This is a genomic window from Maribacter cobaltidurans (genome assembly GCF_002269385.1).
GTDB lineage: Bacteria > Bacteroidota > Bacteroidia > Flavobacteriales > Flavobacteriaceae > Maribacter > Maribacter cobaltidurans.
This window is the reverse complement of record NZ_CP022957.1, coordinates 3,885,414-4,000,756: the sequence shown is the minus strand read 5'-3', so window position 1 is coordinate 4,000,756 and position 115,343 is coordinate 3,885,414. Positions and strand designations below refer to the sequence as shown.

102 protein-coding genes and 1 riboswitch (2 of these 103 cut by a window edge) are annotated in these 115,343 nt (G+C 39.8%); of the genes, 54 read left to right on the top strand and 48 right to left on the bottom strand.

Annotated features, from left to right (window positions below; translation table 11 throughout):
• The 5 genes from hisS to rpsF form a co-directional block, all read right to left on the bottom strand.
• Positions 1 to 1,475, bottom strand: partial view of a histidine--tRNA ligase gene (hisS, locus tag CJ263_RS17895; RefSeq protein WP_094998520.1) — the 5' portion only. Its footprint begins 271 nt before the window's first position; 1,475 of the gene's 1,746 nt are visible here — the first part of the coding sequence; the start codon lies at positions 1,473 to 1,475; its stop codon lies off the left edge, out of view.
• A gap of 93 nt (positions 1,476 to 1,568) precedes the next feature.
• Positions 1,569 to 2,045: a DUF6495 family protein gene (locus CJ263_RS17890; protein ID WP_094998519.1), complete on the bottom strand. Its 477-nt coding sequence runs from the start codon at positions 2,043 to 2,045 to the stop codon at positions 1,569 to 1,571.
• 83 nt (positions 2,046 to 2,128) lie between these two features.
• Positions 2,129 to 2,581, bottom strand: a complete 453-nt coding sequence (gene rplI / locus CJ263_RS17885) for a 50S ribosomal protein L9 (protein ID WP_094998518.1) — start codon at positions 2,579 to 2,581, stop codon at positions 2,129 to 2,131.
• Positions 2,582 to 2,593: 12 nt separating this feature from the next.
• Entirely contained in the window at positions 2,594 to 2,890 is a 297-nt protein-coding gene (gene rpsR, locus CJ263_RS17880; protein ID WP_013991412.1) for a 30S ribosomal protein S18, read from the bottom strand.
• 5 nt (positions 2,891 to 2,895) lie between these two features.
• Positions 2,896 to 3,237: a 30S ribosomal protein S6 gene (rpsF, locus tag CJ263_RS17875; RefSeq protein ID WP_094999303.1), complete on the bottom strand. Its 342-nt coding sequence runs from the start codon at positions 3,235 to 3,237 to the stop codon at positions 2,896 to 2,898.
• 235 nt (positions 3,238 to 3,472) lie between these two features.
• Between rpsF and CJ263_RS17870 the strand changes: the two genes are divergently transcribed.
• Entirely contained in the window at positions 3,473 to 4,165 is a 693-nt protein-coding gene (locus CJ263_RS17870; RefSeq protein WP_094998517.1) for a LytR/AlgR family response regulator transcription factor, read from the top strand.
• A gap of 57 nt (positions 4,166 to 4,222) precedes the next feature.
• Here CJ263_RS17870 and priA read toward each other — a convergent pair whose 3' ends face one another.
• From priA to nadC, 4 genes are read right to left on the bottom strand one after another with little or no spacing between them, the layout of a single operon-like run.
• A complete protein-coding gene (gene priA / locus CJ263_RS17865; protein ID WP_094999302.1) occupies positions 4,223 to 6,676 on the bottom strand; it encodes a replication restart helicase PriA in 2,454 nt (817 codons plus the stop codon).
• A gap of 5 nt (positions 6,677 to 6,681) precedes the next feature.
• Entirely contained in the window at positions 6,682 to 7,122 is a 441-nt protein-coding gene (locus tag CJ263_RS17860; RefSeq protein WP_094998516.1) for a DUF2147 domain-containing protein, read from the bottom strand.
• A complete protein-coding gene (locus CJ263_RS17855; protein ID WP_094998515.1) occupies positions 7,119 to 8,087 on the bottom strand; it encodes a YihY/virulence factor BrkB family protein in 969 nt (322 codons plus the stop codon). Before CJ263_RS17855 ends, CJ263_RS17860 begins: the two co-directional genes overlap by 4 nt.
• The gene (gene nadC / locus CJ263_RS17850; RefSeq protein ID WP_094998514.1) at positions 8,088 to 8,945 is read right to left on the bottom strand and encodes a carboxylating nicotinate-nucleotide diphosphorylase; all 858 of its coding nucleotides are present in this window, start codon (positions 8,943 to 8,945) and stop codon (positions 8,088 to 8,090) included.
• Between the two features lie 63 nt (positions 8,946 to 9,008).
• Between nadC and rlmH the strand changes: the two genes are divergently transcribed.
• Positions 9,009 to 9,482: a 23S rRNA (pseudouridine(1915)-N(3))-methyltransferase RlmH gene (rlmH, locus tag CJ263_RS17845; RefSeq protein ID WP_094998513.1), complete on the top strand. Its 474-nt coding sequence runs from the start codon at positions 9,009 to 9,011 to the stop codon at positions 9,480 to 9,482.
• 15 nt (positions 9,483 to 9,497) lie between these two features.
• On the opposite strand, the gene serA is transcribed toward rlmH, so the two are convergent.
• The 5 genes from serA to CJ263_RS17820 form a co-directional block, all read right to left on the bottom strand.
• Entirely contained in the window at positions 9,498 to 11,390 is a 1,893-nt protein-coding gene (serA, locus tag CJ263_RS17840) for a phosphoglycerate dehydrogenase (RefSeq protein WP_094998512.1), read from the bottom strand.
• A 154-nt stretch (positions 11,391 to 11,544) separates the two neighbouring features.
• Positions 11,545 to 12,327: an alpha/beta fold hydrolase gene (locus CJ263_RS17835; RefSeq protein ID WP_094999301.1), complete on the bottom strand. Its 783-nt coding sequence runs from the start codon at positions 12,325 to 12,327 to the stop codon at positions 11,545 to 11,547.
• Positions 12,328 to 12,338: 11 nt separating this feature from the next.
• On the bottom strand, positions 12,339 to 13,043 hold the full coding sequence (locus CJ263_RS17830) for a DUF3307 domain-containing protein (protein ID WP_094998511.1): 705 nt from the start codon (positions 13,041 to 13,043) through the stop codon (positions 12,339 to 12,341).
• A gap of 2 nt (positions 13,044 to 13,045) precedes the next feature.
• The gene (locus tag CJ263_RS17825; RefSeq protein ID WP_094998510.1) at positions 13,046 to 13,651 is read right to left on the bottom strand and encodes a SatD family protein; all 606 of its coding nucleotides are present in this window, start codon (positions 13,649 to 13,651) and stop codon (positions 13,046 to 13,048) included.
• Positions 13,652 to 13,742: 91 nt separating this feature from the next.
• The gene (locus tag CJ263_RS17820) at positions 13,743 to 14,195 is read right to left on the bottom strand and encodes a methyltransferase family protein (protein WP_094998509.1); all 453 of its coding nucleotides are present in this window, start codon (positions 14,193 to 14,195) and stop codon (positions 13,743 to 13,745) included.
• A gap of 63 nt (positions 14,196 to 14,258) precedes the next feature.
• Between CJ263_RS17820 and CJ263_RS17815 the strand changes: the two genes are divergently transcribed.
• From CJ263_RS17815 to CJ263_RS17790, 6 genes are all read left to right on the top strand, one after another.
• Positions 14,259 to 14,846 (top strand): non-canonical purine NTP diphosphatase, encoded by a 588-nt coding sequence (locus CJ263_RS17815; RefSeq protein ID WP_094998508.1) that lies wholly within the window; start codon positions 14,259 to 14,261, stop codon positions 14,844 to 14,846.
• Entirely contained in the window at positions 14,833 to 15,477 is a 645-nt protein-coding gene (locus CJ263_RS17810) for a DUF4337 domain-containing protein (protein ID WP_094998507.1), read from the top strand. Before CJ263_RS17815 ends, CJ263_RS17810 begins: the two co-directional genes overlap by 14 nt.
• A gap of 161 nt (positions 15,478 to 15,638) precedes the next feature.
• Positions 15,639 to 17,426 carry a DEAD/DEAH box helicase gene (locus CJ263_RS17805; protein ID WP_094998506.1) on the top strand — a complete coding sequence of 596 codons (1,788 nt, stop codon included), beginning with the start codon at positions 15,639 to 15,641 and terminating at the stop codon, positions 17,424 to 17,426.
• Positions 17,427 to 17,505: 79 nt separating this feature from the next.
• Positions 17,506 to 18,276 (top strand): carboxypeptidase-like regulatory domain-containing protein, encoded by a 771-nt coding sequence (locus CJ263_RS17800; RefSeq protein WP_094999300.1) that lies wholly within the window; start codon positions 17,506 to 17,508, stop codon positions 18,274 to 18,276.
• Positions 18,277 to 18,326: 50 nt separating this feature from the next.
• A complete protein-coding gene (locus tag CJ263_RS17795; RefSeq protein WP_094999299.1) occupies positions 18,327 to 20,015 on the top strand; it encodes an alpha-amylase family glycosyl hydrolase in 1,689 nt (562 codons plus the stop codon).
• Positions 20,016 to 20,048: 33 nt separating this feature from the next.
• Positions 20,049 to 20,870: a metallophosphoesterase gene (locus tag CJ263_RS17790; RefSeq protein ID WP_229702433.1), complete on the top strand. Its 822-nt coding sequence runs from the start codon at positions 20,049 to 20,051 to the stop codon at positions 20,868 to 20,870.
• 9 nt (positions 20,871 to 20,879) lie between these two features.
• On the opposite strand, the gene CJ263_RS17785 is transcribed toward CJ263_RS17790, so the two are convergent.
• Complete coding sequence (locus CJ263_RS17785) at positions 20,880 to 21,407, bottom strand: SRPBCC family protein (protein WP_094998505.1); 528 nt, start codon at positions 21,405 to 21,407, stop codon at positions 20,880 to 20,882.
• A 44-nt stretch (positions 21,408 to 21,451) separates the two neighbouring features.
• A complete protein-coding gene (locus CJ263_RS17780; RefSeq protein ID WP_094998504.1) occupies positions 21,452 to 22,108 on the bottom strand; it encodes a TrmH family RNA methyltransferase in 657 nt (218 codons plus the stop codon).
• A 45-nt stretch (positions 22,109 to 22,153) separates the two neighbouring features.
• Between CJ263_RS17780 and CJ263_RS17775 the strand changes: the two genes are divergently transcribed.
• The gene (locus CJ263_RS17775) at positions 22,154 to 22,846 is read left to right on the top strand and encodes an SIR2 family NAD-dependent protein deacylase (RefSeq protein WP_094998503.1); all 693 of its coding nucleotides are present in this window, start codon (positions 22,154 to 22,156) and stop codon (positions 22,844 to 22,846) included.
• Here CJ263_RS17775 and CJ263_RS17770 read toward each other — a convergent pair.
• Positions 22,809 to 23,282 carry a heme-binding domain-containing protein gene (locus tag CJ263_RS17770; protein WP_094998502.1) on the bottom strand — a complete coding sequence of 158 codons (474 nt, stop codon included), beginning with the start codon at positions 23,280 to 23,282 and terminating at the stop codon, positions 22,809 to 22,811. The two genes, CJ263_RS17775 and CJ263_RS17770, sit on opposite strands and share 38 nt — an antisense overlap.
• Positions 23,283 to 23,317: 35 nt before the next feature.
• Between CJ263_RS17770 and CJ263_RS17765 the strand changes: the two genes are divergently transcribed.
• Entirely contained in the window at positions 23,318 to 23,878 is a 561-nt protein-coding gene (locus CJ263_RS17765) for an adenylosuccinate lyase (protein WP_094998501.1), read from the top strand.
• 112 nt (positions 23,879 to 23,990) lie between these two features.
• Positions 23,991 to 25,334: an adenylosuccinate lyase gene (purB, locus tag CJ263_RS17760; protein ID WP_094998500.1), complete on the top strand. Its 1,344-nt coding sequence runs from the start codon at positions 23,991 to 23,993 to the stop codon at positions 25,332 to 25,334.
• A gap of 33 nt (positions 25,335 to 25,367) precedes the next feature.
• Here the strand turns inward: purB and CJ263_RS17755 are convergent, their stop codons facing one another.
• The 6 genes from CJ263_RS17755 to CJ263_RS17730 all read right to left on the bottom strand — a co-directional run bounded on the left by CJ263_RS17755 (position 25,368) and on the right by CJ263_RS17730 (position 29,084).
• A complete protein-coding gene (locus CJ263_RS17755; protein WP_094998499.1) occupies positions 25,368 to 26,171 on the bottom strand; it encodes a mechanosensitive ion channel family protein in 804 nt (267 codons plus the stop codon).
• 157 nt (positions 26,172 to 26,328) lie between these two features.
• Positions 26,329 to 26,862: a DUF4252 domain-containing protein gene (locus CJ263_RS17750; protein ID WP_094998498.1), complete on the bottom strand. Its 534-nt coding sequence runs from the start codon at positions 26,860 to 26,862 to the stop codon at positions 26,329 to 26,331.
• A 68-nt stretch (positions 26,863 to 26,930) separates the two neighbouring features.
• Positions 26,931 to 27,476, bottom strand: a complete 546-nt coding sequence (locus CJ263_RS17745; protein WP_094998497.1) for a DUF4252 domain-containing protein — start codon at positions 27,474 to 27,476, stop codon at positions 26,931 to 26,933.
• 44 nt (positions 27,477 to 27,520) lie between these two features.
• Entirely contained in the window at positions 27,521 to 28,075 is a 555-nt protein-coding gene (locus CJ263_RS17740) for a DUF4252 domain-containing protein (protein ID WP_094999298.1), read from the bottom strand.
• 75 nt (positions 28,076 to 28,150) lie between these two features.
• Positions 28,151 to 28,585 carry a hypothetical protein gene (locus CJ263_RS17735; RefSeq protein WP_094998496.1) on the bottom strand — a complete coding sequence of 145 codons (435 nt, stop codon included), beginning with the start codon at positions 28,583 to 28,585 and terminating at the stop codon, positions 28,151 to 28,153.
• Positions 28,572 to 29,084: an RNA polymerase sigma factor gene (locus tag CJ263_RS17730; protein ID WP_094998495.1), complete on the bottom strand. Its 513-nt coding sequence runs from the start codon at positions 29,082 to 29,084 to the stop codon at positions 28,572 to 28,574. Before CJ263_RS17730 ends, CJ263_RS17735 begins: the two co-directional genes overlap by 14 nt.
• 210 nt (positions 29,085 to 29,294) lie before the next feature.
• On the opposite strand from CJ263_RS17730, the gene CJ263_RS17725 reads away from it, so the two are divergent.
• Together CJ263_RS17725 and CJ263_RS17720 are read left to right on the top strand one after the other, a co-directional pair.
• The gene (locus CJ263_RS17725; RefSeq protein WP_094998494.1) at positions 29,295 to 30,824 is read left to right on the top strand and encodes a S41 family peptidase; all 1,530 of its coding nucleotides are present in this window, start codon (positions 29,295 to 29,297) and stop codon (positions 30,822 to 30,824) included.
• A gap of 27 nt (positions 30,825 to 30,851) precedes the next feature.
• A complete protein-coding gene (locus tag CJ263_RS17720) occupies positions 30,852 to 32,318 on the top strand; it encodes a S41 family peptidase (protein WP_094998493.1) in 1,467 nt (488 codons plus the stop codon).
• A gap of 49 nt (positions 32,319 to 32,367) precedes the next feature.
• On the opposite strand, the gene CJ263_RS17715 is transcribed toward CJ263_RS17720, so the two are convergent.
• Positions 32,368 to 34,269 carry a TonB-dependent receptor plug domain-containing protein gene (locus CJ263_RS17715; RefSeq protein WP_094998492.1) on the bottom strand — a complete coding sequence of 634 codons (1,902 nt, stop codon included), beginning with the start codon at positions 34,267 to 34,269 and terminating at the stop codon, positions 32,368 to 32,370.
• Positions 34,270 to 34,339: 70 nt separating this feature from the next.
• Positions 34,340 to 34,559: riboswitch (cobalamin riboswitch) on the bottom strand.
• 202 nt (positions 34,560 to 34,761) lie between these two features.
• Here CJ263_RS17715 and CJ263_RS17710 point away from each other — a divergent pair.
• The 6 genes from CJ263_RS17710 to CJ263_RS17685 are packed head-to-tail and all read left to right on the top strand — an operon-like array spanning position 34,762 to position 40,070.
• On the top strand, positions 34,762 to 35,937 hold the full coding sequence (locus tag CJ263_RS17710) for an ABC transporter substrate-binding protein (protein WP_094998491.1): 1,176 nt from the start codon (positions 34,762 to 34,764) through the stop codon (positions 35,935 to 35,937).
• On the top strand, positions 35,938 to 36,969 hold the full coding sequence (locus tag CJ263_RS17705; RefSeq protein WP_373288323.1) for a FecCD family ABC transporter permease: 1,032 nt from the start codon (positions 35,938 to 35,940) through the stop codon (positions 36,967 to 36,969).
• A gap of 3 nt (positions 36,970 to 36,972) precedes the next feature.
• A complete protein-coding gene (locus CJ263_RS17700) occupies positions 36,973 to 37,764 on the top strand; it encodes an ABC transporter ATP-binding protein (protein WP_094998489.1) in 792 nt (263 codons plus the stop codon).
• Positions 37,765 to 37,793: 29 nt separating this feature from the next.
• Positions 37,794 to 39,146 carry a DNA recombination protein RmuC gene (rmuC, locus tag CJ263_RS17695; RefSeq protein WP_094998488.1) on the top strand — a complete coding sequence of 451 codons (1,353 nt, stop codon included), beginning with the start codon at positions 37,794 to 37,796 and terminating at the stop codon, positions 39,144 to 39,146.
• Between the two features lie 10 nt (positions 39,147 to 39,156).
• The gene (locus CJ263_RS17690) at positions 39,157 to 39,522 is read left to right on the top strand and encodes a 6-phosphogluconate dehydrogenase (protein ID WP_094998487.1); all 366 of its coding nucleotides are present in this window, start codon (positions 39,157 to 39,159) and stop codon (positions 39,520 to 39,522) included.
• Positions 39,522 to 40,070: an acyl-CoA thioesterase gene (locus CJ263_RS17685; RefSeq protein WP_188669459.1), complete on the top strand. Its 549-nt coding sequence runs from the start codon at positions 39,522 to 39,524 to the stop codon at positions 40,068 to 40,070. The genes CJ263_RS17690 and CJ263_RS17685 overlap by 1 nt, the downstream gene beginning before the upstream one ends.
• Here the strand turns inward: CJ263_RS17685 and pgl are convergent.
• Together pgl and zwf are read right to left on the bottom strand one after the other, a co-directional pair.
• Complete coding sequence (gene pgl, locus CJ263_RS17680) at positions 40,067 to 40,780, bottom strand: 6-phosphogluconolactonase (protein WP_094999297.1); 714 nt, start codon at positions 40,778 to 40,780, stop codon at positions 40,067 to 40,069. The genes CJ263_RS17685 and pgl overlap by 4 nt on opposite strands.
• Positions 40,781 to 40,803: 23 nt before the next feature.
• Positions 40,804 to 42,336: a glucose-6-phosphate dehydrogenase gene (zwf, locus tag CJ263_RS17675; RefSeq protein WP_094998485.1), complete on the bottom strand. Its 1,533-nt coding sequence runs from the start codon at positions 42,334 to 42,336 to the stop codon at positions 40,804 to 40,806.
• A 136-nt stretch (positions 42,337 to 42,472) separates the two neighbouring features.
• Here zwf and gndA point away from each other — a divergent pair, with 136 nt between their 5' ends.
• Complete coding sequence (gene gndA / locus CJ263_RS17670) at positions 42,473 to 43,885, top strand: NADP-dependent phosphogluconate dehydrogenase (RefSeq protein WP_094998484.1); 1,413 nt, start codon at positions 42,473 to 42,475, stop codon at positions 43,883 to 43,885.
• A gap of 15 nt (positions 43,886 to 43,900) precedes the next feature.
• Positions 43,901 to 44,242, top strand: a complete 342-nt coding sequence (locus CJ263_RS17665; RefSeq protein ID WP_094998483.1) for a GIY-YIG nuclease family protein — start codon at positions 43,901 to 43,903, stop codon at positions 44,240 to 44,242.
• Positions 44,243 to 44,299: 57 nt separating this feature from the next.
• On the opposite strand, the gene carB is transcribed toward CJ263_RS17665, so the two are convergent.
• Together carB and rpmH are read right to left on the bottom strand one after the other, a co-directional pair.
• The gene (carB, locus tag CJ263_RS17660; protein ID WP_094998482.1) at positions 44,300 to 47,152 is read right to left on the bottom strand and encodes a carbamoyl-phosphate synthase large subunit; all 2,853 of its coding nucleotides are present in this window, start codon (positions 47,150 to 47,152) and stop codon (positions 44,300 to 44,302) included.
• A gap of 103 nt (positions 47,153 to 47,255) precedes the next feature.
• Positions 47,256 to 47,417, bottom strand: a complete 162-nt coding sequence (rpmH, locus tag CJ263_RS17655) for a 50S ribosomal protein L34 (RefSeq protein WP_084696363.1) — start codon at positions 47,415 to 47,417, stop codon at positions 47,256 to 47,258.
• Between the two features lie 248 nt (positions 47,418 to 47,665).
• Here rpmH and CJ263_RS17650 point away from each other — a divergent pair, with 248 nt between their 5' ends.
• On the top strand, positions 47,666 to 48,181 hold the full coding sequence (locus CJ263_RS17650) for a hypothetical protein (RefSeq protein ID WP_094998481.1): 516 nt from the start codon (positions 47,666 to 47,668) through the stop codon (positions 48,179 to 48,181).
• A 16-nt stretch (positions 48,182 to 48,197) separates the two neighbouring features.
• Here the strand turns inward: CJ263_RS17650 and CJ263_RS17645 are convergent, their stop codons facing one another.
• Both CJ263_RS17645 and CJ263_RS17640 read right to left on the bottom strand, forming a co-directional pair.
• Positions 48,198 to 49,160, bottom strand: coding sequence for a lytic transglycosylase domain-containing protein (locus tag CJ263_RS17645; RefSeq protein ID WP_094998480.1), 963 nt, complete (start codon positions 49,158 to 49,160; stop codon positions 48,198 to 48,200).
• A gap of 46 nt (positions 49,161 to 49,206) precedes the next feature.
• A complete protein-coding gene (locus tag CJ263_RS17640) occupies positions 49,207 to 49,869 on the bottom strand; it encodes an alpha/beta hydrolase (protein ID WP_094998479.1) in 663 nt (220 codons plus the stop codon).
• Positions 49,870 to 50,037: 168 nt separating this feature from the next.
• Between CJ263_RS17640 and CJ263_RS17635 the strand changes: the two genes are divergently transcribed.
• A complete protein-coding gene (locus CJ263_RS17635) occupies positions 50,038 to 50,331 on the top strand; it encodes a GNAT family N-acetyltransferase (protein ID WP_094998478.1) in 294 nt (97 codons plus the stop codon).
• A gap of 27 nt (positions 50,332 to 50,358) precedes the next feature.
• On the opposite strand, the gene mtaB is transcribed toward CJ263_RS17635, so the two are convergent.
• From mtaB to CJ263_RS17620, 3 genes are all read right to left on the bottom strand, one after another.
• On the bottom strand, positions 50,359 to 51,687 hold the full coding sequence (mtaB, locus tag CJ263_RS17630) for a tRNA (N(6)-L-threonylcarbamoyladenosine(37)-C(2))-methylthiotransferase MtaB (RefSeq protein WP_094998477.1): 1,329 nt from the start codon (positions 51,685 to 51,687) through the stop codon (positions 50,359 to 50,361).
• 33 nt (positions 51,688 to 51,720) lie between these two features.
• Positions 51,721 to 52,896 carry a GlmU family protein gene (locus CJ263_RS17625; protein ID WP_094998476.1) on the bottom strand — a complete coding sequence of 392 codons (1,176 nt, stop codon included), beginning with the start codon at positions 52,894 to 52,896 and terminating at the stop codon, positions 51,721 to 51,723.
• A 141-nt stretch (positions 52,897 to 53,037) separates the two neighbouring features.
• A complete protein-coding gene (locus CJ263_RS17620) occupies positions 53,038 to 53,310 on the bottom strand; it encodes a type B 50S ribosomal protein L31 (RefSeq protein ID WP_094999296.1) in 273 nt (90 codons plus the stop codon).
• A 181-nt stretch (positions 53,311 to 53,491) separates the two neighbouring features.
• Here CJ263_RS17620 and CJ263_RS17615 point away from each other — a divergent pair, with 181 nt between their 5' ends.
• From CJ263_RS17615 to CJ263_RS17585, 7 genes are all read left to right on the top strand, one after another.
• Positions 53,492 to 54,013 (top strand): DUF4199 domain-containing protein, encoded by a 522-nt coding sequence (locus tag CJ263_RS17615; protein ID WP_094998475.1) that lies wholly within the window; start codon positions 53,492 to 53,494, stop codon positions 54,011 to 54,013.
• Positions 54,014 to 54,058: 45 nt separating this feature from the next.
• Entirely contained in the window at positions 54,059 to 55,033 is a 975-nt protein-coding gene (locus CJ263_RS17610) for a glycosyltransferase family 2 protein (RefSeq protein ID WP_094998474.1), read from the top strand.
• 30 nt (positions 55,034 to 55,063) lie between these two features.
• Positions 55,064 to 56,773, top strand: a complete 1,710-nt coding sequence (locus tag CJ263_RS17605) for a phospho-sugar mutase (RefSeq protein WP_094998473.1) — start codon at positions 55,064 to 55,066, stop codon at positions 56,771 to 56,773.
• The gene (locus CJ263_RS17600) at positions 56,773 to 58,596 is read left to right on the top strand and encodes an ABC transporter ATP-binding protein (RefSeq protein ID WP_094998472.1); all 1,824 of its coding nucleotides are present in this window, start codon (positions 56,773 to 56,775) and stop codon (positions 58,594 to 58,596) included. The genes CJ263_RS17605 and CJ263_RS17600 overlap by 1 nt, the downstream gene beginning before the upstream one ends.
• Positions 58,597 to 58,752: 156 nt before the next feature.
• Positions 58,753 to 59,295 carry an RNA polymerase sigma factor gene (locus tag CJ263_RS17595; RefSeq protein ID WP_094998471.1) on the top strand — a complete coding sequence of 181 codons (543 nt, stop codon included), beginning with the start codon at positions 58,753 to 58,755 and terminating at the stop codon, positions 59,293 to 59,295.
• A 33-nt stretch (positions 59,296 to 59,328) separates the two neighbouring features.
• On the top strand, positions 59,329 to 59,850 hold the full coding sequence (locus tag CJ263_RS17590) for a hypothetical protein (RefSeq protein ID WP_094998470.1): 522 nt from the start codon (positions 59,329 to 59,331) through the stop codon (positions 59,848 to 59,850).
• Positions 59,843 to 60,277 carry a hypothetical protein gene (locus CJ263_RS17585; RefSeq protein WP_094998469.1) on the top strand — a complete coding sequence of 145 codons (435 nt, stop codon included), beginning with the start codon at positions 59,843 to 59,845 and terminating at the stop codon, positions 60,275 to 60,277. The genes CJ263_RS17590 and CJ263_RS17585 overlap by 8 nt, the downstream gene beginning before the upstream one ends.
• Before the next feature lie 48 nt (positions 60,278 to 60,325).
• Here CJ263_RS17585 and CJ263_RS17580 read toward each other — a convergent pair whose 3' ends face one another.
• Positions 60,326 to 61,363: a WD40/YVTN/BNR-like repeat-containing protein gene (locus tag CJ263_RS17580; RefSeq protein WP_094998468.1), complete on the bottom strand. Its 1,038-nt coding sequence runs from the start codon at positions 61,361 to 61,363 to the stop codon at positions 60,326 to 60,328.
• A gap of 71 nt (positions 61,364 to 61,434) precedes the next feature.
• Between CJ263_RS17580 and CJ263_RS17575 the strand changes: the two genes are divergently transcribed.
• Entirely contained in the window at positions 61,435 to 62,658 is a 1,224-nt protein-coding gene (locus CJ263_RS17575; protein WP_094998467.1) for an RsmB/NOP family class I SAM-dependent RNA methyltransferase, read from the top strand.
• On the opposite strand, the gene CJ263_RS17570 is transcribed toward CJ263_RS17575, so the two are convergent.
• Together CJ263_RS17570 and CJ263_RS17565 are read right to left on the bottom strand one after the other, a co-directional pair.
• Positions 62,659 to 62,985, bottom strand: a complete 327-nt coding sequence (locus CJ263_RS17570; RefSeq protein ID WP_094999295.1) for a winged helix-turn-helix transcriptional regulator — start codon at positions 62,983 to 62,985, stop codon at positions 62,659 to 62,661.
• 156 nt (positions 62,986 to 63,141) lie between these two features.
• A complete protein-coding gene (locus CJ263_RS17565) occupies positions 63,142 to 64,728 on the bottom strand; it encodes an amidohydrolase (RefSeq protein ID WP_094998466.1) in 1,587 nt (528 codons plus the stop codon).
• 302 nt (positions 64,729 to 65,030) lie between these two features.
• On the opposite strand from CJ263_RS17565, the gene purL reads away from it, so the two are divergent.
• From purL to CJ263_RS17530, 7 genes are all read left to right on the top strand, one after another.
• Positions 65,031 to 68,723, top strand: a complete 3,693-nt coding sequence (gene purL, locus CJ263_RS17560; RefSeq protein WP_094998465.1) for a phosphoribosylformylglycinamidine synthase — start codon at positions 65,031 to 65,033, stop codon at positions 68,721 to 68,723.
• Positions 68,724 to 68,873: 150 nt separating this feature from the next.
• Positions 68,874 to 70,646, top strand: coding sequence for an AMP-dependent synthetase/ligase (locus CJ263_RS17555; protein ID WP_094998464.1), 1,773 nt, complete (start codon positions 68,874 to 68,876; stop codon positions 70,644 to 70,646).
• A gap of 142 nt (positions 70,647 to 70,788) precedes the next feature.
• Positions 70,789 to 71,241, top strand: coding sequence for a MarR family winged helix-turn-helix transcriptional regulator (locus CJ263_RS17550; RefSeq protein ID WP_094998463.1), 453 nt, complete (start codon positions 70,789 to 70,791; stop codon positions 71,239 to 71,241).
• A 16-nt stretch (positions 71,242 to 71,257) separates the two neighbouring features.
• Positions 71,258 to 73,663, top strand: a complete 2,406-nt coding sequence (locus CJ263_RS17545; RefSeq protein ID WP_094998462.1) for a 3-hydroxyacyl-CoA dehydrogenase/enoyl-CoA hydratase family protein — start codon at positions 71,258 to 71,260, stop codon at positions 73,661 to 73,663.
• A gap of 3 nt (positions 73,664 to 73,666) precedes the next feature.
• A complete protein-coding gene (locus tag CJ263_RS17540; protein WP_094998461.1) occupies positions 73,667 to 74,857 on the top strand; it encodes an acetyl-CoA C-acyltransferase in 1,191 nt (396 codons plus the stop codon).
• Positions 74,858 to 74,870: 13 nt separating this feature from the next.
• A complete protein-coding gene (locus CJ263_RS17535) occupies positions 74,871 to 76,679 on the top strand; it encodes an acyl-CoA dehydrogenase family protein (RefSeq protein ID WP_094998460.1) in 1,809 nt (602 codons plus the stop codon).
• A gap of 100 nt (positions 76,680 to 76,779) precedes the next feature.
• On the top strand, positions 76,780 to 78,231 hold the full coding sequence (locus tag CJ263_RS17530; protein WP_094998459.1) for a pyridoxal phosphate-dependent decarboxylase family protein: 1,452 nt from the start codon (positions 76,780 to 76,782) through the stop codon (positions 78,229 to 78,231).
• On the opposite strand, the gene CJ263_RS17525 is transcribed toward CJ263_RS17530, so the two are convergent.
• Positions 78,218 to 80,023 (bottom strand): glycoside hydrolase family 15 protein, encoded by a 1,806-nt coding sequence (locus CJ263_RS17525; RefSeq protein WP_094998458.1) that lies wholly within the window; start codon positions 80,021 to 80,023, stop codon positions 78,218 to 78,220. The genes CJ263_RS17530 and CJ263_RS17525 overlap by 14 nt on opposite strands.
• 102 nt (positions 80,024 to 80,125) lie before the next feature.
• Here CJ263_RS17525 and CJ263_RS17520 point away from each other — a divergent pair, with 102 nt between their 5' ends.
• The 6 genes from CJ263_RS17520 to CJ263_RS17495 all read left to right on the top strand — a co-directional run bounded on the left by CJ263_RS17520 (position 80,126) and on the right by CJ263_RS17495 (position 88,782).
• Positions 80,126 to 82,339 (top strand): bifunctional alpha,alpha-trehalose-phosphate synthase (UDP-forming)/trehalose-phosphatase, encoded by a 2,214-nt coding sequence (locus tag CJ263_RS17520; RefSeq protein ID WP_094998457.1) that lies wholly within the window; start codon positions 80,126 to 80,128, stop codon positions 82,337 to 82,339.
• A gap of 21 nt (positions 82,340 to 82,360) precedes the next feature.
• Entirely contained in the window at positions 82,361 to 83,884 is a 1,524-nt protein-coding gene (locus CJ263_RS21025; RefSeq protein ID WP_158657192.1) for a nuclear transport factor 2 family protein, read from the top strand.
• An 8-nt stretch (positions 83,885 to 83,892) separates the two neighbouring features.
• On the top strand, positions 83,893 to 85,059 hold the full coding sequence (locus tag CJ263_RS17510) for an MFS transporter (protein WP_094998456.1): 1,167 nt from the start codon (positions 83,893 to 83,895) through the stop codon (positions 85,057 to 85,059).
• Positions 85,060 to 85,098: 39 nt separating this feature from the next.
• Complete coding sequence (locus tag CJ263_RS17505) at positions 85,099 to 86,430, top strand: M28 family peptidase (protein ID WP_094999293.1); 1,332 nt, start codon at positions 85,099 to 85,101, stop codon at positions 86,428 to 86,430.
• 149 nt (positions 86,431 to 86,579) lie between these two features.
• On the top strand, positions 86,580 to 88,190 hold the full coding sequence (locus CJ263_RS17500) for a M1 family metallopeptidase (RefSeq protein ID WP_094998455.1): 1,611 nt from the start codon (positions 86,580 to 86,582) through the stop codon (positions 88,188 to 88,190).
• Positions 88,191 to 88,320: 130 nt separating this feature from the next.
• Entirely contained in the window at positions 88,321 to 88,782 is a 462-nt protein-coding gene (locus CJ263_RS17495) for a GAF domain-containing protein (RefSeq protein ID WP_094998454.1), read from the top strand.
• 79 nt (positions 88,783 to 88,861) lie between these two features.
• Here CJ263_RS17495 and CJ263_RS17490 read toward each other — a convergent pair whose 3' ends face one another.
• Entirely contained in the window at positions 88,862 to 92,251 is a 3,390-nt protein-coding gene (locus CJ263_RS17490) for a ThuA domain-containing protein (protein WP_094998453.1), read from the bottom strand.
• Between the two features lie 122 nt (positions 92,252 to 92,373).
• Here CJ263_RS17490 and CJ263_RS17485 point away from each other — a divergent pair, with 122 nt between their 5' ends.
• From CJ263_RS17485 to CJ263_RS17460, 6 genes are all read left to right on the top strand, one after another.
• Entirely contained in the window at positions 92,374 to 92,955 is a 582-nt protein-coding gene (locus CJ263_RS17485; protein WP_094998452.1) for a YdeI/OmpD-associated family protein, read from the top strand.
• A 134-nt stretch (positions 92,956 to 93,089) separates the two neighbouring features.
• Positions 93,090 to 93,857: a CDP-alcohol phosphatidyltransferase family protein gene (locus tag CJ263_RS17480; RefSeq protein ID WP_094999292.1), complete on the top strand. Its 768-nt coding sequence runs from the start codon at positions 93,090 to 93,092 to the stop codon at positions 93,855 to 93,857.
• 38 nt (positions 93,858 to 93,895) lie between these two features.
• Entirely contained in the window at positions 93,896 to 95,302 is a 1,407-nt protein-coding gene (locus CJ263_RS17475; RefSeq protein WP_094998451.1) for an amidohydrolase family protein, read from the top strand.
• A complete protein-coding gene (locus CJ263_RS17470; RefSeq protein WP_094998450.1) occupies positions 95,299 to 96,579 on the top strand; it encodes a metal-dependent hydrolase family protein in 1,281 nt (426 codons plus the stop codon). The genes CJ263_RS17475 and CJ263_RS17470 overlap by 4 nt, the downstream gene beginning before the upstream one ends.
• Positions 96,580 to 96,766: 187 nt before the next feature.
• Positions 96,767 to 97,429: a class I SAM-dependent methyltransferase gene (locus CJ263_RS17465; RefSeq protein WP_094998449.1), complete on the top strand. Its 663-nt coding sequence runs from the start codon at positions 96,767 to 96,769 to the stop codon at positions 97,427 to 97,429.
• Between the two features lie 109 nt (positions 97,430 to 97,538).
• A complete protein-coding gene (locus CJ263_RS17460) occupies positions 97,539 to 98,447 on the top strand; it encodes a hypothetical protein (protein ID WP_094998448.1) in 909 nt (302 codons plus the stop codon).
• Between the two features lie 65 nt (positions 98,448 to 98,512).
• Here CJ263_RS17460 and CJ263_RS17455 read toward each other — a convergent pair whose 3' ends face one another.
• The 10 genes from CJ263_RS17455 to CJ263_RS17405 all read right to left on the bottom strand — a co-directional run bounded on the left by CJ263_RS17455 (position 98,513) and on the right by CJ263_RS17405 (position 111,583).
• Complete coding sequence (locus tag CJ263_RS17455; RefSeq protein ID WP_094998447.1) at positions 98,513 to 99,115, bottom strand: hypothetical protein; 603 nt, start codon at positions 99,113 to 99,115, stop codon at positions 98,513 to 98,515.
• Positions 99,116 to 99,256: 141 nt separating this feature from the next.
• Positions 99,257 to 99,892, bottom strand: coding sequence for a hypothetical protein (locus tag CJ263_RS17450; protein ID WP_094998446.1), 636 nt, complete (start codon positions 99,890 to 99,892; stop codon positions 99,257 to 99,259).
• A gap of 214 nt (positions 99,893 to 100,106) precedes the next feature.
• Complete coding sequence (locus CJ263_RS17445) at positions 100,107 to 100,793, bottom strand: hypothetical protein (RefSeq protein WP_094998445.1); 687 nt, start codon at positions 100,791 to 100,793, stop codon at positions 100,107 to 100,109.
• Positions 100,794 to 100,877: 84 nt separating this feature from the next.
• The gene (locus CJ263_RS17440) at positions 100,878 to 102,656 is read right to left on the bottom strand and encodes a hypothetical protein (protein ID WP_094998444.1); all 1,779 of its coding nucleotides are present in this window, start codon (positions 102,654 to 102,656) and stop codon (positions 100,878 to 100,880) included.
• A 4-nt stretch (positions 102,657 to 102,660) separates the two neighbouring features.
• Positions 102,661 to 103,497 (bottom strand): DUF4062 domain-containing protein, encoded by an 837-nt coding sequence (locus CJ263_RS17435; RefSeq protein ID WP_094998443.1) that lies wholly within the window; start codon positions 103,495 to 103,497, stop codon positions 102,661 to 102,663.
• 283 nt (positions 103,498 to 103,780) lie between these two features.
• Entirely contained in the window at positions 103,781 to 105,022 is a 1,242-nt protein-coding gene (locus tag CJ263_RS17425; RefSeq protein ID WP_229702432.1) for an RNA polymerase sigma factor, read from the bottom strand.
• Between the two features lie 22 nt (positions 105,023 to 105,044).
• Positions 105,045 to 105,386, bottom strand: a complete 342-nt coding sequence (locus tag CJ263_RS17420) for a YciI family protein (RefSeq protein WP_094998441.1) — start codon at positions 105,384 to 105,386, stop codon at positions 105,045 to 105,047.
• Between the two features lie 305 nt (positions 105,387 to 105,691).
• Entirely contained in the window at positions 105,692 to 106,294 is a 603-nt protein-coding gene (locus CJ263_RS17415) for a hypothetical protein (protein WP_094998440.1), read from the bottom strand.
• Positions 106,295 to 106,459: 165 nt separating this feature from the next.
• A complete protein-coding gene (locus CJ263_RS17410; protein WP_094998439.1) occupies positions 106,460 to 108,145 on the bottom strand; it encodes an ATP-dependent nuclease in 1,686 nt (561 codons plus the stop codon).
• 195 nt (positions 108,146 to 108,340) lie between these two features.
• Positions 108,341 to 111,583, bottom strand: a complete 3,243-nt coding sequence (locus CJ263_RS17405; RefSeq protein ID WP_094998438.1) for a S41 family peptidase — start codon at positions 111,581 to 111,583, stop codon at positions 108,341 to 108,343.
• 127 nt (positions 111,584 to 111,710) lie between these two features.
• Here CJ263_RS17405 and CJ263_RS17400 point away from each other — a divergent pair, with 127 nt between their 5' ends.
• The 4 genes from CJ263_RS17400 to CJ263_RS17385 form a co-directional block, all read left to right on the top strand.
• Complete coding sequence (locus tag CJ263_RS17400) at positions 111,711 to 112,301, top strand: methyltransferase domain-containing protein (RefSeq protein WP_094998437.1); 591 nt, start codon at positions 111,711 to 111,713, stop codon at positions 112,299 to 112,301.
• Between the two features lie 147 nt (positions 112,302 to 112,448).
• Positions 112,449 to 114,392 (top strand): S9 family peptidase, encoded by a 1,944-nt coding sequence (locus CJ263_RS17395; RefSeq protein WP_094998436.1) that lies wholly within the window; start codon positions 112,449 to 112,451, stop codon positions 114,390 to 114,392.
• Between the two features lie 53 nt (positions 114,393 to 114,445).
• Complete coding sequence (locus CJ263_RS17390) at positions 114,446 to 115,144, top strand: DUF2490 domain-containing protein (protein WP_094998435.1); 699 nt, start codon at positions 114,446 to 114,448, stop codon at positions 115,142 to 115,144.
• Positions 115,145 to 115,264: 120 nt separating this feature from the next.
• Positions 115,265 to 115,343 carry the 5' portion of a superoxide dismutase family protein gene (locus tag CJ263_RS17385; protein ID WP_094998434.1) on the top strand. It continues 512 nt past the right edge of the window, so 79 of the gene's 591 nt are visible here — the first part of the coding sequence; it begins with the start codon at positions 115,265 to 115,267; its stop codon lies beyond the right edge, outside the window.

Sequence of the window (115,343 nt, the reverse complement as noted above, 5' to 3'; positions counted from 1 at the left end):
AGGACATCCAATGAGCGGTCTATAGCCTCTGGAAAAAGACCTAGTTCTTCCAATACCAAATAAATTCTGTCCAAGCCAAAGGAAATACCTACCCCGCTTACATTGGGTAGTCCGAATATTCCGGTAAGGTCGTCATATCTACCACCACCTCCAATGGACCCCATAGAAACTCCTTCTGGAGCACCAACCTCAAAAATAGCACCAGTATAATAGTTAAGACCTCTGGCCAAAGTAACATCAATAACCAATTTGGCTGATTGCAATCCTAGGCTAGTAATGGTCTCCATAATAAACCGAAGCTCTGATACACCTTTGCTGCCCTCTTCAGAATCTTTGAGCAGCTCTTCCAATCTTTCCAATTGGTCTGCATTACTGCCGCTCAAATTAAATAAAGGCGATGCTTTTTCAATGGCGGACTCAGAAATACCCTTGGATAGCATTTCTTTCTTAACACCGTCCTCCCCTATCTTATCCAATTTATCCAAGGCCACCGTGAAATCAATCAGCAAATCCTTGGCCCCAATAACTTCGGCAATACCGGCCAAAATTTTACGGTTGTTCAATTTTATGGTAACCCCTTCCAATTTTAAATCAGTGAATACGGTATCATACAATTGAATAAGTTCTACTTCCTGTAATAAGGAATCGGAACCTACCACATCGGCATCACACTGATAAAATTCCCTAAATCGTCCCTTTTGAGGCCTATCCGCACGCCAGACAGGCTGTATCTGATAGCGCTTAAATGGGAAATCAAGTTCGTTTTGGTGCATCACCACATATCGGGCAAAAGGTACGGTTAAATCATATCGTAGGGCTTTTTCGGATATTTCGGGCGTTAATTGTTTTGATATTAGTTTTTTAACTGTTTCAACATATAATGCATCAAAAGGAAAATCGGATAAATCAAAATTGAAAACATCATCAGAAACAAAATTCGAAATGTTTTCATTTCTTAATCTGCCCTGACGAATTGCTGTAAATGACCAAGAAATTAAATGATGCTTATACTCATTAGTTGCAATTGAATAAACATTCTGGAAACGAGAATTCAAATTTTCAGTAAAAAAATTAAAATGTAAGTCATAAGTATTACTTACAAATTGATTGTTATTATAATCACTAAACTTTAAAACCTTTTGTCTAATTTTCTCTCCAAGTTGCAAATCTATATCTGAACAAAATGATTGAAGTTTTTCATTGAGAATATTTCTTAAATCACCAGATTCCATAATATCCCTAGCAAATTTTTCAAAATAATCACCAGAATTCAAAATCTTAAAAATCAGTCGGTCTCCTTCATCTCCATACTTACCCATTAAGGTTTCCGAGTTCTCAAATGATGGCGTTTCTATAGGCTGAAAACCAAAAGTCTGAAAATGCTTTTTGACGATATCAAAAATATAGTTTCGCTTCACGACCTCTGAAGGTGTAAAATCGCGGGTTCCTTTGGGTATGGATGGTTTTTGTGCCATGAATATTTTATGAAGTGCAAATATAAGCCTCCCCTTAATCCCCTCCAAAGGAGCGGAGACACTATCTTAGAATCTTGTTTCCTCTTTGGGGGTTCAGGGGGCTACGATTACTTTATCAAACCACTGATATAATTCTCCTTTGGTGATTACAGCCCCTTGTTTAATCAATTCAAACTTATCCTGGTTAGGCTCCTCGGAATAGGCTTTGGCAGCAGTCATATATTCCACAAAATCGGATTGCCAGTTTTTCCTGAACCAATCGAAACCTACTTTCGTGGTCAAATCTATTTCCGGATTCATAATTTTCACTGCGATGAGTTTCATTTCCTTTTCTGTCAAATAAAAAAGATGCATCTGCTGGGCAGAAATATTTTCCAAATATTCCACTTTGGTCAGTACTCCTTCCCAAACCAAATCGCTGAATATGTCCAATTCCTCTTCGGCCACTTTGGGCTTGTTCTGTTTTATGTCATCCCATTCTGCCTTGTCTATGGACTGGGTAGCCAGGAAATTGATGAATTCCGGGTGTAATTCCTCTAACTGTTCCTTTGTAAGTCTTTCGTATTTCAAAAGTCTAATTTTAGTATTTGACCATTATAAACAAATAAGCCCTTCAGTTTCCTGAAAGGCTTATACAGTCTTTAAATATCAATTTAATTTTGCTCGGCAATAACTTCAAAAGGAAAGTCTACCACTACCTCTCTGTGAAGTCTGATCTGCGCATTATAAGGTCCGGTCCTTTTAACGGAACCTCCTTGAATGCTAATGAACTTCTTCTCGATAGTATGACCTTCTTTTGCTATTGCATCTGCCAAATCACCGTTGGTAACAGAACCGAATAATTTATCGGCAGAACCTGTTTTAGCAGTAATTTTCAATTCAAGTGCCTTTAAGGCATCTGCAATTTTATTGGCAGTGTCCACAACTTTTTTCTCCTTGTGGGCTCTTTGCTTTAGGTTTTCGGCCAAAACCTTTTTAGCCGATGGAGTTGCCATGGTCGCCAAGCCTTGAGGTATAAGGTAATTTCTACCGTATCCGTTCTTAACGCTCACCAAATCGTCTTTAAAACCTAAGTTCTCTACGTCTTCCTTTAATATAAGCTCCATGATTCTTTTCTTTTATTTTAATAAATCACCTACATATGGCATCAGTGCCAAATGACGAGCCCTCTTTACCGCTTGGGCCACCTTCCTTTGATACTTCAAGGAAGTCCCCGTAAGTCTTCTTGGTAATAATTTGCCTTGCTCGTTCACCAATTTCATTAAAAAGTCTGCATCCTTGTAATCAATGTATTTGATACCTGATTTTTTGAATCTACAGTACTTTTTCTTGGTGTTGGTTTCAATGTTCAATGGGGTTAGATACCTGATCTCCCCATCTTTTTTACCTTTTGCCTGTTGTTGTAATGTTGCCATAGTTCTTAAGCTTTAGCGGTTTTGTTTCTTGCTCTTCTCTTTTCTGCCCACGCAATTGCATGTTTGTCCAATTTAACGGTCAAAAATCGCATAACGCGCTCATCTCTTCTAAACTCCTGTTCGTAAGGCATTACTACCTCACCAGTGCTAGTGAATTCGAACAAGTGGTAAAAACCACTTTTTTTGTTTTGGATAGGATAGGCCAATTTCTTTAGCCCCCAGTTCTCCTTGGCAACCATTTTGGCGCCATTGTTAATTAAGAAATCCTCAAATTTCTTAACTGTTTCCTCTATCTGAACATCAGATAGAACGGGATTCAAAATGAAAACAGTTTCGTAATGGTTCATATTATATTTTATTTTAAGGAGTGCAAAAATAGCCATTATTTTAAAATAAATATAAGAAATGAAGAAATTCTTCGTTATAGCTAGGAAGAAATATTTAAAAACGTAAAACCAAATCTTAATAACCTATGATCATTGCCATCTATACAATAAGGAAAGCATTGTTTACATCTTTTGTTGCAGTTGAACGTGTTTTTTCGGTAATTTGTCGATGATTTAACCCCACAAATCAGCCCTTATGAAGTTAAGAAGTATTATCGTTGACGATTCGTCCATGCAGCGCATGGCAGTCGCCAAGTTGGTAAACAACCACCCGAACCTAGCTATGGTGGCAGAGTACAGTAATGCCATTGAAGCTAAAAACGGTATCAAGAACAACGAAATCGATTTGATTTTTTTAGATGTTGAGATGCCAATCATTACAGGATTCGACCTACTTGAATCCTTGGATAACAGTCCTCAAGTCATTTTAATTACAGGTAAACCGGATTATGCTCTAAAAGCATTTGATTACGATGTAACAGATTACCTACACAAGCCTATTACAATGGCTCGCTTTGATGCCTCTGTTAAGAGAGCTGTAGCCAAATACGAGCAAATGAATAGGGTGCATGAGGACGAGGAGCACATCTTCGTTAAAAGTAACCTTAAGAAAAGGAAGGTTATCCTGAACGATATTAAATGGATCGAGGCACTGGGAGATTACATTAAATTAGTAACCGACGAGGCCAACATCGTAATTTTATCAACAATGAAATCTTTCGAAAAACAATTGCCGGAAGATAAATTCCTAAGAATTCACAAGTCCTATATAGTGAACTTGGAAAAAGTGGAAAAATTCAACAGTAAAAACGTAGAGGTAAGTGGCCGTTCTATTCCTTTAAGTAGGAACAAGAAAACGGAATTGGCCGAAGCCTTGAGCAATGTATAAAAGTTGCTTATGGAATACGATTACTTATTAAAAACCGCCAAAAGGCGGTTTTTGTTTTTAAATATGGTCTACATTGTAAATAACACGAACGCTCCGGTACATTGAAATGGAATTGAAGGATTTCTCTATCCTTCTTATATTTCTCTTTGTTTTTCCTAGAGATTCACTCTTATCTATCTTGACCAGTATATTTTTTAAGTACTGATTCCTAATTCTTGAAATGGGCGGGAACTCCGGTCCCAAAACCGTACCTCCAAAATGAGTTCTTAGGGCCCCGCTGAACCACTCAGCGGCTTCATTTAGTGTATTATAATTCTTGTGTTTAAAGGTTATTTTGATTATTCGGTTTAAAGGTGGGTATTTATACTGTTCTCTTTCATATACCTGTTCCATGAACATGGTTTCATAATCCCCGGTAGTCACTTGTTTTAGAATTTGATGGTAAGGATTATAGGTTTGAATGATAACCTTGCCTCTTTTTTGGGTACGTCCTGCCCGACCTGATACCTGGGTCAACATTTGAAATGTTCTTTCATGAGCTCTATAATCCGGAAAATTCAAAAGTGAATCAGCGTTCATGACCCCTACTAAACTTACATTCCTAAAATCCAGCCCTTTGGTAAGCATCTGTGTACCCACCAAAATATCCATTTCCTGTTGTTCAAAAGCCGTGATTATTTTTTCATAGGCATGTTTTCCCCTTGTCGTATCCAAATCCATACGCCCTACTTTGGCCTCGGGAAAAAGTTTATTCACCTCCCCCTCTACTTGTTCCGTTCCAAATCCCTTAGTATCCAGTTCCGGACTACCGCATGCCTCACAGCTTTCGGGCAACGCAGTATGATAACCGCAATAATGACATCGAAGTTGTTTCTTGTATTGATGGTACGTCAGTGTAACGTCACAGTTGGAGCACTGTGGCGTATGACCACAGGTAAGACATTCCAATACCGGAGCAAACCCTCGTCTGTTCTGAAAAAGTATGATTTGCTCACCATTGCCCAGACTTTCTTCAATTTCTTCCAATAATCTTTCGGAAAAATGACCTTTTACCCGTTTTTTACGAAGTGCCTCCTTGAAATCCACCAACTCCATATCGGGCATAAGCACATTACCAAAACGTCTATTTATTTCGGCATAGCCATACTTACCTTGCCGTGCATTATAATAACTTTCAATACTGGGTGTAGCGGAACCTAAAAGAATCTGCGACTTATGCAAATTCGCCAGAACTATGGCCGCATCCCTCGCATGGTATCTTGGTGCCGGATCAAACTGCTTAAAGGAACCTTCATGTTCCTCATCCACAATAATCAACCCCAAATTGTTAAATGGCAAAAACAAGGATGACCGCGCGCCTATTACAATTTGGGCTTTTGGGGCTTCCTTCAAAACATTGTTCCACACCTCTACCCGTTCCTGAATATTATATTTGGAATGAAATACCGATATCCGTTCCCCAAAATAATCCTGTAATCGCGAAATCAACTGTGTGGTAAGTGCAATTTCAGGGAGTAAGTAGAGAATCTGTTTCCCTTTATCAATATAGTCACTGATTAACTTTACATATACTTCTGTTTTTCCCGAGGATGTGACACCCTTTAAAAGGGTCACCTTATCATTCTTAAAGGAACTTTGAATATCTGCCAAAGCCTGTAATTGATATTCGTTTAGCTTTTTTATTTCCGAATTTTCGCCTCCTTCATAATTAATTCGGTCTTTTTGGATATAATATTCCTCCAAAATACCTTTTTCAACCAAAGCTCCAATAACAGCCTTTGAGCTATTGCTATACTTTTCCAGATCTGCTACGGAAATCGGTTTCTTATTATTACCCTGTAATTGAAATAAGGAAAGTACCACCTGACTTTGTTTTGGTGCCCTGGATAGCGTTTCCAGTAAAGCTTCCAAGGCTTGATCGGACAAATACTCTTTGCCTAACTTTACATATTTTACAAGTTTAGGCTTGTATTGCTCATAGACTTCCTCTTTTAGGTAAATAATATTTTTATCCAGAAGTCGGTTTAGCACCGGAAGTACATTTTTTCTTTCCACAATGGCCGATACCTCATGTACCTTGAGTATTGATTGGTGCTGTAAGGCCTCATACACCAAAAACTCATCATCCTTTAACTGATTTTCATCAACATCGGCCTCCGAGTTTCTAAGAATCAAGGTCTCACTTTCCAACAAAAATGCGGATGGAAGTGCACTTCTCATAACTTCCCCCAATGTGCACATATAATAATTGGCAATCCATTCCCAATGCTGTAACTGAATTGAATTTACAATGGGGAACTCGTCCAATATTTGGTCAATCTCCTTTGCCTCGTACACTTCAGGTGGATTGTTGTGTACTTTAAGCACTAGGGCCGTATAGATTTTTGATTTACCAAAGGGAACGGACACGCGCATACCCGGCTCTAGTACTTTGGCTTCTTCTGGAGTTACGCTGTAGGTAAAGTGCCGCTCTAAGGGAATGGGCAAAATAACATTGACAAAATACTCCATATTTCTTACCCTTCCACCCTTAGCCAAGTTTGTGTCCTATAAAGAAAAGCCAAATATCCTCGTACTTTTAACTCATTCTTGTTATCAGGGTTGAGCCAAATTTTAAACCTGAAGGTCATTGCCTGTTCAGGATCAAAAAGATGTTTGCCCTTCCATTCCCCGTCATCATGCTTCTTCCCACCTTTTATTATTTCCATGCCCACAATGGGCTCGTCCTTTAGCTCTCCTTCGCATTTAATACAGACTGCATCCTCTTTTCCTTCCTCCAGAATTTTTTCTACATAGCCGTACATTTGACCGTCTTTCTTGTATATATTGATGATTCCCTTAGGTTTCCCCGTACGGTCATCGATAGTTTTCCATCTTCCAAAAACCGACTGTGCAGAAACGAAGACCATTCCAAAAAATAAGAAAAATAAAAAAAGGACTGTTTTATGTTGTATCATTCTTGCTTGCTTATTTTGCGTAAGGAATTTAGGGATGCATTGAGTTCAAACCCAAGGAGCAAGATATTGGAATTTAACCATATATAAACCATTAATATCAATAATCCCCCCAAGGCACCATAGAGTTCGTTATATCTTGCAAATTTTTCCACATAAATTCCGAACAGGTAAGAAGTCAATAAAAACAAAACTGTCGTAACCAATGCCCCAATTGAAAAAAATCGTGCCTGTTTCCCCTCCCTTGTCCCAAAATAATACAGAATTGCCGTGGTGAAATAAGACAGTAGTATAAAAAACAATACTTTGGCTATTTGTACACCAATAATCTCATCTTCGTCGAGCACATAACCACCCTGTCTGGCGGCAAACTCCGTCAAATAACCCAAGACATAAAACTCAAAATAGATATAGGCCACAAAGCCCACAATAATAAGAATGGCCAAAATAAGACCTACCATAAGCGCATATAAATATTGTCTAAAAAAATTGCGCTTAAGTTCAATATGATAACTAGTCTCAAAACCTCCAAAAATGGAATTGACCCCATTGGCAACCAAAAAAATGGAAAGTAAAAAAGCAGAGGACAATAATCCTCCTCTTTTTTGGTCCTTTATCTGTCTAAATATATCCCCAAAGTAATCTCCCGTGGCATTTGGCAAAAAAGATTCCAAAAAAAGCTGAAACTGTAATTCAAAATTTTCATTTTGGATACTAATATAATCCACCAAGAACGGCACTAGGGTAACCATAAAAATCAATAGCGGAAACAGGGCCATAAAAAGACTAAAGGAAATGGCACTCGCCCTAGAGGACAGTGCACCCTGCACTATCCCATTAACATACATTTCCAAAAGATCGTAAAGGGAAAGTCCTTCAAGGCCAGGTAATTTAATGGTCTTCAACAACCTAACTACCTTATTGATAACTGGAATCTTTTCAAGTCTTTCCTCTACCTCTAAAGACATTTACACGGCTTTTAAACTAAGGTCCATGTTGTACACAGAATGCGTCAAGGCACCAGAGGATATATAATCCACGCCACATTCTGCATATTTCCGAATGGTAGCTTCCGTTATTCCTCCAGAGGACTCTGTTAGGCACTTATCACCTATTAACCGCACCGCTTCCCGGGTATCCTCATAATTAAAATTATCGATAAGTATGCGGTAGACGCCATCGGATTTTAGAATTTCCCTTATTTCATTCAAATTCCTCGCTTCTACTATTATTTTTAGATCTTTGCCGGTTTCTTTCAAATAGGCCTTGGTCATATCAATCGCCTTGGTAATTCCTCCTGCGAAGTCAATATGATTATCTTTGAGCATAATCATGTCGTATAGGGCAAATCGGTGATTTTCCCCTCCCCCAATCTTAACGGCCCACTTTTCTAAAGCCCTTATTCCAGGGGTAGTTTTCCGGGTATCCAGGATTTTGGTCTTTGTACCTTCCAATAAATCCACATAGGATCTTGTCTTGGTGGCGATGGCGCTCATGCGTTGCATGGAATTTAAGACTAGCCGCTCCGCCATTAATATACTACGCGAACTTCCTTCCACATAAAAGGCAATATCACCATATTTTACTTTTGCTCCATCCTTCAGTACTTTTTCAAATACCATATCCTTATCCACATAATCAAATACCATATTTGCGAAGTCAATTCCCGCGATAATACCCTCGTCCTTGACCAACAATTTGGCTTTACCTTTGGCTCCTACAGGAATACAGGCCAAGGAACTATGGTCCCCATCACCAACATCTTCCCTTATGGCATTGGCTATTATTCCTTTTAATTCTTGGTCGAACTGCTCTTTTGAAATCATTTATATGTATTGCTTGATGCTAAAATACGAATCCATTTTGGGAAATTGATTTACTTTTGAAATATGACGATAAAACTTCTGGCCATAGGAAAAACCGATAGCAAAGAACTGCAAAAACTAATCTCTATCTACCAACAACGTCTGGACCATTATATTAAATTTCAACTGGAAATCATCCCCGATCTCAAAAAAACCAAAAATCTATCCGAGGACCAGCAAAAAATAAAGGAAGGGGGACTTATTCTAAAATCACTCTCCAGTACCGATGTCTTGATTCTATTGGACGAAAACGGAAAGCAATATTCCTCTGTAGAATTTTCCAATTATTTACAGAAGAAAATGAACTCAGGTATGAAACAACTGGTCTTTTTGATAGGTGGTCCCTATGGATTTAGCGAAGAAATCTATAAAAAGGCCTCCGGAAAAATTAGTCTCTCCAAGATGACCTTTTCCCATCAGATGGTACGCTTGTTCATTGTAGAACAGCTATATAGAGCCTTTACGATTCTCAGAAACGAACCGTACCATCATCAATAGTCTAAAAAATGGACCTTAATAAAGAACCCTGAATTTAATGGTGTTCTCCACCTTTTTTAGGGCCTTAATTACATCCTTATTGTATTCCTTGTCCAAATCGGTAATAACATAACCCACCTCACTATCCGTGGATAAATATTGGCTGGAGATGTTAAGTTCGTATTTGGCCAAAACTTTGTTGATTTTGGCCATGATTCCAGGTACGTTCTTATGGATATGTAAAAACCGATGAACATTTTTTTGCTTCGGTAGCCTGATATTTGGAAAGTTCACCGCATCCACAGTATTCCCAGAATTGATGTAGTCCATAATTTTGTTGGGCACAAAATCCGCAATGTCCCTTTGGGCCTCCTCTGTGCTACCACCTACATGAGGAGTAAGGATTACATTAGGAAAACCTTGCAGCTTCGTTTTAAAATCACCGTTGCTACTGGGTTCCTCAGGATACACATCCACTGCCGCTCCTCCTATTTTACCACTTTCCAAACCTTCTGCCAAGGCATCTATATCCACGACAAAACCTCTAGAAAGATTTATAAGCATGGCCCCTTTCTTCATTTGGTTAATTTCCCGTTGCCCAATGAAGTTTTTATTGGCCTTATTATCATCAACGTGAAGCGTGACTACATCCGAGATACTCAATAAATCCTCCAACGTGCTACATTTAATGGCATTTCCAAGAGCCAATTGGTCATTTACATCATAGTAATACACCTTCATACCCATAGCCTCTGCCAATACAGATAACTGCTTACCTATATTTCCATAACCGACTATACCGAGGTTCTTACCACGCACTTCCCTTGAGCCAGCGGCAGTTTTCTGCCATTGACCAGAATGAATCTCAGAACTTCTGGCAAAAACACTACGCATCAACATAATGATTTCACCAATGGCCAATTCTACTACGGAACGTGTATTACTGTATGGAGCGTTGAACACTACCACTCCTTTTCTCTTGGCGTAGTCCAGGTCTATTTGGGTGGTACCGATACAAAATGCACCTACCACCAATAGTTTTTCGGCGGCATCCAAAACTTTCTGGGTTACTTGGGTTTTGGAGCGGATGCCCAATACATGCACATCCTTAATTTTTTCAATCAGTTCTTCTTCTGATAGGCTGTGCTTTAAGAGTTCTACCGAAAACCCTTCGCTTGAAAGGCTATCAAAGGCAGCGGTATGCACATTTTCCAATAAAAGGATCTTAATTCTGTTCTTTGGGTAAGAGATATTTCTTGGCAAATCGTTCACAAATAAAAATTCATCTAAATTAGGTGTAATATGGTCAGCGTTTCTAGCGGCTTTTTCCCGGTGGACATTTTCCGTATAGGCAAAAAACTTATCCGCTATCCCAGCTTCCCTCATTACATAATCACTATAACCGTCACCAATGACCTGAACCTCTCCGTCCAGATTCATTTGTTTAAGGCATTCTATTTTTCCGTTGTGTTGGGAAAGTACGTTATTCTCATCAAAACCAATGATATTTCCATCGGCATCAAACCTAAAGGTATTGGCATATACTCTTTCCGAAGGTATATTGTAATCCTTAACTATAGGGTCTATAAACTCCTTGAATCCACAGGAAATCACATAGATATCCTCGGCATATTTTTCAAAAAACTCCTTATTGGAGGCTATGGATTTGGAAATCTTTTGTCTTAATTCCTCCACTAGCTTCTCCAAATCGTCTTTATGGGCATTCAGGAGCTTTATTCTACGCTCCAAGGATTCGGTAAAGGAAATGTCACCGTCGATACCCAAATTGGTAATACGCTGTATCTCGTTCACGATATCCTCCCTATTGGATTTCCCTTCCAAGGTCATCTCCGCCAGCACATCCAAAGCCTCAACTCTGGTGAGGGTACTGTCAAAATCAAAAACATATTTTCTTCCCGATGCAACCATTTTTATAAGCTTTCTCAGCTATTAAGGAGTAATTAAAATCAAGCGGCAAAATTAAAAATTAAATCGGTTGAATTTTAATTCAAGGTCAAAATTAAACAAAAAGAGAGCGGATTGAGCCAATTGTAAAACTATGCATGCTAAAAGTCCAGTCTTATTATAAAAAACGAAGGATTTCCTTGGAAAACGCTTTTGTTTTCCAGGTTCCATTATGGTCTCCAGGCACAATCACGAGTTTTGATTTTTTCAATATCTTTTTTAGGGCTTCGGGATCACCATTGTCCAAATCCTCGTTCCCTGCGATTACCAATATTTTTACGTTCAATTGACTAAGCTCTTCTTTGGGAGTAGCAGGTTGATATTTTTGTTGCAAATAAAGTGACCTAAAGTCGGCATTGATTGATCTAGCGTAATCTAAGGCTCCTTTTGTCATTTCTGATACTTCCCCATTAAAAGCTTTTGCAAACGCCAATCTTCTATCCCATTTTGGATTTGTAAAGTCGATACCCATACCTCCAAAAACAGCTTTCTTGATTCTTGGGTCCTCCGTTAGGAGTTCCGCCAAAACAATACTGCCCCTAGAATAGCCAATGGCATTATAATTTTTGGCATGCAAATGGGTCATTAGCAATTTTATATCTTTCACCTCCGCATTATCCTGATAGGAGGATTCCTCTTGGGGCTTATCTGACTGACCACAGCCTCTTAAATCAGGAATAATAACCCTGTATCCCTTATTCAACAGGTCTTTTTTTAGCTCGGTATTATCCCAAGATTTCCCAGAGTTTAAAAATCCATGCAGAAGCAACACAGGTTCCCCAAAACCTTCGTCCGTATAGGTGATTTTTACCCCATCAAACGACCGAAAATAATTTTGCTGGGCAAAACCTGTATTGGTCATGAAGAACATCGTACAAAAAAGAGCGGCAAAGATTTTCATAGTATCATGGGTCATGGGTTGTAATGAACATATAGGATTCCGGCAATTATTGCCAGTCCAAAGCTTACTAATGTACCAATTAATATGTATTCCGTGAGCTTTCTACTATTGCTTTCCTTTAGGTCATTAAACCTAAAAACGGATTTTGCCGTTATCAAAAGACCTATCGCCTCCCACCTACCGATAATTATAAAGGTCAAAACGAACAATCTTTCTATAATACCAATATATTTTCCGGCATTTGGCAGTGACTTATGGTCCGTGTTTATTTGGTTGGACATACCTTCCAACAATTTTCCCATGATAATGGCAGATGGTGAAGTTACAAATACGATAGCCAAAACAAGTGGCCAATCCAACTCCGTAAATAGGGCCATTGTATGCCCGTACAGATTTGAATAATAAACGCAAATGTATATGGCCATAAGATGCAATACTTGGTCTATGAAAAATGGGATGCCTTTATTTTTAAACAATGGGTTCGCATAGAGTTTGGCCATATCTATAATCAAATGGCTTATAGCTAAAATCAGGGCTATACCCCACTTTTCCAAGTCCCATAGAATCAACATATATAGGACAAAATGGATAAGTACATGCAAATAGAGATATATTGAAGTACCCTTGTTCGCCTCTTTATGTATGACCCATTTGGTAGGTTGTAACATAAAATCCCCCAGAAGATGGGCTAGTAAAAGTTTTACGAATAGCTGCATGATCAAATTTCCTTAATTACCAAATCATAATACCCCAATAAATCCATTACCAAATCCAACCTGGCCCTTTTTAATCGTTGACTAACCGCCGATTGTTTAATTCCCAATTTTTGGGCTATCTCTTTTTGGGATGCCTTTGGATCATCCAAGACCAATGCCATAATTTCCGCAGAGACCATACTCCAGCTATCCATAAAATCAGAGGCCAATTGTAGCATTAAGTTCAAGGTTCTATCATAGAATTCATTCCCTGTTGCTATACTTAGGTTCACTTTACCATCCTTTATGGATTCCAATTTACGTCCTGAACGTTGATAGGCCGGCCCATTGGATTCACTTACACCCGAACCAATATAGGTTTCCAATCCTATTCCAATTCCCATTCTTACATCTAAATCCTTGATTGATTTTAACAGCGCTTTTATTCTAATGGCAGTTAACAGGGCATTCTCCTGCGTTACCTTTAATTGAAACTCATCACCTCTATATATCTCCCAATTCATGGGAGATGGACCAAAACGTGAGAAGTAGTCCTTTAGAATATCCATCCACTCAGAAGAATGGTGATTTTCGGAATTTATGATATCTCCGGTAATAATTGCAATCATAATGTATTATTTAAAAAGCTAATATATTAAATTATAAGCTAAATAGATAATATTTTAGAATATTAATCATGGAGGTAATATGTGAATCTTCTTAAAACCACCTTCTTGTAGCTGTAATATAAGCCTTATAATCCTTCCCAAATTTGTCCAGAAGAATCTTTTCCTCAGGTATAATCTGAAAACGATTCATATATCCAACAAACCCGGCTGCGACCAAAGTGTTGAAAGCGTTTCCCAGGAAAAGTCCAAAACCGAGCAAAATCATCAACAGGGCCAAGTACATAGGGTTTCTTGAATAATTGTACAGTCCTGATGTTACCAACCGACTCGCTTTTTGGGGTTTAATAGGATCTACTGAAGTCTTGGATCTAAAAAATTGAATCAGAGAAACCAAACCAATAAGACCTGCTAAGCCCATCAATATCTCCGCCAAAAGAAATCGGCCAAAGAAGTCAAAAAAACCAACCGGCAAAAACTCACCGACCAAATACATTATCAACGCAAAAAAGAAAAAAATCAGAACCGGGGGCAACTTTAACTCCATGTGATAAAATTACTATTTTTGGCGTTCATGGAATTATAAACGAAGGTAAATAAATAGACAAGAATGAAACTTGTTTTTGCCACGCATAACCAAAATAAACTAAGGGAAGTTCAGCAGCTATTACCCAAAAAAATAGAATTGGTCTCATTAAATGATCTAGGATGTACGGAAGACATTCCCGAAACAGCGGAAACTTTAGAGGGGAATGCAAAACTTAAATCGGATTTCGTGTATGATAAATACCGGTTACCCTGTTTTGCGGATGATACAGGTTTGATTGTCCAAGCATTAAACGGTGAGCCGGGCGTTTATTCGGCCAGATATGCAGGAGCACAGAATGATGCGGATGCCAACATGGATAAATTATTAAGAAACCTTAAGGACAAAGAGGATCGCTCTGCATGCTTCACAACCGTAATCGCATTGAATTTGGACGGGGAAACCCAATTTTTTGAAGGTTCCGTTCAAGGGGAAATCATAGGTTCCAAAAAAGGAAGCCAGGGATTTGGCTATGATCCCATTTTTAAACCGGATGGTTATACGGAAACGTTTGCAGAACTTCCACTGGAAATAAAAAATGAAATAGGACACAGGGGAAAAGCCTTTTCAAAGCTTATTACCTATTTAAAGATATACCATGTTACAATCTAAAAAAAGCCAGGAGATGGTCGAGGTCTCCGTTGCTTCCGAAAGAGCTGAAGCCGTTGGAGGTGTCCTGATTGCCTTTTTTGCTGCATTTATGGCCATTTCACAAATGATCAACGGGGAACTGGAGGAAGAAATGATGATTGCCCATAATAAAGTTGTCAATTATTCCAGTTGGTACCAGTCCAAAAGCATAAAGGAAAGCTTAAAGGAGAGTGAACTGGACTATCTGCAGGCACTTTTGGAAAGCGGCGTGGTGGTTGAGGACAAAGTAAAAGGCATTCAGGAAAAAGTAGATAATGTAAAGCTTCAAATAGAAAAATACGCTTCCGAAAAAAACGAAATCCTAATAGGCTCTGCCAATATTCCCCAAGAATCCTGGGCCCAGGACTTGGATGGTGAAATGGGTAAAATTGTTGGAATCAACGAGTGGGAAGCCCTTGCCGATGAATATGACTTTGCAACCAAAAAATTTGATTTGGGCATGCTCTTCTTCCAAATAAGTATTGTTTTAGGTGCCGTTTGTATCATCATTTATGACAATCCATTGTTGCAGAAGACCTTCATAGTATGTATGATAATTTCCGGAATCATTGGTACTTTATTATCCATTTATGGGTACACTCTCGCACCTTAAACCAAATCAAATAATAATTATTCCATCTCATTAATTAGCAGTACCTTTGCCGCTTTAATAAACGCCGCTAGTATAGCATGTGTTGCGCCGAGTCTAAATAGGTTATATAGGATAATCCCTCTAAGCAGCATTCTTATTTGCGATTAAGTATATAACATATTATGACAAAGTTTGAAGCATTGGGACTAAACCAGTCCTTATTGAATGCTGTGTCGGACATGGGATTTGAATCCCCATCCGAAGTACAGGAAAAAGCAATCCCCATTTTATTGGAAAGTGACACGGACCTAGTGGCCCTGGCCCAAACAGGTACAGGAAAAACAGCTGCTTTCGGGTTTCCCCTAATTCAAAAAATTGATGGTAACAGCCGCACGACCCAAGGGTTGATTCTCTCCCCAACGAGAGAACTTTGCTTGCAGATTACCAATGAACTACAGCTATATTCCAAATATGAAAAGAATATTAGCGTGGTGGCCATTTACGGTGGTGCCAGCATCACGGAGCAGGCTAGACAGATAAAACGAGGAGCCCAAATTGTGGTGGCAACGCCAGGGAGAATGAAAGACATGATCAGTAGAGGTTTGGTGGATATTACCAAAATTGACTATTGTGTACTTGATGAGGCCGACGAAATGCTGAATATGGGCTTCTTTGAAGATATTCAGGATATTCTCTCCAATACACCCAATGAAAAATCCACTTGGTTGTTTTCGGCTACTATGCCAAAAGAAGTGTCGGTCATTGCCAAAAAGTTTATGCATTCCCCACAGGAAATTACCGTGGGAACCAAAAATTCCGGAGCCTCAACCGTGCAGCATGAGTATTATGTAGTAAGTGGCAGGGATCGTTACCCAGCCTTAAAAAGACTTGCAGATACCAATCCGGATATATTTTCAGTGATTTTCTGTAGAACCAAGAGGGACACACAAAAAGTAGCCGAAAAATTGATCGAGGATGGGTATAATGCCGGTGCTTTGCACGGGGACCTCAGCCAGAACCAACGAGATTTGGTCATGAACGCCTTCCGAAAGAAGCAAATTCAAATGTTGGTAGCAACGGATGTCGCAGCAAGAGGTATCGATGTTGATGACATTACCCATGTCATCAATTATCAACTCCCGGATGAAATAGAGACCTATACACACAGAAGTGGTAGAACAGGTAGAGCTGGAAAATCCGGAATTTCAATGGTCATCATTACGCGTAGTGAATTGCGCAAAATAAAGGCTATTGAAAATAAGATAAAACAGGATTTCATCCAGAAAAATATTCCCACAGGTATAGAAATATGTGAGATACAGTTGTATCACCTTGCCAATAAAATCAAGGATACCAAAATAAACCCTGAGGTAGATAGCTATTTACCTGCAATTAATGATGTTTTAAAAGGAATTGACCGGGAAGAGCTTATCAAGAAAATTGTTTCCGTAGAATTCACTAGGTTCTTCAATTACTATAATAAGACCAAAGATTTAAACTCTTCCCCGGAAAGGTCCAATGATGACGGTAGGGTTTCCTATTCGGACAATGGAAATGGCTCGGTCCGCTATTTTATCAATGTTGGGGAGAAGGATGGTTATGATTGGATGTCCCTTAAGGACTTTATCCGTGATACCGTAGGCCTAGGAAAGGAAGATGTATACAAGGTGGATGTAAAGGAAAGTTTTTCCTTCTTCAATACAGAAGCATCGGTTACCGAACAAATTCTTAGCACATTTACCGAATTTAAGGTAGATGGCCGTTTTGTTAATGTTGAAGTCTCCAAAAACCCCGGAGGCGGAGGCGGAGGAGGTAAACGTCGTGGTAAAGGCGGTAAGGACAAAGGAAAAAGAAGAAACAGTTTTAAAGGCGAGGACAAGGGCCGTGGCAAGGGTAGGGATCGAGGAAATTCCAGCAGTCCCAACTCCGGAAAGAGAAGAAGCAAAAAACGAAAAGGTGATTTCTTTTAGTTAATTGTATATTAAAAAATACGCTTCGGCGTATTTTTTTATTTTGTTTGTACCTTTAATTTTTACAGAATTTAGGTTTATGCGCATTTTTATTGTCGGGGTATTTTGTCTTTTCAGCCTTTTGGGCTGGGCACAAGATGATTCTGGACTTGAAACAATCAAAGCGGTCGTAAAAAACGCACAAACCGGTACTCCCATGGAAAGTGTGCATGTGGTCAACCTTAATCAGGTAGTGGGCACCATCACCAATGATAACGGGGAATTTGCGATTTCCGCTGCGGTCAATGATACCCTATACTTCTCTTATTTAGGTTTTAAATCTCAAAAGGTGAGGGTAACGAACGATATGTTCAAGTTTGAGAATACGGAAATTTCCCTAACAGAATTGGCCTATGCCCTAGAAGAAGTCATTGTAAGACCTTACCAATTGACGGGTTATTTGGAAATCGATGTAAAAAACCTACCAATCAATAATGCATATCAATATAGCATATCCGGTCTTTCCGTGGGTTATGAAGGAGGAAATAAAAACCCTAGCGCCGTCACCAAGGTCCTAGGCGCAATCCTCAACCCAGCAGATTTATTAAGGAACTTATTCGGAAAAAGGCCTAATCAAATGCGAAAACTTAGGCAGATGAAGGAAGATGACCAAATACGTGATTTGCTAGCGTCCAAATTCGATAGGGAAACATTGATGGAGCTTTTGCAATTGGACAAAATGGATATTCAGGATATACTCAATAACTGTAATTATTCACAATCCTTTATTACTACGGCGAACGACCTACAAATCCTGGATGCCATAAGTAGTTGCTACGAAGAATTCAAGGTCTTAAATAGAAAAAAATAAATTTTAGCCTTCCATCTGCATTTAATAGCTTTAACAAAACTAAAATGCAAATGAAATATACATGTTTTGCTTTAGCCTTTTTATTGCTATCCCTACTATCTTGTAAGAGGGAAACCAAGCAAGAAACCCTTGAACCGAAAGTAACCAACAATAGTATTTCCAGTAAAGAATTACCCTTTGCTTGGGAAGGGGCCAACATTTACTTTTTGTTAACCGATAGGTTCAATAATGCAAATCCTGATAACGATGTTAATTTCAATAGGGACAACCCAACTGGAAAATTAAGGGGTTTCATGGGCGGTGATATTCAAGGCATTTCAGAAAAAATAATGGACGGATATTTTGATGAATTGGGTATTAATGCCATTTGGTTCACCCCAGTCGTGGAGCAAATTCATGGCGATACGGATGAGGGTACCGGAAACAGTTATGGTTATCATGGATATTGGGCGAAGGACTGGACGGCCCTAGACCCTAATTTTGGAACAAAAGAGGATTTGGCCAATTTGGTGAAGACGGCACACCAACATGGAATTAGGATTTTGATGGACGTAGTGCTCAACCACACCGGCCCCGTAACGGAAGAAGACCCTGTCTGGCCAGAGGAATGGGTGATTACGGAACCTATTTGTGAATTTACCAATTATGAAAATACGACCCACTGCACCTTGGTACGTAATCTTCCGGACGTTATCACCGATTCTGATGAGCCTGTGGAATTACCCGACCATTTATTGGCCAAATGGAAAAAAGAGGGAAGGTTAAGCACCGAGTTGGACGAGCTTCAGTTATTTTTCGAAAGGACAGGGTATCCCAGAGCACCAAGGTTTTATATAATAAAATGGCTTACGGATTATATTCATGAGCTGGGCATCGATGGTTTTAGGGTAGACACTGTAAAGCACGTGAACGAAAATGCCTGGGCAGAGCTGCAGAAGGAAGCATCGTATGCCTTTGAGACCTGGAAAAGAAAACATCCTAACGACATTCTAGACGATACCCCTTTTTATATGGTAGGCGAAGTGTATGGGTATGGTATTTCAGGTGGAAGGGAATACGATTTTGGAGACAAAAAAGTGGACTATTTCGACAATGGTTTCAAAAGCCTCATCAATTTTGAATTAAAGAATGATGCATCCAAGGAGTATGATTCCATTTTTTCAAAATATAGCAAACTTTTAAGAACTAAATTAAAGGGTAAAAGCGTACTTAACTATCTAACATCTCATGACGATGGAAGTCCGTTTGACAAGGATAGAAACGAACCTAAAAGAGCGGCCAACGTGCTCTTACTCACGCCAGGCGCCTCTCAAATTTATTACGGTGATGAAACGGCCAGGAGTTTGGTTATAGACAGCACCCAGGGTGATGCGACCTTGCGTTCGTTCATGAACTGGGAGGATTTGGATAAGGAGGCGACCAAAGATATCTTGGAACACTGGAGAAAATTAGGGCAGTTTAGAAGAAAACACCTAGCCATTGGAGCTGGTAGACATAGGAGATTGGCAAAATCCCCATACACTTTTGGCAGAACGTACATGAACGGGGATATTAAGGATAAGGTGGTCATTGCCTTGGACTTGCCAGAGGGTAAAAAATCTATATGGGTAAAAGGTTTTTTTGGTGATGGCACAAAACTGTTCGATGCCTACTCCCAAACGGAGGTTACCGTACAAAATGGAAAAATAGTTTTGGACAATGACCATGACATAGCACTGCTGGAATTGAAGGAGCTTTAGTTCAGAAAATTAAAAGGAAGGAAGAGGATTTAAATGAGGAGAAGGACGTTTTTCAAAAGACTGCTTACATCTGTTTTAGGTTTGGGAGGTCTGATGGCATTGGACGCTTTTTGGTTTGAAAAATACATCATCCAGTGGACGGATTTTGACCTTTCAAATGGCAACGAAGAAAAAATCAAATTGGTACAGCTTACGGATTTACATCTAAGAGATTTGCACTCGGGTCTTATCTCTGTAGCGGAAAAAGTAGATGAACTAAAACCAGATGTCATTCTATTTACGGGAGATACCATTACGAGAAAAACACGTTTGGACCTGTTGGATGAATATTTAAACCACTTTGATGACTCCATACCTAAAATCTTCATCTACGGCAACAAAGAACACAGTGGTCATGTACCCATTGATGAATTCAAACAGCTTGTTAATAAACACGGCGGAATTCTATTGATTAATGAAAGTTATAGATTAAGAAAAGGAAATAGGACTTTACAGTTTTTGGGAATCGATGATTTCATAGGTGGTAATGCGGACTTTGTACATGCCATATCAACAATCGATGATGAAAATATCGACACCATAGTTTTGAATCATTGTCCGGAATACAGTGATACTATTGCACAGCTAAACGCCTCATTCAAAATCAATTTAAAATGCATCCTGTCCGGACACACCCATGGCGGTCAGATTACATTTTTTGGAAAGGAGCTTTATAAACCCGGTGGGAGCGGCAGGTACCTCAAAGGATGGTACAAAACGGGTGACATTCCCATGTATGTGTCAAAAGGAATCGGGACCACCATTTTACCCATTAGGTTTTGGGCACGGGCAGAAGCATCCGTTTTCCTTGTATAAGTGAAGTGCCTAGCTTTCCATTTTGGTCTTTAACATCTGTAGTCCCTCTTCAAAATCCTTTCCCACCATTTTATCCATACTCATGAAAAGCAGCATTATACTAAAGGGGAATGCACTTTTACCCTGAAAGCCCCAAGTAACCTTACTTTTTTCAGGGGTGTTTTCCTCAAGAACAAGGTAACAATCGGATTCCGATTTCATAGGTTTGAAAAATCTTAGTTCACCTTCGGCTCTCTCCCCCTCCACTATCTTGGTAATTTCCTGTTCGCCTTCCCCTACTTCCTTGTTTCCGTTCCAATAACTAACAGCTCCAACTTCCCCATCGGTACCGGTAAGTTTGGTATTCATATCAGGGTCTTTTTTGGACCATGGTGACCATTCCCGTTGTTTTTCCAAAAACTTTAGATAGGGCCAAATTTTTTCTTTCGAACTATTGATTTCAATACTTCTTGAAACATCATAGGTTTTTGGTGCAATTACCGCAAGAAAAATGATAAGGACTATAATGGCGGCCAGGATATAAATTACAGTCGTCATTTGTTATTCAATTAGTTAGTTGATACTCTAAAATAGTAAAAAATCTACTTTTGCAGGTTAAATCTTATCAGAATTTCCTCGATACTCTTTATTGATTTTTTGGTCCAATCCAATCTTTTTTCAAGGATTTCTTCGTCGGACAACCGCCAAGGCAAATTGCTGTTCCTAAGCTTTGTGGTCAAATCTTGCAGAATTATCGCTGCTGAAACTGAAATATTAAGACTTTCGGTAAAACCAACCATGGGTATTTTCAGGAACATATCCGCCTTATCCATGACCTCCTTACTTAGACCTTCCTTTTCGGTACCAAAGAACAGGGCAATAGGGGAATCCATTTGAAAATCGATCAAAAGTGAACTATCTGCATGTGGACTGGTCGCTACGATTTTATACCCTTGATTTCTTAATTTGGAAATGGCCTCCGAAGAATAGGAATACCTATGTAAATCAACCCATTGCTGTGCACCCATGGCAATTTTTTTATCCAAACGCTTACCAAACCTACCTTCTATAAGGTGTGCTTTCTGAACCCCAAAAGATTCACAACTGCGAATTACGGCACTGGTATTGTGCATTTGATATACATCCTCGATAGCAACCGTAATAAAGTTTGTTCGGTTTTCCAAAATCGATATAAATCGCTCCCTTCTTTCTTCGGAAATAAAATTTTCCAAATAATTTAAAAGTTCCATTCCTCCCATTTAACCAAGATAATAAAATCTATATTTTTGAAATAAAGCAAGCATATGAAGAACATTGTGGTATTGACGGGTGCAGGGATGAGTGCCGAAAGTGGATTAAAAACCTTTAGGGATGCAGATGGATTATGGGAAGGACATGATGTTATGGAAGTAGCCAGCCCTGAGGCTTTTGAACGAAATCCCGAACTGGTTCTGGAATTTTATAATCAGCGTAGAAGACAATTATTGACCGTTGAACCCAATGATGCCCATAGGGCTTTGGCAAAATTAGAAGAGCATTACCGCGTACAAATTGTCACCCAAAATGTGGACGACCTGCATGAAAGGGCAGGAAGTAACCATGTTTTGCACCTACATGGAGAACTTTTAAAGGCAAGGAGTGTTGGCAACGAATCAACTATCAGCATACGCAGGGAAGATATTTTACTAGGAGATCTTTGCGAAAAAGGATATCAGCTAAGACCACACATTGTTTGGTTCGGGGAACCGGTTCCCATGTTGGACAGGGCCATTAACATCACTCAAAATGCCGATATTTTAATTATTATTGGAACCTCCATGCAAGTATATCCGGCGGCTAGCCTCATCAATTTTATCAATGATGGCACTCCCATTTATTTTATTGACCCTAGACCTTCCATTCAAGAAGGTCGCATTCAAAACCTCAAGATAATCCCCAAAACAGCTGTAGAAGGTGTTCCTATTTTGGTTGATTCCCTAATTGATAAAGCGACCTAGTATCTTTGGCCCATTTCACTACGGCATCAATTTGATCTTGTGTAAGCCTTGCCTCATGGTGTGTCCAGGTGTATTCCTTAAGTGGCATTGCCCTCTTTTCGGTTTCTTCATAAAGCTCCTCCAGCTTATGGTCCTTTTTTTTATCCGAATAACTTGACCATTCGGAAAAATTCAATTCGGATTTACCTTCCTCTACATGATCTGCCAACCAGAAAGAAACGGGTGCAATGTTGTTGTACCACGGATATACCGTATTATTGCTATGACAATCAAAGCAGGCATTTTTCAGAATGGCTTTCACCTCGTTTGGCGGATTGGTTTCCTCCATAAATGCAGCGGTATGGTTTTCCTTTGAAATATTCTTTTCCGGCCTGTAAAATTGAGTGGCTATGAAGATTACCAAAAGACCTATCATTACTTTTTTAAGAGTTTTCATTTGCTGATTTGATTTATTTCTAAATTTACTATGGTATGACTAAAAGTGATTTATACAAAGCGTTAAATTATGTAGATAGTTCCCGTAAAAAAAGATCGGAAATGGCAGAGGTTGTCCTATCCAATGAAGATTTAATACCTTCTTTAATTGAAATAATACATCTTGAAGAAGACCCTATTTCCTGTAAAGCTAGCTGGATCCTAGAATTTGCATTTAAAAAACGTAGTTCCATACTTTATCCTTATTTGGACAATTTTACAAAAATAATTACTAAAGTCAATTTAGATTCCTCTGTTCGTCCCCTGGCCAAAATTTGCGAACTTCTAGTACAATCCTATTTTTCCAAAAAGCCCAGTGAAGGTCAAAAATATATCAAAGAAAGTCACCTGAATACAATAACTACTGCATGCTTTGATTGGCTGATTGGAGAACATAAGGTGGCAGCCAAGGCTTATTCCATGACAAGTTTATTTTTATTGGGGCAAAAGTTTGGATGGATACATCCCGAATTGAAAATGATATTGGAACAAAATTATCCGAAGGGAAGTGCCGCTTATAAGGCCAGGGCCAGAATGGTTCTTAAAAAATTAAATTGAAAAGGTTGGCCTCTAAATCCATAGCAATCAGGATCAAAATTTTAGTTAAAAGAACTGTTTTAAACTCTAGTTCTATTAGGTATCTTTACCGCTTTTAAATTAGATAACCATTATGGCCCTAAATGCATTGAATGCCATCTCCCCTATAGATGGTCGATACAGAAACAAAGCTGAACCCTTAGCTGCTTATTTTTCCGAGGAAGCTTTAATAAAATATAGGGTTCGGGTCGAAATAGAATATTTTATTGCACTTTGTGAAATTCCTTTACCTCAGCTTTCTTCTTTCGATACATCAAAGTTTACAGTCCTTCGGAATATTTACCTGAATTTTGATGAGCAGGATGCGTTGGAAATAAAGGAAATTGAAAAAACCACCAACCATGATGTCAAAGCGGTGGAATATTTCATCAAAAAAGCATTTGATAAACTTGGCATCTCTGAGCATAAAGAGTTTATTCACTTTGGTCTTACCTCACAGGACATAAACAACACCGCTATTCCGCTCTCCATAAAAGAAGCCATGAACGATGTGTACGTTCCCGAATATTTCAATGTCCTAAAAAAGTTGGAAGACTTGGCCGAAGAATGGAAAGATATCCCAATGTTGGCCAGAACACATGGCCAACCTGCCTCACCTACCCGATTAGGTAAAGAAATTGAGGTTTTTGTGGTAAGACTCAAGGAACAGTTCAACCTGTTGAACGATATTCCCAGTGCTGCTAAATTTGGCGGTGCCACGGGCAATTACAATGCGCATAAAGTTGCCTATCCAAACATAGACTGGAAAGCATTCGGTGAAAAATTCGTTCAAGAAAAGTTGGGGCTCCATCATTCTTTCCCCACCACACAGATCGAACACTACGACCATATGGCCGCATTGTTCGATACCTTAAAGCGCATCAATACCATAATCCTGGATTTGGACAGAGACTTTTGGACCTACGTTTCCATGGATTATTTCAAGCAAAAAATAAAAGCTGGGGAAGTAGGTTCCTCTGCCATGCCCCATAAAGTAAATCCAATTGACTTTGAGAACTCCGAAGGTAATCTGGGCATTGCAAATGCACTTTTTGAACATTTATCCGCCAAACTACCGGTATCCAGATTACAGCGTGATTTAACGGATAGTACCGTTCTCAGAAATGTGGGTGTACCCTTTGCACATACGATAATAGCTTTTCTTTCAACACTCAAAGGCCTTAATAAATTGTTATTGAACAAAGAGAAATTTGAGCAGGACCTGGAAAACAACTGGGCCGTTGTAGCCGAGGCGATTCAAACAATTTTAAGAAGGGAAGGATATCCCAATCCATATGAAGCTTTAAAGGGACTTACCAGGACCAATGAAAGAATAAATCAACAATCCATAGCTTCCTTTATTGAAACTTTGGATGTGTCCGGCGAAATAAAACAGGAATTAAAACAAATTACCCCAAGCAATTACACTGGGGTTTAAAACAAAAAGGCCGATATCAATCGGCCCTTTTTCTTATTTGTTAATCTGTACTTCGTGCGGATACGGAATCTCTATTCCTGCTTTATCCAGAGCTTCTTTAGTGCCTTCGATAGTACCAAAATAGACATCCCAATAATCCTCTGGTTTGCAATATGGCCTTACCGCGAGATTTACAGAACTATCTGCCAATTCCTCAACATTTACGGAAGGTGCCGGATCTTGTAAAACCTTCGGGTTTGCTTTTAGCATTTCCAACAAGACTTCTTTGGTCTTTTTAATATCGGAACCATAATCGACCCCAACTACAGTGTCCACACGCATTTTACCTTCGGCGGTAAAGTTGATGATATTCCCATTGGCCATAGCCCCATTTGGAACGATTGCCAACTTATTTTGAGGTGTTATAAGTTTTGTGGTAAATATTTCAATTTCCTTCACGGAACCCAAAACACCTTGTGCCTCAATAAGATCCCCTATTTTATAAGGTTTAAAAATCATAATAAGAACCCCTCCCGCAAAATTGGATAAGGATCCCTGTAAGGCCAGGCCAACGGCCAAACCGGCAGCTGCGATTACCGCAGCAAATGTAGTAACGTCTACTCCTAATTGGGAAATAACCAATAGGACTAAAAATATCTTTAGTGCCCAAGAAATCAAATTCATTAGGAACTTTTGGAGGGACTCGTCGTAGGTACCCTTGGCCATTACCTTTCTTAAGGCCTTGATTATTTTTTTAATTATCCACGATCCAATAATGTACGTTAAGATTGCAGTTAAAATTGGAACTCCATAAGTCTCTATATAACCCATGATAGCATCCATAGATAAATTTTCCATACTAGTTTTCAGGTTTAATGGTTAATATTCTACTTTTAATATGACCCGAATATACACATAAGGTCACAATTTATTTTTTAGTAACCATGGGGTACAAAAAGTAAAGTCCAGTTTAAGCTATGCCTAGACCGGACTCTTTTCATTTAAAATAGATTCCTTAACCTTTAAGAAAATCTCCGAGTTCACCAAGACCTTCCCCTTTAAAGTTTGATTTTTGAATGGCCTGCAATAGCTGAACAAAATGAGCGGGGTTCATATCATCACCCAGGACACGAATTATGGCGAATCCTTTATCGTCATTGTCCCCATAGATGATTACCTCATCTATAGCGTCATCATCGCCCAAATATTTAACGGTAGCACGGCCAAATTCCGTATTCATTTTTATTAGTTCCGAATAATTGTCATTGGAAAGAATTGTCTTTACCTGCTGCTTTTGAACTTTATACTCCGGAGTGTTTTCCTCGGTCTTTTTAAAAGCAAGAATGTTTAACTTTCTCAAGGATGACAAAGCTGTCCTTTGGACTTCTGTAAGATCTACCTCTTCCAGATTCAATATGCTTGTCGGCACATCTAAATGTAGGAAATTTGGATTCTCCGTATTATCGATATAATACTCCTGTAAACTCTGTTTGGAAGAACAGGCACTTAAAACAAGTACAAGTAAGATTGCTAAACTATTTAGTTTCATATCATTTTCTTTAAGAAGTATAGGCGGACCAAAAAGTCCGCCTGTGTTCTTCTATTTTTTTTATTTTGTTATCTACTTCCGCCTGCTTTCTTCAAGTCTTTTGGAAGGTCCATTTTATTGGTTATAGAGCCAATCTTATTCAGGTCTATATCTCCTGTTAAACTTACCAATACGGTTTCTAGTTTGCGCCCGTTATGTCCAATTTCAACATTTTCCATACCCGAAACGAACATTAGTAATTCCGTTACATGATCCTTATTCCTGCCGTTTCTAACATAAAATTTCACATTGACGTCCTTGTCCTTTACCCTCATCAGTTCCTCCAATTTTGAACTCTTTAGGTATTGCTTTACAGTTTTGGACATATCCATGGATACCCCTTCGTCCTCGGTCATAAATACTTTTACGCCTTGTAGACCTTTGGCTACCTCAACAAACTCTCTTGTTTCCTCGTCATCATCAAATTCCCCTATTTTGGAAACCAAGTCTATCATTCCTTTGTTTACGATTACGGACCCCACATTGTCCATATCCTCATACTTGTCAAAGATGGACTGTGAAAAGCCTATTGAAGGTAAAACGGCTGCTAATAATACTACTGCTAATTTTCTCATGATTGTTGTTTTTTGATTGTTTATGATGAATTATTGATTTTTAATTAATTACTTTTTTTGCTTGCCTTACCAAGTTGATCTCCACCTGGTAAGTCCATTTTATCGGTAAGTTTTGAGACCGATCTTAAATTAATGTCTCCCGTAAGAGAAAGTAAAACTGTTTCCAATTTTCTACCGTTGATGTCTATATCCATTTCTTTAATTCCGGTAACGAACATCAATAGCTCCTTTACGTGGTCGTCGTCTTTTCCTTCCTTTACATAGAACTTCACATTGCTATCACCGTCCCTTACCCTCATTAATTCTTCAAAAGAAGAACTTTTTAATCTATTGGATACCCAACTGTTCACGTCCTTGGATATTGAAGCATCATCGGTAGTGATAACTTTAAAGCTGGTAATGGAATTTACCAATTCAAAGAACTCCTTGGCTTCCGGATCATCTGAGTTCACACTCATTTTTCCTAACATTTGGAACATTTTGGGCTGCATGGCCACAAAAGTTACCTTATCGTTGTCCTCGTACTTGTCAAAAATATCCTGTGCTTTGGATACAAAGGGCGCTAGGGCCATGACACATATAATTAATAGCTTTTTCATATTTTTTTGTTTTATCATTTTTTAATTAAGACTTAAAACCTAAAGGGTTAAAATTTCGGTTCAATTTGAGTGTTTCTATTCCTTTGTCAAAAATTTATTGGTATTCCTTTCAAATTCTTCCAAGTGGTACAACTGTTCTGTACCCTTGTTAAAGTTCATTGCCAATAAGGCCAAGGCTTCCTGTGCAGATGCAATCTCCTCTTCAGTATATTGATCCGCCAAAGAAACGGGCTCGGGACTTGGATCGTAAAAATAAAATCCTATCATAAATACAGCCACGGCCGCAACAGATGCCCATTTATAAAAAGTATTTCTGGTTTTTAAAGGAAGTTGTTTCGTAAAACGTTCCTCCTTGGCAAAGGAAAAGTATTGAAACATAGGAGCATATTGTTCAAGATGAGCCGGTATATTTTCATTTGAAAAATATTCCCTTAGTATTTCTTCTTCTGCAACCGTGGTGGTCGCATCAAAATACTTTTCCAGTAATTTTTCAATTTTATCCAATTCCATAACTATGTTTTTGCATTAATTTTTCTCTAACTGTTTTTCTCGCTCTGGAAAGTGCCACACGAATGGCGGTGGGCTTCATTCCCAAAAGCTCTTCTATTTCCTCATATTCATACTGTTCCACATCACGCAATTGCAGAACCATTTTTTGTTGTTCCGGCAGTTCATCCATTATTTTTTCTACCCAATCGATGCTGTCCTTGGCCTCCACTTGTTTTTGAAGGGATGAACTCCCTTCATCCCCATAATTACTGTGGACCAATTTTAAATTGCTCGCCTGTTTGGATTTTAATCGGTCCAGGCAAAAGTTCTTGGTCATGGTCATGGCAAATGCTTCTACATTATTATAAGATTCCATCGCCTTTTTCTTGGACCATAATTTCAGCAAAATCTCTTGAGTAGCATCCTCGGCCTCTTCGTTGGAAACCAAAAGCCGTTTGGCCAATCGGTACAACTTATCCTTAAAGGGCAATACCACATTTAAAAATTCAGCTTGATTCATTTCTGGTTTAGTTGTTGAAACCTTATTAGGGGTTTATATAAGGAAGACGATATTCAACGAATTTTGTTACAATTAATTTTTTATTCAATTCGGTGTAAGTAAATTTAACATCTAAATATTAGTTTATTACGTAACTAAAAGAAAAACCTACATCCCCTGTATTTCAATGGTTGGTATGGTAATTGTAGAGGGGATGATTAAAAATTAGCTATGAAAAAATATTTGCTTTTATTCCTTTTTATTGGAACCATCACCCAATCCTGCAACAAGAATGACGACACCCCAATTGTGGAAGAAGAACAGGAGGAAATCGTTGAAGAAGACGTACAGCTTAAGAGTGAGGTAAATGATTTTGTATGGAGTGCCTTAAACAGCTGGTACTTATGGCAGGATGAAGTTTTGGAGTTAGGGGATGACCGATTTGCCACAACTAACGATTATTATACTTTTTTAAATGGTTTCCAAACTCCTAGAGGACTTTTTCAAACCCTCCAGTCCCCAAAGGATAGATTCAGTGTAATTGTTGATGATTATGATATTCTTTTCAATGCCTTCGCTGGTGTCTATACCACCAACGGTGTTGAATATGTACTTACTAGACCTCCGGAGGGAGGAAATAAAGTAGTAGGAGTGGTAAGATACGTAATAAATGGTTCCGATGGAGCGGATAAAAATATAAAGAGAGGAGATATATTTTATGCCGTCAATGGAGTAGAACTTATTGCCGAAACAGATGAAGAAGGAAATATTGTATCCAGTAATTTGGACCTGTTAAATCCGGATGTTTTTACTCTAAACTTTGCAGAACTTACCGAAAGTGGTCTTGTGTCCAACGGAGTAAACATTGAACTTATAAAAACGGAGATTATCGAAAATCCCATTCATATTTCAAAGATTTTGGAAATAAATGGAACCAAGATTGGGTATGTCATGTACAACAGCTTCACTGCTAATTTTGACAATGATTTAAATACCGCTTTTGCAGAGTTAAAAAATAGTGGTGTTACAGAACTTATCCTGGACTTAAGATATAACTTAGGTGGTTCTGTGCTATCTGCAACTAGATTGTCCAGTATGATTACCGGGCAATTTAATGGTGAACTTTTTTCGAGGGAGCAATGGAACGCAAAATGGCAGCCATATTTGGGGCAGGACAATAATTTTGTGGATGCTATTGATGGTGATCCTATAAATAGCCTAAACCTCAATTCCGTTTATATTATCGCCACAGATGATAGCGCTTCTGCCAGTGAACTGACAATAAATAGTCTAAGTCCCTACATTGACGTATTTCATGTTGGAGGAGTTACAAGAGGAAAAAATGAGTTTTCTGTTACTTTAGTGGATAATCCAGTACAAGCTATAGAACAAACAGGCCAGCCGCCTTTTCCTGTTCCTTACATAGTACTCGGGGGGGAATTTAACACGGTTGAAAATTCAAACCCAAGACATAAATATGCTATGCAGCCGTTAGTAGGCACCAACGTGAATGCAGACGGCTTCGGTGAATTCACCAATGGGCTTGAGCCCGATTTTCCCTTAAATGAAAGTCTGGGCAACCTTGGGCAATTAGGGGAGCCAGGAGAGCCACTATTGGATTTGGCCATAGAGCAAATTACAGGTATCAGTGCGAAATCATTACAAATTGACATACCTGATAACTACCAAATAAAAACTATAACAAGTTCAAATAGAATGAAACCTTTCAGGGAAATTACACGCTACGATCTAATAAAATAAATTTAGACGTTACAAGTTATACCTACTATGAGAAAAATATTAGCCCTTACATTAGCATTGGTAGTTGTTTCCTGTTCCAAGGACGAGGAATTATCTGTACCAAAAACAATAGCCCCGCTACCCTCAGCCAACGTACCTGTACAGGATTTTATGTGGAAGGCGATGAATTTCTGGTATTTCTGGCAATCCGACGTAAAAGATTTGGCAGATGACCGTTTTACGGATTCTGAAAGCTACACGGAGTTTTTGCAATCAGAAGAAGACCCTGGTGCTTTCTTTGATAATAAATTATTGTATATCCAAGATAGATTTAGCTTCTATAATTCAGATTATAGGGAATTGACCAACTCTTTGGCAGGTATTTCCAGGAGTAACGGTCTTGAATTCGGTTTGGTCCAAAAAGCGAATAGCACGGAAGTGTTTGGATATGTAAGGTACATTATTCCCAACTCCGATGCGGCGACTAAAGATATTGAACGTGGAGACCTGTTTACAGGTGTCAACGGAGTTACCCTGACCATAAATAATTATGTGGATTTATTGTTCGGCGAAAACAATACATATGTTTTGAACATGGCAGACTTTTCCAACGGGGACGTGGTACAAAATGACAGGGAGGTGAGCCTTACCAAGGAGGCAGCACTTGCGGAAAATCCAGTTTTTATCTCTAAATCATTTGAAATCAATGGTATTACTATTGGATATTTGATGTACAATCAATTCACGAACGAGTACGATGATGACCTCTATGAGGCTATTTTGGGACTAAAAAACTTGGGTATAACAGAGTTGATAGTGGATTTACGTTACAATCCCGGTGGGTCCGTAAATACCACACGTGCTTTGGCCAGTATGATCTATGATACCAACACGGATAATTTATTCCTTAAAAAGCGGTATAACGATAAAATACAGGACCAGTTAACGGAAAGCCAATTAGAAGTATATTTTACGGATAGAGTCGGTAGCAATACCATAGACCCATTGGGTTTGACTAAGCTGTACGTATTAACTACGGGAAGTTCCGCATCAGCAAGTGAACTGCTTATTAATAGTCTGGAACCCTATATAGATGTAATTCAAATTGGGGATGTTACCCGTGGAAAAAACGAATTTTCCACCACACTTGTGGACGATAGGGAAAATTCCTATCTATATACACCCACAAGAGTCAACAAAATAAAGTCAAATAACCAATGGGCCATACAGCCTTTGTTGGGAAGAAATGAAAATGCAGACGGATTTTATGAATACACGGACGGATTGGTTCCTGATATCACATTGAAGGAAGATTACGGTAATCTTGGAATTTTAGGGGATTTAAATGAACCTTTATTGGCCAGGGCCATACAAGAAATTACAGGTGTAACGGGAAAAAGAAGTTTTACGGTTGAAAATCCTATCGAGATTCTTTCAAGTTCTAAAATGTTTGGTCCATTTAAGGATAAAATGATAGACGATACCGTATACGATATGGAGCTATCACTCCAATAAAATATAACATTATAAAAAAGGCGACCTATCTGGTCGCCTTTTTTTACTCCTAAAGTCTTAAACGCATACCCAACCTAAAGTTTCTTCCTTTGGTCGTGTAGTTCAATATCTCAACGTAATCTTCATTCAACAAGTTGTCTACCGAAGCAAAAATGCTGAATTGATCGCATATATCTTGTTTAAAGTAAAAATTCAATAGTCCAAAAGAGTCTAAATCCACATTGGAAAATGTATTAAAATCGGTATCCAACCGCTCAGAAACATATTGGTAGCTTAAAGAAAAATAAGATGTCTCTTTTAACAGATATGAAATTCCCGCATTTACCTTGTTCTTTGGAATTCGCAAGGCCAATCCACTTTTGGAATCCGTAAAGGTATAGTTTGCGGTAAGCTCAAAATTATCGATTGGAATAGCCCTGAGTTCCACCTCAACTCCTGAAAGTGTAACCTCATCGCTAATGTTTCTATATTGGCTTTCAAAAGTATCGGGGTCAATGGTTACATAATTTATTCTATTTTCTTCCTTTCTATCAAAATAGACCGCACTGAACCTTAACCTATCTGAAAATTGAAACTCCAGACCGCCTTCCACAGTTGTATCTTCTTCCGGTTGCAAATCTGGATTTGCCCCAAATGGACCATAAAGCTGTGAAAGATTGGGAGCTACATAGGAAATAGCATAGGAACCGAACAATTTCAGGTATCCCTTATTGACCTTAATCCTATAGGACGGATTAAAATTATAAATCCAGTTGCTACCATATTCGCTATGGTTGTTCCAACGGGATCCTGCATTTATGTTAAGTCCAAAATCGCTCACATAAACAAAATTGAGGTAAGGATCTACATTGTTGGCATCCCTTGTTTCGGTAAATAAAGTCCTTCCGTTTACAACGTTTAGACCTACAATAGTATAAATAGTCTCGTTGATTGCATACTTATTGAAAACATCCAATACAAAGGATTCAGAATCATAGAAGCTTGGAGCGTTTGAAAGAAAATCCCTGGTTATCTGGTTAAAAGCGGTATTAAGGTGTACCGACCCGTTTTTATAGGAATACGTATTGGTAAGGCCAAAACGGGATTGTTCACTTTTAAAATGAAAATCAGCATCGGAAATTGGAAAGCCGTTATCATAATCGGAATTCAATTTGTTATAAAAGGCCAAGGCTTCCATATTAAATCGTTTGGAAAATTTATAGCCTAACTTCAGGTTCCCGTCAATTCTGGAAAATGCATCCTCCTCTTCACCAATGGCCGCTGAAAGACCGTCCGTAAACTGATTTCCCCCAGAGGCCAAAAAGGTAAGGCCATTCTTTTTTCCCGTAACGGTAACATTATTGGAAATATCCGATATAGAATAGTTTTGGTCATCTTGGGACTGGTTCGTTCCCCAATTGGAAATAGCTTCCAAAGCCAAACCGTCAGCTTTCGCTTTTTTTGTGATAATATTGATTACTGCGGTCGCGGCAGAATTACCATACAGTGTACTGGAAGCCCCTTTTATAATCTCAATGGTCTCGATCTGGGCAATGTTCAACAAACGTAGATCATACTCTGCATTTACATTTGAAGGATCCGAAACTTGAATACCGTCTATGATCACCAAAACTTGACGATTGTTACCTCCCCGAGCGAACACGGAAATATTTTGCCCCGCATAACTTCGGCTACCATTGATTTCGAGCCCACTTTTCGTGTTAATAATTTCGGCCAGGGTACGGCCTTGATTTCTTTCCAGTTCTTTTGCTGAAATTTTAATGACTGTTTTTCCTGAGTTTTCTCGTTTTAAGGAAAAACGGGAGTCACTCACTATCACTTCATCCAATTGCTGAAGTTGAAAAGAATCCTGTTTTTCGTCCTTGACGGAGTCTAAAGATTGCCCCTCTTGGGCAATCGCATTAGTGCATAGCAAGGCCATGGCACCAAAGTTTACCAAATTTTTGTACATTTTTTAATCTCTTGTTCGAGCGAATAGTATGTCTGTCACCATACGTAAACCTTTATCCCGAAAGTTTAACAATAGTTGTTTGAATTTGGCAGGTCTCCTGACTTGCATCCTATCGTGGACCTTCCCGTCCTTATAGCGCTATTTGGACAGTGGTTTTAGAAGTGTACGATAGGTACCGACGAATCGGCTTAGCTTACAGTTGCGGGAACAGCTCCGGATTTTCACCGGATTCCCTTTTAATCAATACGACTTAAAAGCAGTTGTATTGAACCAAAATTCGGGTGCGAAAATAAAATTAATTTCCTGTTAATCCTTCCTTTTCTTAGACATTTTTACCATCAACCAAACAAATCCAACGATAAAATGAAGAAGAATAATGCCAGCAACGATATATATTACAGTGTTTGAACCTCCTCTCATAATTTGCATTTTGACCAAAGTTATGGTCTTGTCCACAAATAGAATGTGACTTTTGTTACCTTGCAGAAAATTATGAACATCAAAACCAAACTACGCTTGAAGTTCTCGAAGTCTTTTTTCTACATAGTTCTTTTTCTTTGTTTTTTTGGTTGCAAGACCAATAAAAAAGAGTCTTTCCCTGTATCCCATTCCAAAACTGGAAAAATTGAATATGCAAAAGGATTTACAATAGAGAAATCCGGACCGGACATTACCCTAGTTAAAATTACCTCTCCCTGGCCCAATGCCAAATCTGCCTATACCTACGCTCTTGTGCCAAAAGATAAATTACCGGCCGTTACACTCGATAGAAATGCATATGACGCCATCATTGGTACCCCGGTAGAAAGTGTGGTAGTTACTTCGACCACGCATATTCCAGCTCTGGAAGGGCTGGGGATACTGGATAAGCTTGTGGGTTTTCCAGAAACAAAATACATATCCTCCAAAGCTGCCAGAAACCGAATTGAAGAAGGACAAATAAAAGAATTGGGAAGCAATGAAACCCTTAATACGGAAATGGTCATAGCATTGCAGCCAGAACTAGTAGTTGGTTTCAGCATAAATGCCCAGAACAAAGCATATAACACCCTAGAACGCTCCCGTATCCCTGTTGTATACAATGGTGATTGGACCGAGGAAACCCCCTTGGGCAAGGCTGAATGGATCAAGTTCTTTGCTCCTTTTTTCAATAAAGAAAAAGAGGCGGAAAACCTATTTTCCGAAATTGTCCTTAATTACAATAATGCCAAGGAAATTGCTGCCCAAGCCCCCACATCCCCTACTGTAATTAGTGGGGCCATGTACAAGGATGTTTGGTACCTTCCCGGGGGCAAAAGCTGGGCCGCACAATTTATTAAAGATGCCAATGCCCATTATATGTGGGCAGAAACCCAGGAATCCGGAAGCCTTTCGTTAAGCTGGGAAAGCGTACTTCAAAAGGGCAAAAATGCAGAATATTGGATTGCTCCTTCCCAGTTTACCTCCTATAAAGGTCTGGGCAATGCTAGTGAACATTACAAACAATTTGATGCCTTTAAAAATCGGAATATATTTACCTATGCGAGCAAAAAAGGTGAATCTGGCGGTCTCTTATATTATGAATTGGCACCACAACGTCCAGATTGGGTGCTGCAAGACCTAATCCATATTTTTCACCCTAACTTACTACTGGATTACGACCCTCACTTCTTTAAGCCCCTGGAATAATTGAGACCTAAAGGAACATACACTTTACGATTTGGAATCCTAATGGTTGCTCTTTGTGGCTGCCTATTACTCAATATTAGTCTAGGGTCGGTTTCCATTTCATTTACAGATACCTTAAAAGCCATTTTTGGAGCTGAAATCCAAAACAAATCCTTGACCTACATTATTTGGAATTATCGGATTCCCAAAGCCTTTACAGCTATTATGTCTGGTGCTGGTTTAGCCCTAAGCGGGCTGTTGATGCAGACCCTATTCAGAAACCCTTTAGCGGGTCCATTCGTACTGGGCATAAGTTCCGGGGCGAGTTTGGGAGCTGCGATTTTGATTATGGGGCTTTCATTGTTCTCCGGAATTTTATCGGCAAGCATGGTGACCGACGTTTCCTTGGCATTAGCATCCAGCATGGGAAGTTTTCTTGTTTTGTTCCTTGTCATTGGCGTGGCGACCAAAATTAAGGATACCATGGCCCTGCTTATTATCGGTTTGATGTTTGGAAGTATTACGGCTGCAGTGGTAAGTGTTCTGTCGTATTTTACCAACGCCGAAAAACTACAACAGTATGTTTATTGGACTTTTGGAAGTCTTGGAGATTTGTCATGGAATCAACTGGGGATTTTGGGCATAGCGATTCTGGTTGGAATTGGGATAAGTATTTTTTCCATTAAGCCCCTGAATGGATATCTGTTGGGAGAGCACTATGCTCAAAGTTTGGGTATTCACCTTAAAAAATCACGTTTTTTAATAATTATAGCGACCGGGATTTTAGCCGGAAGCATAACGGCTTTTGCCGGACCTATAGCGTTTATTGGTTTGGCCGTGCCCCACCTAACCCGACAAATATTCAATACCACCGACCATAAAATTTTGGTTCCTGCGGTATTGATGTATGGAAGCATCACCCTTTTGTTGTGCGATATTGTGGCCCAATTACCAGGGCAAGCAGAAGTCCTGCCTATCAACGCCATAACTAGCCTTATTGGGGCTCCCGTAGTTATATGGCTTTTAATGCGAAAAAGAAAGATGATTTTTTAACCTATGGATATTACAAACCCCGAAAAGGAACATACCATTCTTGAAATCGATAATCTTACCATAGGGTATGAAAATAAAAAGGTATGCAGTGCTATTTCATTTGCGGTAAAAAGAGGGGAATGTGCCGCAATTGTGGGTGTCAACGGTATCGGTAAATCTACATTGTTAAGAACTATCGGCCATTTACAGCCGGCATTGGGCGGAACCATTAGAATTGATGGCACATTGATTTCGCAAATGAGCATGAACAATTTGGCCAAACGGCTGAGCCTTGTACTTACCGAACCCATAGCCTCCAAAAACATGACGGTAAAGGAACTCATTGCCTTGGGTAGGCAGCCCTATACCAATTGGATGGGCAGTCTTGGGGAAATGGACATCAAAAAAATATCCGAAGCTATTAGTATGCTAGAATTGAACCACTTGGCCGACACGAAATGTTATGAGTTAAGTGATGGACAATTGCAACGGGTCATGATTGCCAGGGCGTTGGCCCAAGATACGGACATTATATTATTGGATGAGCCTACCACGCATCTAGATCTTTTTCATAAGGTACAGATACTCAAACTTCTAAAATCGATTGCGCATCAAACAAAAAAAACCGTGCTATTCACTAGCCATGAAATAGAGATAGCTATTCAATTATGTGATAAAATCTTAATTTTAGAGGGTGATAAAAATCCCTTTGACGAACCTTGCAAACTTATTGAAAACAAAGCTTTTGAACGCTTGTTTCCATTAGATACAATCCGCTTTGATGCCACTACGGGTACTTTCTGTATTCAGAAGTAACGTGTATCTTTACTTGAGTATTAAATAACATGAACGAGACACTACTTTATATCATTATCTCCATACTTGGATTGGCCATAGGCTTTGTTTTAGGAAATTACATCCAGAACCTAAAAACGAAATCCAGCCAGAGTACGCTCGAAGAGGAAAATAGACAGTTGGATCTCTTGAAAAATCAACTGGAAAACAGGAACCTTACTCTGGAAAACGAGCGGGAGGAACTCCGTTCCGAAAAGGAACAGTTGGGCCATCAAATTGTTCGATATCAAGCGGATTTGGAAAACCTACAAGCCAAAAACAGGGAACAAAAGGAGGAGGTGGAAAAACTTCAGGAAAAATTTACCAAGGAATTCGAAAATCTGGCGAATAAAATTCTGGAAGAGAAAAGTTTGAAGTTCACGGAGCGCAACGAAAGGAATATAAAAAACATCCTAACCCCGTTAAACGAAAAGATACAGTTGTTCGAAAAGAAGGTGGAGGAAAGTCAAAAAGAGAACATTAGCATACATTCGGCTTTAAAAGAGCAATTACTGAATCTACAGACCCAAAATTTAAAAATAACTCAAGAAGCGGAAAACCTTACCAAAGCCCTAAAAGGCGACAGCAAAATGCAGGGGAATTGGGGGGAATTGGTCTTGGAGCGCGTATTGGAAAAATCCGGCCTGGAAAAAGATCGGGAATACACGGTACAACAAAGCTTTACCCGAGAAGACGGATCACGTGTCTTGCCCGATGTCATCATAAACCTGCCCGACGGCAAGAAAATGATCGTGGATTCCAAGGTGTCACTTACGGATTATGAACGCTATGTGAATGCAGAAGAGGAGTTTCGAGAAAAATTCTTAAAAGACCATATCAACTCGCTCCGTAGGCATGTAGACCAGTTATCGGCCAAGAAATATGAGGATCTGTACGAAATGGAAAGTCCTGATTTTGTACTCATGTTCGTACCCATAGAACCTGCTTTTGCCATTGCGATAAACAACGATAATACCTTGTACAACAAGGCATTTGAACAAAATATTGTAATCGTTACACCCTCCACCCTCTTGGCTACTTTACGGACTATAGACAGTATGTGGAACAATGAAAAACAGCAACGTAACGCCATAGAGATTGCGAAGCAAGCAGGTGCACTTTATGACAAGTTTGAAGGATTTGTATCTGATTTGACCAAAGTGGGCAAAAAAATGGACGATGCCAAAACGGAATACAAAGGCGCAATGAACAAATTGTTCGAGGGTCGCGGAAATATTATTACCAGTATCGAAAAATTAAAAAAAATGGGAGCCAAGGCCAAAAAATCCCTTCCAGAGCCCATTCTTAAACGTGCCAAGGAAGATGATTTTGAGGAAGAGGAAGAACCTAAAATAAAACTATAATTAAAGAAAAATGAAGCGAATATTGTTCTTATTTCTAGGCGGTTGCTTGGTTGTGTTTGCCCTGGTCTATGCTTTTATCTACTACGTACCCTATAGCGAAGGGGTTAGATCGGGAGAGTTGATCAAAATAAGTAAAAAAGGCGTTTTGGTAAAAACCTGGGAAGGCGAAATCAGCCAAGGGATTTCCGGAGCCCAAATCTTCTCATTTTCCGTATTGGACAAGGATGAGGACGTCATACAGAAACTTAAAGATTACCAAGGACAGTATGTCAAGGTAAATTATACGGAACGCTATGCCACATTTTTCTGGTTGGGAGACACCAAATATTTTATTACGCAGGTAGAGCAAGAACAATCCCCACATTTTAGAAACTGATGAAACAATACAAAGGTGTAAAGGACTCCCAAGTTTCCATAACGGAACTTATGCTACCCTCCCACTCCAATTTTGGAGGAAAGGTCCATGGAGGCCATATTTTAAACTTAATGGACCAGATTGCATTTGCATGTGCCTCCAAACATTCACAGCGCTATTGCGTTACCGCTTCCGTAAATCGTGTCGATTTTTTAAATCCCATAGATGTTGGCGAATTGGTAACCCTGAGAGCCTCTATAAATTATACAGGGAAAACCTCCATGGTAGTTGGAGTCCGTGTTGATTCAGAAAATATTACCACAGGAGAAAAAAAGCACTGCAATTCCTCCTATTTTACCATGGTAGCCAAAGATGAAAACGGCAAAAGTGTTCCTGTACCAGGTTTATTGGTGACGGACAAACAAGGTATTCGCCGTTTTGCCCGAAGCAAATATCGAAAATTGGAAGCACGGCAACGGGACACCAAATTTGAATCGTATAAATTTGACCCAGAGCAGTACATACACGAACTGGAGAATGAAAACTGTATGGTTGACCTAAAATTCTAGGAAATCTCCGATGCCGCCTCTTGGTCTAAAAACCATACTAATTTTCCTGATTCTGGATGTACCAAGGATGCTGGATACACTTCACTGTCTTTTTCATTTTGGGTAATTATCCTCACCTTCTCGGATTTACTTGCTCCCGTAACCAAAAAAGCTACTTCTTGCGCATTGTTAATTACTTCTCCCGTAATAGTAACCCTATGTTGACCGGACTCAGGGTGAATGGCAACTTCACAAAGTTTATCGGAATCCCATAAATGGATTTCATGTGGAAAAATGGAAGCGGTATGCCCATCATCCCCCATACCCAATAATACCAAATCAAATTGGGGAATGTCATTGGCCTGGGGTAGCCGTTTTTCCAAAACTTCAGCATATCGTGCCGCTTCTTTTGAAGGTTCATCCTCTCCCCTTACCCGATGTACATTACCTTCCGGAATATTTATTTTGGATAGTAGATGTTCCACGGTCATCTTATAATTGCTTTCGTCATCCTCTGGTGGCACGCATCGTTCATCGCCCCAATAAAGATGTACTTTTTTCCAATCAATATCTTCTGCGTAATCATCGGCCAATTCATCAAAAACTATTTTAGGTGTACTTCCCCCGGATAATGCAATATGCACCTCTTCTCTTTTTTCAATAAACGCAACCAAGTATTTGGAGAATTGAACCGCGACTTCCTTTTTATCTTTGTATATCCTTAATTCCATCATAAATATTCAAAATGAATTGCTTAGCAAAGCACACAATAATTCTCGTCGTCCGTAAGGTTTTCACCCGGATTTCTCCAAAACCCAATACCCTCTATTAAATCATCAGCATTCGTCGGCCCCCAGGTTCCAGAAGGGTAGCCGTACATACGAACGTCCTTTCCCTTCTGCCAATAGTCCAAAATTGGATCTACGAATTCCCATGCAGCTTCTACCTCATCAGCCCTGGCATATAATGTGGCATCACCTTGCATAGCATCCAACAAGAGCCTTTCATAAGCTTCCATAACACGGGTTTCCACTAAGCTGGAATAGTAAAAATCCAAATTGGCCCGTTCTACTTTAAACCCTTGACCAGGTACTTTTACACCGAATTTGATAAGGATTCCTTCATCAGGTTGAATCCTGATAATCAATTTATTATCCTTACTATGAATACCTGATTCTTTAAATATTTGGTGGTGTGGGGTTTTGAAGTGAATGACCACTTCTGTCACTTTAGTAGGCATTCTTTTCGCCGTTCTAACATAAAAGGGAACATCTTTCCATCTCCAATTGTCCACAAAAAATTTGATGGCCGCATAGGTTTCCGTTGTAGACTCTGGGTCTACCCCTTCTTCCTCCCGGTAACCCTTTACTTTTTCCCCATTTATTTCAGAGGCCATATACTGGGCCCTAATAGTATGATCATGCAGGGTCTTTTCATCTTTCATGACACGCAGCGATTTTAGTGCCTTGACCTTTTCATTTCGTATCTCCTCTGCCCCATCACCAATGGGTGGTTCCATTACAATAAGGGATACGATTTGTAATAAATGGTTTTGGAACATATCCCGCAAAGCTCCGGACTTATCATAATATCCGCCTCGTTTTTCCACACCTACGCTTTCGGCATTGGTAATCTCTATATGATCTATATAATTCCTGTTCCATAAAGGCTCGAAAATACTGTTGGCAAAACGGGTAACCAACAAGTTTTGAACGGTCTCCTTGCCCAAATAATGGTCTATTCTATAAATCTGGGATTCTGAAAAGTGCTGTTGTAGGCCTTTGTTAAGAGCTTTTGCTGTTTCAAGGCTATACCCAAACGGTTTCTCAACAATCAGGCGCTTCCAACCATTGTTTTGGGTACTGAGACCGGCATCTGCCAAGTTTTTGGCTATGGTTTCATACAAAGTTGGTGGTGTGGACAGGTAATACATAATATTCCCTTCGGTCCCCTTTTCATCGTTAAGGTCGCCAACCCTTTTTCTCAATGGGGTATAATCCACATCGTAATCCTTGCCCAAATCTTCATAGAAAAACATTTCGGCAAACTTTTGGATTCCATCCCTATTTTTATCCTTTATCTTATCCGTCAAATACTTGCTTTCAAGAACAACCTTTTTACGAAAATCCTCATCAGATAAATCACTTCTACTCGCTCCCAATACCACAAAGTTTTTGGGTAAATGACCAGATTCATATAGGTTATATAATGCGGGCACTAGTTTTCGTGCTGTCAAGTCACCGGAAGCTCCAAAAATAACCAGCATTTGATTTTCTGTATTCTTCATGTTTCAAATTTGATAGTTTAAAAGTATCGAAAAGTAAGTCCACTACCAATGAGTTTGCAATAACTTAAGAAGTATTGTGGATATTTTCATTTATTTTTGGGGCTCACCGATACAATAATTAGAAAATCGCTTTTATATGGATAAGAAATATGACTTTGGACTAGTGGGACTGGGTGTAATGGGACGCAATTTTATCCTGAATGTTGCCGATAACGGATTTACCGCTTTTGGTAATGATTTGGATAAGGAAAAGGTGGACGCCCTGATCAAGGAAGGTGGTGATACCTCCAAAGTAAATGCATCCACGGATAACAAAGTGTTTTTGGAAGCTTTATCCAAGCCTAGAAAAATAATGTTATTGGTACCCGCCGGTAAAGTGGTGGACATCGTAATAGAAAGCCTTTTGCCCAACTTGGATGAAGGCGACCTGATTATTGACGGGGGAAACTCCTTTTATACCGATACCGATCGTAGGGAGTCCTATTTGTCCAAAAAAGGGATTAACTTTTTTGGAGCCGGCGTTTCCGGAGGTGCCAAAGGAGCCCGAAGGGGACCAAGTATCATGCCCGGTGGAAACAAGGAGGCTTATCAGCATGTAAAACCTATTTTTGAGGCCGTTGCCGCCAAATATCAAGGAGAACCCTGTGTGACCTATTTAGGGCCAAAATCGGCAGGAAACTACGTAAAAATGGTGCACAACGGTATTGAATATGGGTTGATGCAATTGACCTCCGAAATATATGACGTCTTAAAAAAAGGCGGAGACTATACCAATGATGAGCTACATGCTACGTTTCACAAATGGAACGCGGGAAGATTACAGTCTTTCTTGGTGGAAATAACCTCAGAAATTTTTGAACAGGAGGATGACTTGGGTGATGGTCGATTGGTGGATAAAATCTTGGATAAGGCCAAGCAAAAAGGAACGGGAAAATGGACCAGCCAGAACGCCATGGATTTGGGTATTCCTGTCCCAACAATTGATGTAGCGGTAAGTATGCGGGAAATATCTGCATTGAAGGAAGAGCGTATAAAGGCCGATGAACTTTATGACCGCCCTACAGTAAAACATATGAACAAGGGCCCATTGGAGAAAATGACGGAAGAGGCCCTGTATTTTTCCTTTATTATGACCTATGCACAAGGTCTACATCAGCTCGCCGATGCCTCAAGGGAATATGGCTATGAATTGGATATTGCCGAAATCGCGAAAATTTGGCGGGCAGGATGTATCATTAGGGCCGGTCTTTTGGCCGATATTACCGAAGCTTTTAGAGCCGATGATTCATTACCCAACCTATTGTTGTCCCCCACTTTTGTAAAAAAGGTACAGGGCACGGTGGATTCAGCTCGTGAATTAGTGGCTTTTGGAGCCAAAAACGGGATTCCATTGCCAGGACTTTCCAATTCTTTAACATATTTTGATGCTTATACTTCTAGTAGGTTGCCTTTGAACCTTATACAGGCGCAGCGGGATTATTTTGGGTCGCACACCTACGAGCGATTGGACAGGGAAGGTATTTTCCATACGGAATGGGAGAAGGAGTAATTCGCCATATCAAATATGCCTTATAGCATTTACGTAATTGAACTCCATAAAAAGGTATTTACGGAAAACAGAAAGTTCCGAGAAGCCAACCCTCAGTTTAACGGAGTGCTGGAATGCCTTTACGTGGGTATGACAAGCAAAACGCCAAAAGAACGTTTTGAGCAACATAAAAATGGTACGTTGAGTAAAAAAGGACATAATCTTTCCTCGAGTATTGTTAAAAAGTACGGACTATATCTTCGGGGTAGCTTATATAATCATATACAACCTTTGGCCACAAGGGAGGAAGCCTTGAAAATGGAACGTGCTTTGGCCTTGGAACTTAGGCGTAAAAAGTATGCGGTTTGGTTTAATTAATATCAAACAAAAAAGCACCCTATTCGGGTGCTTTTTACTTTTTATAGAAAGGTTTTTCTATTTACTTAAATACATTTTTCTACGTGCGTAAAGATTGTAGAACTCGTCATCCTTTAAGCTATCAATAAATAGGATACTTTCCCCGGTACTTTTCATTTCAGGTCCCAAGTTCTTGTTTACATTCGGGAATTTATTGAAGGAGAACACAGGTTGCTTAATGGCGTAACCTTCCAAGTGTGGCTTAAAGTCAAAATCCTTGATTTTCTTCTCCCCCAACATCACTTTGGTCGCATAATTCACATAGGGTTCCTTATACGCTTTTGCTATAAATGGTACCGTTCTAGAAGCACGTGGATTGGCCTCGATAATATAGACGATATCGTCCTTGATAGCAAATTGTATGTTTATAAGACCAACTGTATTCAGGGCCAAAGCAATCTTCTTGGTATGGTCCTTGATCTGCTGCATTACAAACTCGCCAAGGTTGAATGGCGGTAAGGTAGCATTGGAATCCCCAGAGTGAATTCCGCAAGGTTCAATATGCTCCATGATACCGATGATATACACATCCTTCCCATCACAAATGGCATCGGCCTCTGCTTCAATAGCTCCATCCAAATAGTGGTCCAATAACAGTTTGTTGTTAGGGATTTTTCTTAACAGGTCTACTACGTGTTCTTCCAATTCCTCTTTGTTGATAACGATTTTCATCCCCTGTCCGCCCAACACATAAGAAGGTCTTACCAATAAGGGAAAATCCAATTCGTCCGCAAGTGCTAAGGCCTCATCAGCAGTCTCTGCCACACCAAACTTTGGATAAGGAATATCATTTGCCTTTAAAAGATCTGAGAAACTTCCCCTATCCTCGGCCAAATCCAAGGATTCGAAACTTGTTCCCAAAATCTTGATTCCGTATTTGGATAATTTTTCGGCCAATTTCAAAGCGGTCTGTCCTCCTAATTGAACTATAACACCTTCTGGATTCTCATGTCTGATGATATCATAGATATGTTCCCAAAATACCGGCTCAAAATAAAGTTTGTCCGCTGTATCAAAATCTGTAGAAACCGTTTCCGGGTTACAGTTGATCATAATGGTTTCATAGCCACATTCGGCAGCGGCTAATACCCCATGAACACAGCAGTAATCGAACTCAATTCCCTGCCCAATACGGTTGGGGCCAGAGCCCAATACTACAATCTTCTTTCTATCGGTTACCACGCTATCGTTCTCCACGTATCGGGTTCCGTCCGGCTTTTCAATCTCTTCCTCAAAGGTAGAATAGTAATAGGGTGTCATGGCCTTAAACTCTGCTGCACAGGTATCCACTAACTTATATACCCGGTTTACATTCAGTTCCGTCCGCTTATTGTACACCTCACTTTCATAACAATCCAGCATGTGCGCAATTTGCCTATCGGCAAAGCCTTTTTGCTTGGCTTCCAATAACAATTCCTTGGATAAGGTTGCAATGGTATATTTGGAAATTTCCTTTTCTAACTGGTACAATTCCTCATATTGTTTCAGGAACCACATGTCTATTTTGGTAATCTCGTGAATCCTGCTCAAAGGAATCCCCATTTGTATGGCATCATAGATAACAAAGACCCTGTCCCAGCTTGGAATGGTTAATTTACTTATGATCTGATCGTAATTTTTATATCCTTTACCATCGGCACCCAAACCATTTCGTTTGATCTCCAAAGACTGAGTGGCTTTATGTAGGGCTTCTTGAAAGGAACGGCCTATGCCCATGACCTCACCAACCGATTTCATCTGAAGCCCTAACGTGCGGTCAGACCCTTCAAACTTATCAAAGTTCCATCTTGGAATTTTTACGATAACATAATCCAAGGTAGGTTCGAACAATGCCGAAGTGGATTTTGTTATTTGATTTTCCAATTCGTTCAAACTATAGCCAATAGCCAGTTTGGTAGCTACCTTTGCGATGGGGTATCCTGTTGCCTTGGAAGCCAAGGCCGAAGATCTTGAAACCCTAGGGTTTATTTCGATGGCAATAATATCTTCCTTCTCATCCGGACTTACCGCGAACTGGACATTACATCCTCCTTCAAAATCACCGATACTTCGCATCATCTTAATGGCCATATCCCGCATTCTTTGGAAGGTCCTGTCCGAAAGTGTCATTGCAGGTGCAACGGTAATGGAATCCCCGGTATGGATACCCATGGGATCCATGTTTTCAATGGTACAGATAATTACTACGTTGTCGTTCTTGTCGCGTAAAAGCTCCAATTCGTATTCCTTCCAGCCCATCAACGCCTTATCGATCATCACCTCATGGATTGGTGAAATTTCCAGACCATGACTTAATAAGGCGTCAAAATCCTCAGGTTTATAAACTATGGAAGCCCCTGCACCTCCTAAAGTATAGGAAGCCCTAATGACCAATGGAAATCCAAATTCCTGAGCAATTTCCTTTCCTTTTAAAAAGGAAGTTGCAGTTGCCTGGGGAGCCATGCCGATACCTATTTTCAACATCAGCTCTCGGAATTTTTCCCGGTCTTCCGTAATATTGATAGCATCGATGTCCACACCAATCAATTCTACACCAAAATCTTCCCAGATACCTTTTTTGTCCGCTTCTATACAAAGGTTCAACGCCGTTTGCCCTCCCATGGTTGGAAGCACGGCATCTATTTGCGGATGCGCCTTTAAGATTTCAACAATCGATTTTGTGGTTAGTGGCTTCAAATACACATGATCGGCCATGGAAGGATCCGTCATAATAGTTGCCGGGTTACTATTGATCAAAATAGTTTCTATTCCATCCTCCCTCAGAGATCTTAGGGACTGACTTCCTGCATAATCGAATTCACAAGCCTGACCTATAATAATAGGTCCGGAACCAATAATCAAAATTGAATTTAAATCTTTTCTTTTAGGCATTCCAATAATAGTTTCTCGTTATCTAAAATTTCAAAATTAGGTCAAAAAAAAGGTGCTGAACTTAAAGAAGCAGCACCTTTTTTTAAAAGTTATCTACAAGTCATTACTTTTTATGACGTGGCTCAGAGGAAACAGTTAGTTTTTTTCTACCTTTTGCCCTTCTTCTAGCAAGAACTTTTCTTCCATTAACGGAAGCCATACGCTCACGGAAACCGTGTTTGTTTTTTCTCTTTCTCTTAGATGGTTGAAATGTTCTCTTGCTCATCGCCTATATTTTAAATCTAAATGAATGTCTTTTTTGAAGTACCGTTTAATGCATCGGTAAAACCGGGTGCAAATATACAAAGAGTTTTTTCTTTGGCAAGTAGTAACAAAAAAATATTTTACAAATTACATTCTTTCCAAAAGCTAGGTTTTCGCTAATTTTGCCCGAATCAATTTCTACCGGTTTCTATCTTTTGGAAAATAAGCTTTTATAATTAAAACCGGTCTTATACAAATCAATTTTCAACCATGTTCAACAAAAACATAAAACTAGTCATTGCAGGTTTAATTATAGCATATGCCGTATATCAATTTATTGAGGGCAATATTGGCAACGGTATATTTCTAATCCTTTTGTCCCTAATCTTCGTCTTTCTATATTTTAGAAATGAAATTATCCTGCTGGCCTTTCTTAGGATGAGAAAACAGGATTTAGCCGGAACCGAAAAATGGCTCTCCAAAATAAAGAATCCAAAAAGTGCCTTGATTACCAAACAACAGGGGTACTACAATTATCTACATGGTATCATATATTCACAGACCAACCTTACACAGGCCGAAAAGTACTTTCGAAAAGCTCTTAAGCTGGGATTGACGATGGATTATGATGTGGCCATGGCCAAGTTGAGTTTGGCCGGAATATCCATGCAGAAACGAAGAAAGAGAGAAGCTACTATGTTGTTGAACGAAGCAAAAAAATTAGACAAAAACAATATGCTGACGGAGCAGATAAGAATGATGCAGCAGCAAATGAAGAAAATCTAATTTTAATCTATCTCTCCTATTTCGATGTTTCTTTATAATATCCTTTATTCGGTATTTCTATAGCATACTTCTTGCGCGAGCTATTATTCAAGTGCGGCTCACGTAGCCACGGATTATGTCGCTTTAAAATCTTATAGTTGATTTCATACTCTTGAGCAAAATCGGCAAAGCTAGAAACCGGTTCATCGATTTCAACGGTAAAGGTCGGTACAGCGGTGTAATAATCCTCCTTGTCTAAGTGGAATCCATATTTCTCCGGATTTGATAAAATTTCTTTAATGGCCAAAATTCTGAAGACATATCTCCCAGTTTCATCACCTAGAAGCAAATCCCAATAATTGTCAACCTGTTGAATGCCCATGTATTTATTGATGGATCCAGGACCTGCATTGTATGCTGCAGCAGTTAAGGACCAACTTCCATATTTTTCCTTCCACTTGTTAAGATATTTACAGGCAACTTCGGTTGATTTTTCCAAATGGTATCTTTCATCTACATTGGAGTTGACTTCCAAACCATATTCGCGTCCGGTTTCCCTCATAATTTGCCAAAATCCTGTAGCCCCAGCAGGCGAAACCACGTTTGTCAATCCGCTTTCGGCAACCGCCAAATATTTAAAATCATCTGGAATACCATTTTTTGCCAAAATCGGTTCTATAATGGGAAAGTATTTATGGGCCCTTTTCATTAACAACAACGCATTGGACTGCCAGTATGTATTTACTAAAAACTCACGGTCTACACGCTCCATTATTTCAGGGTCCTCTTGTGGGACCACTTCGCCGGCAAAATTTAAATCAGAAGGAATATCAATGGATGAGATACGATACTCTGCAGCAACGTTCTTTTCAATAGTATCATTGGCAATGGCATTTTTACTGTTTGTGCCAACCAATTCCGTAGATGTAGTTGCAAAAATCAAGGTGCCCACAATAAAAAGGACACCGCAAAACATCAAAATATTCTTTAAGAGTTTCATATGTAAAAACCGTTTATGTGTAATCAAAGGTATTAATAGAACTAGGTTAATCCAAAATAATTGTGGGCAGGTGCTCATTAAACCATTTTGCCCGATGGATAATCATAGTATGTGTGCCATTTTTTACTATTTTACAATCACTAATATTGGCTATTGGAAAAACAGCATCTTTATCCCCATGAATATGTATAAGGCCTTTGGGGTATTCCGTTTGCCTCCAGTTTACCATTTGATCAATACACCAATCAATATATCGTTTGTCCCTTATAGAAAGGTATTTTTCATAAAGTTCCAATCTTTTCACTACGGTTTCACCAAAGGCATATTTGGCCAAGAGTTCAACATTGTTCACAAGACCAGTAGGCAATAGCTTGTGGATTTTTGTATAACGTGCGAACAACATCTTTTTAGGCAATTCCTTTTTCAGTTTTACACTGGACACAATTATTACCTTCTTTACAGGCATGTACTTTGCGATTTCCTGCACCAATATTCCTCCTAAGGACACTCCTAAAAGTACTGGGTTTTCATGTGTAATTCTTTGGGACATTTCTTTGGCATAGGATTGTAGGGATTGTCCCCCTTTGGGAATAAACCAATCCAAAAAATGCACACAGAATTCATCTTCGGGAAGCTTGATAAATTCAAAAATGGAACTGCTTGCCGCCATACCCGGCATAAAATAGATATGGATTCTAGAATCTTGCATAAAATGCAAATGTCATTAAAACTAGGAATTTAGGTAAATTTTTGTTAGTTTTGAACACTGATTGTTGATAACTTAACACTTCAACAGATTTTATAAGTACTAAGGATTGAATTACGATTGGGGAACATCGTAATTTTTTTGTCTAAACCAAACGCTAAAATCAACTATATGAATAATGTTATCATTAAGGACAATGCTTTCTTGCGACAATTTGAAACAACTATCAATGGCCAACTTGCCAAAATAGAGTACTCCTCCCAAGAAAGAAAAGTCTTTTTAACCAAGCTGGTTGTCCCAGAAGAGATAGACCAAGATGGTTTTAAGGAAAATTTCATTAAATCCGTTCTCCACCATATTCAGGAACAAAATTTAAGGGTGGTTCCAACAAGTCCTCAGATTGCAGGATTTTTGAGAAAGAACAGACAGTACAAGGATATGTTGCCAGTAGGCATCAGAATCTAATTAAAAAGCTCCTTTCGGGAGCTTTTTTTATACTATTACGGGAGTATTTACAAATTCCATGGTTACAAGTCCGTCCTCTGCTATTTCCTTAAGTCTTATTTTATGTAACGTATTTACCAAAGTTGGATTCCAAGGGGTTTTTACTTTTACATAGTTTTCTGTAAATCCATGGATATAGCCTTCCTTGTTCTCTCCTTCGAACAATACCTCTAATTCTGATCCCAATTGACTTTCATAAAAGGCACGTCTCTTTTTTACGGATAAGGCCCTGAGCATTTTACTCCGTTTATTCCTAACTTTTTTGGGTACTACCCCATCCATAGTTACAGCTTCCGTATTATCCCTCTCCGAATAGGTAAAGACATGTAAATAGGAAATATCCAATTCATTCAAAAAATGATAGGTCTCCAGAAAATGGTCGTCGGTTTCCCCTGGAAACCCCACGATGACGTCTACCCCAATACAGCAATTGGGAATAACCTCTCTTATTTTTTTAACACGATCTACATACAGGTTGGTGAGATACCTTCGCTTCATTAATTTTAGCAGTTCATCACTACCACTCTGCAAGGGAATATGAAAATGGGGAACAAAGCTATCACTTTGGGCAACAAAATCAATAGTTTCATTTTTCAAAAGGTTGGGTTCGATGGATGAAATCCGTAACCTGTGAATACCATCTACGGTATCCAAGGCCTTTACCAAATCCAGGAAAGTATGTTCGTGCTTTTTATTACCGAACTCCCCTTTACCGTAGTCGCCAATATTAACTCCCGTCAGAACGATTTCCTTAATATCCTGTGCCGCAATTTCCTTGGCATTCCTCAAAACATTTTCCAGTGAATCACTTCTAGATATCCCCCTGGCCAAGGGAATGGTGCAATAGGTACATTTATAATCACATCCATCCTGTACCTTTAAAAATGCTCTAGTCCTATCCCCTATCGCATAACTTCCCACATAAAAGTCGGCTTCTTGGATTTCACAGGAATGTACTTCCCCCATGTCATTTTTGGACAGGTCATTAACATAATCCGAAATATTGAATTTTTCTGTGGCTCCCAACACCAAGTCAACACCATCCACTTCAATAAGTTCTTCCGGTTTTAACTGGGCGTAACAGCCAATAGCCGCAATGAAGGCCTTTGGATTGGACTTTTGCGCTTGCTTGACAATGGTTTTAAATTTTTTATCGGCATTTTCAGTGACGGAACAGGTATTAATGACATACATATCCGCATTTTCGTCAAAACCGACCCTGTCAAAGCCCTCTTTTACCAAGCTTCTAGCAATGGTAGAAGTTTCGGAAAAATTAAGCTTACAGCCCAACGTATAAAATGCAACCTTCTTTTTCATGATTTAGGAATTGAATTTCCTGAATGTTCAAAATTAATAATTACGCCACTTTTTAGTCATCTCAAAAACATGGTTCAGGATGTCCGCATCCGCATCGGTGAACTCCACCCCTCTTCTGGCCATCATAACCTTGGCAGCTTCAAATGCCTTTGCAGGCAAATAGGAGGAAAAACCGGAAGCACCTCCCCAGCTAAAACTGGGCACAAAATTTCTTGGAAAACCAGGAACGTAAATATTGGAATTCACACCGATTACCGTACCTGTGTTAAACATGGTGTTGATGGCCGTTTTACTGTGGTCTCCCATCATCAATCCACAAAATTGCAGTCCGGTTTGTTCAAATTTTTCCGTAGCGTAGTTCCACAAACGCACTTTGGCGTAGTTGTTCTTAAGGTTGGAGTTGTTTGAGTCTGCCCCAATATTGCACCATTCCCCAAGTACGGCATTTCCTAGATACCCTTCGTGGCCTTTGCTCGAGTAACCAAAAATAACTGAATTGCTCACCTCGCCACAAACCTTGGAATGGGGCCCTATTGTCGTCGCGCCATAGAGCTTTCCTCCCATTTTAACAATGGCATGGTCACAAAGTGCCAATCCGCCACGAATAAGGCTACCTTCCCAGATTTCAGCATTTTTCCCAATATAAATCGGCCCATCGGTGGCGTTTAAAATGCTATACTCCACCTTGGCCCCTTCTTCCAAAAATATCCGCTCCGGACAAATTAAACTATTGGTTTTGGAAATGGGTTGACTTGTCCTTCCCTTGGTCAAAAAGTCAAAATCCTCCTGAAGTGTCCTTTCATTTTGGGAAAATATATCCCAAGTATTCTTAATTTGAAAGAGTTCCTTTTCATATTCCACCACATTAAAGGCGCCCCAGTCGTTATTTTCATTCACTTTGTTGGACCTGTAAGCAATTATAATATCCTCCTTTGTCAATACTTCCGATTCCTTAAGTGCTTTAACTTGATCAAGGAGAAAAGCATCAGGCAAGATACTTCCATTGAGGAACACGTTATCAGACTTCAAGACCATCGGAAACTTTACACTTAGATAATCTTCTGTTTTGTAACTAACGGATGTATTTAAATATGCTTCCCATTTTTCCCTAATGGTCATGATCCCTATTCTTACATCAGCTACAGGTCGAGTAAAAGTAAAAGGTAATAGGTGTTCCCTAACAGGGCCGTCAAAAAGGATAAAGTTCATGAAGATTTTTTTTTCAAAATTAAGCAATAGGCAAAAATCTATGGCGCTAAACCTGCCTAAATACTTAAAAACTAGACATTATCTAAAAAGAAACGCCCCCAAAAACTTGGAGGCGCTGATTTTATAAGGTATAAAAAATTCTTATTCCTCCTCTTTGTTTTCGGGTTTGGAGAATTTCTTGTACTTGTTCTTGAATTTGTCGATACGACCGGCAGTATCCAAAAATTTGGCTTTACCAGTGTAAAACGGGTGTGATGTCCTTGAAATCTCCAATTTTATCAATGGATATTCAACGCCATCAACCTCTAAAGTTTCTTTTGTATCCGCTGTAGACTTGGTAATGAACACATCGTCATTGGACATGTCCTTAAAGGCTACCAATCTATAATTTTCTGGGTGTATTCCTTTTCTCATTTTTAAAATCTTTACCGTACCCATTCCAACGGGCACTTATTTTAAGGCTGCAAATTTAGTCAATTTATTAGAATTGCCAATTTATTAATTAGAAAAATCAGAAAATAAATTGTAGCTTTTGTGTAACATTTTTATATGCCAACATACTTATAGAGTAATCAACTTTTAAAACCTAAAAACAATGGAAGAAAATAAACCTAAAACAGGAAAATATGCTCTGAACTTTGGTGTCATAACCGGAGTAGTCGGAGTTGTATTTGCAATAATGCTGTTTACGATGGACATGCACTATGAACAAGGTGCTGCAGTTCAAATAACACAAACTGTAATTTTGGCCGTAGGAATTGTTCTTGGAATATTACAATTTAAAAAATCCAATAACGGATTTCTGTCGATTTCAGAATCTCTTAAAGTTGGTGCCGGTGTTGCTTTAATTGCAGGTATTATTGGTTTGATTTGGTTTTTTGTTTTATCCAACGTGGTGGAACCAGATTATATGGATAAAATGTACGAAATAGGAAAAGTTAAGGCCATGGAGCAAAATCCTAAACTTACATCGGAACAAATAGACCAAGGTATTGAAATGCAGAAAAAATTTGCATGGATTTCTTATCCGGTAATATTAGTAATCAACGTAATTATTGGTTTGATTGTTGGGTTAATAACAGGATTGGTTGCGAAAAAACAAGAGGCTGCTTATTGATATTTTAGTTATTTGTATTTTTGAAGGGAATTCCTGAAGTAATCAATGCAACTATCCATAGTTATTCCCTTACTGAACGAGGAAGAATCCCTCAAAGAACTTCATGATTGGATTGCATCCGTGATGCAATCCAATCATTTTTCTTATGAAATTTTATTTGTTGACGATGGTAGTACGGACGATTCCTGGAAAACCATTTCGAAGCTTTCAGAACTCAACCCTCATGTAAAAGGAATTCGTTTCCTTAAGAATTTCGGAAAATCACAAGCTTTACATGCCGGATTTAAGGCTGCTAAAGGAGATGTCGTCATCACCATGGACGCAGATTTGCAGGACAATCCAGAGGAAATCCCAGAATTATACCAACTTATTCAATCCAAGGAATATGACTTAATTTCTGGATGGAAAAAGAAACGCTACGACTCGCTTATATTCAAAAACCTGCCTTCCAAACTTTTTAACTGGGCCGCAAAAAGGACTTCAGGCGTTAAACTACATGATTTCAATTGCGGATTGAAGGCCTATAATAAATCAGTCATAAAAAACATTGAAGTATCGGGTGAAATGCACCGATATATTCCGGTGTTGGCCAAAAATGCAGGGTTCAATAAAATCGGCGAAAAAGTAGTAAAACACCAGGCCAGAAAATATGGAAAGACCAAATTTGGTATGGAACGCTTTATCAATGGGTTTTTGGATTTGATCACCATTTGGTTCGTTTCCCGTTTTGGCAAACGCCCCATGCATCTCTTCGGTGCCTTGGGCGTTATAATGTTCATTATAGGTTTTGGCTTCGCCCTGTATTTAGGTATAGATAAACTCTTTTTAAACCCCTTTGGTCGACTGATTACAGATAGGCCAGAATTCTATATTTCACTGGTATCCATGGTCATTGGAACCCAGTTGTTCCTGGCCGGATTTATAGGTGAAATCATCACACGATCCAAAAGAAATGAACCACGTTACCATATTTCCGAAGAATTGAATTTGAACACGGAACAAACACAATATTCTTTGTAAATTTAGATATCACAATTAAAAAAATTATACATGGATAAGATCCTTGATACCGCCAAAAGTTGGCTCACCGACTTTTTTGACCCGAAAGTGAAGGAAGAAATACAGCACCTAATCGAAAATGACACCGAGGAGCTAAAGGACCGTTTTTATAAAAATATGGAATTCGGAACCGGAGGTATGCGTGGCGTAATGGGCGTTGGAACCAATCGCATCAACAAATATACTCTTGGGAAAAGCACGCAGGGACTTAGCAATTATTTGAAAAAAGTTTATGCCGGTGAAGACATTAAAGTGGTCATTGCGTACGACTGCCGACATAATAGTGATACATTGGCCAGAACGGTCGCCGAAGTTTTTTCGGCGAACGGAATCCATGTGAATCTATTTTCAGAACTACGCACTACGCCAGAATTATCATTTGCGGTAAGGCATCTAAAATGTCATGCCGGTATCGTACTCACCGCTTCCCATAATCCACCGGAATACAACGGGTATAAAGTTTATTGGACGGATGGCGGACAAATTGTACCTCCTCAGGATGGTGAAATCATCGCTGAAATCAACAAACTCAGTTTTGAGGATATCAACTTTAAGGCCAACGATAGTCTTATCAAGGTCATTGACGAGGAAGTTGACGAAGCTTTTTTTAAAGCATCGGTAAAAAATGGAAGTGTCAACGCAAAAGGTAAAAATGACTTTAAAATTGTCTTCACTTCCCTTCATGGAACTTCCATAACAGCCATTCCAGAAGTACTGAAAAGGGCTGGGTATGAAAACGTAACCATAATTGAGGAACAAGCAAAACCAGACGGTTCCTTTCCAACCGTAAAATCACCCAACCCAGAAGAACCGGAAGCACTATCCATGGCCATAAAAAAAGCTGAGGAAATTGGTGCAGACATGGTGGTAGGTACCGACCCGGATAGTGATAGATTGGGCATAGCTGTTCGTAATTTGGACGGTGAGATGCAAATCGTTAATGGAAACCAGGCCATGGTCATGATGACCAAGTTTCTCTTGGAGAATAGAAAAAAACAAGGCTTTAAAGGAAATGAGTTCACGGCCACAACCATCGTATCCACTCCCATGGTAAAAGCCATGGCAGATGCCTATAGTGTTGAATATAAGACCTCCTTAACCGGATTTAAATGGATCGGCAAAATGATCAAGGATTTTCCGGAATCCGAATTTCTTGGTGGTGGGGAAGAAAGTTTTGGCTATATGGTTGGTGATTTCGTGCGAGACAAGGATGCCGTTACCTCTACCCTATTGGCCTGTGAAATTGCGACCCAAGCAAAAGCCAATGGCAGTTCCTTTTTTAAGGACCTTATCGATTGCTACGTGGATTATGGATTTTATAAGGAACACCTAATATCCCTTACCAAAAAGGGAATGAGTGGCGCGGAGGAAATAAAGCAGATGTTGAAGGACTTTAAGGAAAACCCTGTGGAATCCGTTGCAGGATCCAAGGTCAAATGGATAGAGGATTACAACACATCCATTTCTAAAAATGTTTTGACCGGGGAAGAGAAAGCGATAGATATTCCTAAATCCAACGTGTTGATTTATGAAACCGAAGATGGTACCCGCATTGCCGCAAGACCCAGTGGTACGGAACCCAAGGTGAAATTTTATATCAGCACGAATAAAAGGCTGGACAAAGCAGAAAACTTTAAAGCTGTTTCCGCTCAGTTGGATGCGAAAATCAAAAGCATTGTAAGCGAGCTTAATTTAGGTTAATGGATTATTTTAAAAAGATTCTTCGCTTTGCGAAACCATATCGCAAATACGGATATCTGAATATTTTTTTCAACGTACTATATGCCCTTTTCAGTGCCCTTTCCTTTGCGGCATTGATTCCCATGTTGGATGTTCTTTTCGATAAGACCAAACAAGTCTTTGAAGCGCCTAAATATGAGGATTTAGGTCATTTAAAAGATTATCTCCAAGAATATATCAATTATAGAGTAACCGCCTATTCCGGGGATGATGAAATGAAGGGTTTGGTATTGGTAATTGGTCTGGTATTGATTCTTTTTCTTTTCAAGAATCTTTTTAATTACTTGGCGATGTTCTTTATCACCTTCTTGAGAAATGGTGTTTTGAAGGATATTAGAAATAGGATGTACGAAAAAGTGGTGGAACTACCTATCTCCTATTATTCCGAAAAAAGAAAAGGTGATGTCATTGCAAGGATAACTTCAGATGTTTTGGAAATTCAGCATTCCTTCCTATCCATTTTGGAGTTGATAGTGCGTGAACCACTTACGATACTTTTTACCATCCTGATCATGTTCGGTATTAGCTTTAAACTTACCCTATTCGTGTTTATTTTCATTCCGATTGCAGGTATGATCATTTCTAAAATTGGTAAATCCTTAAAACGACAATCGGATAACGTACAGCGGGAACAGGGGGAATTTTTATCGATAATCGAAGAAACCTTGGGTGGATTGCGAGTGATTAAGGCGTTTAACTCAGAATCCAGGTTTTACAAGACTTTTTCCAGCTCAACCCAACGTTTTTTCAACTTTAGCAATTCGTTACTGAATCGACAAAATTTAGCTTCCCCAACCGGTGAGTTTTTAGGTATTTTGGTCATTGGCGTACTGCTATGGTTTGGGGGCAAAATGGTATTGATAGACAAGACTTTGGATGCCTCCTCCTTTATTGCTTACATGGGTTTGGCATACAATATTCTTACTCCCGCAAAGGCCATCAGCAAAGCTTCATACGGCGTCAAAAAAGGAAATGCCGCAGCTGAGCGTGTCTTGGAAATTTTGGAAACCGAAAATCCAATTTCTGAAATAGAAAACCCGGTTGTTAAGACCGATTTTAATCAAGAAATCGAACTAAAAAATATATCCTTCAAATACGAAGACGAATATATATTGAAGAATTTTGACCTTACCGTACCCAAAGGTTCCACGGTTGCCCTAGTGGGACAATCCGGAAGTGGAAAAAGTACCATTGCCAATTTAGTGACCAGGTTTTATGACGTAAACGAAGGAGATATTACCATTGATGGCATCAACGTAAAGAACCTATCCAAAAAATCGTTGAGAGGGTTGATGGGACTCGTTACACAAGATTCCATTCTATTCAATGATACGGTGAAAAACAACATTGGCTTGGGAAAGGAAAATGCATCGGAGGAAGAAATTATGGAAGCGGCTAAAATCGCAAATGCCCATGATTTTATAATGGAACTGCCGCAAGGATACGAAACAAACATTGGTGACAGTGGTAACAAATTGAGTGGTGGGCAAAAGCAACGCCTTTCCATTGCCAGGGCCGTATTGAAGAATCCACCCATTATGATTTTGGACGAGGCAACATCGGCCTTGGATACAGAGAGCGAACGCTTAGTACAGGACGCTTTGGAAAAAATGATGAAGAACAGAACTTCCATTGTAATTGCACACCGACTCTCCACCATCCAGAATGCAAACACTATTGTGGTATTGAACAAAGGCGAAATTGTGGAGCAAGGTACCCATGAGCAGCTTTTAAGCAAAAAAGGGACGTACAATAAGTTGGTCGAAATGCAGTCGCTGGGTTAATGGCTGTTGGTTTTTACCTACCCTAAAACCACATATCCAAAATTTCACTATTCCATTAACTCCTAACTCCTAACTCCTAACTCCTAACTCCTAACTCCTAACAAACTAAACCTTTTCATAAATTAGTAGTCCAATTACCAAACAAAACAAATTCGGTTGATTGCAGAAGAAACCTTAATAAAGGAATTAAAGGCAAAGGAGACGCAGTCCACCGCCTTTGAAACGCTTGTAAGCAACTACAAGGAAAGGCTATATTGGCACATCCGAAGAATAGTCTTGAACCATGATGATGCTGACGATGTATTGCAAAATACCTTCATTAAGGTATATCGCAATATTGAGGGATTCAAAGGCGAGAGTAAGTTGTTTTCCTGGATGTACAGAATAGCGACCAATGAAGCCCTTAGTTTTCTAAAACAAAAAAGTCTCAAACTAGGGGTTACCGATGGAGAGTATCAAGAACGTATGGTACAAAACTTGCAGGCCGATGTTTATTTTGAAGGGGACGAAATTCAGTTAAAGCTACAAAGGGCCATAGCTACCCTACCGGAAAAACAAAAACTGATTTTCAATATGAAGTATTTTGAAGAATTAAAGTATGCCGAAATATCAGAAATCTTGGATACATCGGTAGGCGGACTAAAAGCTTCGTACCATTTGGCGGTAAAAAAGATTGAAAGTTTTCTCAAAGAGGATTAAACCATTTAAACAATTGGGAGTCATAGTAATACGATGAAAAGGAAGAATACAGATAAAAATCCGTTCAATATCCCCAAAGACTATTTTAATAGCTTTGAGGATAAACTTAAAGATAGGATCTTTAAGGAGGACTCCTTTATTCCTAAAAACGACGGTTTTGGTATTCCCGAATCTTATTTTGAGCAATTGCAGGCACAATTGACGGCCAAGGTAGAAGAAGAGAAATCGTCACCCAAAGTTACCCCATTATATTCCTATAAGAAGTTTTTGGCTATCGCCGCCTCGATTGCAGCCCTTTTGATTTTGGCCGTTGGCATTAATTGGAACAATGACGATACCTTGAGTTTTACGGATTTGGCCAATTCTGAAATTGAAGCCTATTTTAACGATACTGAAATAGACTTGTCCAGCGACGAGATTGCAGAGGTTTTGCCCATTGACGGATACGAAATCAATGATTTTGTAAAACCTGAAATGACAGAGGAAAACCTTCTGGATTATCTCAATGAGAATGTAGAGAATTTTGAAGAACTAAATTTAGAAGACAATGAATAGAATATATTTTGCGATAATGCTTTTGTGTACGGTCATGTCTTTTGCCCAGGATAGATCTCGTGAAAAAATTAAAGCTCTTAAAGTAGCTTATTTAACAGAGCACCTTGAACTTAGCAGTGAGGAGGCACAGGATTTTTGGCCCGTTTACAACGAGTACGAGAAAGAAAGACATGAACTACGCCATAAACAATGGGTAGAAATCAAGAGCAAATTAAAGGACGTTGGAAGTCTAAACGAGCAAGAAGCCCAAAATCTATTGTCCTCCTATCTTAAAATAGAGGAAGAGGAAGAAGAACTGGAAAAGAATTTCCTTAATAAGATAAGAAAAGTAATTTCTGCGAAAAAGACCTTGGTATTGATGCGCTCAGAAGAGGATTTTAAACGGCAGTTAATCAAACAGTACCGTCAAAATAAGGGAGGTCGCTAATTGATGACTTAAAGATGAATTTAAAAAGGAGCATTATAGCTCCTTTTTTTAGTTCTTAAAAGTTAGTTTTGAAATACGATTTTTGCCTGCAGCGAAGGCAATACTATCATTTAAAAAACGAAAAGTGTAAAACCCCTCATCACTTAGTTGCTGCCAATGGACACCCCCGTCCGATGAGTAGGAAATCCCAGTAAATCCAACGGCCACAATACCCTTTCCCTTTGAATTTGGAACAAATTGGATACAACTTCTATACCCAGGATTTTCGCCATCCGCTATTAGGCTCCAAGCTGCCCCACCATTCACTGTTTTCATTTTATTTCCCTGATTTATTTCGGGTTGGGTGTAATCACCACCAATCGCTATTCCCAAATTTTCATCATAAAAATCGATGGAGTAAATTCCTTGGGTGTCCACATCATTTTTCATTGGGGTAGCAATGGATTCCCAAGTTTTTCCTTTGTCCTTTGAATGATATATGCTACCCGAAGTTGTTCCGATCCACGCTTGGTTCCCTTTAATTTCAATATTGGTATTGCTGGCGGCAAAGGCGCCTTCGCCATAGCTACCTTTCGGAAGTTGGGAACAAGGAATCTTGTTCCAAGTCTGTCCGGCATCCCTGGTTATAATAATACTCATACACCCGTCTACGGTATCCCCCACCGCCAAACCTTCCCGGTCGTTCCAAAACATCATGGCATCATAAAAAACAGTTTCACCTACTTCACTATATACCAATTCCATTTTCCCGCTTTCCCCTGTTTTATATAACAAGGCCGGACTTCCAATTGAGAGCATGAAAAAATCAGTGGCCGTATGTCCTACGGCCCTAAAGGACGGGGTTATACTGTCATACTTCATAATATTCGTCCGCACCTTTCCAGAGGGAACATCTACAGTTCCGTAAATTCCCCCACTTCCTGCAAAGGCCAAGGTATTCGAATCTAAAAATTCAATCGCCCGAATACTGACCGAATCTTCAAAGACATCCTCTACAGCAACACTTGTAAAGAATTGTGGCTTGATCTGGTCACTGCATGAAATGGAAATGCAGCATAAGAAAAATAGAACAGTGAAAAGGCGCATCGGTACAAAGTTTCTCAAAAATAAATGGAATCCGCTCTAAAACAATACCTTTGCACCCTTAATTTTTCATAATGAGATTGCACAGAAACTTGGTGTTTGCCGTAATAGATGCTTTGAACTTAATATTCAATGAAGGTGAATATGCGGACAAGGTAGTTCAAAAGGTCTTAAAGTTTGACAAGCGCTGGGGATCACGTGATCGAGGTTTTATTGCCGAAACCACCTACGAAATGGTTCGTTACAAAAGGTTATATGCCGAAATTGCTGAAGTAAAGGCCCCTTTTAGTCGGCCCGATTTATTTCGGATGTGGGCGGTTTGGGCCGTACTAAGCGGAATTAAACTGCCCGATTGGAAACAAATTGAACCCACCCCGGAAAGACGCATCAAAGGACGTTTTGATGAACTATCCAAGGTTAGAAAATACAGGGAAGCCATTCCAGATTGGATGGATACGCTTTGTGAAAAAGCCTTGGGCGAAAAGTTATGGACCGCAGAGATTGCCAAACTCAATCAACCTGCCGACGTCATTTTAAGGACCAATACACTAAAAACCACAAAGGAAAAGCTAAGAAAAGCACTATTGGATGAGGATATTCTGACAGAACCCATAAAGGGATATCCACTGGCACTTAGACTACCGGAAAGGGCGAATGTATTTGTTACCCAAAGTTTTAAAGACGGATTATTTGAAGTGCAGGATGCTTCTTCACAATTGGTTGCCGAGCTTTTGGATGTTCAACCAGGGCAACGGGTTGTGGACACCTGTGCAGGTGCCGGTGGGAAATCACTTCACTTGGCTGCCTTGATGGAAAATAAAGGGCAATTGATTGCCATGGATATTTACGGCAGTAAACTCAAGGAACTAAAAAGACGCGCCCGAAGAAACGGGGCGCACAACATAGAACCTAGGGAAATTACCTCCACCAAGGTAATTAAAAAGTTGTATGACAGTGCAGATCGCGTTTTGATAGACGCTCCATGTACAGGTCTTGGGGTTATCCGCAGGAATCCAGATACCAAATGGAAACTGCAGCCAGAGTTTTTGGAAAAAATCACCAAAACGCAGCAGGAAATCCTTAGAAGTTATAGTAAAATGGTTAAATCAGGAGGAAAACTGGTCTATGCCACCTGTTCCATACTCCCTCAGGAGAATAGGGACCAGGTAAATTCATTTTTGGCATCGGAGGAAGGAAGTGGCTTTTCCCTTGTAAAAGAAAAGAAAATATACGCTTCCAAAAGTGGTTTTGATGGTTTCTACATGGCGTTACTGGAAAAGAAGACAAAAGATTCCTAGTCAAAAGAGAGGTAATTGCTGATCCTCTTTAACCACCGGTTTGGCAACTTGAGTTTCTATATCTTTCCTATCGCCCCATTTTTTCATGGCGTGCACTACGGGCATAAGGGACTTACCTTTAGCTGTTAAGGAATATTCTACCCTCGGGGGAATTTCGGCGAACATTTTTCGTTCCAATATTTCAGATTTTTCCAATTCCTTTAGCTGCTTGCTCAGCATTTGTTTATTGATTCCCTGGACATTCTTGAGCAATGTCGAAAACCTATTTATACCCTTGGAAACCCGGTAAAGAATAATAGGTTTCCATTTACTTCCTATTTCTTCCATGCATAAGGTTACCGCACAATTTTTGGAGGATTTACCCACAATCTTATAACAGTTAAGATGAAACAATTTAAGTCTATATGTAAGACTTATACCAAATATAAAACATCAGTCTAAAAAATAGACTGATGTTTATTGTAAAGATTGTTAAAATTTGAATTACTCTTTTACCGTAGGATAATCCACACCTAACTGTTCCAGATAACTATCGTATTTGGTTTCGTCATAATAGAATTTCTCCAATTCCTCCCTAAATTGACCTTGCTTGTCCGTATTCAAATAAATTGGGGGCATATCGGTTTCGGCAATCATGGGTTTATAGGTGGTTTCTTTTTGTTGCACATTTTTAAAATAGTCCCAGGCTCCCTCCAAAAGTTCTGGTTTCGTTAAGAAATCCAATATGGTCATGGCCTCTGCCTTGGCTCCAGCGACTACACCTTTATGTGCAATGGGAGTGGCCATAGCAATGGCATTGCTCCAATGGTGACCCTGTAATCCAGGAATATTGGAAGGAAAACGCATGGTAACCGTTGGAACTTTCCACGAAATATCTCCTATATCGTCCGACCCACCACTAACAGGTTCTTCAACAGGTAAACCTAATGGAGAAAGTTCCGTAGGTAAACCCTCAATTTTTTCGGAACCTACTTCGGTCTGCACGGCCTTGGCCAAGGTCTGGTCGGCATCGGACCATTCAGGAAGCCCTATTTGTTTTATATTATCATACATGGTTTCTGCAATGACCTTGTTGTAATGCCTTGGCCAAGCCGTTCCCAAAACTTTAGAGGTCATGGTAGTACCTGTCATCAAAGCCGCTCCTTTGGCCATATCATTGGCCAGGGCATACATTTCCATGATACCCTCATACTTTATATCCCTAAAGTAAAACCAAATCGCCGCTTTAGAGGGCACTACATTGGGTTGGTCCCCCGCATCCGTAAATATGGAATGGGAACGTTTTAGAGGGTGTAAATGCTCTCTTTTATAGTTCCAGGCAATGTTCATTAATTCAGCGGCATCCAATGCACTTCTGCCCCTCCACGGGGATCCAGCCGAATGTGCCGCCTCTCCTTCAAAGGAATATTCTACGGAAATTAAACCTGTTCCCCGAGTGGGCCCATAGGAAACCCCTAAGTTGTTTCCAACATGGGTGAAAATACACATGTCGATATCATCAAAAAGTCCATCACGTACATACCAGGCTTTGGCCGCAACCAATTCCTCCGCAATACCGGGCCATAGTATTAATGTCCCTCCTATATTTTCCTTTTCCATGATTTCCTTCACGGCCAAAGCGGACATAATGTTCAAGGGATTCCCCGCATTATGGCCCTCGCCGTGTCCCGGAGCTCCGTCCACAATAGGTTTGTGATAGGCTACGCCCGGATACTGGGATGCCTTTGGAATACAATCCACATCACTTCCCAAGGCAATAACAGGACCTTCTCCATTACTCCATTTTGCAAACCAAGCCGTAGGTATGCCAGAAATGGAATGTTCAATTTCAAATCCATTTTCTTCCAATAACCCGGTCAGGTATTTGGAAGTTTCAACTTCTTGAAAACCAAGTTCGGCAAAACTGAACACCTTATCCACCATTACCTGGGCCTGCTTTTTGTTGTTTTCGATAATAGTCTCGGCTTCGGTCTTAAATTTTTCAATTTGCCTTTTGGAATATTTCTTTTGGCCGACAGACACCACTGCATAAAAAATACAAATGGTGAGCATTACTAGTTTTTTACTCATGTTTGGTCATTTATTGAATTAGCTTGCAAAAAGGTACTGAATTATTATGTTTAAAAACACAGGTCCAAACTATTTTTATATGATTCCCATAGTTTTTGGGTTGTTTAAGGATTATATATTTTTTAAATATTTAAATTTTCCGAATAGCTAAATTTCTAGTTTCTCCAGAGTTTTTATCCTATTGTAAAATATGCCTTACCTATCAACAATAATGGTTGAAAACTGTTGTAATACAATCAAGGAAAATCAAGGCGGAAATCGTAATTTTGCATTTTCCATTTTTGCAAAAGAAATACGCTGATATGATTCACTTCTTTGGAAACCCGGCAACCAAGATTTTTGCTGTCCAAACTACCCAAGAGATTACTCCCGAAAACGAACAAAAACTAAAGTGGTTATTTGGCAACCAACCCAAAATAAATGTGGCGTCAATGGACGCCTTTTTTGTTGGGCCGCGAGCCTCTATGATTACCCCTTGGAGTACGAATGCCGTGGAAATCACACAGAATATGGGCATTCCGGGCATACTCAGAATCGAGGAGTTCAATGCTGTTTCCGAGAACTTTACCAATTTTGATCCAATGCTTTCCTATAAGTACAACGGTATTGGTCAAGCCATTTTTGATATCCATATTCTTCCTGAACCTATTTTGGAAATTGAGGACATTGCAGGATATAACCAAAAAGAGGGGCTGGCCTTAAGCGATGAGGAAGTAACTTATTTGGAAGAGCTTTCTGAAAAAATGGGAAGAAAATTGACCGATTCCGAGGTATTCGGTTTCAGCCAAGTAAACTCGGAACATTGTAGGCATAAAATTTTTAACGGTACCTTCATCATCGATGGAAAGGAAATGCCAACAAGCTTATTCAAGCTTATTAAAAAAACATCTCTAGAGCATCCAAACGAAATTGTCTCTGCATATAAGGACAATGTGGCCTTCCTAAAGGGGCCCAAAGCGATACAATTTGCACCAAAAACAGCCGATAAGCCTGATTTTTATGAAGAAAAGGAATTTAATTCGGTCATTTCCCTAAAAGCGGAGACCCATAATTTTCCCACGACCATTGAACCCTTTAACGGGGCAGCAACAGGTTCAGGAGGGGAAATCAGGGACCGTCTTGCAGGTGGAAAAGGGTCACTCCCTTTAGCGGGCACGGCAGTGTATATGACAGCCTTCTCAAGATTGGAGAAAGACAGGCCCTGGGAAAAGGCTATGCCAGAACGAGAATGGTTATACCAAACCCCCATGGACATTTTGATCAAAGCTTCTAATGGAGCTTCGGATTTCGGAAATAAATTTGGTCAACCTCTTATTGCCGGTTCTGTCCTTACTTTTGAACATGACGAAAAATATTCCCTAAATGGCTCAGAAGCCCGTAGATTGGGGTATGACAAGGTTATCATGCAGGCTGGTGGTATTGGCTACGGGAAAGCTGAACAAGCTTTAAAAGATACACCGAAAAAAGGGGATAAAATAGTTATCCTTGGAGGCGATAACTATAGAATTGGAATGGGCGGAGCAGCCGTATCCAGTGCGGATACAGGGGAATTCAGTTCTGCCATTGAATTGAACGCCGTACAACGTTCAAATCCAGAAATGCAGAAAAGAGCCGCCAACGCTATACGGGGCATGGTGGAAAGTGATAACAACAGTATCGTTTCCATTCACGACCATGGTGCCGGGGGACATTTGAACTGCCTTTCCGAACTCGTGGAGGAAACCGGGGGGAAAATCGATCTGGACAAATTACCCGTGGGCGACCCTACCCTATCCGCAAAGGAACTCATCGGCAACGAATCCCAGGAACGTATGGGATTAGTAATTGGAAAGGACAATACGGCCCTTTTGAAGCGAATAGCCGATCGCGAGCGATCACCCATGTATGAAGTTGGTGATGTTACCGGTGATGACCGTTTTACTTTTGAGTCGGCCACAACAGGTGAAAAACCCATGGATGTTAAGCTCAGTGATATTTTTGGGAGTTCTCCCAAGACTTTCATGAATGATAAAAAAATACCAAGAACCTATACCAATCCTGAATATTCCTTGGAGTTTTTTCACGATTATCTAGATCAGGTTTTACAACTGGAAGCCGTGGGATGTAAAGACTGGTTGACCAATAAAGTGGACCGTTGTGTGGGCGGGCGCGTGGCCAAACAGCAATGTGCGGGACCTTTACAACTTCCATTGAACAATGTGGGGGTTATGGCCTTGGATTTCAAAGGAAAGGAAGGTATTGCAACCAGCATAGGCCACTCCCCTATTTCCGCTTTGATCGATCCTTCTGCGGGGAGCAAGAATAGTATTGCCGAAGCTCTGACCAATATTATCTGGGCGCCGTTGAAAGATGGTTTGAAATCAGTTTCCCTTTCGGCCAACTGGATGTGGCCCTGCAAAAACGAAGGTGAGGATGCCAGACTATACGAGGCCGTACAGGCCGTTTCCGACTTTTCAATCGCCTTGGGTATCAATGTGCCTACAGGAAAGGATTCCCTTTCCATGAAACAAAAATATACCGACGGAGATGTCATTGCCCCCGGAACCGTGGTTATTTCGGCTGCCGCCAATTGTAACGATATTACTAAAGTAGTGGAACCCGTGTTTCAGAAAAACGGAGGTTCCATATACTATATCAACCTGTCCAGGGATGCTTATAAATTAGGAGGATCTTCCTTTTCACAAGTACGAAATGCAATTGGTTCCGAAGCACCCACCATTAAAAACGATGAATATTTTAAATCGGTTTTTGATTTACTTCAAACTTTAATTCAAAACGAACAAATCCTTGCGGGACACGACGTTGCATCGGGAGGTTTAATCACTACATTGTTGGAAATGTGTTTTGCCGATACCGACCTGGGTGCCCAATTGGACCTATCCGATTTGGGGGAAACTGATACCATTAAACTATTGTTTTCAGAAAACGCCGGAATCGTATTCCAGCTTCGGGATAATTTGGTGGAAAAATTATTGGTCGATGCCGATATCGATGTCAAAAAAATTGGAACGGTTACCGATGGCCCAGAATTGACCATTAAAAATGGCGGCATGGAAATGGGCTTGAACATTGCATCGCTGCGCGATATTTGGTTCAAGACTTCCTATCTCCTGGACAATAAGCAAACTTCGAACGGACTTGCCAAGGACCGCTACGATAATTATAAGGTGCAACCCTTAAAATATACATTTCCGAATTCAGAAAATATAAAACTCCCCAGTCGTTCATTAAACGAAGGTCAGGCCAGACCTAAGGCTGCCATACTAAGGGAAAAGGGAAGCAATTCCGAAAGGGAAATGGCCAATGCCATGTATTTGGCAGGATTTGATGTTAAGGACGTTCACATGACGGATTTGATAACTGGCAGGGAAACTTTGGAGGACATCCAGTTTTTAGGTGCCGTTGGTGGATTTTCAAATTCAGATGTATTGGGAAGTGCCAAAGGATGGGCGGGAGCTATCAAATATAACGAAAAGGCCAACAAGGTGATAAAAGACTTTTTTGCAAGACCAGATACGTTATCCGTTGGAATCTGTAACGGTTGCCAGTTGTTCATGGAATTGGATTTGATAAATCCGGAACACGATACACATGGAAAGATGACCTATAACGATTCCCACAAACACGAAAGTAATTTTACTTCGGTAAAGATTCAAGAGAACGACTCGGTCATGCTTTCTTCCTTGGCCGGTACAACCCTAGGGGTTTGGATTTCCCATGGCGAAGGAAAATTTAAACTTCCCTTATCCGAAGATAATTATCACATCGTTGCCAAATATGGCTATGAAGGCTATCCAGCAAATCCTAATGGTAGCGACTATAATACAGCCATGCTTTGCGATAAAACGGGAAGACATTTGGTAACCATGCCGCACATTGAGCGTTCTACGTTCCCATGGAACTGGGCCTACTACCCGTCCGATAGGAAAGATGAAGTTTCCCCTTGGCTGGAGGCTTTTGTGAATGCAAGAAAGTGGGTAGCTAGTAATAAATAAGGGGAAATACTAATAAATACTTGAAGGGGCTTTTAAAAAAAGCCCCTTTTGTTTTACCATATTCACAATTATTAACAAGTATTTTTAAGATAGCCTATTTAGAATACCGAGTTCTTTCACTATTTTGCAAGAAAGTTTTATAAAAAGACTATGCAAAAAGTTACCCGCCTATTCGATTTTCCTTACTATCAATTGGAAAACCATCCTTTGGAAAAATCACTCGTTACCAAATACGATGGAAAATGGATGACTACCTCCACGAAAGAATACATTGAAAAAGCAAATACCATAAGTCGGGGATTATTGAGACTTGGGGTACAACCTAATGATAAAATTGCGATTATCTCCATGACCAATCGCACGGAGTGGAACATTATGGATATAGGGGTATTACAGTTAGGAGCACAAACAGTACCCATTTATCCCACTATATCCGAAGAAGATTACGAATACGTTTTGAACCATTCTGAGGCAACCTATTGTTTTGTTTCCTGTGCAGAAGTGCTGGCCAAGGTAAATACGATAAAACCGGCATTAAAACACTTGAAAGGTGTCTATAGTTTTGATACCCTAAAAGATTGTGACAATTGGCAGGCGGTTTTGGACTTGGGAAAAGACGACACCAACCAACCAGAAGTGAACAAGCGCAAGGAACAGGTCAATGCCAATGACTTGGCCACCTTAATATATACCTCTGGAACCACTGGGAGACCCAAGGGTGTGATGTTGTCCCATGACAATATTGTTTCCAACGTTATTGCCAGTGAAAAAAGGGTTCCTTTTGAAGCCGGAGCCAGTGCACTGAGCTTTTTACCCGTATGCCACATTTTTGAAAGAATGATTCTTTATCTCTACCAATATTGTAGTATTGAAATCTATTTTGCGGAAGGATTGGATAAAATCAGCGATAATCTCAAGGAGGTAAAACCAAATGTCATGACGGTGGTTCCAAGGCTTTTGGAAAAAGTTTACGATGCCATTATAGCAAAGGGCAGTGCTTTGGGAGGAATAAAAAACAAACTATTCTTTTGGGCTGTCTCCGTAGGTTTAAAATTTGAACCCTATGGTGCAAACGGATGGTGGTACGAACAACAATTAAAATTGGCCAGAAAATTGATTTTCAGTAAATGGAAAGATGGCCTCGGGGGTAATCTAACAACTATGGTATCGGGCAGTGCGGCCTTACAACCTAGATTGAGCAGGGTCTTTGGCGCAGCAGGCATCCCTGTAATGGAAGGATACGGACTTACAGAAACCTCTCCGGTAATTGCAGTAAACCAAGAAAAAGGCGGTGGTTGGAAAATAGGTACTGTCGGCAGGGTCATTGATAAAGTGGAGGTCAAAATTGCGGATGACGGAGAAATACTATGTAAGGGACCTAACGTAATGCTGGGATATTACAAAGACAAGGAGAAAACAAATGAAGTCCTCGAGAATGGCTACTTTCATACAGGAGACATTGGTGAAATTGATACAGAGGGTTTCCTCAAAATCACCGATCGTAAAAAAGAAATGTTTAAAACATCCGGAGGTAAATATGTAGCTCCTCAATTATTGGAAAATCGTTTTAAACAGTCACGTTTTATAGAACAAATAATGGTCGTGGGTGAAGGAGAAAAAATGCCTGCTGCATTGATTCAGCCGGACTTTCAGTATTTGCATGACTGGGCAGCGAAAAAGGGTATAACCATTCCTGAGAATTCAGATATTATTATAAATCCCATAGTACTGGAGAAATATCAGACTGAGGTGGACTTGGCGAACGAACAGTTTGCAAAGTGGGAAAAGGTAAAACAGTTTAGACTTACACCAGAAGTATGGAGCGTAGAGGGAGGACACCTTACCCCTACCATGAAACTCAGAAGAAAAATTATAAAGGAAAAATATATTGACCTTTATAATGATATCTACGGACATGGCTAATCCTATCTCAATTTTAAGGAAGCTTTAATATTTTATAAATGGTACCCACCAAATAAGGTATCCCAAAGGAAAGTAAAAATTCAATTATTTATTATGCATGCATAATAAATTTTTATATATTTGGTAACCAACTAAGATTTTTATGAAGGAGGTTACCATTGATTACGCCTTAAGGGCTACCTGGCAGGCAGTAGCCAGAATGTACAATGAGGAAGCTAAAAACTTTGAAACAACAATGGCCATTGGTTTTACTTTACTGAGCATAGACCCTAAAACAGGTACCCCCTCAACTTCTTTGGGGCCAAAAATGGGCATGGAAGCTACAAGTTTGTCCAGAATACTAAAAAGTATGGAAGAAAAAGGATTGATTGAGAGAAAACCCAATCCTTCGGACGGCCGTGGCGTCCTGATACATTTGACTGATTTTGGTCTTGAAAAAAGAAAGGATTCCAAAGATGTGGTTCTAAGGTTTAATGAGGTCGTTAAAAATAATGTGTCAGAGGAAAAGCTAAAACACTTTTTTGAAGTGACCGATACCATCAACAAACTCATCTCGGACAAAAAAATTTATACAAAAGACACAACAAAAAACTAAATACAGCATAAGACACATGAACAAGCATATTAAAAAAGTTGCAGTAATTGGTTCGGGCATTATGGGAAGTGGAATCGCATGCCATTTTGCCAATATTGGAGTGGAGGTCCTACTTCTGGATATTGTACCCAGGGAATTGACGGACAAAGAAAAGTCACAAGGCCTTACCTTGCAGGATAAAGTGGCACGAAACAGACTGGTGAACGATTCCTTGGCATCGGCATTAAAATCAAAGCCCTCCCCTATTTATCATCAAAAATTCGCCGATAGAATTTCTACGGGAAATCTGGAAGATGATATTTCCAAGGTAGCAAAAGTCGATTGGATTATTGAGGTCGTTGTTGAACGACTTGATATCAAAAAACAGGTCTTTGAAAATCTGGAAAAACATAGAACTCCCGGTACCCTTATAACTTCCAATACCTCTGGTATTCCCATAAAATTTATGAGCGAAGGTAGAAGCGAGGATTTTCAAAAACACTTTTGCGGTACGCACTTCTTTAATCCTGCACGTTATCTAAAATTATTTGAAATTATTCCCGGTCCTGAGACCCTCCCAGAAGTTTTGGACTTTCTTAACGGGTATGGAGAGAAGTTCCTGGGGAAAACCTCTGTGGTCGCCAAGGATACTCCAGCTTTTATAGGAAACCGGGTAGGTATCTTCAGTATTCAGAGTTTGTTCCATACGGTCAAAGAAATGAACATGACGGTGGAGGAAGTCGACAAATTAACCGGGCCGGTAATAGGACGACCTAAATCGGCCACGTTTAGAACTGTTGACGTAGTAGGACTGGATACCTTAGTTCACGTTGCCAATGGAATTTCCGAAAACTGTAAGGATGATGAACGTCATGAACTTTTTGCACTTCCTGATTTTATTCAGACCATGATGAATAATAAATGGTTGGGCAGTAAAACAGGACAAGGTTTTTATAAAAAAGTAAAGAATGATAAGGGCAATAGTGAGATTTTAACCTTGGATTTGGACACGATGGAGTATCGTGCCAAAAAAAGTGCGAAGTTCTCCACCTTGGAGTTGACCAAAACCATTGATAAGGTTGTGGATAGGTTCCCTGTTTTGGTAGACGGAAAAGATAAAGCTGGAGAATTTTACCGTAAGAGTTTCGGTCAATTATTTGCCTATGTGTCTCACCGTATTCCAGAAATATCAGATGAATTATACAAAATCGATGACGCCATGAAAGCCGGTTTTGGCTGGGAGCACGGTCCATTCCAAATTTGGGATGCTGTAGGTCTGGATAAAGGATTAGAATTGATTGCAGCAGAGAATCAAACTGCCGCTGATTGGGTTAATGACATGAAAGCTGCAGGTATCGATTCTTTTTACAGCGTAAAAGATGGAAATACCTACTACTATGATATTCCTAAAAAGGAAATGACGAAAGTTCCCGGACAGGATGCTTTCATCATCCTGGATAACATTAGAAAATCTAAGGAAGTCTTTAAAAATAGTGGCGTGGTAATCGAGGATTTGGGAGACGGCATCCTAAATTGTGAATTCCAATCCAAGATGAACACCATTGGAGGTGATGTTTTGGCAGGACTGAACAGGGCAATCGACTTGGCCGAAAAAGATTTTCAGGGACTGGTCGTGGGTAACCAAGCTGCCAATTTTTCTGTCGGAGCCAATATCGGAATGATTTTTATGATGGCCGTTGAACAGGAGTATGATGAATTGAACATGGCCATTAAAATGTTCCAGGACACCATGATGCGCATGCGCTATTCAGCAATCCCTACCGTTTCAGCTCCACATGGAATGACGCTAGGTGGTGGATGTGAGCTTTCCCTTCATGCGGATAAGGTGGTAGCAGCTGCGGAAACCTATATAGGATTAGTAGAATTTGGTGTGGGTGTTATTCCAGGTGGTGGAGGTTCCAAGGAATTTGCATTGAGAGCATCGGATTCCTTTAAAAAAGGGGATGTTGAATTAAATGTGCTTCAAGAGTATTTTTTAACCATCGGAATGGCAAAAGTTTCGACCTCTGCCTACGAGGCATACGATTTAGGAATATTGCAACACGGAAAGGATATCGTTGTGGTCAATAAAGACCGACAAATAGCGACCGCTAAAGAGTATGCCAAACTCATGGCCGAATCAGGTTACACGCAGCCACCTAAACGTAAGGATGTAAAGGTACTTGGAAAACAAGCCTTGGGAATGTTCTTGGTAGGCACAGATTCTATGGAAGCCAGTCACTATATAAGTGAGCATGATAAAAAGATTGCGAATAAATTGGCCTATGTAATGGCCGGGGGAGATTTATCCGAACCCACCATGGTTTCAGAACAGTATTTGTTGGATCTAGAGCGCGAGGCATTCCTTTCACTTTGTACGGAAAGAAAAACCTTGGAACGCATTCAGCATATGTTAAAAACAGGTAAACCACTAAGAAATTAAAAAATGAAAACAGCATATATAGTAAAAGGGTATCGAACCGCAGTAGGAAAAGCGCCAAAAGGTGTATTCCGCTTTAAACGGACGGATGAACTAGCGGCGGAAACCATTGAGTACATGATGAAGGAGTTACCCAATTTGGACAAAAAAAGAATTGACGATGTCATAGTAGGTAATGCAATGCCGGAAGGTGCACAAGGTCTTAATATGGGACGCCTAATTTCCCTTATGGGCCTAGATATTGTTGATGTTCCGGGAGTTACGGTAAACCGATTTTGTTCTTCGGGTATTGAAACCATAGGCATTGCAACCGCAAAAATCCAAGCTGGAATGGCGGATTGCATTATTGCTGGTGGAGCGGAAAGTATGAGCGCGGTACCAATGACTGGTTACAAGACCGAACTGAACTATGATTTGGTCAAAGAAGGTCATGAGGATTATTACTGGGGCATGGGAAATACGGCCGAAGCCGTTGCCCAGGAATTTAATGTTTCCCGAGAGGATCAAGACGAGTTTGCATACAATTCCCATATGAAGGCCTTAAAAGCCCAAGCAGAGGACCGTTTTCAAGACCAAATTGTTCCTATTGAAGTAGAACAAACCTATGTAGACGAAAATGGTAAAAAGGCAACCAAAAAATATACGGTTACCAAAGATGAGGGTCCTAGAAAAGGAACATCGATAGAAATTTTGAATAAACTGAGACCAGTTTTCGCGGCGAATGGTAGCGTTACCGCAGGTAATTCCTCACAAATGAGTGACGGAGCCGCCTTTGTAATGGTAATGAGTGAGGAAATGGTGAAAGAACTAAATTTAGAACCCATAGCTAGATTGGTTAACTATGCCGCAGCTGGAGTACCTCCAAGAATTATGGGTATAGGTCCGGTAGCCGCTGTTCCAAAGGCTTTAAAGCAAGCTGGTTTAAAGCAAGAAGATGTTGAATTAATAGAATTGAACGAAGCTTTTGCTTCACAATCAATCGCCGTGATACGGGAATTAAAGTTAAATCCGGATATCGTTAATGTTAACGGTGGAGCCATTGCGTTAGGACATCCACTTGGGTGTACCGGTGCAAAATTATCGGTTCAGCTTTTTGACGAAATGCGTAAAAGAAATATGCAGGGAAAATACGGTATGGTAACCATGTGTGTAGGTACCGGTCAAGGTGCAGCTGGAATCTATGAATTTTTGAATTAGAAAGTATAAACAAATGAGTACAGAAGTTAAACAGGATATACTACGAGGTGGACAATTCCTGGTCAAGGAAACAAATTGTGAAGACGTCTTCACCCTAGAAGATTTGAACGAAGAACAAAAAATGATGCGTGAGAGCACCAAAGAGTTTGTTGACCGCAAGCTTTGGGCCCACTGGGAGCGTTTTGAAAAGAAGGATTACGCCTATACGGAAGAATGTATGCGAGAAGCTGGGGAGCTAGGGTTGTTAAGCATTGCCGTTCCCGAAAAATATGAAGGTATGGGTATGGGCTTTGTCTCTACCATGTTGGTATGCGATTATATATCCGGTGCCACTGGATCTTTCAGCACGGCATTTGGAGCACATACCGGTATCGGCACCATGCCTATTACATTATATGGTACGGAAGAGCAAAAACAAAAATATGTACCTAAACTAGCTACCGGAGAATGGTTCGGCGCTTACTGTCTAACGGAACCGGGTGCGGGATCTGATGCCAATTCCGGAAAAACGAAAGCCGTACTTTCCGACGATGGTAAGTATTACAGTATTACAGGACAAAAAATGTGGATATCCAACGCCGGTTTCTGTAACCTTTTCATTGTTTTCGCCAGAATTGAGGACGATAAAAACATTACCGGATTCATTGTTGAAAATGATTCGGAGAATGGAATCACCTTAGGAGACGAAGAAAAAAAATTGGGTATTCACTCCTCCTCTACCCGTCAGGTTTTCTTCAATGAAACAAAAGTTCCTGTAGAAAACATGCTTTCCACTCGGGGTAATGGATTCAAAATTGCCATGAACGCCTTAAACATTGGACGTATTAAGTTGGCCGCAGCCTGCCTAGAGGCTCAAAGACGGGTCACTAATGAGGCGACTAAATATGCGAACGAACGCATTCAGTTTAAAACACCAATTATAAGTTTTGGTGCCATTAAAGCAAAGATAGCCGATATGGCTACCAATGCATATGTGGATGAATCGGCATGTTACAGAGCCGCTAAAAATATTGAAGATAGAATTGCGATACGCGAAGCCGATGGAAATTCGCACCAGGAAGCCGAACTAAAAGGCGTTGAAGAATATGCCATTGAATGCTCCATTTTAAAGGTAGCGGTTTCGGAACACGTACAACATACGACTGATGAAGGTATTCAAATTTTCGGTGGAATGGGCTTTAGTGCCGATACTCCTATGGAATCTGCCTGGAGGGATGCAAGAATCGCCCGTATTTATGAAGGAACCAATGAAATTAACCGAATGTTGTCCGTTGGTATGTTGATAAAAAAAGCCATGAAAGGTCATGTAGACTTATTGGGTCCGGCCACTGCGGTCGGTGAAGAGCTAATGGGCATTCCTTCATTTGAAACCCCTGATTTCTCTGAATTGTTTGCAGAAGAAAAAGACCTTTTAAAACGATTAAAGAAAGTATTCCTAATGGTGGCAGGTAGTGCAGTTCAGAAATTTGGTCCGGAATTGGAGGATCATCAACAATTGTTAATGGCCGCATCCGATATTTTGATTCAGGTTTATCTTGCAGAATCGACTTTACTAAGAACAGAAAAAAATGCAAAACGTTTTGGAGAGGAAGCACAAGCGACCCAAATTGCGATGTCCAAACTCTATTTGTACAGAGCAACGGAAATTATCATCCAAAAAGGAAAGGAAGCCATTGTTTCGTTTGCTGAAGGCGATGAACAACGTATGATGCTTATGGGGTTAAAACGTTTCACAAAATATACCAATAACCCTAATGTTATTGAATTACGCACACAAATTGCGGATAAAGTAGCATCAGATCAGGGTTACACCTTTGACTAATTCAGATTGCCCTTTTGTTTTGTTAGACAGAAGTAAAACCGCTCTAATTGGGGCGGTTTTTTTATTTGTACAAATTGCGGGAAGCATCTAATTTTGACGAATGCAGAACAATCTTTTACAAAAGGTCTATTCACCTAAGTTCTTTCAAGAAAAAGGACATCAGTTAATTAATGAGCTAACCGCCCATTTGGATGATAAATTAAATGAAAAGTCAGAAAAGGCCATTCATTGGAATGGTCCAGAAGAAGAACTGAAATTCTGGAAAGATTTTTTGAAAAATGGCGATGAAAATGACCTTTTTAAAACGATAACAGAACGTACAACCTATGTACACCACCCAAAGTATATTGGGCATCAGGTCAGTCCAGCTGCTCCTATAACAGCTTTAACGGGTATGATCAGTTCCCTGTTGAATAACGGGATGGCCGTCTATGAAATGGGTATGTCACCAAGTGCCATTGAACGTGTCGTTACGGATATAATTTGTGAGAAAATTGGTTGGGATTCAGAGGCTAGGGGCTTTTTAACTTCAGGGGGTACCTTGGCCAATCTAACGGCTCTTTTGGCTGCAAGAAAGGCGATTCTAAAGGATGATATCTGGAACGATGGACTTCAAAAGTCCATTGGAATTATGGTAAGTGAGGAAGCCCACTACTGTGTGGACAGGGCTGCAAGGATTATGGGATTGGGGGAAAAGGGAATCATAAAAATTCCTTGTACGGAATCCTTTCAAATGGATACCTCGGTTTTGGAAGAAATTTATCGGAAAGCGACTGTAGACGGCATCACTATTTTTGCCATTGTTGGTAGCGCTCCTTCCACGGCTACGGGTATTTTCGACGATTTGGAGGCTATTGGGGAATTTGCACAAAACCACAGTCTTTGGTTTCATGTGGACGGAGCCCATGGCGGTGCTGGAATCTTCTCCCAAAAATATAAGCATACCCTAAAAGGAATTGGCGGGGCCGATTCCGTTGTCATAGATGGTCACAAAATGATGATGCTACCCACCATCACAACGGCCTTATTGTTAAAAAACGGGGTATACGCCAATGCCACTTTTAGACAGAAGGCAGATTATCTCCTAACGGAGTCGGACCATGAGGACTGGTACAATTCCGGCAAAAGAACCTTTGAATGTACGAAGACCATGATGAGCATCCATTGGTTTGCTATGCTCAAGTTGTATGGTGAAGAAGTTTTTGACGCCTATGTTACCCAATTATATGATAGAGGAGCCGAGTTCGGGGGTATGATAGAAAACCATCCTTCCTTTTTAGTAGCTGTTAAACCCATGGCGAACATCGTATGTTTTAGATATACACAACCTGGTTTTTCCCAAACCCAATTAAACGATTTAAATGCCAAAATAAGACAAAACCTTTTGGAGGAAGGCGAATTTTACATTGTACAGACCAAGTTAAGGGGTTGGCATTATTTACGGGTTACCGTTATGAATCCTTTTACCACAAAACACCATTTTCAAAAGTTGTTGGATAAAATTGTTATAATGGCCCAACAACTCATTGGAAAGGAAACTATAACCTACTGATCGAGGCCAGTACCTGTTCTTCGCTTTCCTGTCTTGAAAAGTTTATAGCACATTCTATTAGGGCCAAATGGGAATAAGCCTGTGGAAAGTTTCCTAATAGCCTTTTGGTCTTAAAATCAATATCTTCACTAAAAAGACCTAAATGGTTACTGTAGGATAAAAGCTTGTCAAAATGCTTCATGGCCTTTTCCTTCTCGCCTATTTTGAACAGACTGTTTATAAACCAAAAAGTGCATATTGTAAAAGAGGATGATGGCAATCCAAAATCGTCTTCATTTTTATAACGGTACATTAATCCGTCATGACTCAGCTCCTTTTCTATCGCATGAACGGTACTTACAAATTTGGGATCCTTAGCATGAATAAATCCATAGGATTCCATTAACAAAACCGAGGCATCCATATCTGGTGAGCCGTAGGATTGAGTAAAGGCATTGACTTCCGGATTCCAAGCATTGGCGTGGATATCATTCTTGATTTCCTGCTCCAATTGAGTCCATTTTTCCAGTTTATGGGTCTTTCTGAACAACCTGGCCACCTTAATCGCCCGATCAATGGCGACCCAACACAATACTTTAGAAAAAGTAAAGTGTCTATCCTCCGTTCTAAATTCCCAAATACCCTTATCGGCTTCTTTCCAGTGATGGGAAACTATCCATACAATACCTTTGGTGATACCCCATAGATCCTCCCCATTCTCCGTATCATTACTATATTTGGACAGCTGTTCGTAAATGACATCCATTAAGATGCCGTAGATATCATTTTGTCGTTGTTTATAGGCGGCATTTCCAATACGTACCGGTTTTGAGCCTTTATAACCCGATAAATGGTCCAAGGTGTGCTCCGTCAACTTCTTCTCCTTATTGATACCGTACATAATCTGGAGTTTCTCGTCCTTATCTGGAATGAGATCCACAATAAATTGTAGGTATCTCTTGGCTACGTTCCTATGGCCCAACTCCCCTATGACCTTTATGGCCATTGAGGCATCACGAATCCAGCAGAATCTATAGTCCCAGTTACGGACCTCTCCAATAGTTTCCGGCAAGGATGTGGTTGCAGCAGCCAACACAGCTCCAGATTTATCGTATGTCAACAACTTAAGGGTAATGGCACTTCTACTGATCTGGGAATTATATTTTCTGTAGTTTGGGGTTTTACTGCTCCAATTCAACCAATATACCTTGGTTCTTTCCAGTTCTGTATACATTTTTCTTACCGTTGGCTGAAATAATTTTTCATTGTATCCCAAAAGAAAGTATCCATCATCCTTGATTTCAATGTCCCTTCCCTCTACCACAGCGTTTTTGTTAAACGAGGTGTACAGAAAGCAGGTGTCGAATTTTTCGCCATGTGTAAGACTAACAATAAAGTTCTTTTTTACATAGGTCTCGGTTTTGCCATGGGCATATTCCAATTTAGGATTATATTTCACCTTAAACCTGGGCTTACCGCTAACATGTTTAATATACCGCACCAATTCCGGAGGGGAATTATAGCCGCCATCGGGTTTTCTATATCTGGGCATAAAATCCCGAATTTCAAATACATCATTTCCCGAAGAAAATTTAGTGACCAGAACAGCCGTATGCTTTTTATAGCGTTGTTTTATCGTATAGGAATCATCCACCAATATCTCGAAACTACCACCTATTTCTTCGTCCAACAGTTTGGCGAAAAGTGAGGAGGAGTCAAACTCCGGTAAACAACACCAATCTATTGATCCATTTTTTGACACCAAGGCCGCACTTCTACAATTCCCTATTATTCCGTAATCTAAATTATTCATTCAATAAAAATCTTGATTCATTTAAGCTTTCAATTGCTATTACCCTTCTTTTTCCCGAAATTGAGAGAAATTAAATTCATTTCAAAGCAAAACTTGCTATTTATGGCCAAAACTATCATAATCTCAAATAGACTACCGGTACAATTACAAATTAGCAACGGATCCATTACCGCCATACCAAGTGTAGGGGGATTGGCTACCGGCATGAAATCCGTGCATTCTGGGGGAGACAGCTTGTGGATTGGTTGGAGCGGTCTCACTGATGAGGAAACACCAGAAGAATTGGAATTACAAATAGACAATGCTTTGGCCGAGCATGGTTCCTCCAAGGTAAAACTCACCCAAAAAGAGGTAGACGGTTTTTACTATGGATTCAGCAACAGAACAGTGTGGCCGTTGTTCCATTATTTTATGGAATACACTGAATTTGAATGGGAAAGCTGGGAAATCTATAAAAGTGTAAATCAAAAATTTGCCGATGCTATTTTAGAAAAAGCGGAAGATGACGATGTGATTTGGGTCCATGATTACCAATTAATGCTGGTACCCCAAATGGTCAGGGAAAAACGTCCCAATGTGTCCATTGGTTTCTTCCTGCATATCCCCTTCCCTTCCTTTGAAATATTTAGGACACTACCTTGGCGGATGGAAGTTTTGGAAGGTCTTCTGGGTTCCGATTTAATCGGATTCCACACCTACGATTACGAAAGACACTTTTTAAGCTCGGTCCGAAGACTTTTGGGCCTTGAGGTCAGTTTTAATGATATTTATTTGGATGATAGGGTTATAAAAGTGGATTCCTTCCCCATGGGAATCGATTATAAAAAATTTAACGAGGCAGCTAAGGAACATGCTCAGCGCGATGAATCCCAAAAATCCGAGCTTCAAAAAAGATTGGATACCCATAAGGAATCTACTCCCGATGCGAAATTCTTCCTTTCCATAGACCGATTGGACTATACCAAGGGAATCGCCAAGCGCTTGAATGCCTTTGAGTATTTTTTAAACAAATACCCTCAGTATAAGGAGAAAGTCCGGTTGATTATCCTTGCCGTTCCCTCTAGATCCAATGTCCCACAATACCAACTCCTGAAAAAAGAAATCGATGAGCTCGTAGGACGCATAAATGGGGAACTTTCTACCGTAAGCTGGACCCCGATTTGGTATTTCTATAGATCTATGCCCTTTGATAACCTTATCGACCTCTATACAACCTGTGATATTGCTTGGTTAACCCCTATTCGGGATGGTATGAACTTGGTAGCCAAGGAGTATATCGCAACACGAACGGATAAGACAGGCGTACTTATTTTGAGTGAAATGGCTGGTTCTGCCAATGAAATGAACGAATCCCTCCTGATAAACCCCAATAACTTTGAGGAGATTGCGGACACCTTGGACAAGGCCATCAATATGCCCAAAGAGGAACAACAACAGCGTAATTCCATTCTTCAAAAACGCTTGGAGCGATATAATGTGGAGAAATGGGCCAATGACTTCATGACCTCCCTATTAAATCAAAAAGAAAAGGACCTCACCTATATATCCAGAAGGCTTTCGGTAGATTTAATGAACACAGTCATGAAAAAATACAAGTCGGCCAAAAGACGTCTTGTTTTTCTCGATTACGACGGAACTTTGGCCGGATTCCACAAAGATCCCCAGAAAGCCAGTCCGGATGAGGATCTATTCCGATTATTGGATGAAATTTCCGCCCAAGAAAATACGGATATGTATTTGATTAGTGGTAGGGACAAAGAAACCTTTACCAAATGGTTTATGCATAAGGGATATAATATGATAGTGGAACATGGGGTTTGGATTTCCCAAAATGGCGAAGACTTTAGAATGTTGGAAAAGGTCAAAAAGGATTGGATGGAGAAAATTCATCCTGTATTGGATTCCTTTGTGGATAGGACCCCGGGAAGTTTTATCGAAGAAAAGAATTATTCCTTGGCATGGCACTATAGAAATACCGATCCCGATTTCGGACAAAAGCGGGCCGTGGAACTGAACACCGTATTGACCAGTTTGATTGCTAACGACGATTTGAGCGTTCTAAACGGAAATAAGGTCATGGAAATCAAGAGTAGCAACGTAAACAAGGGAAGGGCATCCATGCGTGTATTTGCAGAAAATGAGTACGACTTTGTTTTTGCTATAGGCGATGACTGGACCGATGAATTTATGTTTCAGGAATTGCCCGATGATTCCATTACCGTAAAAGTAGGCCGGCAAAAGACACACGCCAAGTATTTTGTGGACAGCACCAAAAACGTTAGGGACATTTTAGGCAGGTTCGCGGACATGCACTAAATTGGGTTCCAATACTGTTTTATGAAACATGTCTATTTTGTGGCCTTCCTCTGGCTTTCCATTGTGATAAATGGTTATTCCCAGTCCAGTACAGAGGTTTTTTTAGCCGACTTGTTGTGGGAAAATGATGGTTTAAAAATTGGAAAAGCTAAAAATATTTCCAATAACGAAGGCTATGATAACCAACCTTCGTTTTACGATGATGACCGAATCCTTTTTTCATCTACCCGAAATGGACAGACCGATATTGTCCTTTACGATATAAAATCCGAATCAAAATCATGGCTGAACGACACCCCAAATGGCGGTGAATATTCACCTTTAAAAATATTGGGCCAAAAAAATATTTCAGCAATTCGACTTGATGATGATGGCCTACAAAGGTTATATAGGTATGATTTTAATACAGGTCTTTTCAAGGAGCTTATACCCAATTTAAAGGTAGGCTACCATGTCTGGTATAACGACCATATCCTCGTCTGTACAGTTTTGGTTGAAGACCGAATGGATTTGGTAGTGTCAAATCTTGCCGATAAAACCAATTACACGGTTCAAAAGAATGTAGGCAGGTCCCTTCATAGAATTCCCGAGACAACACTTATAAGTTTTATTTCTAAGGAAAATGATACGGCCATGGTAAAATCCATGCATCCTATTTCCGGGGCTACGGAAAATATCGTAACGCTTCCTGGCGCATCTGAAGATGTAACTTGGACAAAAAATGGAACCTTGCTTACGGCGTACGAAAACAATTTGTTGGGTTACGATTTCAGAAAGAATGGCTCTTGGAAACTACTGCGTACATTTGATAAATTGGAAATACCTAACATATCAAGGCTCGCCATGAGTCCGGATGATCAAAAATTGGCGTTTGTAAGTACTGACCCGGTATATAAAATCGTACAAAAACAGGTGGATTCCTATAATGCAGGAAATTTGGAGGCCTTTGTCAATTGTTATGCTGAAAATGTGGTGGTACGTAACTTTCCATCAGATACCCTGTATATTGGCCATGATAAAATGCGTAAAAACTATGGCAGACTTTCCCCAGAAAACAAAGCGTATGATGTTGAAGTCGTAAACCGTATCGTTATTGGAAATCAGGTTATTGACCATGAAAAAGTGACCGGAAACGGAAAAATAACAATGCAGGTAGCACTTTATGAAGTAAAGGACCGCATCTCAAGCATGACCTTTATTTTTGACCAAGAGACGAAATCAAAACCTGAATCCGTTGTTGAAAAACAATTGAAAGCTTATAATGCAAGGGATATCGATGCCTTTATGGCAACCTATTCGCAAGATATCAAATTATATAATTTTCCCAGAGATCTCACTACCAATGGGCCGGAAGCCATGCGAAAAGGATACGCTGAATTTTTTAAATCGGCGCCAGACCTACACTGCGAAATCAAGAATAGGATGGTCATCGACAACAAAGTAATCGATCACGAGGAAGTAACGGCCAATGGGAACACCTTTAACGCCGTAGCTATCTATGAGGTCGAGAATGGAAAAATCGCTAAGGTCACTTTTCTTAGGTAACTTATCTATTGAAACAAAAACCACATATCCTTCCAACCATAATCATTGCCCAGTTTGCATGTACGTCCCCATGGTTTGCCGGCAATACGGTTATCGATGAACTAATCTTGAAAACCGGGTTGGGTGAAGAAATTATCGGCTGGGTATTATCCTCCGTACAATTGGGATTCATTCTGGGCACGCTGCTTTTTGCACTATTGATGGTAGCCGATAGGTTTCCGCCTTCCAAGGTATTTATGGTCTGTGCCCTATTGGCGGCACTCTGCAATTTTGCACTGCTTCAAGAAACCATCATCAAATGGACGATTCTTCTAACAAGGTTCGGCACTGGTTTTTTTCTTGCGGGTATTTATCCCGTGGGCATGAAAATTGCGGCAGATTACTATGAAAAAGGATTGGGCAAGGCTTTAGGATATTTGGTCGGTGCCTTGGTCTTGGGCACGGCATTTCCATTTTTGATCAAGGCCAATAGTTGGGGCCATGAGGCGAATACTGTCATAAAAATAACTACGGCAATGACCTTAATAGGCGGATTGGCAATTAATTTTCTGGTTCCCAACGGACCCTACAGAAAACCTAGCAAAAAACTAAATCTATCCATTGGTCCCCAACTATTTGGCATGGTAAATTTTAAGAAGGCCGCTTTTGGCTATTTCGGACACATGTGGGAGTTGTACGCCTTTTGGGCCTTTACACCCTTTGCGATTGCATATTATAATACGAAAACCGGTATGGACTTTTCGGTACCCCTTTGGACGGGGATTGTTATTGCCCTGGGTGGACTGTCGTGTGCTTTGGGTGGTTTGATATCGGAAAAAATAGGAAGCCGTAAGGTAGCCTTAACGTCTCTAGCGATATCGGGCATATGTTGCCTGCTATCGCCGGCTTTTTTCATGCTGCCTCCCATACTATTCCTATCGGCCTGGTGTATATGGGGTTTGGCCGTTACCGCAGATTCCCCACAACTATCAAAACTAGTGGCTGCATCGGCTACGGGCGAAATTAAAGGTACAGCGCTTACCCTCGCTACCTGCATCGGCTTTGCCATTACCATTATTAGTATTCAACTCTTAAACTACCTGCAGACCATTACAAGTGCAAACTTTTTATTCATGGTATTGACATTGGGCCCGGCGCTGGGAGTTTGGCATCTGATACACCTTGAAAAAGATTAATTTTTAATACTTTTAGAGACACTTCAAATGAAACTAAATATGAAAAAATGGCTACTTCTGGGTCTTTTGACCATAACCCTTACATTATCAGCTCAAACGGACCAACGCATCTATGATATTATCGATGCCGTCTCTGCGGAACGAATAGAAAACGATATCACCAAATTGGCCAATTTTGGCACACGACATACGCTAAGTGATACGGTTTCGCAAACCCGTGGCATAGGTGCGGCAAGACGCTGGATAAAATCCGAATTTGAAAAGACATCGGATGCCTGTAACGGTTGTTTGAACGTATTTTATCAAAAAGACCTGGTCAAAAAGGGCGCCAATCAACGAATAGTGCATGATGTGGAAGTCGTGAATGTCCTGGCCATTCAAAAAGGAAGCAAATATCCCAATAGATACATCATTATGAGCGGCGATATTGACAGCCGGGTGAGCGACCCTACCAATTTTACGGACGATTCTCCGGGGGCAAATGACAATGCCAGTGGTATGGCCGGAACCTTGGAGGCCGCGCGGGTACTTTCGAAGTACACCTTCGAAAACAGTATTATCTATATGGGACTATCTGGTGAAGAACAGGGCTTGTTTGGCGGTGGTGGTGTTGCCCAATACGCCAAAGATCAGGGATGGGAAATCATTGGTATTTTCAATAATGACATGATTGGTAACATCAAGGGAGTCGACGGAATAGTTAGCAATGTTGATTTTCGGATTTTTTCCGAACCAGTTCCTCCCAATGAAACGGAAGAGCAACGCAGGGCAAGACGGTTTTATGGAGGCGAGGTAGATGGTATTTCAAGACAATTGGCCAGATATGTGCATAAGAATGTAAAGACCTATATGCCCGAAATGAACCCCATGATGATCTATCGTTTGGACCGTTTTGGCCGCGGAGGACATCACAGACCTTTTAACGATGCCGGTTTTGCGGGAATACGAATCATGGAGGCCCACGAAAACTATACCCAACAACATCAGGATATTCGGGTAGAAGACGGTATTGCATATGGTGATGTTTTGGAACATGTCAATTTTGACTATGCAGCCAAGCTTACGGCAGTGAATGCCATTAATCTCGCCTCTCTGGCTTGGGCACCACCAGCACCTATAGAGGTGAAAATTGGTGGTATCGTTCAGCCTTCTGCCAAGTTTCAGTGGAGTAAGGTGGATGGCGCCGCAGGATATAAAATTTATTGGAGAGATACGACCTCACCTACTTGGGACCATAGCAGGTTTGTAGGGGATGTGACCGAATTCACTTTGGAAGGTATCGTTATCGATAATTTTTTCTTTGGTGTGTCCGCGGTAGGAAAAGACGGATTTGAAAGTCCGGTCGTGTTTCCAAACGGAATTTTTAGATAGGTATTAAAATCAGCTTTAAATAATTTAGATATGGAAGATTTTAGTATACCCTTATTTCTTTGGCAGACTTTTTTATTGGTGCTGATTGTAGTTCTAGTTGTCCTTTTGATTAAATTTTTGAGAAAAAGATTAAAATAACATTATTGTTCATGAATAAGCTCCTTCTTCTATTTGCTTTCCTACTATTTTTTCAATTTTCTAATGCACAAGAATTCACGCAGCAGGATACCCTTAGAGGCAGCATAACTCCAGAACGCGCCTGGTGGGACCTCAATTACTATCATTTGGATATTGAGGTTAAACCGGATGATAAATTTATTTCCGGTACCAATACCATTCGCTACAAAGTTTTGGATGCAAACCAGGTATTACAAGTGGACCTTCAACCGCCATTAGTTATAGAAAAAATTACTCAGGACGGTGAGAATCTGGAGTTCAAAACCAATGGCAATGCCCATTTCGTAAAACTAGAAAAAACTCAAAAAAATGGTGATTACAATGAAATCGTCGTGCATTATTCCGGGCATCCCAAAGAAGCGGTTAGAGCTCCTTGGGATGGTGGTTTTTCTTGGAAAGAGGATAAAAACGGAAACGATTTTGTAGCGACCTCTTGTCAGGGACTTGGAGCCAGTGTTTGGTGGCCCAACAAGGACCATATGTACGATGAAGTGGATAGCATGCTCATAAGCGTAAAGGTACCCAAGGGCCTCATGGACGTATCCAACGGAAGATTACGTAAAGTGGACAAGGATACAAATACCTATCACTGGTTCGTCTCCAATCCCATAAACAACTATGGGGTAAATGTAAACATAGGCGATTATGTCCATTTTGGAGAAACCTATGAAGGAGAAAAAGGCTTACTGGACATGGATTACTACGTACTACGGGATAACTTGGAAAAAGCCAAGGAACAGTTCAAGCAAGCTCCAAAAATGATGGAAGCCTTTGAACACTGGTTTGGGCCCTACCCTTTTTACGAGGACTCCTTTAAACTGGTTGAAGTACCCTATTTGGGAATGGAGCACCAAAGTTCCGTAACCTATGGCAATCAGTACGGAAATGGTTATTTAGGTCGGGATTTATCAGGTACCGGATGGGGATTGAAGTTTGACTATATCATCATCCATGAAGCTGGACACGAATGGTTCGCCAATAACATCACCTATAAGGATATTGCTGATATGTGGGTACACGAAGGATTTACCATGTACTCCGAAAGTCTTTTTATTGAATATTACTATGGTAAGGAGGCGGCATCGGAATATTTATTGGGTATCCGGAAAAATATTAGAAACGACAGGCCACTTATTGGGCCTTATGCCGTAAATAAAGCGGGGTCTGGGGATATGTACAACAAGGGCGCCAATATGTTGCACACGTTGAGACAAGTTATGAACGATGATGAAAAATGGCGGGCTACCCTACGAGGTTTGAACAAGGAGTTTTATCATGAAACCATAACATCGGACCAAATTGAGCATTATTTGAGTGTTCAAATGGGGGGAGATTTTAGACCCTTCTTCAACCAATACTTAAGGACAACAGATATTCCCGTGTTTGAATATCAAATAGATGGCGGATTGTTAAAATACCGGTATCAAAAAGTAGTAGAAGGTTTCAACATGCCTTTAAGGATTTTCTTGGACAAGGAACCTAAGTGGATAACTCCATCATCCAATTGGCAACAGCTGTCTATTAAAAAAGGTACGTCAATTGAGGTGGATCCTAATTTTTATGTGGACGTCACAAAGATATAGCAGTCCTAAAGTTTTAAATCACTAACTCTAAGATGACGGATATCATATTCCGCACGTGCAAATCTTGATATCTTGCCCCAACTTCATTAAAAATGAAGTATAGTATAAACTGAAATCATAGTATAAAATCATGAATACAATTCCCAAAAAAATCTCGGCACAACTTGAACAAAATCCTATAGATTGGCAAAGTGTTTTAGAAGATACTATTAGGCATTTCGATTGCTCAACGGGCACCCTTCATTTTCTAAAACCGGACACATCCATTTTAGAGCTGAAGGCCCAAAAAGGAATTCCTGATTTTCTAATCCCCAAGGTATCGGCAATACCTATAGGCAAAGGCATGGCAGGGATAGCAGCTGAACGTATGAAACCTGTAGAGATGTGTAACCTGCAAACCGATGAATCCGGAGTGGCAAGACCGGCCGCCAAAGAGACTAAAGTAGAAGGGTCGCTTGCTGCACCATTGATACACGAAGAAAAATTATATGGTACCATCGGCATAGCGAAACCTGTACCGTATGATTTTACCGAAGAGGAAATTGCGTCTTTAATGCAAATTGGGGATGCAATCTGCCAAAAAATTAACTAAAGACCTATCCTCTATTCTTTAAAAAATTGAATAAAAAAGCCCGCTTAAAGCGGGCTTTAATTTTACGTCCTATTGTCTATTACTTGAACATGGCTCCGGTTAAAGCTACCATAGTACGTTCTTTACCTTCTTCGGCCTTATAGGTTACATAATAAGGTCCATCTCCCGATACTCCTGAAACCGGAATACTTACCTGAGTACCTTGACCCCCTGATTGGGCAGGCATAGTGGCTTCCCCAACTTTAGGTCCATCAGGCGTATTTTCGTGTATCTCGAATGTGAAGCTCAGGTTAGGAGCACTTTGCCACCCCATTTCCAAAGTCAAAGAATTGACTCCTTTTAATGTAGTGTCAGCAAGTTCAAACCATCCCGTACCTGAATTCAGCAACAATAAATCCCTACCGCCAAAAGATACGGCCTGCATATTATTGGTTTTCAAGGCTTCTGTCAATTGAATGGAACTGCTCGGTATAGCAACGGACTTGGAACCTGTCAATGGAATGGTACCTTCCGCACCTTCGTCCGTATAACTTGCCGTTAAAACCAACATATTGCCAGGAGCCGAAGCTTCTGCTGTGATAGTGCCGTTTAAAGGAAGTGACTTTTCCTCTTCCTGATCTCCCGCTAGGGAAAGGATATACAAAGCAATCTGTCTTGTTTCGTCACTGGTGATTTTTGGGTGCGCCGGCATTGTTACCTCTCCCCAAACACCGTTTCCACCAGTTTTTATCCTTGTTTGTAGATAACTCATAGCATCCCTTCTATCCTTGTACTTTTTGGCAACATCCATATAGTTTGGACCTATGGAAGCTTCTGCTTCCTTATGGCAGGTCTTACAATCCATGGATTGCGTAAGAGCTTTACCTGTAACAGCGGCAGAGACTTGCTGATGCCCTAAATTCATGGCCACCTTGTCCATACCCTCCAAGTAATCTACACTGACAAAAACATTGTTGTCATCTACCGTTCCACCATCCGGATCGGTCACGCTTACCTCATAATCTATTTTCTGACCTGGAATATAAAATGCCGGCATACCTCCCTTTAAGTTGATAGTAACTTCGGGACGGGAATTTCCTGCAACGATATTGGTACTTTCACTTGTTATGGCCTCACCCTTATTATCCTTAACGGTTACATTAAGATTGTAAGCTCCGGCATCGGCATAGGTGTAGCTTACGTTTGGTTCTGTGGTTTCCTTAGTCTCACCATTACCAAAATCCCATACATAGGACATGGTATCACCTTCCCTATCATTGGCTTCCACTGTAACATTTATGGCCAAAGGTGTCTTACCAGAGGTAGTTTCAACAATCATATTGTCAATAACTGGAGGTCTGTTTCCTCCATTGTATTTGATGTAAGACAAACCGGAGTTGGCATTTTGGGAGAACCATCCACTTCCATATTCCAAAAGATAAACTCTTCCATCTGGGCCCATCTCCATATCTATAAGGTTGTTCAATTTAACCTCTGGAGCAAATGGCTCCATTTTATAGAAACTTCCATCTTTGTCTAAATGCACAGCGAACATCCAGCCACGCATCCAATCATAAATGATAACCTTGCCGTCGTAATAACTGGGTAATTTGGCATCACCTGTATACAAATCAGAATAATAGGTTGGTCCAGCCATAGCATTTCTGCCACCTGTTGTAGTCTGAGGAAACCTACTAGATTCATCGTAAGGATAGAAAACATAGGCAGGCATGGCAGGGGGCAATTCGGTTAACCCTGTATTGTTCCTTGAGGTATTCATCGGTTTTTCTGGGTCAAACGCTTCCCCGGATTCTCCAGTTTCATAATTATAATCCCTATATGCATAGTTATCACCAATAAAAAGAGGCCAACCAAAGTTGCCGGGCTTACGCGCCTGGTTCATTTCATCATATCCTCTTGGTCCTCTGGTTTCCAAGCTATCCGCTCTAGCATCGGGTCCTACATCTCCCCAATATAAATAACCTCTCTTAACATCCACAGAAATCCTATAAGGGTTTCTATGTCCCATAGTGTAAATTTCCGGTCTTGTTTTTTCGGTTCCTACAGGGAAAAGGTTTCCTTCCGGAATGTCATAACTACCATCCTCGTTCACTTTTATCCTGAGAATTTTACCGCGTAAATCGTTCGTGTTTCCAGAACTCCTACGTGCATCAAATTGTTCATGTCCCGGGATATCGTTCAATGGAGCAAAGCCATTGTTTACATACTTTACACCACGCTCATTAAATGGTGTAGAATTGTCTCCCGTAGATAAGTACAAAAGATTATCTGGACCAAAGGCAATTGAACCTCCAGTATGACAACAAATTTCCCTTTGTGTATCAATTTCAAGTATTATTTGCTCGGAATCCAAGTCAAAATTACCATCGGCATACTTGAAACGGGACAGACGATTTACCCATTTATCACCGGTTGGAGCATAGTACAAATAAATCCAATGGTTATTGGCATAGTCTGGATCTTTTTGAAGTCCCATCAATCCTTCCTCGGCGTTTACCCCGGGAGTTTCCAAAGTCTTCCAATAGACGTCCAATTTGGCAACCTCCTTTAATTCTTGGGTTTCATCATTAAAAAGTACGATTTCACCCCTTCTTTGTGCAATCAATACATCATTATTTGGCAGTACGGCCATTTCGGTAGGTTCAAAAAACTGACCTTCAGAAAGTATCACCTTTGAGAATCTATCAGAATCCGGTGGAATCTGTGATTTAACCTTAGAGTAGTCTAAAATCTTATTTTCCCCAATGGCGTATTTGATACCGCCCAAAACATGCTTTAAAAACAAATCTTCAGAAAAGCTTTCATCTGTATGTCCGGCACCCGTATAAAAAGCACGTCCTCCATCAAAATCATGGTACCACGCAATGGGATGATAATCCCCATTCTGTCCGCCCTCATAACTTGATTCGTCCAAGGTAATCAGCACATTGATATCATCATTGATATTCTTATAATTATATAATTCATCGTCCCTGTTCCAAACGGAATCCGTAAAAAATTCCGTAGCGATAAAGTTTTTGTCCTTGATGATGAAATCTGCGTTGGGAGTTCCCCTAGGGTGACTCAAGAACTGGGCTCCTGCAAGGTCGTTATACCAACCCCAGTCATATTCCGTATCGGCAGCTGCATGTATTCCCACATAACCTCCACCTGCTTGGATATAGCGCTCAAAGGCAGCTTCCTGAAATTGATCTAGAACGTTACCCGTAGTACTCAAGAAAACCACAGCAGAGTATTGCTTTAAGTTGTCGTCAGTAAACATTTCCGCATTTTTGGTCGTATCAACGGCAAAACCGTTTTCTTGTCCCATCTTTTGCAATGCGGCAATTCCTGCGGGTATGGATGCGTGTTTAAAACCCATGGTTTTGGAGAATACCAAGACCTTAGGTTCCCCTTCACGTTTATTGCCACCACATGAGACAATAATAAGCGCAAAGCCCAAGAGCAGCGCATTAAAAACTTTTTTCATACGTAAATTTTGTTGTTTGTCGGTTTAATAAACTTCAAAAATAGGTTTCGCAAGCTTATCAACCAATTGTTTATAGACTAAAATTGTATTTTACGTATAATTTAACACTGAAAAAAGACTATATGCTAAAAATACCTGAGCTATATTTTAAAAATGATACGGAATTTAGGGAATGGTTACACATCAACCATTCCAAGCATGAGGGCATTCATTTGATATTTTACAAGGTTGCACATGAGAACGACAGTATGCGGTGGGAAGAAGCGGTAAAGGTTGCCTTATGTTATGGTTGGATCGATAGTACCGTTAAAAGTTTAGGTGATGGTAAAAGAAGACAATACTTCTGTCCGAGAAAACCCAAAAGTGTATGGAGCAAGGTCAATAAGGATTACATAAAAAAGCTTAAGGCAGAAGGATTAATGCATACAACCGGACTCAAAGCAATCCGAATCGCCAAAGAGAACGGGTCATGGAGTGCCCTGGACGACGTGGAAGCCGGAAAGATACCAGAAGACCTACAGTCTGCATTCAATAGTAACACAAAGGCTTTCAAAAACTTCCAGAACTTCACCAGAGGGCAACAGAAAAGTTACCTCTATTGGTTGAATCAGGCAAAGCGTGAAGAAACGAGACAAAAACGCATTGGCGAAATAATACATCATAGCAGTGAAAACATCAAATATAGAAACGGAGGGGGAAGGTAACACCATCTCATTTTCCCATATAAGCGCTTGTATTACCGATTGAACTGAATAAAGCCTTATTTTTACGGGGTATTTGTTTGATATGACAAGCTAGCGTGTTCCCGTTATTGTTATTTCAAGCAATTGCCAGTCAAATGTCCAAATTACCTGAAGAACATCGTTTTTTAGATTTATCGGATTATGGAAGATCAGTTGCCTTTCAACTGGTCCAAGCAATAAAAACGACCTCCCTCACCCCTATCCATATTACGGTTGCATTCTTTGTAAGTGGTTTAACCGCCATAGTATTGCTACTTAATGAATACTACGGATTGGCGTTTCTGTTTTTGATTTTAAAATCAATTTTAGATGCTGCCGATGGAGAATTGGCGAGGGCCAAAAATACACCTTCACATACGGGAAGGTATTTAGATTCGATATCCGATATTATCTTAAACCTAATGCTGTTCCTGGCTATCTGGTACATCACAGATGGTTCTTTACTGCTTACGGTAATATCCTTTTTGTGTCTGCAATTACAGGGCACACTTTACAACTACTACTATGTCATTTTACGCAACAGACATAATGGGGATACCACGAGTCGTATTTTTGAAAACAAAAGTCCCAATGCACTTAAAGGGGAAAGTCAGAAAACAGTAAACTCCATGTTTAAGATATATTCCCTATGCTATGGTACTTTTGATTCCATCATCTACAGGTTAGATAAAAATGCCGCCAAAGGCAAAGTCTTTCCAAATTGGTTTATGACCGGGGTTTCCTCATTTGGATTGGGCTTTCAACTATTGCTGATTGGTCTTATGTTTACCTTGGGCTGGCAGCAGTATATCATTCCCTTTTTCATAGGCTATTCGATTATGATATTCATATTTATCCTGATTAGGCAATTACTGAATCGCTAATTCTTTTTACCTTCCGTATTCAATTTATTTTTTAGCTGATGAGATACGGATTTTCCTTATTAGGTATCGGAATGTTGTTTTTGGTGTTGATAAGCTGTGAAGCGGAAAAAAAGGTTTCCTATGATACCCTTTTAACGGGAGGAAATATCATAAACCTGGAAGATGGTTCCGTCAGCGTGGGTGATATTTATATTTCCGATGGGCGCATAGCCAAAGTAACGTATGATGAGATTGATGAAAACTCCACTGCAAAAATTGTGGTAGATGCCTCGGGAAAATTCATTTTACCTGGATTTTGGGATAATCACGTACATTTTCGTGGGGGCGACTCCCTAATTGAAGCCAACAAACGCTTTTTAGGACTTTTCATCGCCAATGGAATCACCACTGTGCGGGATGCCGGGGGCGACCTGACCACATCGGTCATGCACTGGAAATCGGATATTGAAAATGATGATATGGTTGGACCCACCATTTTTACCTCTGGCCCTAAAATAGATGGCCCCGGGGCAACTTGGGCCGGTTCCTTGGAAGTAGAAAACGATGCAGATATAGAAGATGCATTGGATTCCCTGCAGGCCATTCCAACCGATTTTGTCAAAATCTACGACAGTAAGATTTCCGGAGAAAACTACCTCAATACGATTCGCGCTGCGGAAAAAAGAGGATTGATAACCTCGGGACACATGCCCTTTACCACTACGTTGGAATCCACCATAGATGCAGGAATCGATGCCGTGGAACATCTCTACTACATCATGAAAGGTTGTTCTTCACAGGAAGATGTAGTTACCGAACAACTTCAAGACAACAAGATAGGTTTTTGGGATGCCATGCCGATACTGCAATCCACTTACGATGATTCTGTAGCAAAGCAAACATTTGAGCACCTAAAACAAAAAAATGTGTTTGTGGTGCCAACACTTCATATTGGGCATACCCTGAGTTACTTGGACGAGGTGGACCATAGCGAGGACGCATATTTAAAATATATGGCTCCCGGAATTATCAAGACCTTTGAAGGGCGCATCAATCGGGCCAAAAATGCTTCTGAAAAGGCGATACAGGACCGAAAGGAGTTGGACACCTTTTTCAAAAAATTGGCATTAACCCTAAACCAAAACGGCGTTTCTTTATTGGCAGGTTCTGATAGTGGGGCTTTTAACAGCTATACCTATCCCGGAATATCCCTTCACAAGGAAATGGAGGCCATGGTAGATGCGGGAATATCTCCATTGGATGCCTTAAAGGCTTCGGCCTATAACGGGGCTAAGTTTCTTAAACAAGAATCGGATTATGGAATTTTAGATTCTGGTAAGGTGGCGGATATTGTCCTATTGAATCAAGATCCTTTGAAAAACATTCAGAATACCCAAGATATTTTTATGGTGCTTAAACACGGTGAAAAATTTACCAGGGAAAACTTAAACAAAATTTTAGAATGAAATTACGGAACTCCTTTCAAACTCTTAAATCTATAAGCATTTGGACCTTGCTATTGATTTTCTTCATTACCCACAGTTATGGACAGACACTTTTAAAACCCGACCGTGTATTTGACGGGACCGATATCCATGAGAGTTGGGTGGTTTTGGTGGAAGGCAATACAATAAGTTATTCTGGGGAATTGAGCGGCCTCAAAAAGCCCAAGGGGACAAAAGAAATCGATTTGGCCGGAACTACCCTGATGCCGGGCATCATCGAAGGGCATTCCCATCTATTGTTACATCCGTACAATGAAACGGATTGGAACGACCAGGTGCTCAAGGAATCGCCCGTTGAACGTGCCATACGGGGTTCCGTACATGCTAAAAATTCCTTGATGGCCGGTATTACGACGATGCGCGATTTGGGCGCAGAAGGTGCTGGATATACCGATGTCTATTTAAAAAAGACCATTGAGGACGGAATCATTGTAGGTCCAAGATCATTGGTTGCAGGTCCGGCAATTGTAGCCACAGGGGCGTACGGTCCAAAAGGTTTTCATGATGGTGTTACTGTTCCCTTGGGAGCGGAGCCTGTTAGCGGAAAAGAAGAGGCTATAAAAACCGTAAGAACGCAAATGGGTAACGGTGCCGACTTGATAAAAATCTATGCCGACTACCGCTGGACGCCCGGAGCGGATTCCCAGCCCACCTTTTTACAGGAAGAAATCGATGCCATAGTAGAAACTGCCGAAAGTGCGGGAAAATATGTGGTAGCGCACGCCAGTACACCGGAAGGTATGAAAAGGGCCATTCTGGGTGGCGTGGAAACCATTGAGCATGGAGACGGAGGAACCTTGGAAATTTTCACCATGATGAAGGAAAAAGGCATTGGCCTTTGTCCTACCCTGGCCGCCGGGGATGCCATTACCCAATACCGTGGTTGGAACAAAGGAAAAGACCCAGAACCGGAACGTATCACTCAAAAGAAAAAATCATTTCAACTGGCACTTGAATCGGGTGTGCAGATTGTTTTTGGTGGGGATGTAGGTGTATTTACCCATGGCGAAAACTATCGGGAAATGGAACTCATGGTCCAATATGGAATGCAGCCCAAGGACGTTCTTATTTCCGCAACCAGCGGAAACGCCGCTATGTTCCATTTGGACCAGTTAGGGCAATTAAAAAAAGGCTTTTTGGCCGATATCATCGCTGTACAGGGAAATCCCATAAAAGATATTCGTTCCATACGTAAGACCAACTTTGTGATGAAGGATGGGGTGATTTATAGGGAGTAGTTGGTTGTTGGTTGTTGGTTGTTGGTTGTTGGTTGTTGGTTGTTGGTTGTTGGTTGTTGGTTAAACATATAATTATTTACTTGAATTACAATCCCCTTTTAAAACCGTTGAATGTACGTTTTGTTCCCTTGAGCTCAGTGAAAAGGCTGTTAAAAACAGCCCGATCAATCTGTATACAACCCTAATAATGTCTGACAAAAAACAGAAAAAACCATGGCCCACCAAGGCCGCCATGGAACAGATTTACGAACAGCACCTATGGGGCGGTGACCATCGTATGTTTTATTCGGGTGATGGTTCGCATGACCCAAACCTTGTAAAACCCTACATAACTGCCGCTTCTCAGTTTTTAAAGTCTTTTGAAACCCCACTAACGGTTTGTGATCTGGGTTGTGGCGATTTTAATGTAGGAAGGCAATTGGCACCCTATACCAAAAAGTATATCGGTGTCGATATTGTAGAAAACCTTATCGAGCACAATCAAAATACCTATGCAAACGAAAACATACGTTTTCATTGTCTGGATATTGCCCAAGATGATATTCCCCAAGCTGATTGTGCCATTTTAAGGCAAGTGTTGCAGCACTTATCCAACGAGGAAATAAAACGAGTCGTGCGAAAATTGAAAGACTTTAAACACCTAATCCTTACAGAGCACTTACCGGAAGGCGATTTTATTCCTAATGTGGATATCATTTCCGGCCAGGGCATCCGATTGAAAAAACAAAGTGGCCTGGATTTGTTGGTACCTCCTTTTGAGTTGAAGATTATAGAAGCAAAAGAATTGGTATCCACACCTTACAGAGACGGTAAAGGGGTAATTAAAACATCTTATTACAGAATTTTCTAACAACTAAACAGAAAATCAACAAGTTATATCAAAAAAAAGACTTGTTTTACGGAAAACCGTTTCCTAAAGAGATTGTATTTCCTATTTTAACAAAAACTATTTAGGAAAAATGAAAAAATCGGCTTACCTCTTACTTCTTTTTTTAGCTTTTATTTTTATTCAGTGTGATTCGGATACGGATAATCCTACTCCCGATCCGGTTGAAAATCCGTCAGGGCAAGACAACGGAACCAATAATGATGGAAGCAATTCCGATGATGATTCGAATAGTGATGACGGGCAAACTAGTGATGATGGTACAGGAGAAAACCAAGGGACTGATGACTCAAGTGGGGAAGGAAGCGACACAGGAGGTGACGATACTACGGGCGATGGAACCGACCCAAATACCACGGAACCCTGTGACAATGAAGATGCTGTTTTTGACAATACCGGGGATAGCGAATCGCCCAACGAATGTTCACAGCAACTGAATAACGGTACAATATCTTGTACTATCGATGGGGTATCATTTGAATCTACTGGAATACTGGCCAGTGGCGTATATGAAGAAAACGACGATGTTTTCACCCTTGGAATCATTGGAGGGGATGGTCCCGACCCCGATACTCCTATAGATCAACGAAACCAAAGGGGGGTAGCCATAACCATTTCGTCTAGCAATTTAAGGTTTGACGATCTTCAAACCGATGTTGAATACAGTGGAACCAACGGGGTGAATATTTTGACTGGGGGATTCGAGGTATTTGGTGCATATGTAAGGATACTTGACTGTGAAAACCAAGAAGGTGGTGGTGATTTTTCGCCAACGGCCAAAATTCAATTCTCAAAAATTGATAGGACTAACCAATTATTGTCCGGAACTTTTGAGTTGGTAGCTTTTGATGAGGAAACAGGCAACAGTTATGTTGTTTCCCAAGGCACCTTTGTAGACCTTTGGTATTGCAATCAAGCACCAAGTTCCGGTAAGTCTCTTTTCTTTATCAACAAACAAAAGCAGCGGTTTTTCAATCAATAAAATAACGCTTGAGTATCAAAACTTGGCGACTAATTTTTGTTTATAATGTACTCTAAGATATTTCACTATTTCAATTGATTTTTCCCGTACTTTTTTATTAGTTTTTCCGCCCCCTTTAGCATAATCATGTGTGAACTGGGATTGATGGCCGGTACATTAGCGTCGTCCTCAAAAACAGGATTCTGAACCTTTGTTTTTCCATAAACTTGGGAAGATGAGACAAGCGTTGCCGCATTTAGGTCATAAATGGATATTGAAACGGATGCCCTATTACTAGATTTTTCTATTTCATCGGGAAAAGTCAGCGTGCCCGCACCATCACTTATAACGTTTCCGGTAATATTTATTAGGTAGTCACAGTTGGTGAATCTTTTTAGTTCCTTTAAATCTGAATCGGACAAATCGAACTTGATTTTTGGAGATACCAATTTTGTACTTCTTAGATCGTTCATTTCGATTAGCGAATCTCCAAGAATTTTTTTAAAATCCCTTAGCGAATTGGAATAAAGCTTCGCATCAAATATTTTGGAATTGGATTGGGTTCTGTTCAGTATCCATTTTCCTTTGCTAAAATCCAATTGCCTTCCCGTATCAAAAAGAAAATTGTATTTCGCACCTCCACATGCATACAGCAGAAATACAAAGCTTATCAAGAATACTTTTTTCATGGATGATTCGTGTTTTTAGTTAAGTGGTGAACCGTTCGTGTATCATTAGGTGCGGTGGCCAGCACCTAATTTAGTAAACAAACTCCGAGCCAAGAAAATTCGATAGGAATTTTCCAAATAAGCACCTGCCAAAGCAATAAATTATACACTGTGCTGCAGGTAGTTTTTTCTTTTCTTTTCTCTATACAGTCCAATCATTAGACCAATAAAACCAATAGAAAAACAGGTTAGCATCCAAAATCCAAGATTATATTTGTCAATCAATGCTCTGTAAATAAAAGTAAAAACGAATAAAATTAACCCAACAATTTGCCAAAGAACATCTTTCTCCAACCTTACGTTTTTATTAAAATTAGGATTTAAATTAAATAAAATTTTAAGCTCATTCCATTCCCAAATGATAAGCAAGAGGTTTGCTGACAACATTAATCCAGTAATAACTGGCGTATAGGCGAAATAATAGGATAGGGTAATTATGAAAATATTTAAGATAATTGGAAGATTAATCAATGCCCCAAGCTTTGAGAATTTTTGTGTCATAAGGAAGAATCCTGCTATTAATTGGGTTATTCCAATGAATTGCCAATACAATCCAGATTGGTACATAGTTTCAAAAAAGTGCCAAGCACTATTTATAGGATTCAATTCTCCATTTTCAGAAGTAAAACGGTGTCCTTTTATTTTTATTAGGCTAGCAAAAACAAATGCTCCACCAATTAAATATCTTGTATAAATGATGAAAATCTGAGGTAATATTTTTTCTTTAATTCTACTCATTATTGTAGTACGTTTTTATTTCGACGAATAGAATGAAAGTTTGTTACTTAAATTACCTACATCGGTTAGTATATGAAAAGTAGGCGATTTCTAAACACTGAACTTTCGGTTAAGCATAATGTTTGAAACGAGACAAGAGCCCTGATTTTACTACTATTTAGCCTATTTTTTATATACTTTGTTAGCATTTGTTTATCTACATTCTTGTAATTTTTCAATCTCTCATTATTGGTCTGAGATAATCTGCTATCATCCCAAAAAACTGGCTTAACAAGAATAAATGAAATAAAAATATTAGAAATCCTATCCAAGTTGCCTTAAATAATTTTCGATAAATAATTAAGTCATAAACAAAAATCAAAAGCAGTGGGATGGCATAAATAACCAAAAGATGATTAATCGTTATATCAAGAAAAGAATAAAACCGAACAATTCCTGCACCACTTAAAATAATAATCGTGTAAAGAAGGTATCTTTTGTGGTAATGTGGATTATTGCGATAAATATAACCTAGAACAGCATATAGTATTCCAATAAAAAACAATCCAATTTCATTGCCCATTGCTTCAAATGGAACCTTCTCAAAAGGTATTGGTCCTCTAAGTAAAACGACATAAATGCCACTGATAAAAACTGCAATAATGAGAGGAATTAATACCTTGCCAATTTTAATATGTAAATTTTTCTTGTTTAAGATTATTAAAAGAACTTGGGCAAAAAATAAAAAATACCAACAACCTGCGAGTGCACCATGAATAATAGCTCTGATTGGAATTTCACCGCCATTAGAAATTATCCTAGATGAAGAATAACCAAATCCCAAAACCGAAGCTATTAAGTAATAGAATGCAAAAATGAAAAAGAAGTAATGGTCAGCTTTTTTCGTAGGGATGAATTTCATGGTTATTTAATTATGGTTAACGGTTTTGGCTATGCGCATTGTCCCGCAGGGTACTATTGTTATAGGTTTTGTTAGTAGCTGGGTTTATTTATTATCAGTTTTCGGTTTTGAAATATGAACTTTCCTAAGTTCTTTTGGTGAAGGTCTTTTGGAGCCAAATTCATGCTTAGCAAAGCACATTTTCGCAAGCATTGTTATCTCTCTTCTTTCTTCCTCCGTTATAAAATCAAAATTGTACTTAGCCATAAGAGCGTTATGAATGTCGTATAGGTAGAACGAATTTTTATTCAATGAGATAATATAGTCCTGAATATATTTCCTCCATTGTCTTGGTCTACAGAATACCAACAACAGGGCTAGTTTATGCCTAGTGTTTGAATCCTTAGTGTTTTGAAAGGTTTCATAAAGCAGGGGCGCGATTTTACTCGAATAAAGGTCATCTTTAAAATAGCCAACTACATTAGTCATGTTAACTTGAATAATCCTATTTAATCGAGTTTCAAAAGAATCTCCAAAATCACCCTGAAGTGTAAAGCTATGTCCGTCAAAACCTGCAGTACCCTTATCAGCCAAAATAGGCGTAAGAGCTAGTAAAACGTTTGATAATTGTTCCCAACTTCTCAGAATTTCATTCAATATTTTTCTCTTTGCTTCAGGGTCGACATAGTCGCTATTTCTCAACGCTCTTGAGGAAGCACGTATGTTTTGCATGAGGTTATGCAAAGAATACTCAGCAAAAAATGATTGAATACTTTGATTATATGGCCTAATTTGATTGTAGTTTCGGTCAGCATGTTGGTCCTTTATATCATCAGGAAGGCCTGAGTTTATAACATTTTCACTCAAATCACTCTGTGCCCTTTGTATTTGCTCCTCTGTTGGTTTCCATTGTATTTGCGAGAAGATATTCATGTCATTGGAAAGCCTGACTTTTGAATTCACAATATCGCATGTTTCATGTATATCCTTAGCTAAAACCTCTAGAGCATCAATTTTATTCCTATCTATCCCTGTATAGAATTCAATGATTTCTGGAAAAGAGGTGTACTTTTTAGATTGAAATATGTATTCGGCAAATTCCTTGTTGTTATGCATTCTTTTTGCACCGAAGTAATAAACCCAAAAAGAAGACCTAAAGCAATAATCAATCTCATGTTTGACTATAATGTTATTTAGAGTGAGAACATCAAAGACCAATTCTACTTCTAAGTCAATCAGCTTCTCTTGACAGTATTGCTTCAACTCTGTGATAAAATAGTCCTTGGAGAAGTGATAACTCTCATTGCGAATCAGTTTTTCACAAAAGCGACCAAGAACAAATTCACAATCTTTCAAGTCAGGTTTAGTCTTATACCTTGGTATTTGGTCAACGTTAAACAAAACGAAAAGTACTTTTTCAATCATGTCAGTCCTATTGATAGGGCTTTCATCAAAGTATTTTTCAGCCACCTTAAGAAGAGTAAAACAGTTCATGGGAGTTCTGTGTATGTTTAAGACTTCCAAGTCAGAAACAACCTTAGTTAAAATGGTATCCTCCATTCCTATTTCTTTTACTTTATTGTATTCAGAAACGACTTTTCTAATTTGTGTTCTCGGTAAAGCAAGGAGAAAGAGCTGTTTAAATTCCCGATTAATTTTAATCTTATTTGGTTCTTTTAAGAACTTTCCATCTTCTATTGTATGCATTAAGATTAGAGGAGTGGACTTGAATTCATCTGATAGATTTTTTAATTTTTTGAAACTATTAATTTCATAATTGTTCCAAGAATCAAGTATTATAGCCTTTACATCAGATAATTTTTGACCGCTTCGTTCGACTTCTCGTTTTGCCTCTTTGTGAATATTATGAGGCTTTGTGTTCAAGGAATCAAGATATAACCAATAGTTTCCTTTTCTCCCATGAACGAAGAACCATGTAATGGGCAAGAGAGGTCAAGCCAAACTGTGGTGGAGCATTAAATGTAATCGATTCGGGCTCATCAATTATTTCTGAAACATCAATTCTCCTTGTATAGTTTTCATCTGGGTTTTGAGATATTTCATTTGTATTACTAATGATAGGGTCAACCCAAATAATTGGTTGTGAACTGAAGGCTTGTAATGAGTTGTCTAATCTTTCTTTGAATTTAGAATGAAGAATTTCGTATTGAATATTATCTTTTGTAGATTTTTGTTTTTCTGCACCAAACAACTTAACGAAATAGTCAGTTAGGTGACTTCTAAATAGATCTTCAAATTCTTTTGGACCGCTATAAGTCCAATGATAACCTCCTAATTTTCCTACTTTTGATTTGAATTCTTCAACCTTGTTTAAGTCTTCTGTTTTAATCTCACTTTTTTTGACAGGAGCATCATTGAAGTAGAACATTATCTCCACTTCTTCTTGATTCTTTAATCGTTCATATGCGTTGTTAAATTCCTCTTCTGTTCCTGAACCCGCAGATTTAGTCTCTGTACCAAACCTATTGTTCATTATCCCAACAAATACATCGTAATCGTTACCAAGTTGTTCACTAATAATGGCTTGGCTATAATCTCCGAATGCAGGTCTGGTGTTATGTTCCCACATTCGCTTTTCAATGACAAATCCGAAACCTTCACCTATTCCTTTATTCAGTTCTTCAAATATTTTCTCGCAAATTTTTCTTTCTTCTTGTGTGTCCCCTGGTGAAGCCACTAAACATTTGAATACTCTTTTTTCCATTCTTGTCAAAGTTTGATTAAGGTTCTTTGTTCGTTGTCTTTTTACCTTGTTGCCAACAATTGTATAAATGTACCTGGGTACTTTTATTTCTATTTTAGGGGAAGTACTTTAAAATTCCTACAAAAAATTGGTTTCGACAAGAAAAAGGAGAAATATATGGCATGGACTACGCTCAGCATAGGCCGGTTAGCGACCCTAAAAGAATTGGGCACACTCTGGGTGTACCACTAAGGAGCCTCTTACTTAAAAGGTATTAATTATATACGCAACGGGACGGGCAGATTTAGATACTCCCAATTTTATTTTTAATAAAAAATTTCTCAGTATCGGTCTTACAACGTTTTAACGCTTCCTGAAGGGAATTAATGGCTTTTTCCCTATCCGTTTCCGAATAAAGTTCGCTCAGTACCAAATGATAGAAATGGTTGTCCATCAATTGTAGCTTTTCGGCTTCTTTTAGCGCAAAGTTGTTCCCCTTTACCTTGGATAGGGCAATTAATCTATTCAAGGATGCCATGGGAGAGGCATCTATTTGTATAAGCTGGTCATAGAGTTTCAAAATACTTTTCCATTTATCTTGGCTATCTTCTTTAACCGTATACCAGTAGGCTATGCTGGCTTCAAGATAGTATTTTGATGCAATTTCCCATTTTGATGCCTGTTGCAAATAGTAAAATCCTTTTTCGATCAGTTCCGTGTTCCAAAGCGTTTCATCTTGGTCTTTATATAAGACCATTTCGCCATTTCCGGTTAACCTTGCATCCAATCGGGAAGAGTGAAAACACATAAGCGACATCAGCGAATTGGTTGAATGGGTATTTGTAAGCCCATTTTGAAGTAGCAGGTACACCAGGTTCATTGCCTCCAAACAAAAATCTTTCCTTATCAGGGAATTATTGCTTTCCGAGTAATAGCCTTCACTAAACAACAAATATGTAATTCTAAGAACGGCATCCAGGCGGGCCTGTAATTGAACTTCATTGGGAATCTCGATTTGGATCTGCTCAGAACGTAATTTTTCCTTGGCCCTATGTAGCCTTTTGTTTATCGTTTCCTTCTTTGTTAAAAAGGCATCGGCAATTTCCTCAATTCCAAAACCACAAAGTACCCTTAAAGCTAAACAGATTTGAGATTTTTCCGAAAGGACCGGGTGACAGATCGTAAAAAGCATTTGTAATTGACTATCCGCAATGTTCTCATGGGACAGGTCAATGTCCAGGGTATTCCATTGTTCATTCCCCGATTTTAATTCATTCAAGATTTTATCCCTAAATATCCTGTTTCTGGTGAAGTAGTTTTTGGCCTTATTCTTGGCGACGGTGTAAAGCCAGGCGGTGGGGTTTTCAGGAATCCCTTTATATGGCCAGGTTTCGGCAGCCAATAAAAAGGTTTCGCTCGCAATATCTTCCGCAATCTCCAGATGTTCTATACCAAATGATTTGGACATGACAGCAACAATCTTGCTATATTCCGTTCTAAATAGATTTGGTATTATTTGATGGGTATTCATAAGAAAAAGCCCCATTCAAGGGGCTTTGAATTAAATTCTAATGAACTGCAATCTGTCTAACTTCCACGGTATTTCCCTCCCCTTGTAAAACGGGGGAGCCTTTGGCAAATTCGGCAGCTTCCTCTGCCGATTCCGCCCTTACTTGTATGAAACCGCCAAGGGTTTCCTTAATGTCTCCAAAGGGACCGTTGGTAACCATTTTATTGTGGTCCACCACTTTTGCATCATCAAATAATAATCCCGTTCCTCCAATAAATTTGTTCTTGGCAGCAATGCTGTCTACCCAATCCTTTTGTTGTTTCATCCATTGTTGCATTTGCTCTGGTGAAACCTTTCCGTTTGCGTTCTCATGCCTGAAAATAAGAATGAATTCTTTCATGGTGTTAAATTTTAATTATTAATGAATTCTTTAATTCAATAACAATCGAGATTTGCCAAATAGGACATTTAAAAAACATTTTTTTCTTTTTTTATCCAAGATTTCATTATCTAATGTACCCGTAACCCTAGTACTACACCTATAATCACAGGTAATGCTCTCCATGTTGGAGCACTTTAAAAATCCTATTAATTATTGGTTTCGGCAAGAGAAAGGGAAAATATATGACCTGCTTTAATAAGAGGGCCAATCTAAATAAAATGTTTGACAGCTTTAGATTCGTATTGAACGTAGCAGGTATTTCACTATTTCGATTGATTTTTCCCATACTTTTTTATGAGTTTTTCCGCCCCCTTTAACATAATCATGTGCGAACTGGGATTGATGGTCGGTAAATTACTGTCGTCCTCAAAAACAGGATTCTGAACCTTTGTATTGCCATAAACTTGGGAAGATGAGACCAGCGTTGCCGCATTTAGGTCGTAAATGGATATTGAAACGGATGCTCGATTACTGGATTTTTCTATTTCATCAGGAAAAGTCAACGTGCCCGCACCATCACTTATAACGTTTCCGGTAATATTTATAAGGTAGTCACAGTTGGTAAATCTTTTTAGTTCTTTTAAATCCGAATCGGACAAATCGAACTTGATTTTTGGAGACACCAATTTTGTATTTCTTAAATCGCTCATTTCGATTAATGAATCTCCAAGAATCTTTTTGAAATCCCTTAGCGAATTGGAATAAAGCTTCGCATCAAATATTTTGGAATTGGATTGGGTTCTGTTCAGTATCCATTTCCCTTCGCTAAAATCCAACTGCCTTCCCGTATCAAAAAGATAATTGTATTTCGCACCTCCACATGCATACAGTAGAAATACAAAGCTTATCAAGAATACTTTTTTCATGGATGATTCCTCTTTTTAAGTGAGTAGTGAACGGTCTCATGAATTAGTAGTAGCGTGTTTTTATTCACAAACCTTTCGGTTTTGCACTGAACTTTGTTTTATGTTAATACTTTTTTTCACTTAAATAGCTATTACTTATACATATTGTTGCCTGCTGGCTTTTTATCATTCGGATATTTCCTTTATAAAATTCCTAGCAGATTCAATTTCTACGTCATTTACTAAATCTTTTGTTAATACTTCATTAACCCATTTTGGTCCATGATTACCAACTGATTTCACAAAACTTTCAAGTTCACCTACTTCTACAATAAAAATTTTCTTCGCTTTAAGATTTTGAATTAATTTTTCATAAGATTGAGTAGCCTGACCACTCGGAATAAATAATTTTCCAACTTGTTTAGCGTGTGCCCAAGCAGAGGCTTTTTTCAATGATTTTCCAATAGCGGAAATCTTTTCTTTTGGCATTATTTTTTCCTTTACGGAATCAAAAATGTTATCAATTTCTTCTTTTAACTCTTTTACCTCTAATTCTGGTCTTTTAGACTCTATTGCTAGTTTAACAACTTTCCAATCTTTCTCAATATCACTCCATTTCCCTCCTGATTCTTCATAGATATTTTTTAAAGGGTTTTTGTCATTTAATACATCAAAATCACAAATTGAGCTAACTGGCACATTAAGCTTTTTCAAAGCTTTAACTACAGTCTGAATTCTGTGTTTACCTCCACATTGTATAAATAAAGTATCTGAATATGTTTTTCCTTCTTTTTCGTTTACTGCCGATAGAACTGCCGAGTAAAAACGAGAATCAGAATCACTCTCACATATAATTACGTTTGTATGAAATAGTCCATCCAAAATATTAGAATGTCTTAACAATGAATCACTCCAAATTGAATCAATTTCACTATTGTTTAGGGTATTAACATTATTAATGTTCCCGTTTCGTTGAATTCGAATTATCTTCAGGTTTTTAGAACTACTTTCTAATAATCCTTTAAGAAAGTCCAGACTGTGTGTCGCAAGAAAAAGTTGCGTATCAGAGGGTAAATCAGTCGCTAGCATTTTGCCCAAAAGTCTTGCTTGGGGTGGATGTAAAAATGCTTCAGGTTCATCTATAAACAATAAATTTTGATTCCCTATAAATGCATTCAATAACACACCAACAAAACTTCTCATTCCATCCCCTTGTTCGTGTAATAAATCAAGCTTTTCTAACTCCATTTGATAAGATTCAGAAAGCCGGTCTTGTCCGTCCTTAATTTCAGGTGCATTGCCGACATATAAAGGAACTTCTGTCCCCGCATTTCGGTGAACTATTAAATCTAAATCAAACGCTTGTTTAAAATATTGATTAAACTGATTTTCAATTTGGTCGGACTTTTGAAGGACATTGATTGGATGTTTGGGTGATTCAGTTGTAAGTTTAATATTTTGGGCAGGGTTAGCCGCCTTTAGCCTCTCTTCAGTAGTTAGATTTTTTGAGAAAACAACAGATAAATTATCAACTCCTGCAGATATATTATTCCACCATTGTTTTGCCCTAGGACTGTAGATATTATATCCCATTCCTTTATAAAAGGGTTCAGGATTCGTGTTAAATTCCTTTTTTGAAATTTTTTCTAAATGATTAATCAAGTCTGAATCACTTCCATCCTTTGAAAATTCGATTGACTTGATAACCTTACTTTTTGTGTTTTGAGTTTTTAAAAAGTTTGATGCATCTCTCAGGGAAGCACTTTTACCCGAATTATTTGGCCCAACGACTACAATAATGTCATTGCTTTCAAATTCAATTGTTGAATTGTCACTAAATGTTATTTTATTAATCCAAATTTTCGGTTTCATATATTTCGGTTATTTCAGCTTGCAGGCAACAATTGTATAAACGTACCTGGGTACGTTTATTTTTATTTTAGGGGGAGTACCCTAAAAATCCTATAAATAATTGGTTTTGGCAAGAGAAAAATATGAGATTTAACCTCCATGATTCACTTCAACTCCGCTTAGTGACCAAAGATATGTCCGGCTATTCAGCCTGTACTACTTTACCTGCCCCATTAACACCTCTATGGATTTTTCCAATTGCTCATCCCGTCCTTTGGAAATGACCTCAGGTTGGTTTTTAATTAGGATATCCGGGTCGGTCTCATTGTTTTCCATCCACTCCCCTGCCCTGTTCTTGGCACTTACGGGCACCACGCCCCAAACACCACCATTGGGCAAACGTTCCCAACCGGCAAAGCTACAGGTCCCCGGAACGGGCATTCCCACGGTTGTCCCTATCTTTAATTCGGTATACCCACTGGCAAAGCAGGAACCATCACTGTACATGGATTCATTATACATGGCCAAGGTTGGCTTGGTCCATCTAGAGGTAGGTTCTCCGCCAACGACTCGATCTTCGGTCTCGTAGGACAAAAAGGGAACACCGGTAAAGAACATGGCCAAATCTGCCACCAAATCGCCCCCGCCGTTAAAACGGGTATCCACGATCACGCCTTTTTTATCAAAAAACTTGCCCATCATTTCCTCATAGATAGATCGGTAAGGTCCGTCGCTCATTCCCGGAATATGGACATAGCCCAAAGTGCCGTTGCTCTTTTCCTTGACTTCCTTTTCGTTAATCTCCACCCAACGGTCGTACAGGAGTCCGGCTTCCTCATTGAGGGAAATGGGTTTTACGGTAATCTGCTTACGACCGCTGTTCTCACCAACAACGTCCAACAGCATGAATTCACCTTGTTTCCGATTCAGGTAACTGGCCACATCACGAGTAGGAACAATGGTTTCCCCGTTTATTTTTTCTATGATCATACCTGGCTTTAGATTAAAATTAGCCTTGTCCAAAGGTCCGCCCTTAATGATTTCCGCAATTTTGATGCCGTTGCCCGTATGCCCATAATCCATAAAAATACCCAAGGAAGCGGTTTCGTCGCCATTATCGATAGTATCGCTGTAACGTCCACCGGCATGCGAGACATTGAGCTCGCCCAACAGTTCCGAGATCATTTCGGCAAACTCGTAGTCATTCCCAATGTAAGGCAAGTATTTCTCATATTCGGTTCGCATGGCCTTCCAATCGATACCGTGGAAGTTGGAATGGTAGAAAATACCATTGGTGCGCAACCAGATATGATCGAACATATATTTACGTTCCGCATCGGCATCCAATACCATTTCTGATTTTAGCTTTACCGGCTCCTTCTTTCCGGCCTTTACGTCAATTTTGGCGATGCTTCCATCTGCCAATAAATACAGATTTTGCTGTTTTTTGTCCCATTGTAAACTTCCGCTTTTGGCTCCCAACGATACCAATTTTTTGGTCTCTTTTGTCCGTATTTCGGTTTCCCAAAGGTCCAGGTCCTCCTCAAAACGGGTCAGATAATACAGTTTTTCCCCATCCTTGGACAATACCGCATCGCTCAATTTAGAGGAGTGTATAGTGAGTCGGGTTTTACGGTCTTCCGTGCCATCCAAATCGAATTTCAAAGGCTTTACAGGTTCCTCCTTCTTTTCTGCGTCCTTCTTCCTTTTCTTGGTATCCTCCTTATCTTCCGCCTTATCCTCGTCCTTTTTATCGCCTTCCTCGATCAATTTCATTAAATCGTATTCCTCTTTGGACAGATTGAACTTATCCCAAGCATCTTGGGTGAGGAACATGGTATACACATCGAATTCCGACTGCCCACTGGTGGCATAGCTTTTAAGTCCGTTTCTGTTGCTAAACCAAATAATTTGGTTGCCCTCTCCTATCCATTTGGGCTGCATGTCGTAATATCCGCTTTCCGTGAGGTTTTTTCGGGTCTTTCCATCCGAGGAAATCAGTAAAATCTCACTGTTGCTCAAGGTTACACCCCAATCCACCAAAAGCCATTTACTATCCGGGCTCCATTGGTAGTACTTGTCCCCATCCGAGAAATGATACAATTCCTTGGGCGTCAACAGGGTTACGGTTTCATTTGTTTTTAAATTTTTGACTTTCAAGGTTCTACGACCTTTGATATAGGCTATCAGGTTACCATCGGGTGAAAATTCCGGTAGGTAGACATCGGTACTATCGGTTACCAAAGTATCTTCCTTCACCAAGGTCGATGCAAAAAAGTAAGGTTCCTCAGTACGTTGCTTAAAAGTCTTAAAAATGGACCATTTACCGTCTCGCTCGCTCGCGTATGCAATCGCATTCCCATCTGACATGAATTTCACAAAGCGTTCCTGTTCCGGTGTATTGGTGAGCCGTTTGGTCATACTACCATCTACAGACGTGGAAAAAACCTCCCCACGGCTTATAAAGGCGATTTCCTTTCCGTTGGGCGAAATATCCATTTCCCTCACCCCGCCGTTGACGGACACATATTCCACAGTATTATCTGCCGATTGTGTACGGACGATGATATCCACTTTTTGCGGTTCGCTACCTTCCTCAAAGGTATACAGTTCCCCATCATAGCTAAAGGCCATGGTTCCGTTTCCGATGCTCAAGAAACGTACGGGATGCGTTTTAAATTGGGTCAGTTGCTCGTTGGATGCGGGGTTGTCCAAATTGAGTTTATGCACATTAAAGGTGCCACTCTCCTCGCTCAAATAGTATATGGATTTACCGTCCGCACCAAAGACGGGATTTCTATCTTCCCCTTTAAAAGTGGTTAGCATGGTATGTTCGCCACTCTCCGTATCATATTTCCAAATATCCCTTGTAATGGTCGATGTATGGTGTTTTCTGAACGTATCCTCAAAACCCTTTTTATCATGGTAAATCATTTGAGTGCCATCGGTATGTACCTGCACATCCTCTGCGGGAACGGTAAGAACTTGGGAAACCCGACCTGCCGTAACCGGTACGCTGTATAGTTCCGGCTGCCGACTCATAGGATATTGGCGATGTTGTACGTCATCCTGTCTTGCTGCCCCAAAAATGACGTTTTTATCATCCGCAGAAAACGAATAGGGAGTCTCATCGTTGCTATGGAAGGTCAACCGGGTTGCCTCGCCCCCTTTGGCGTCCATGACATACACATCAAAATTCCCGAATCGGTTCGAGGCAAAGGCCAATGAATCCCCATCCTTGCTCCAAATCACATTGTAATCATGGGCCTTGTGAAAGGTGAGCTGTTGGGCCACCCCACCGTTCTTGGACACCCGGTAAATATCCCCTTTATAGGTAAAGGCAATGGTATTGCCGTCTGGGGAAATTGCGGGATAACGAAGCCATTTAGGATGCTCTTGAGCGACTGCACCTAGGGTAAAAACGAACGATAGAATAAAAATGGATAGATGGTTTTTCATGCTTGGAATTTAATCGGGCCAAGATAAGTAAAAAGTGTATGAACGGAATCATAATTTGTATATCCGGTAGAGAATTCAGGATGGCATTGCAAATTGTTCCTAATTTAGCATTCAATAACGCTATACCATGGATGAAAAGACCTATTGGGACCAACGCTATGAGGCCAAAGAAACGGGATGGAACATTGGCCATCCTTCCACCCCTATAATGGAATTTGCCGATCAACTGAACGATAAACAAATGACCATTCTCATACCCGGTGCAGGCAATGCCTATGAAGCCGAATATCTGTATCGGCAAGGATTTAAAAATGTTCATGTATTGGATATTTCTGAAGTGCCACTGGAAAGTTTTAAAAAAAGAAATCCTCAATTTCCCGAAGCTCAGCTTTTAAACGAGGATTTTTTTACACACAAGGGACAATATGATTTGATCTTGGAGCAGACCTTCTTTTGCTCGTTTGTTCCTACCAATGAGAACCGAAGCAATTACGCGAAGCAAATGCATCGATTGCTAAAACCCAAAGGAATTTTGGCCGGGGTCTGGTTTAATTTTCCCCTGACGGGCAATATGGAAAAACGACCTTTTGGCGGAAATAAGGATCTGTACCTCAACTATTTGGAACCTTATTTTAAAACCATCACTTTTGAACCCTGTTACAACTCCATTCCCCCAAGACAGGGCAACGAGCTCTTCGGGATTTTTGAAAAAAAGTGAAGCCCCGGTCCGTTGTTTTAAAGTTTTGAAAGGCCAAGTTCTCATAGTTTTAGAAGGTACTCCAACACTTTTCCCTTATCTTTAAACAGGCCGATAAAATCAAGGTGTCGGTTCCATATTAGCATACATCAATCTAAAACCTTAACCATGAAAAAAATTGCCATATTATTGATTTTAGCCCTCGTTTGGGGCTGCAAGGAGGAAACCAAGGAAAACTCGGGTAACTCAATGTCCAAAAAAGTTAAGTCCTATACCATTGAACAAATGATGGACAATGAGGCCATAGGCGGTGGAAGTTTTTCACACGACAACTCCAAGCTTTTAATTTCTAGCAACCGCTCCGGAATTTATAACATGTACACCGTTCCCTTGGAAGGAGGTGAAATGATGCCCGTTACCCAATCGGACAGTTCTTCGGTATTCGCTATTTCCTATTTCCCGAAAGATGACCGCATGCTCTTTAGGATGGACGGTAACGGGGACGAAATCTACCATATCTATATCAAAAACCTCAATGGTAGTATCACGGATCTTACTCCGGATACAGGCGCTAGGGCCAGTTTTCATTCTTGGGCGGAGGACAAGAAAAGTTTCTTTTTTACCTCCAACAAACGGGATTCCCGATTCATGGATCTTTACCAAATGGATTTTCTCAACTATACTCCAAAGATGATCTATAAAAACGATGACGGATTTGATATTGGGGATTTAAGCGATGACGAAAAGTATCTTTCACTCTCAAAATCCATAAACACCAACGATTCCGACCTGTTTTTATATAATTTACAGGCCAAGACCCAAACCCAGATCAATGAGGAACAAAGTGCAAATAGTAGTCAGGATTTTTCACCGGACAACAGTGCACTTTACTATACAACTGATTTGGACAATGAATTTTCCTATCTGATGAAGTATGATATTGCAACCGGAGAACGAACCAAGGTCATGGAGCGCGATTGGGATATCATGGGCAGTTATTTTACCGAAAACGGAACCTATCAGGTAACCTATATCAACGAAGATGCGAAAAACACCATTGAGGTGATGGAAACGGCCACGGGAAAAAATATAGAACTTCCTTCCTTTCCAAATATGGACATTACCAACGTTGGTTTTTCTGATGATGAAAAATGGATGCGATTCTATGCCGGAGGTTCACAAACACCTAGCAATCTATATGTTTATAATTTAGAGACCAAGGAGCAAAAACAATTGACCCATGTGTTAAACCCGGAAATAGAACAGGACGACTTGGTTACGGCCGAAGTAATTCGGTACAAATCCTTTGATGGATTGGAAATTCCGGCCATTTACTATAAGCCGAAACAGGCTTCGGTAGATAGCAAGGTACCTGCTTTAGTTTGGGTCCATGGAGGTCCAGGAGGGCAGTCCAGACAAAATTTCAGTTCTTTTATCCAGTATTTGGTCAACCATGGTTATGCCGTATTAGCAGTAAATAACCGTGGAAGTAGTGGTTACGGGAAGTCCTTTTATAAAATGGACGACCTAAACCATGGTGATAAGGATCTTAAGGACTGTGTGGAAGGCAAGAATTGGCTGGCCTCACAACCGGAAATAGATGCTGAAAAAATAGGAATTATTGGTGGTTCCTACGGAGGTTATATGACGATGGCCGCATTGACCTATACTCCAGAAGAGTTTGCCGTAGGTGTGAATCTTTTTGGTGTAACCAACTGGATCAGGACGTTACGAAGCATTCCACCCTGGTGGGAATCCTTTAAGGACGCCCTGTATTTGGAACTGGGTGATCCCAATAGTGCGGATTCCGTCCGTCTCAAAGCAATCTCACCCTTGTTCCATACGGACAAGGTGACCAAGCCCCTCATTGTACTGCAAGGATCCAAGGACCCCAGAGTGCTCCAGGTAGAGTCGGATGAAATTGTTGCCGGGGTCAAAAAAAATGGCGTTCCCGTGGAATACGTGCTATTTGAGGATGAAGGCCATGGATTCGTAAAAAAGGAAAATCAGATCGAGGCCTACAGCAGGGTACTACAATTTTTGGATGTCTATCTAAAGGGCGACGCAGGTACGCCCATTAAGGACGGTGAATCTATGGAAAGCGATATTTAATTAAAGGTCTAATTTCAAGACTTGAATTTTTAAATATAGAATCAGGCATATTTATGAGGAGATTACTAATTGTTGTATTGGGTATTGTTGTGACTTCGGCCTTGGGCCAAGATAATGGGCAAGACAAACTGGGAAGTTGGCATATGTATTTTGGCACCAATCAGATTGCGGACAAGTGGAGCATCCATACAGAAGCACAGCTTAGATATTTTGAACAGGCAAAAAACTTCAATCAATTGTTACTACGGACCGGACTCAATTATCACATTGATGACAATGCCATTGCTACCGTAGGGTATGCCTACATTCTTACCGACCCCACTTTTGAGGGCAACGAGAATTTGGTGAACAAAATTTCTGAGAATAGAATATTTCAGCAATTTATTCTTAAAAACAAGGTTTGGGAATTGTTATTCGAACATCGCTATAGATTGGAACAACGTTTTATAACCCTTGAAAATAAAAATAGTCCTTTTTTTGATGAAAGAGTTGAACACCGTGCCCGCTATCGGTTACAGATGACAGTACCTCTAACGGACATTCTTTTTTTGAATTTCTACGATGAACTTTTTATAAATCTACAGAACGAAGCCTTTGATCAAAACCGATTGTATGCAGCAGTCGGACTCAATGTAACCAATAACCTAAGCGTTCAAGCCGGATATCTTAAAAATCATTTTAGGACAATCAATTATGATCGATTACAGGTGGCCGTTTTTTATAATCCCGACTTGCGCAAGCTATTTAAATAGTGTGATTTAGTCCCAATACCGTTATTCTTCTGAATACTGTTAAAATGATTGGCGTATGAGTTCATATAGCGCTAGGAATTTCTTAATTTTAACAAATAGAAAACTTTAAAACCTAAATAGATGAAAAGAGTAATAAAATTTCCCTTGGCCGCACTGGCTTTAATTGCGGTCATAAATTGTAAAGAAGTAAAAAAAGAGT

What these genes read in the sequence shown, in the direction of transcription:
- rplI (WP_094998518.1), bottom strand. Translation starts at nt 2,581, where the DNA reads ATGGAGCTTATATTAAAGGAAGACGTAGAGAACTTAGGTTTTAAAGAC.
- rpsR (WP_013991412.1), bottom strand. Translation starts at nt 2,890, where the DNA reads ATGGCAACATTACAACAACAGGCAAAAGGTAAAAAAGATGGGGAGATC.
- rpsF (WP_094999303.1), bottom strand. Translation starts at nt 3,237, where the DNA reads ATGAACCATTACGAAACTGTTTTCATTTTGAATCCCGTTCTATCTGAT.
- CJ263_RS17870 (WP_094998517.1), top strand. Translation starts at nt 3,473, where the DNA reads ATGAAGTTAAGAAGTATTATCGTTGACGATTCGTCCATGCAGCGCATG.
- priA (WP_094999302.1), bottom strand. Translation starts at nt 6,676, where the DNA reads ATGGAGTATTTTGTCAATGTTATTTTGCCCATTCCCTTAGAGCGGCAC.
- CJ263_RS17860 (WP_094998516.1), bottom strand. Translation starts at nt 7,122, where the DNA reads ATGATACAACATAAAACAGTCCTTTTTTTATTTTTCTTATTTTTTGGA.
- CJ263_RS17855 (WP_094998515.1), bottom strand. Translation starts at nt 8,087, where the DNA reads ATGTCTTTAGAGGTAGAGGAAAGACTTGAAAAGATTCCAGTTATCAAT.
- nadC (WP_094998514.1), bottom strand. Translation starts at nt 8,945, where the DNA reads ATGATTTCAAAAGAGCAGTTCGACCAAGAATTAAAAGGAATAATAGCC.
- rlmH (WP_094998513.1), top strand. Translation starts at nt 9,009, where the DNA reads ATGACGATAAAACTTCTGGCCATAGGAAAAACCGATAGCAAAGAACTG.
- serA (WP_094998512.1), bottom strand. Translation starts at nt 11,390, where the DNA reads ATGGTTGCATCGGGAAGAAAATATGTTTTTGATTTTGACAGTACCCTC.
- CJ263_RS17835 (WP_094999301.1), bottom strand. Translation starts at nt 12,327, where the DNA reads ATGAAAATCTTTGCCGCTCTTTTTTGTACGATGTTCTTCATGACCAAT.
- CJ263_RS17830 (WP_094998511.1), bottom strand. Translation starts at nt 13,043, where the DNA reads ATGCAGCTATTCGTAAAACTTTTACTAGCCCATCTTCTGGGGGATTTT.
- CJ263_RS17825 (WP_094998510.1), bottom strand. Translation starts at nt 13,651, where the DNA reads ATGATTGCAATTATTACCGGAGATATCATAAATTCCGAAAATCACCAT.
- CJ263_RS17820 (WP_094998509.1), bottom strand. Translation starts at nt 14,195, where the DNA reads ATGGAGTTAAAGTTGCCCCCGGTTCTGATTTTTTTCTTTTTTGCGTTG.
- CJ263_RS17815 (WP_094998508.1), top strand. Translation starts at nt 14,259, where the DNA reads ATGAAACTTGTTTTTGCCACGCATAACCAAAATAAACTAAGGGAAGTT.
- CJ263_RS17810 (WP_094998507.1), top strand. Translation starts at nt 14,833, where the DNA reads ATGTTACAATCTAAAAAAAGCCAGGAGATGGTCGAGGTCTCCGTTGCT.
- CJ263_RS17805 (WP_094998506.1), top strand. Translation starts at nt 15,639, where the DNA reads ATGACAAAGTTTGAAGCATTGGGACTAAACCAGTCCTTATTGAATGCT.
- CJ263_RS17800 (WP_094999300.1), top strand. Translation starts at nt 17,506, where the DNA reads ATGCGCATTTTTATTGTCGGGGTATTTTGTCTTTTCAGCCTTTTGGGC.
- CJ263_RS17795 (WP_094999299.1), top strand. Translation starts at nt 18,327, where the DNA reads ATGAAATATACATGTTTTGCTTTAGCCTTTTTATTGCTATCCCTACTA.
- CJ263_RS17790 (WP_229702433.1), top strand. Translation starts at nt 20,049, where the DNA reads ATGAGGAGAAGGACGTTTTTCAAAAGACTGCTTACATCTGTTTTAGGT.
- CJ263_RS17785 (WP_094998505.1), bottom strand. Translation starts at nt 21,407, where the DNA reads ATGACGACTGTAATTTATATCCTGGCCGCCATTATAGTCCTTATCATT.
- CJ263_RS17780 (WP_094998504.1), bottom strand. Translation starts at nt 22,108, where the DNA reads ATGGGAGGAATGGAACTTTTAAATTATTTGGAAAATTTTATTTCCGAA.
- CJ263_RS17775 (WP_094998503.1), top strand. Translation starts at nt 22,154, where the DNA reads ATGAAGAACATTGTGGTATTGACGGGTGCAGGGATGAGTGCCGAAAGT.
- CJ263_RS17770 (WP_094998502.1), bottom strand. Translation starts at nt 23,282, where the DNA reads ATGAAAACTCTTAAAAAAGTAATGATAGGTCTTTTGGTAATCTTCATA.
- CJ263_RS17765 (WP_094998501.1), top strand. Translation starts at nt 23,318, where the DNA reads ATGACTAAAAGTGATTTATACAAAGCGTTAAATTATGTAGATAGTTCC.
- purB (WP_094998500.1), top strand. Translation starts at nt 23,991, where the DNA reads ATGGCCCTAAATGCATTGAATGCCATCTCCCCTATAGATGGTCGATAC.
- CJ263_RS17755 (WP_094998499.1), bottom strand. Translation starts at nt 26,171, where the DNA reads ATGGAAAATTTATCTATGGATGCTATCATGGGTTATATAGAGACTTAT.
- CJ263_RS17750 (WP_094998498.1), bottom strand. Translation starts at nt 26,862, where the DNA reads ATGAAACTAAATAGTTTAGCAATCTTACTTGTACTTGTTTTAAGTGCC.
- CJ263_RS17745 (WP_094998497.1), bottom strand. Translation starts at nt 27,476, where the DNA reads ATGAGAAAATTAGCAGTAGTATTATTAGCAGCCGTTTTACCTTCAATA.
- CJ263_RS17740 (WP_094999298.1), bottom strand. Translation starts at nt 28,075, where the DNA reads ATGAAAAAGCTATTAATTATATGTGTCATGGCCCTAGCGCCCTTTGTA.
- CJ263_RS17735 (WP_094998496.1), bottom strand. Translation starts at nt 28,585, where the DNA reads ATGGAATTGGATAAAATTGAAAAATTACTGGAAAAGTATTTTGATGCG.
- CJ263_RS17730 (WP_094998495.1), bottom strand. Translation starts at nt 29,084, where the DNA reads ATGAATCAAGCTGAATTTTTAAATGTGGTATTGCCCTTTAAGGATAAG.
- CJ263_RS17725 (WP_094998494.1), top strand. Translation starts at nt 29,295, where the DNA reads ATGAAAAAATATTTGCTTTTATTCCTTTTTATTGGAACCATCACCCAA.
- CJ263_RS17720 (WP_094998493.1), top strand. Translation starts at nt 30,852, where the DNA reads ATGAGAAAAATATTAGCCCTTACATTAGCATTGGTAGTTGTTTCCTGT.
- CJ263_RS17715 (WP_094998492.1), bottom strand. Translation starts at nt 34,269, where the DNA reads ATGTACAAAAATTTGGTAAACTTTGGTGCCATGGCCTTGCTATGCACT.
- CJ263_RS17710 (WP_094998491.1), top strand. Translation starts at nt 34,762, where the DNA reads ATGAACATCAAAACCAAACTACGCTTGAAGTTCTCGAAGTCTTTTTTC.
- CJ263_RS17700 (WP_094998489.1), top strand. Translation starts at nt 36,973, where the DNA reads ATGGATATTACAAACCCCGAAAAGGAACATACCATTCTTGAAATCGAT.
- rmuC (WP_094998488.1), top strand. Translation starts at nt 37,794, where the DNA reads ATGAACGAGACACTACTTTATATCATTATCTCCATACTTGGATTGGCC.
- CJ263_RS17690 (WP_094998487.1), top strand. Translation starts at nt 39,157, where the DNA reads ATGAAGCGAATATTGTTCTTATTTCTAGGCGGTTGCTTGGTTGTGTTT.
- CJ263_RS17685 (WP_188669459.1), top strand. Translation starts at nt 39,522, where the DNA reads ATGAAACAATACAAAGGTGTAAAGGACTCCCAAGTTTCCATAACGGAA.
- pgl (WP_094999297.1), bottom strand. Translation starts at nt 40,780, where the DNA reads ATGGAATTAAGGATATACAAAGATAAAAAGGAAGTCGCGGTTCAATTC.
- zwf (WP_094998485.1), bottom strand. Translation starts at nt 42,336, where the DNA reads ATGAAGAATACAGAAAATCAAATGCTGGTTATTTTTGGAGCTTCCGGT.
- gndA (WP_094998484.1), top strand. Translation starts at nt 42,473, where the DNA reads ATGGATAAGAAATATGACTTTGGACTAGTGGGACTGGGTGTAATGGGA.
- CJ263_RS17665 (WP_094998483.1), top strand. Translation starts at nt 43,901, where the DNA reads ATGCCTTATAGCATTTACGTAATTGAACTCCATAAAAAGGTATTTACG.
- carB (WP_094998482.1), bottom strand. Translation starts at nt 47,152, where the DNA reads ATGCCTAAAAGAAAAGATTTAAATTCAATTTTGATTATTGGTTCCGGA.
- rpmH (WP_084696363.1), bottom strand. Translation starts at nt 47,417, where the DNA reads ATGAGCAAGAGAACATTTCAACCATCTAAGAGAAAGAGAAAAAACAAA.
- CJ263_RS17650 (WP_094998481.1), top strand. Translation starts at nt 47,666, where the DNA reads ATGTTCAACAAAAACATAAAACTAGTCATTGCAGGTTTAATTATAGCA.
- CJ263_RS17645 (WP_094998480.1), bottom strand. Translation starts at nt 49,160, where the DNA reads ATGAAACTCTTAAAGAATATTTTGATGTTTTGCGGTGTCCTTTTTATT.
- CJ263_RS17640 (WP_094998479.1), bottom strand. Translation starts at nt 49,869, where the DNA reads ATGCAAGATTCTAGAATCCATATCTATTTTATGCCGGGTATGGCGGCA.
- CJ263_RS17635 (WP_094998478.1), top strand. Translation starts at nt 50,038, where the DNA reads ATGAATAATGTTATCATTAAGGACAATGCTTTCTTGCGACAATTTGAA.
- mtaB (WP_094998477.1), bottom strand. Translation starts at nt 51,687, where the DNA reads ATGAAAAAGAAGGTTGCATTTTATACGTTGGGCTGTAAGCTTAATTTT.
- CJ263_RS17625 (WP_094998476.1), bottom strand. Translation starts at nt 52,896, where the DNA reads ATGAACTTTATCCTTTTTGACGGCCCTGTTAGGGAACACCTATTACCT.
- CJ263_RS17620 (WP_094999296.1), bottom strand. Translation starts at nt 53,310, where the DNA reads ATGAGAAAAGGAATACACCCAGAAAATTATAGATTGGTAGCCTTTAAG.
- CJ263_RS17615 (WP_094998475.1), top strand. Translation starts at nt 53,492, where the DNA reads ATGGAAGAAAATAAACCTAAAACAGGAAAATATGCTCTGAACTTTGGT.
- CJ263_RS17610 (WP_094998474.1), top strand. Translation starts at nt 54,059, where the DNA reads ATGCAACTATCCATAGTTATTCCCTTACTGAACGAGGAAGAATCCCTC.
- CJ263_RS17605 (WP_094998473.1), top strand. Translation starts at nt 55,064, where the DNA reads ATGGATAAGATCCTTGATACCGCCAAAAGTTGGCTCACCGACTTTTTT.
- CJ263_RS17600 (WP_094998472.1), top strand. Translation starts at nt 56,773, where the DNA reads ATGGATTATTTTAAAAAGATTCTTCGCTTTGCGAAACCATATCGCAAA.
- CJ263_RS17590 (WP_094998470.1), top strand. Translation starts at nt 59,329, where the DNA reads ATGAAAAGGAAGAATACAGATAAAAATCCGTTCAATATCCCCAAAGAC.
- CJ263_RS17585 (WP_094998469.1), top strand. Translation starts at nt 59,843, where the DNA reads ATGAATAGAATATATTTTGCGATAATGCTTTTGTGTACGGTCATGTCT.
- CJ263_RS17580 (WP_094998468.1), bottom strand. Translation starts at nt 61,363, where the DNA reads ATGCGCCTTTTCACTGTTCTATTTTTCTTATGCTGCATTTCCATTTCA.
- CJ263_RS17575 (WP_094998467.1), top strand. Translation starts at nt 61,435, where the DNA reads ATGAGATTGCACAGAAACTTGGTGTTTGCCGTAATAGATGCTTTGAAC.
- CJ263_RS17570 (WP_094999295.1), bottom strand. Translation starts at nt 62,985, where the DNA reads ATGGAAGAAATAGGAAGTAAATGGAAACCTATTATTCTTTACCGGGTT.
- CJ263_RS17565 (WP_094998466.1), bottom strand. Translation starts at nt 64,728, where the DNA reads ATGAGTAAAAAACTAGTAATGCTCACCATTTGTATTTTTTATGCAGTG.
- purL (WP_094998465.1), top strand. Translation starts at nt 65,031, where the DNA reads ATGATTCACTTCTTTGGAAACCCGGCAACCAAGATTTTTGCTGTCCAA.
- CJ263_RS17555 (WP_094998464.1), top strand. Translation starts at nt 68,874, where the DNA reads ATGCAAAAAGTTACCCGCCTATTCGATTTTCCTTACTATCAATTGGAA.
- CJ263_RS17550 (WP_094998463.1), top strand. Translation starts at nt 70,789, where the DNA reads ATGAAGGAGGTTACCATTGATTACGCCTTAAGGGCTACCTGGCAGGCA.
- CJ263_RS17545 (WP_094998462.1), top strand. Translation starts at nt 71,258, where the DNA reads ATGAACAAGCATATTAAAAAAGTTGCAGTAATTGGTTCGGGCATTATG.
- CJ263_RS17540 (WP_094998461.1), top strand. Translation starts at nt 73,667, where the DNA reads ATGAAAACAGCATATATAGTAAAAGGGTATCGAACCGCAGTAGGAAAA.
- CJ263_RS17535 (WP_094998460.1), top strand. Translation starts at nt 74,871, where the DNA reads ATGAGTACAGAAGTTAAACAGGATATACTACGAGGTGGACAATTCCTG.
- CJ263_RS17530 (WP_094998459.1), top strand. Translation starts at nt 76,780, where the DNA reads ATGCAGAACAATCTTTTACAAAAGGTCTATTCACCTAAGTTCTTTCAA.
- CJ263_RS17525 (WP_094998458.1), bottom strand. Translation starts at nt 80,023, where the DNA reads ATGAATAATTTAGATTACGGAATAATAGGGAATTGTAGAAGTGCGGCC.
- CJ263_RS17520 (WP_094998457.1), top strand. Translation starts at nt 80,126, where the DNA reads ATGGCCAAAACTATCATAATCTCAAATAGACTACCGGTACAATTACAA.
- CJ263_RS21025 (WP_158657192.1), top strand. Translation starts at nt 82,361, where the DNA reads ATGAAACATGTCTATTTTGTGGCCTTCCTCTGGCTTTCCATTGTGATA.
- CJ263_RS17505 (WP_094999293.1), top strand. Translation starts at nt 85,099, where the DNA reads ATGAAAAAATGGCTACTTCTGGGTCTTTTGACCATAACCCTTACATTA.
- CJ263_RS17500 (WP_094998455.1), top strand. Translation starts at nt 86,580, where the DNA reads ATGAATAAGCTCCTTCTTCTATTTGCTTTCCTACTATTTTTTCAATTT.
- CJ263_RS17495 (WP_094998454.1), top strand. Translation starts at nt 88,321, where the DNA reads ATGAATACAATTCCCAAAAAAATCTCGGCACAACTTGAACAAAATCCT.
- CJ263_RS17490 (WP_094998453.1), bottom strand. Translation starts at nt 92,251, where the DNA reads ATGAAAAAAGTTTTTAATGCGCTGCTCTTGGGCTTTGCGCTTATTATT.
- CJ263_RS17485 (WP_094998452.1), top strand. Translation starts at nt 92,374, where the DNA reads ATGCTAAAAATACCTGAGCTATATTTTAAAAATGATACGGAATTTAGG.
- CJ263_RS17480 (WP_094999292.1), top strand. Translation starts at nt 93,090, where the DNA reads ATGTCCAAATTACCTGAAGAACATCGTTTTTTAGATTTATCGGATTAT.
- CJ263_RS17475 (WP_094998451.1), top strand. Translation starts at nt 93,896, where the DNA reads ATGAGATACGGATTTTCCTTATTAGGTATCGGAATGTTGTTTTTGGTG.
- CJ263_RS17470 (WP_094998450.1), top strand. Translation starts at nt 95,299, where the DNA reads ATGAAATTACGGAACTCCTTTCAAACTCTTAAATCTATAAGCATTTGG.
- CJ263_RS17465 (WP_094998449.1), top strand. Translation starts at nt 96,767, where the DNA reads ATGTCTGACAAAAAACAGAAAAAACCATGGCCCACCAAGGCCGCCATG.
- CJ263_RS17460 (WP_094998448.1), top strand. Translation starts at nt 97,539, where the DNA reads ATGAAAAAATCGGCTTACCTCTTACTTCTTTTTTTAGCTTTTATTTTT.
- CJ263_RS17455 (WP_094998447.1), bottom strand. Translation starts at nt 99,115, where the DNA reads ATGAAAAAAGTATTCTTGATAAGCTTTGTATTTCTGCTGTATGCATGT.
- CJ263_RS17450 (WP_094998446.1), bottom strand. Translation starts at nt 99,892, where the DNA reads ATGAGTAGAATTAAAGAAAAAATATTACCTCAGATTTTCATCATTTAT.
- CJ263_RS17445 (WP_094998445.1), bottom strand. Translation starts at nt 100,793, where the DNA reads ATGAAATTCATCCCTACGAAAAAAGCTGACCATTACTTCTTTTTCATT.
- CJ263_RS17435 (WP_094998443.1), bottom strand. Translation starts at nt 103,497, where the DNA reads ATGGAAAAAAGAGTATTCAAATGTTTAGTGGCTTCACCAGGGGACACA.
- CJ263_RS17425 (WP_229702432.1), bottom strand. Translation starts at nt 105,022, where the DNA reads ATGGGGCTTTTTCTTATGAATACCCATCAAATAATACCAAATCTATTT.
- CJ263_RS17420 (WP_094998441.1), bottom strand. Translation starts at nt 105,386, where the DNA reads ATGAAAGAATTCATTCTTATTTTCAGGCATGAGAACGCAAACGGAAAG.
- CJ263_RS17415 (WP_094998440.1), bottom strand. Translation starts at nt 106,294, where the DNA reads ATGAAAAAAGTATTCTTGATAAGCTTTGTATTTCTACTGTATGCATGT.
- CJ263_RS17410 (WP_094998439.1), bottom strand. Translation starts at nt 108,145, where the DNA reads ATGAAACCGAAAATTTGGATTAATAAAATAACATTTAGTGACAATTCA.
- CJ263_RS17405 (WP_094998438.1), bottom strand. Translation starts at nt 111,583, where the DNA reads ATGAAAAACCATCTATCCATTTTTATTCTATCGTTCGTTTTTACCCTA.
- CJ263_RS17400 (WP_094998437.1), top strand. Translation starts at nt 111,711, where the DNA reads ATGGATGAAAAGACCTATTGGGACCAACGCTATGAGGCCAAAGAAACG.
- CJ263_RS17395 (WP_094998436.1), top strand. Translation starts at nt 112,449, where the DNA reads ATGAAAAAAATTGCCATATTATTGATTTTAGCCCTCGTTTGGGGCTGC.
- CJ263_RS17390 (WP_094998435.1), top strand. Translation starts at nt 114,446, where the DNA reads ATGAGGAGATTACTAATTGTTGTATTGGGTATTGTTGTGACTTCGGCC.